We start from the raw sequence: 115,343 nt of genomic DNA on the forward strand, positions 1-115,343 counted from the left end.
CACTTATTTACAGGATGCCATCATTACCATGCGGGGAGACCGTTACTGTGTTCCTGTAAAATCGGAACACCGCAATCAGGTAAATGGTATGATTCATGACCAGTCTTCGTCCGGCTCCACTTTATTTATCGAGCCTATGGCTGTAGTAAAACTGAATAATGATTTAAAAGAACTTTACGCAAAAGAGCAGGAGGAGATTCAGGTCATTCTTGCACGTCTGAGTGCAGATGCAGCAGAATATATTGAAGAGATCCATCAGAATTATAAAATATTGACCGATTTGGACTTTATCTTTGCCCGGGGCTCCCTGGCACTTTCTATGAATGCCAGCCGCCCTATTTTGAACACAGAAGGGCACATTCATATCCGGGAAGGACGCCATCCGCTGCTGGATGCAAAGAAAGTCGTTCCGATTACCGTTATGCTGGGGAAAGATTTTACCATGTTAATCATAACAGGACCCAACACCGGCGGTAAGACGGTATCGCTGAAAACAGTAGGCCTGTTTACTCTTATGGGACAGGCTGGCCTGCATATACCAGCCAGAGACCGTTCAGAACTTGCTATTTTCCATCAGGTTTATGCCGATATTGGTGATGAACAGAGTATAGAGCAGAGTCTGAGTACGTTTTCCTCCCACATGACTAACATTGTTTCATTTCTGCAGGAAGTGGATGAGAAATCACTGGTTCTGTTTGATGAATTGGGGGCAGGCACAGACCCCACTGAGGGTGCGGCTCTTGCCATTGCTATTTTATCTCATCTGCACAATCAGAATATCCGCACAATGGCAACCACACATTACAGTGAGCTGAAGGTCTATGCACTCACTACCCCCGGGGTGGAAAATGCAAGCTGTGAGTTTGATGTGGAAAGCCTGAAACCCACCTACCGGCTTCTGATCGGAATTCCTGGAAAGAGTAATGCCTTTGCCATATCCGGTAAACTTGGGCTGCCGGATTATATCATAGAGGATGCAAAGCAGCACCTGACAGAACAGGATGCTTCCTTCGAAGATTTGCTGACTGATTTGGAAACAAGCAAACGTACCCTGGAAAAAGAGCAGGAGGCAATTGATGCCTATAAGCGTGAAATCGAAGCTTTAAAAAATCAGGCAAAGCAAAAGCAGGAAAAGATAGAAGAACAGCGGGAACGTATCCTCAAAGAGGCAAAGGAAAAAGCCAGTGTTATTTTGCGGGAAGCGAAAGAGGTTGCCGATGAGACTATAAAGAACTTCCGCAAATTTGGAAAAGAAAACATATCCGCAGCGGAGATGGAAAAGGAGCGGGAACGCCTGCGCCAAAAAATGAAGGAAACTTCCGCGTCCAACACACTATCCGTCCAAAGGCAGAAAAAAGAGTATAAGCCGGAAGACTTTAAACTTGGAGAATCCGTCCGTGTCTTAAGTATGAATCTGACCGGAACCGTCAGTTCACTGCCCGATTCCCGGGGAAATTTGACGGTACAGATGGGAATCCTCCGCTCTCAGGTAAATATTTCCGATTTGGAAATTGTAGAAGAAGAAACTTCTTATACATCCAAAAATATGAAGCGGACTTCAAAAGGAAAGTTAAAGATGAGCAAGTCACTGTCCGTCAGTCCTGAAATTAACCTTCTCGGAAAAACCGTGCATGAAGCGATTTCAGAGTTGGACAAATACCTGGATGACGCCATCCTTTCCCATTTAGGCACTGTGCGTGTAGTACACGGAAAAGGTACCGGCGCGCTCCGGAAAGGGATTCACGAGTATCTCCGCCGCCAGAAGCATGTAAAATCATACCGGCTGGGAGAATTTGGTGAAGGGGATGCCGGTGTCACAATTGTAGAATTAAAATAGCAGGAACACATATTGTCTGAATATTCAGAAAATGACCCTCAAAAGGGTCAGATCCCTAAGGAGGCTATCATGGTTGTAAAACAGAAAATTTTGATTGTGGATGATGATGAAAATATTGCAGAATTAATCTCCCTCTATTTGGTGAAGGAATGTTTTGATACAAAGATTGTATATAATGGTGAGGATGCCCTGTCGGCTTTTGAGACTTACCATCCGAACCTGATTCTCTTAGATTTGATGCTGCCCGGAATTGACGGTTACCAGGTTTGCCGGGAGGTCCGTGCCAAGTCTTCTACCCCGATTATTATGCTGTCTGCTAAAGGCGAGGTGTTTGATAAGGTGCTGGGATTGGAGTTAGGTGCAGATGATTATATTATGAAGCCTTTCGACTCAAAGGAAATGGTTGCCCGGGTCCGCGCTGTCCTCCGCAGATATCAGCCTGTGAAGGCGGAAGAAGCAACTGAGGACAAGACAAAATGTGTCCAGTATGACGGGCTTACGATTAATCTGACTAATTATTCTGTTGTCTGTGACGGCCATCCTGTAGAAATGCCTCCTAAGGAGCTGGAGCTTCTTTATTTTCTGGCTTCCTCTCCGAATCAGGTGTTTACAAGAGAACAATTGCTGGATCAGATCTGGGGATATGAGTATATCGGTGATACCCGGACTGTTGATGTCCATATTAAGCGCCTGCGTGAAAAAATTAAGGACCATTCCTCATGGGGACTTAGTACAGTCTGGGGAATCGGTTATAAATTCGAAGTAAAGTAAAAGGAAGTGCCTCATGAAAAGTACTCTGTACTTAAAGTTTGTTACTATTTATATTATTTTTGGCTTTGTAAGCTTTTTTACGGTTGGAATTCTGACCAGCCAGCTTATGATGGATAAGTTGAAACAAAATGATTCCCACAGCCTGTATAAGCAGGCAAATTTGATTTCCAATGATTACCTGCCCTCCTACTTTATGGAAGGCGGCTCTGCGTGGGCAGTCCATTCTCAGCTTAACGCTATGAAACTATATCTGAATTCTTCTCTTTGGTTTGTAGAATCAGACGGAACACTGATTACTGCCTCAAACCTTGACACCACAAAGGCGCCGGAGGTAATTGAGAATTTTGACCCTGCGGAAATCGGGAGTAACCAGTATATTACCGGAAATTACCACGGGTATTTTAATGAAGACGTAATAACCGTTATGGCTCCGGTAACCCAGGGTTTTTACATCAAAGGTTACCTTTTAATCCATAAACCGGTCTCTTATATACAGTCCATTTGTAACCAGATGATGTTTCCGGTTTATATCACCGTATCCGCTGTTTTTATTTTGTCTTTTATGATATTGCTTGGATTCCATTTTTTTATATACCAGCCCCTGCGTCAGATTACAGAGGCCGCCAAACAGTATGCTTCAGGCAATCTAACCTATGAAGTTCCTGTTTATACACATGACGAAATGGGTTATCTTTCAGCCTCTTTGAATTATATGTCCGCTCAACTGCGGGACATGGAGGAGTATCAGAAAAAAATTGTGGCAAATGTCTCTCATGATTTCCGCTCCCCACTTACATCGATCAAGGGCTATGTGGAGGCTATGACCGATGGCACAATCCCGCCGGAGCTTCACGGGAAATATTTGGATATCATTCTGTTTGAAACAGAACGTCTGACCGATTTAACAAAGGATTTGCTTACCTTGAATGAGTTTGATACAAAAGAACTGCTCCTTGCCAAGAGTGAGTTCGACATTCAGGAAATGATTAAAAATACAGCGGCATCCTTTGAAGGCGCATGTACCAGCAAACGAATATCTATCGAGCTTTTGCTGTTGCAGGATCCTCCCTTTGTATATGCGGACAAGGGGAAAATCCAGCAAGTTTTGTATAATCTCATAGACAACGCTATTAAATTCAGTGAAAATGAATCTGCCGTCAAGATTGAAGTCAGTCTGAGAGGTGAGAAAACTTTTATCTCCATCAAGGATTCCGGTATTGGAATCCCCCGAAAAGAGCTGAACAAAATCTGGGAACGTTTTTATAAATCTGACCTTTCACGTGGAAAGGACAAAAAAGGAACCGGCCTGGGGCTTGCCATTGTAAAGGAAGCCATACAGGCGCACGATGAACATATCAACGTTATAAGCACCGAAGGAGTGGGAACAGAATTTATCTTCTCCCTGAGCAAAGTTGAGATGAAGAATAAAAAGGAACCCGAAATAAATTCATAATAGAGGAGTATCTTCGTCTCTGCTCTATCTCTTTGAAAAAATAAGGAGGGAAACATGCACATCTGCCATGTTTCCCTCCTCTTATTATTTTGAAACAGTAAAGTTCCGTCTTTCTCTATTCATACAGCATATTTTGTATAGATTCATCTTCCAGGTTATCCAGGGTAACCCAGATATACCCAGTATTCACTTCCGCCTCATTACCACTCTCCAATATAGTCCGCGCCGCAGCTATTACAGATGCATACCCGATTCCAAATGGATTCTGAACGACCAGCCCCTTAATCTCATCTTTTTTCAATGCGTCTATCTGCTCTTTTCCTGCATCAAATCCCATCAATATAATATCATCTATCTTATCTGCCTGTTTCAGTGCCTCTAATCCAAGCTGGGTAGCTGTTACATTTGTTCCAAAACATCCCTTAAGTTCCGGATGCTTGTCCAGATAATATGCTATGACATCCGCATCTGTCAGACTGTCGGGAATAATCTCCTTTTCATCTTCTTTCTTAGACTTGTTTTTCTCTTCTGCAATCTCTTTCTTCATGTCATCCATCTTATCTAAATAAATTGTCTCTGCAATGGACACCTCAGGGTGATTGCTCTCTATTTCATTCTGAAAACTGCTCTCACGCTCCATGCTTGAAGCAGACTTCGAATCATGTACGAGAAGTAAAATGCTGCCCTCATTCTCAATCTCATCACACAGCTTGTACGCACCCGTTCTGGCAGCTTCTTCATTATCAGTTTTTATTGTACACTGTATTCCCTGATATGAATTTCCGGAATCCAAAGCGATAATCGGAATTCCATTTTCTGTAGCCAGGTCAAACTGTACCTTGCACGCCTCTGCATCAATACTTGCAATTCCTACTGCATCGGGATAGCGGGCAAGTTCTTCATCCAGGATATTCACCTGTTCGTCAATATTCTCCGCATTTTCCGGTGCATTATAAGTGACTTTAACCGCATCCTCCCCGGTGTATCCAAGAGTTGCATTTAAATCTGCCGCTGCCTGCTCCACGCCCCTTTTTATCTCTTTCCAATAGGCGGAACTGCTGTATCTCCCTATAATGGATATATAAGCTCCCGGCTCCAGGTTAAGTCCGCGTACGTTATCATATGCTGACGGTGAAATCGCATTCAGGCTGTCCTGGTATGGCGGCTCTGACTTTGTATTTCCTGTAAATGTGGGCGTATCATCTTTGCTGCACGCGCAGACCGTCAGCATAATGCCTAACGCTGCAGGTAGAATGATTGTCCATTTTTTCTTCATAATAAATTGCCTCCAGATTTTATCTTCCTGTCCTAGATTACCACTTATATACTATACACCAATCTTCCAAAAAATAAAGAAATTTTTTCTTAATTTTTTATTATAGTTTAAATAATTGTACCTGATTTAGAGCATAAAACAGCTTGTATATTTGCCTTTTTTGTATTAAAATGAGGTTAAAGACAGTTATAGAAGTGCTGTTGAAGACTTTATAAAGGAGGATACATACTATGGCATACGTAATTAGTGATGAATGTGTAAGCTGTGGTTCTTGCGAAGGCGAATGTCCAGTAGGCGCTATCTCTGAAGGCGATGGCAAATACGTAATCGATGCTGATTCTTGCATAGATTGTGGAGCATGTGAGGCTTCATGTCCTACAAGTGCTATTTCAGCAGGCTAATCTTAAGCATTTTGATGCTGCAAGATTACAAGGAAATAGCAAAGTGGATTTTAATTATCCGCTTTGACCTTATATACCGCAAAGTGATCACAACGCAAAAATGCCGTCCGACAGGGGCGGTATTTTTTTATGGTTCAGCCATGCAGGGTGAAACCGTGCTTATGGCTAAACTGTAATACTCCGCGTGCTCTCCCCTCCTCAAATATTCTGCCGCAATTTGACGAACGATTGTCCGCTTTTTTATGTTCTCCCTATGGTATAATAACACAGAACGAAGAATAAGAGTTACCATTTTTAAGGAGGTATAAGTATAATATGGGTGAGGTCAGATTTATGATTTCTGAAGCCGCCAAGCAGGTAAAAGTCGAATCCCACGTGCTGCGCTACTGGGAGGAAGAGCTGGACCTGGAAATTGGCCGCACAGAAATGGGACATCGATATTATACAAAGGACGATATACAACTTTTCTGCTGTATTAAAAAACTAAAGGATGAAGGGATGCTTTTGAAGGACTTGAAGCCTATCATCCCTGAATTAAAAGAAACCCGTCTCAAACTTCAAAACTCTGGGGAGCCGAAAACCGGAGATATTAAAAAATCAGTTAAAAATGAAGAGCCGCAGCATGTGAAGTCCCAAACTGAAAGCAAAAGCATAAAACCAGATCAGGCGACTTCCGCTCCTTCTAGCCAGACCAGGCCTTCCAGTCAGGACAAGCCTGCAGACCAGGACAATACTCTACATAGCAGTTCTACAGCCCCAGAAGGTTCTGTAGTTCAGAAGAAGACCGCAATCCTGAAGGATTCAGCGGTCCCAGACCGTTCTGCTGTTCAGAAGAATGCTGAAATTACGGAAAGCTCCAAAGAACAGAACGATTCGCCAACTTTGGACAAGCCTTCCCAAGACAAACCTGCTCTCCAGCGTACCGCTTCTTCAGAGGACGCCTTTGCTGTATTGAGTATTGCCCAGGCAGAAGTCATCCCTGTCACTCAATTAGAACAGGTCCGTACCTTAATCGGGGATGTCCTGACAGAAGTAGTTACCGCCAATAACGAGGACCTGAAAAAAGAAATCAGCCAGACGGTTACGAAAGATGTCATGCGTGAAATGGACTTTTTATTCCAGGCAAAAGAACGCCAGGAGGAAGAACATTTCCGTAAATTGGACTGTCTGATCCGCCAGCAGCAGGCAAGCCGCCGGGAGGCAGCAAAAGAGGGGCCTATGGGTAAGTTAAAGAAACTCCTCACATAATAGCCTGCCTATAGCAAAGAAAACATTGCGCAAATCGAGTAGGAGGAAATTTCTCTGATTGAGAGAAACTTCCCACCTCTCATGCCACCGCTCATACGGTTCCACAGGCGGTAGTTCAATCAACTGAACAAGTACACTGTTTGAAATAGCCATGCATGGAGACTAGCCCAAATCGGGTTAGTCTTTCTTTGATTATCGCATTATTTATAACTCCTCCACTACGAATATATACAGTTATTATTTATCATATAGGTTTTCTCCTTATAATAAGAAAATTGATAATATCAGGATTCCATATTTATAACTGTTAACCAAAAGCAAATTGCTGCAACTATTGCTAAAGGTGTCATTAAATATCTCTCTTTTGGACTTTCTGACATAAAATTCATAATCACATTTATCGTGAGATAGGCTGAAAAGAAAATACAAATACCTTTTACAACTTTAACAGGGAACCACATCTTCATAACCCCTCCAGCTTGCAAAACAATAAGAATAGCAAATATTTGAATTACAAATGATACAGCAGTCATGATTCTCATTTTCACAGGCAGTATTACATGTTGTCCACCTAAAGTGAATTCGCCTAAAGGAAAGCCGAATGTAACTAATAGTGTTAAAAGTGCAATAATTGCGAATAGAATAGCACCAATTTTTGAACTGAGCATATAATCAATATCCTCCATTTTCATTTGCGATTTTCTTTATAAATTTTTCAAACCAATCAATTTCAAATTCAATTTTAGCAATTGATAAATCGAGTGTTCCGTACTGAAACAGGGCAATATGCTGTAATTCCTGATTATCAAACTTTTTTCGTGGTTCTCTATTTTTTGCAATTTCTTTTAGCTTAACCAACTGCGATTTTAATTCTTCTATATAAGAATTAATTAGTGTATTCCATTCTTGTTCATCAACAAATCCCATAAAAAAGAATTTACTAAGTTCCATATTCTTTTCTTTAAACAACATTGGTTTTTTAATGATCTCTAAGAAGTGGCTTCTTCCCTTTTCGGTGATTGCATACTTTTTCTTATTTACACTATTTTCTACAAATTCATCAAAAACAATAAACTCGTTGGCAATTAGTTTTTTAATAGCTGTTTGTATACTTCCCAAACTGTTACTACTGATATTTGTGAAATTACTATCAATTAACTTTCGCATTTCGTAGATTGTTGTATTTCGCATCATAAGTATTCCTAATATGATAATTTCCATTTTGGGCCTCCTTCATTTTATTACTAATAGTAATATATCTTTTAGTAAACTGTCAAGACTTTCAGAGTTATTAAAAGAATAATTTTATTTAAAATCATTTTCAATGTATGCAAAATAATGAAAATAAGGAGATTAGTTTATTGTTTTAAATATACAATAAAAAGAGGGCCTGAAATTGAACCGCCCCCCAATTGTTAGACCAAAAATCTAATGATTGGATGGACATGGTATAATAAACTAGACACTTAGATAAGAGAATTCTGTGAAAGGTGGATGGTTTATGGCAAGAAGAAAGTTTGATAGAAATTTCAAATTAGCAGCGGTAAAGCTTGTTGTTCATGATGTGGACATGGTATAATAAACTAGACACTTAGATAAGAGAATTCTGTGAAAGGTGGATGGTTTATGGCAAGAAGAAAGTTTGATAGAAATTTCAAATTAGCAGCGGTAAAGCTTGTTGTTCATGATGAGATGCCCGTTTCTGAAGTAGCTATGCAACTGGACATTCATTATAATAGTTTATATCGTTGGATTCGTGAATACGAAGAGTATGGAGAAAGTGCGTTCCCAGGTCATGGGTGCGCACTTTTTAATTATCAGTATGAAATTAATAAATTAAAGAGTGAAAATAAGCATTTACAGGAGGAACTTGAATTGTTAAAAAAGTTCCGGGCCTTCTTGAAGAAAAAGAATGTGTGAGATTCCAGTTTTTAAAGGATCATCAGGAACAATACAACATCAAGAGGGCCTGTAAAACACTCCATATATCCCGTTCTGGATTTTATGAATATTTAAAGCGTAAAGAATCTGACCGTGCCATTGAAAATAAAATACTTAGTCAGGAAATTAAACACGTATTTGAAGAACATAAAGGAAGATACGGCTGTTTACGAATTTCAAAGGCTTTGGAAAACGAGGGTTTAAAGATTAATCATAAACGAGTCCAGAAACTTATGCGTTCCATGGGCTTATATGCCAAGGGAACCCGGTATCGATATAAGCATTATCACAGCTCCATGCAAAACGAAGAACGGCCAAATTTATTAAATCAAGTATTTCAGTCTACCGGGAGAAATAAAATATGGCTTGGCGATATCACTTATGTTCCAACGAAAAAAGGTGTTTTATATCTGGCAGTCTTTTTAGATATATTTTCTCGAAAGATTACAGGCTGGTCCATGGGAAGAAACATGAAAGATACTCTCGTAATGGAGGCTTTCATGCAGGGATATGGCCGGGAACTTCCGGAAGATGGATTAATTGTTCATACTGATCAAGGCTCACAATATACAAGCGGTAATTTCAGAAGGCTATTAAAACAACATAAAGCCATCCATAGTAATAGCCGAAAAGGGAATCCTTATGATAATGCAATGATGGAGTCTTTCTATCGTACCTTAAAAAGAGAGCTTATTCTGGATGCCAGATTTGAAACACCAGAACAAGCTCAAATGGAAATTTTTAAATATATTGAACTATACTATAATACGAAGCGCATGCATTCTGCACTGGGCTATATTTCTCCCGTGCAATTTGAGCAAGAAAACTCATAAAATCAACTTAACTTTGTGTCTAGAAAATGTTGACAAGTCCAAAATCCACTTCGCAATAAAGTCTAACTTTTAGGGGTCACATCAGTATTCGGCCCTTTTTTATATCAGTGAAAAACTCTTCAATATGTACAGCCACCCTGTGACCGTAAGTGCACTGAACATCGTGGTCAACATCACAACACTGGATGTCAGTACTCCCTCGTGCCCCATGTTCTTTGCCATCACGAAACAGCTCACTGTCGTTGCAGAACTAAGCATAATTAGAATCGCTACGAGTTCCTCTCTCCTAAACCCCAGTTCAACTGCCAGGGGAAGGAAAATGGCGGTGAACCCGACCAGCTTTATCACCGCTGCCACTGCCGCTGGTTTTACTTTCCCAAACGCTTTCCGAATGTCAAAAGTTGCTCCCATAGCCATCAGGCCCATAGGCGTTGCCACTGCCCCGATGTTAGAAATTGTCTTCTCCATGATGCCCGGCATCGGTATCTTCAGGGCTGACCAAAGGAGTCCGGCAGCAATTCCAATAATGATTGGGTTGGTGACAATCCCTTTCAATGTGGTAATCCATACTTCCCTGCCCATTTTCTTTCTCTCCGGCTGGAAGAAGGAAAGCACGGCCACAGCCATGATATTATAGAGCGGAACACTGCCAATGATCATCAGCGGAGCCATACCGGCACTTCCATATATGTTCCGGATAAATGCAATTCCAAGAAGAGCGGCGCTGCTCCGGTAAGAGGCCTGTATGAATTCCCCTCTGATAGCCTTGTCCCGCCACAAGAGAGAAACTGCAGCTGCAAGAGCAATACTGCTAAGTGTTGCCCCAAAGCAAAACAGCACAAATTTCAGATCCCATACCTCCGTAAAATCGACTGTCGCCAGATCCTCAAACACCATCACTGGCAGCGGTACAAGAAAGACAAATTTATTCATCCTTTCAGCGAACTCATCCTCAATCCATCCTATTTTATTTAAAACGAGTCCCAGAATCATCAGCAGGAAAATGGGAATTGTCGCATTCAGGCAAAAAATCAGGTTATCCATTGTAATCTCCCTTCTGCCATAATTCTGGCTGAAAATTTTACTATTTTTTATAATCCTTTCTGAAAAGCCATCCCCCTTCCACTGAGCTCGTTTCTCTGACACTTTTTCTTAACTTCAATACGATAAACGGTGCTGCTGAAAGCTCATCAAACACCCATGCAGACAAATTATCCGGCAATTTCTCATTCTGCCCGGTTCTAGGAAAACCCATCAGAATATCAATAGGGCAAACACTTCACATATCTGTACTTTATCTTTTCGCGAACACTAAGCTTTCCCCAAATACTCCGGGCTGCCTGCACAGAAAGACGATACAGCTTTTCATGAATTTCCCTTGAAGGGGGCTGTTTCCCAAACACAGCCTGCAAGACGGCCTGTTGAATCCATTTCCAATCCTGCCTGGATATTTCCGGCAGGGCTACTTCTAATTTTTCAAAAGCAGAATCACTTAATGAGTCATCTCTGGATGTTCCTAAAACCTCTGCAACCTCCCAAAGCATGATATATAGAGAAAGAATCCCCCTGCCTTCTGCATAATTTCTGTTACTTGCTGCATTCCGTTTTCTTCTAACTGCCGCCTGAAACCCAAATAGGAAGATAATAAACACCGCCGCTGCAGTTATGGCAGACACTGCCAAAGTCCCCGATAAAGTCTCTTTCTGTGTTTTCTCACTGGAGGCTGCGGGAGGTGCTGCCTCCGGACTGTCCCCAGTGTAGGGGAGTGTATGTTCACGTATCACCCACCCGTTGTCATAGGTTTCACACCAGGCATGCCCCATGTCACCTGTCACCTCTGCCCGATAGCTCCCGTCCTCCTGCTCCTCAAATGCCGATACCGGTATGGCGTATCCTTCTGCATATCTTGCCGTAAAACCCATTATCCGGTACATCAGCGTGGCGGTGGTCGCAAAATGAACACAGAAACCTTTCTTATTTTCAAATAAGAAATATTCCGCAAAATCCCATCCTCCGGGAGTCGTCCCGGGATTATAATCATAAACCGTATTTTCCTCAAATTCCCTTTGTATGAAATTAGATGCATCCTCCATACTCCGAATATTCTGTTTTTTACACAAGTCTATAAGCCGGGATAAGTTTTCTGGATAATGGCTGTATTCTGCATAGACCTCTTCATCCAGTCCGATCATCTGCCAGTTGCTGTCACCGTAACTCCTGCCGAATTCCCGCGGCAGATAATAGGTCTTCTCAGGTAAAGTGTCGGTCTTTACCCATAATCCGTCTCCGTCGCCCGGTTGGAATGATGCAATGTTTCGCAGGTTAGAGGCCTCAGTGTCTGTTAAGAAACCGGGAAGCAGCCCGGATGATTCACTGTCTGCCTGTTCTGTGTCCGGGAGGCTGTCCTCAGAAGGCACCTCTGGAACTGCATCACTCGTATCTTCCTCATCATTTTCCCTCTGGTTATCATCCGGCTGTTCTTCTTCATGTACCCTGACAACCTCTTCCAGTCTCTGAATCGCCTTAGTTTCAATAAATGCACGAGCCTGTAAATATCTTCCCCCTTCATTCCCCTTATTTTCTTCAATGGGTTCTGCCGCTGCCCACGAAAGTACACTGAGAATCAAAAGAAATCCTCCTGCTGCCACAGCTTCTTTCCAGACGATTCTTCCACTGTGTTTGCCGCTGATTGCAAAACAAACTCCTGCTGCAAACAGTACGAAAACACAGGATTTTACAGAAGGAAAATGCCCTTCCACGGCTGCCAGAAAAACAGGAAATAAGAGCAGCACGAGAACTGCAGCCTTTCCCTTTCCCCGGTTCAGAGCAGAAGAAGAAACTGTCAGCAGAGGAAGTGTCAAAACTGCGGTTCCGATTCCAAGCCAGACATCTGCCGTGGCTGGTACATCGTAAATTAAAGGGGCACTGCCCCCATCATGAATCCGCAGATAAGCATTCGCCAGGGAATTCAAGACCGCCACAGCCAAAACTTTGTTTTTCCATATCAGAAGCGTGACCAAAATCACCGTAACGGCCTGAGAAACTACCTTTTTCTTACCCCGTATGCCTCCAAGCCACACTCCCAGAGCCGAAAAGACAAACAAGGAAATATACAGCCATTTTCTTTCTATCTGCATCGGGAATACGGACAGCAGGCTCTCCCACCAGGCAAATGCCAGGAAGCCGGCTGACAGCGTCCTTGCCAGAAACAGCGCAAATTTATCCGCACTGCTTACAGAAGGTTTCTTGTCCTTCCCTTCCCACAGCCGTACACCTGTTTTTTCTGTACGTGTTCTCTTCATATCCATTCCCCCCTACAACAGCAAAGCCTTTTGTTCCTCTCCATTTACGCGCATTGTCTCAGCTCCGCTTATGACAACAATACTGCTGAAATGGTCTCCGCGAAATGCGTCCTCATAATAAGCTTCCATGATATCTCTTCTCTTGTATGGTTCTATGTCCAGCATATGATATATAAACTCATAAACAGCTTCCTCACTGTCTATCTTCCGCTTTATGACTCTTTCATTCTTCTCATCAAACCAGGCCGCCATATGAATACACTTTTCCCAGACCAGTGTGAGACTTAAGCATGCCGCCTGTTCCAGCATACGGTCAAATCCTGCACTGTTCTGATTTTCTTTCGGAAAGTCCAGCCAGAGGAGCACTACACATCCCAGCGGAAAGCCATATTCTTTTACCATCAGACGGTCCTCTTTTGCCGACAGCTTCCAATGAATGTTGTGTGTAGAATCCCATGGACGGTATTCCCTGACCTGATAGATTTCAGCAGGGTCATCCCCGCTTCTCTCTGCGGCATGCTCATCGGCATCAGCCGGAAACTCTCTGGTTCTTCTTGTAATTTCCAGAGGTATCAGTTCAAGTTTAGGCAATATTCGAATCGTTCTTTTCTCTGTCAGTGGAATCTTGCGGTAAAAAAATCCCGGCAAATCATATATTTTTATCTGTTTGAGAGAGATTTTCATGCGTCCGCAGTATTCTGAGGTAAAATAAAAAAACAGCTCTTGATTACTGCGAGCTTCCGCCATACCGGATATGTGCTTTTTCGTTTGCTTCTTTCCCCCCTCCAGACCAATTTGAAACGTCAGCTCATATTTCCCATTCCAGACACGAGATTCATTTCTTATCCACAGTCCTATCCGCAATTTCTGCTTCTTTTCCCCCATGTCAGGCGGATTCCCCAATTCTACTGTAAAACTCCTGCAGACAAAATGCAGATATAAGGCAGAAACCAAAGGATATAATAATTCCAGAACAAGGGCAGCAGACAAAACAGAAGTGTCATACATCACAAATAAATATCCGGTTATAAGAACGAACAGTATATATGCAGCTATTCTCTTCCCCATTTATCTGCCTATCCCCTCTTCACGGACGGTGGCTTCACCTCCGCCAGAATCTGTTCTAAAATATCCTCAGTTCTTACATGTCCTACTCTTGCTTTTGCGCTAAGTAGTATACGGTGAACTGCAACACAGGAAAATACATCTGATACATCATCCGGGACCACATAATCCCGGCCCTTTAAATAGGCTCCGGCTTTTGCCATCGCCGTCAGGGCAACAGCCCCTCTGGGGCTTAAGCCCATGACAATATCCTCTTTTTCTCTGGTTGCCTTTGCAAGCTGGGCAATATACATATAAACCATATCATGCACATATACCTCCCGAACTTCCTCCTGTGCCCTCAAAAGCCATTGTGCCGTCATTACCTTCTCCACCGAATCCGTAGTACGGCCCCGCCTGCTCCTCTTTAAAATTTCTATTTCTTCTTTTACAGATGGGTACCCCATCTTCACACATATCATAAAGCGGTCCAGCTGAGACTCCGGCAGAAGCTGGGTTCCGGCAGACCCCACAGGATTTTCCGTCGCAATAACAATAAAAGGATTCCCGGTCTCCCGGGTTACACCGTCCACCGTGACCTGCCGCTCTTCCATAACTTCCAGAAGCGCCGATTGGGTCTTAGGAGAAGCCCGGTTAATCTCGTCCGCCATCAAAAAATTGCACATCACGGCACCGGGCTGATAAACAAACTGCCCCGTCTCCTTCTGATATAAAGTAAATCCGGTTAAATCCGCCGGAAGCACGTCCGGCGTAAACTGCACCCGGTTATCCTCCAGCCCCATGGCTTTGGAAAATGCCAAAGCTATCGTGGTTTTTCCCATGCCGGGAATATCTTCCACCAGAACATGTCCTCCTGCAAGAATCGCCATCATAATCTTCTCTGTCACATCCGCCTTCCCCACAATGGCTTTCTGAACCTCTAAAAACACTCCGCCTGCTGCATCCTGATAATCAGACAAATAAATTCCTCCTTCCGTTGTTTTCTAACATTTGATATTAGTATACCACATTTTCATTCTAATAGAAAAGGCGGGAATCTCGTCCATTCACACGGTTGGCTCTCTGAATTTATTTATACAAAGCATGCTGGCTGCTAGTTCATTTGTTAAGTCTGCATAATAATAAATGAATACACAAAACTATATTTTTTAAATATTGTCTGGTATAATTAGGTAAATCAAAATTTATGAAAGAAATATAATATGGAGCAAAAAACTCAAAAAAAACTGGAGGGTATATGGTTAAAAGGCTGATTTTGCACGATCTTCCGCCCCAAATGGCGGATAAGTTATATACATACGATAAGGATACAACCGTGTTCTGCGCGTATCCCGCAGTACGACACTGTGTGGGCTGCTTCGGATGTTGGATTAAGACACCTGGTCAGTGCGTGATCACTGATCGGGCGCGGGAGTTTTGTGATATGATGCCCCGGCAGGATGAGGTAATCATCATCAGCAAGCTGACATTCGGCGGTCTTTCGCCAGATGTAAAAGCAGTGCTGGACCGCAGCATTGGCTATATGCTGCCCTTCTTCCGCATCATCAAAGGAGAAATGCACCATGTGCAGCGTTTTGCGTCGTCCCCTGCGTTAACATACCACTTCTACCAGACCGCAGGCAAGTCAGCTCAAAAAGAAACCGCACAAAAGCTGGCTGCGGCTAATGCGCTGAACTTTGGCTCGTCCAAAGTGATGGTGCGCTTTCATGAAGATGACGTGCTCATCAGCGAGGTGCTTTTATGAAGATTGCTCTGATAAACGCAAGCCCCAAGCGCGGAGACAGCGCAAGCAGAACTCTTTTGCAGGCGCTGGAAAAGTGCTTGCACGACACTGAAATCATATGGCACGATAGTGCGTCCGGAGATGGAGAGGAACTACTTCGTGCTATGGGTGGGTGCAGCGCCCTCGTATTTGCCTTTCCATTGTATGTGGATGGCATTCCGGCCAATCTGCTGCGCCAATTGGAGCAAGTTTGCCCCTCTGTTGCACAGGCTGCGCCAGAGGCAAAGGTATATGCTCTTGTGAACAACGGATTTTACGATGGCTGCCAAAACGCTCTCGCCTTGGAGATGATGCAGTATTTTACCCAGGAAGCCGGCCTGACGTGGGGACAGGGCATCGGCGTTGGGGCCGGGGGCATGCTGCAAAGTGCCCCAATTGGGAAAGGGCCGCTGACTCGGCTTGGGAAAACAATGGGTGCACTGGCAGATACCATTTTGCAAAGGAGTTCTGCTGAGAACATTACCATTGACCCCAACTTCTCTCGATTCTTCTATATGCAGGCCGCTCATATGGGCTGGCGATTTCAAGCGAAGAACAACGGGCTTAAAAAATCCGAGTTGTATAAGCGGTATTAACAAAACATTCTCGTCTGATATGATAGGGGCAGACTGAACATAATCATGATGGTAAACGGAAATTTGTAAAGGAGGAAAACGTGAAGAAGAAAACATTAATTGGTGGTGTGATATGTATATGTGTTATTAGCAGCATCCTTATTTATGTAGCTTCCCGCTATCAAAACACTTCCACAGAACGTTTGCCGGACAAATATGATGCAAATATTGAGCAAATACATAGTACCATAGATGAAGATCAGGATGGCATTGATGATCAGACGGATATTCTTGAGGGTACGTTTGACTATATTGCATCTAAACCCAAATATAAAAGCAGCTACTACCAGGCAGGTTATTCCGATGATGAATATGGAGTATGTACGGATGTAGTGGCAAATGCTTTGAAAAGTGCGGGATATGACCTAATGGTATTAATACAGGAAGATATTGAGAAAAATTCCGATGATTATGACATCGATGATCCAGATATAAATATTGACTTTAGACGAGTGAACAATCTAAAGGTCTATTTTTCACATACAGCAATAAGTCTTACCACAGATATTACCAATGTAGAGGAATGGCAGGGTGGGGATATTGTGATTTTTCAAAACCATGTTGGAATTGTTTCTGATCGAAGAAATGAAAACGGTGTTCCCTATGTGATCCACCATAATGATCCATGGCAGACGGCATATGAACAGGATATTCTTGAAACCAGGGATGATATAGCCGGCCATTACAGGATTACAGAATAAAGACAAATTTCAATTGGGGGCAGTTTAGCGTAATTTCAGATATGATTTATAACTGTTTGTACATTCAGAATTATGCTATTATCATTGACTAACTCTTATTACTTCTGTTATGATTTTTTGAACAACTTAAAACACTCACTTAGCAGAAGCAGGAATCTCTGCTTCTGCGTATTGGTCTTACAGGTGCCTATATGTCTATCGTGTTCTTGTGCCAATATACGCTCAACTTTCTGGATGCCACAACAGAGCAGATGCCGACCGTGCTGTTTACACTGTTTACGTTGTTCCAGCTTTTCAATGCTTTTAACTGCCGTGAGCTGCACAGCACCAGTATTTTCAAGAATTTGCTGAAAAACAAGCTGATGCTGCTGGTAGTGGGGGGACACTTATTCTCCAAATCCTGATTATTGAGTTTGCCGGAGTGTTTTTTGGTACAATACCACTGGACTTTGTCATGTGGATAAAACTCTTCGCAGTATCATTCAGCGTGATTGTGTTATCTGAACTTCTAAAATTATGTTTGCGTATCATAAAGAAATAGATTAAGGTTCATCACATTGCAGACTTTTTGGTTTTTTATTTTATTATTTGCGTTGCCTCTTACTTTAATAACTAATGGAATATAGAAAAATGTCAATTTGCAGTTACATAATGTACAAATAACGTTAAGGGAGGATAACTTTTGAAAAAGAAACAAGACAACAAGAATTTTTGGAATCGTTACGCTAAATTATATGATTTTGAGATTCACAGATTTAATCGTTCTGCCTATTCAGAGATGTATAGACTTATGTCGGCGGTGCTTACCAGGGAAATGAAAGTGCTTGAAATTGCCACAGGTACTGGACTAATTGCGATTAATATTGCTGATTCTGTTCAGTCAGTGGAGGCGACTGACTTTTCCCCTAAAATGATAGAAGCAGCAATGAAAAAAAACGTACCTGATAATGTGCACTTTTCCGTTGAGGATGCCTCTGCACTCTCTTTTGCAGCTCAAACTTTTGATGCCGTAATCATATCAAACGCATTGCACATTATGCCAGACCCGGAATTGGTATTAATGAATATCAAGAGAGTTCTGAAACCAAATGGATTATTGATAGCGCCTACGTTTTCACATGGTCATTTAAATAACTCAACATGGAAATTGAACGCATTTGTTCTGAGGATTATTGGATTTGAAACATACTCTAAATGGAAACCAAAAGAGTATGTTTCATTTATTAGTGAAAACGGCTTTTCCATAATAAATTGGAAAGTGCTCAAAGCTGCTTTTCCCCTTGTTTATTTGGAAGCAAAACTTAACGATTAACAATCACAGATTCATAGCCAGCGTATTAGCTGCCAGCATACCGCTATATAAGGATCCCTGCATCCAGCCATGCTTTACAGAAGTATGTTCTCCAGCAAAAAATACATGGTTATTATATTCCGGTTCAAGAATCGTATGGGCGAAATTTATCTTTTGGCCGGGAAGATCTACTGCAAATGCTCCTCGAAACCACTGCTGCTGGTTCCAATCTACATTTTTATGATCTTTCACAATAGAATCCAGGAAATTTTCCGGTAATCCATGTACCTCCTCCACATTTCTCTTAACCAGCGAAAACTGCCTGCTTTTGCTTTGATTCGCAACCCGTATGGAGTCCTGATTCACATTATAAGAGGAGACTAATACGCCCGGTTCTAATGGTGAGCAGGAAGATGGCTTCGTACAGTGGATATGGTCTGAGGGATATAAAATGGACTGAATGGGAAGATCAGTAAAAGAAATACCCCCATTCATGTTTCCATATGCCGCATTTTCCTCCCAAAAACGCCGGTTACAGAAAAAGGCAGCCTTAAAGGAATCGGAGTAAAATAATTCCCGGATAGCCTGCATTTTCTGATTACTAAAAAATGGTTTTATATCTACTTCCCGTAAGGTGGAGAATGGGATGGTGCAGATAACGTAATCAAATTCTTCATACATATTTGTCGTATAAGTGTTGTTATACCTTAGAATAACTTTACTGTCAGAAGAATTCTGATAAATACCGGTTATATCATGACCAAGTTTGATATTAACATTCCCAAGCAAATCCGGTGCAATATCATATTCTCTCGGGTTGTGGGAGATAAGGGAATTATAAAAAGCACAGGGAAGGTTAATCATACCTCCGTCTATTCGGTAAGTATTCAGAAAATCCATGGAATATAACTCCTGCAGGGATTCCCCGTAACTGGTGTTAAGCAGTCCTCCGGTCAGAGAGTCCGTACTGGCTATTAAATTTATAGCTTCCTGGCTTAAACCGCGCATCTCCAGTATCTCCCTGATACTGTTGTTTAAATAGAAGGAATACTCTGGTGAATACGCCGGCAGAATCTGCAGCAGTTCTCTTCGTATATCTGGATTCAGGCTTAGTAAGACAGAATCAAAGGCATAATCACTTAACTCTGACCATGGAAAAGATTCTTGATAATCGGCAAGATTAAATAAGGGATATAAATACTTCGTTATATTATTCCCGTCCCGGTCTCTCCGTATTCTGGTGTTATGAACGTATATAAAGTTGTTGGGAAAAGGTGAGGTAGTCGAAATGGTATTCAGATGTAATAAATTTATATAATGCCAGGTTGTACCATGGGACATGGGAATTCTCATAGGACCAAATTCTCCATAATACCGTCTGCTCTGATCAAAATAATAAGTATACACTCTTCCGCCTATGCGGTCTTCTATGGCGTCATACAGTGTAATTTCTGCTCCAATCTTTCTTAATTCAAAGGCAGCGGATAAACCTGCCAGACCTGCACCTATTATGCCTACTTTAAGGTTTCTATATGCTCCGGGAGCAGCATAGGAGGTAATATCAGGCGGGGGGTTTAATAGTTCAACTACATTTTCAAAATCTTCCGGCCGGCCGGCGTTTGTAAAAGCTTTTTTTAATATTTCATATCTTGTGGAATCACTTGGATTCGTCAGATAATTCCCTGTTTGCTCAGACATATAAGGATGCCTTTCATTCACTCTCTTGTTGTAAATGTATTATCTGAATTTTAAAAATATACTTAGCGGTTTTGTTCGATTCCAATTTGATACCTTTTAATTTAGAGAGGCCTGCTGCCCAGGCCCCTCTACTATATCTCTTATGATGGTTACATATGAAAGTGCTATAGCTTTATCATTGTAAACTACCCATTTATATCCTTATGCTTTCAGAAATTTCTGTAAAAATTACACCCAATGCGAATGCTCCTGCATCAGGATATCCCAGGCTTCTTTCCCCGACAGTACCAGCCCGGCCCATTCTTGCCAGAATATCTTCGGTTGCTTTTGCTCCGTCCACTGCGGCTTTAGCAGCCTTTGTAAATGCTGTCTTTACATCATCACCTCTGCCGGCACTTTCAGCCCAGGAATCAGCACAGGGAACTAAGGCATCAATTAAGGTCTTATCCCCTGCCACAGCACCTCTTCCGAAAGAACGCTCCCCGGTACTTTGAATACCCGCCACTGCCCCCTGCAGCATTTCGGTAAACTCTTTTATAGAGAGTTCTTTTTTATCCCCCGCGGATTTTGCTGCTGCCCGGAAGGCAGAACCCCAAATCGGACCTGAGGCTCCTCCGCAGTATTGCATAATTACCAAAGAGCAGGCATCCAAAAAGCTTCCTATGGATTGCGTATTCCTTTCAATAATCTCTTTCCATTCTCTTTTTAACTGCTTAAACCCTTTCGCAACGCTCATCCCAAAATCCCCATCCCCTGCATGAGAATCTAATTCGCAAAACGGAACTTCATTTTTAATAATGCATTCACCCATTTTATCTACAATATAAATCATATTGTTAAGGCTTATCTTACTGTCTTGAACTACTGCATAAGATTCCTCTGTCTCAACTTTGAAAGAAACCTCTTCCGGTTCCTCACTCATTGCCGGCAGGTTCACATACTGCACCTTTTCTACCGGTCCATCCACCCTAAATGCAGGGGCATCACTCTTGCAGGAAAGGAGTTCTTTTAATTCACCGTCCAGTTTCATAATAGAAACCGATGCTCCCAGCATATCGATACTGGTCATATAATTTCCTACAAAAGTCCGGTTTATTTTCATATCTTTCTGGGATAGTTCTCTTGTTACCGCATTATTCAAAAGGTATAACTCCTGCAGCGGAGTGCCGCCAAATCCATTCACCAGCAATGCGATTTCTTCTTCTGGAGATTCATCCAGCTTTAAATCCTCCAGAAGTGAGGTTACCATTCTCTCTGCCAGCGCATCTGCGGTAATGGCTTTTTCTCTCTTTCTTCCAGGTTCCCCGTGTATACCGACGCCATATTCCATCTCGTCCTCGCCAATCTCAAAGGTTGGCGTGCCTTTTGCAGGTACTGTGCAGGAACTGAATGCAAATCCGATGCTTCGTACATTCTGAGCGGCTTTTTGTGCCACTTCCTTAACCTCCTGCAAGCTTTTTCCCTGCTCCGCAGCTGCCCCGGCAATTTTATGAACAAGCACCGTGCCTGCAACACCCCGGCGTCCAACCGTGTACAAGCTGTCCTGGACTGCAATGTCATCTTCTACTTTGACATAATCAACCTGAATACCATCTTCCTCTGCCAGATATGCCGCATTTTTAAAATTCATCATATCTCCGCTGTAGTTTTTGATGATAAGCAAGGTCCCCCTGTCGCTTGCAGTTTCTTTAATTGCCTGGTATACCTGGATTTGGGAAGGAGACGCGAAAACATCTCCGCAAACTGCCGCATCAAGCATTCCCTTTCCTATAAATCCTGCATGGGCAGGTTCATGTCCGCTGCCTCCCCCGCTGATTAAGCTGACCTTATTTTTATTAATTTCTCTTTTCTTAATAACCTTATACTTTTGAATAAATTCAAGTTTCGGATGTGCCATTGCGATGCCATTACACATTTCCATTACAATGGTCTCTGGTTTGTTAATAATCTTCTTCATGATACCTCCTTCTGTCCTTTTCTATCCTGCCTTATAAGCTCTTCCTACGGCATCAGCCATGATAATAGCAGCTGCTACAGACTTGGGATTAACCGGAAACGGCATGGAGTGGATGGATTCTTCCGGGATACAGGCTTTTTCAGCTACCTGCATCAATTCTTCCTCAGTAATGGAATCCACTCCGATATCTGCCAGACACACGGGCAGTCCGACTGCCACACAGAACTCTAATACTTCGTGCAATTCTTCTTTTGGTGCATTTTCCAGCACAAGCTGCGCGATTGTCCCAAAGGCAACCTTTTCACCATGGAAATATTTATGTGTATCTTCCAGGATTGTCAGTCCGTCATGGATTGCATGTGCTGCTGCAAGTCCGCCGCTCTCAAATCCTAATCCAGACAAAAGGATGTTGGCTTCAATAATATTTTCCAAAGCGGGAGTCACCTGATTACAGTCACAGGAAACCCTTGCTTTCCTTCCATCCTTTAACAGCGTCTGATAGCACAATGTGGCTAATGCAAGTGCTGTATTTGTTCCTTTTGCTTCCCCGCACAAATCTTCGCGGAAACCACAGGGTAAGCCTGCATTTACATTAGAATAGGAATTAGATGTAGCTCTTGCTTCAAAATAAGTGGATAGGGCATCACCCATACCGGATACCAAAAAACGTGTAGGTGCATTTGCAATCACCGTTGTATCAATTAAAACAACGCTGGGGCTTTGTTTGAAATATGCATAGTCGTCAAATGCACCCTCAGGAGTATACAATACTGCTGAGTGGCTTGTGGGGGCATCCGTTGCCGCAATGGTGGGACAGATGATTAAGGCATCTCCCATGGCCACGCATTTGGCTGTATCAATTGCCTTTCCCCCTCCCAATCCGATGGTGCAGGAGCATCCATTTTCTTTTGCAACCTCTTGTAACCTTGCAACCTCCTGGCGGGAACACTCACCCCTAAATCCACTTTCCACAAAAGTAATCTGGAATTTTCCGGCTGTTGCATCTAATTTTTCCTTCACCCTGGATACATCATCTGGATGCGCAATTAGAAGCGCGGACGTTCCAAAGGTTTTTACGAAATAGCCCAGGTTTAATATTTCGTCTTCCCCCTGTACATATTTTGTTGGGCAAATAAATGCTTTTCTCACTTTCTTTTACCTCCTTATTTGGTCTTATAATCTAGCATTTTTTGATAAAAAAGCTCCGCCTGTTTCCTGCAGACAATAAGCTGGTTCAGCTCATCCTCCCTGCTCCCGTCTTTTCCATATAAACAAACTTCAAAGTCGGCGGGCAGGTCAAGAGGCGCCTTAGCTGTATATTCTGCAATCAAATCCCAGTCAAGAATCCCCTGACCAAGTGTGCCATCCACATTAGGTATCCAATGGGTATCATGAAGCAGTACTTCCAGGTCCGCCTGTTCTCCATCCTCCTGGTACAGTAATTCGTCGGAAATCGATGCATTATCCTGGAGGTGGGTTGCATAAAGCCTGTCGTTGTATTTTTTAAGAAAATGATAATAATCTTCCCGGCACATCAGTGCCCCATGTCCGGAATCATAAGCAAATCCCAGAAAATCACTGTCATAGCGCCCGAACATCATATCAAATTGTTCATCCTGATATTTCTGGGGTGTGCAAATCATGTTCTCCAGTGCGATTCTGACCCCGGCAGCTTTCGCATATTCTTTCACTTCATCAAAAGACTTCATAACCTGTTTATAATATGCTGTCTTTTCCTCCGGTTTCTCTTCAAAAAGCATATAAGGAAGCTGCATATGAAGCACCATCACAGAAGCCCCTATGTATGTGCACAAATCGATTCTGTTCTTCAACAGGTCAACACCTGCCAGTCTCAGATATTCATTTGTAGAAGTATAGTCCTTTCGAATGTCCTCCAGCCTGTAACGGTTGCGGAATACCTTTTTTCCATTTATCCAGATTGTTCTTTTTCCGCCTTCTGATGCATGAATACTGTGAGCGCAAATATCATAATACCGCAGCACATCTCTTGCCTGGAACATTTCGCTTTTGCTGTATAAATATTCTCCTTCCCAATTCTGCATCCATTGTGTATGTGTAAAACCAGCCTCAGCCAGCATTTTAATCTGCCGCTCAATTTCAATCCAGTTATGCAGGTCATTGCTGTAATCTGTTTCACACGAACTTAACAATTTTAAATCCGGCATAATTAACCTCCTTATTTTATGCTCTCTGCTTAAGCTTCTGCTGTTTCTGCCGTCTGTGCTTCTGCAATTGCCTTCTTATTTAACCTGAGAAGAACAAATCCGCAGACGAAGCCTGCCGCTGAAAGAATTGCCATTGCTATGAAACAGTTAATGTATCCCTGAAGGGGTGTCGCTGTTCCTGTATATCTGTCAACCATATTTCCAGATACTACGTACAAGAAAATTTCCGGTGCATAAGTAACCAGAGAAATGATTCCTGAAGCTGTACCAGCAAGTTTCTTTGGAACAAGAACTTCATCAATTGTTGAAAAGTATAATGCCTTGATACTGTACAGACACAGGCCGTAACATACGAAATTGGCTACTATAATCGGAACTGCTCCTGCACCCGCCGGAATTGCAACATAAGCTGTAGCAAATACCGCCATTCCAATAAATGCATATTGTATAAATTTTATCCTGCTTCCAATTTTATCTGAAATCAAACCGGCAACGAAGGCCCCCACCATCATCATAAAGTAAGTACGGACAACACTTAAGTTTGCCACTACGGTAGCGCTCAAACCAAAGGCTTCTGATAAATAAGCGGTTACATAGCCATGAAAGATAAGAGCAGAATAATTGCAGATTCCCAATGCTCCGCAAAGCCATACTCTCGGCATTTTCGCAACTGCCATAAAGTCCTTCATATTCAAAGGATTTTTTTGCACTGCAGCGGATTTTTGAGGTGCATCGTTCTCCATAAAGACTGCTGCCAGAATACCTGCAATAATCAATAAAATACTGTAGTATAAAATGGCATTTTTCATACCGCCAATATCATCTACTGCCATGCCAAATACTGCAACGGAACCAAATGCTACTAAAGTTCCTATCAGTCCTCTTCCGCCTTCCAGCGTTCCGAATAACCGTCCCTGTTCTTCCGGCCCTCCAAGACGGTTCACTGATTTGACCATGGCTGCCCAGAATGTAAACACTGTAGTGATTGCAAAAACAGCATGAATTACAACCAGCCACACAAACCCAGGCATCGTCCAGTACCACAGTCCGGCAAGTGCTGTTCCCACACAGGAGATAATAATCAATTTTTTAGAGCTGAATTTATCTGCTAAAACTCCTCCCGGAAAATAACAGATAAAATTCACAATCCCATAGGCAGACATAATCAGACCTAACTGGGTTTTTGTAGCACCTGTGGCCTGCTGCAGAGGTTCCATATACGTTTCACGCAAATATGGAAGTTTTGTAATCAATCCCCCGGCAATGGCTACAATAAGAACCGTCATCCACTTTCTTACATTTTGCTGCTTGCTTGTTTCCATTTTTAATCCTCCTTGTTTTAACCTTTTCCAAAGCGGCTCCCCAGGGTCCGCTTTGCTGCTCCCTCATAACCTTACAGCCGTTTCGCTGCTATAAGGCATGCTTATTGAACCTCTCGCGTTCAATAACTTTATTCTCAACCCTCTTGTATCAGCCTTCTCTTTTTATATAGTTTGAGGCCTCCTTTAAAAAACTGAATACAATCAGAATGACAATCACACCAATAGGAAATGCTGCAATAATTGCTACCGATTGAAGGCTGTGCATAGAACTTTTCGCACTAAGAAGTCCAATTGGCAGTATGATAAATAACACAGCCCAAAACGCCCTTATCTTTTTATCAGGCTCTTTATTTTCTTTTAAATTCCGATAGGAATAAATGGAAATAACCATTGTCAGTGTGTCAAATGTGGTGGCATAAAACGCGACCATCGTAATGACCAGTAATAAAATCGCACCTTTGGAAAAAGGAAGTGTATGAAACATATTCAAAATAGCTCTGGGAACCGTTACCCCATCCGCAAGCTGGGCAAGAACATCAATCGTCCCTTTCGTCTGTTTTGCAAGGCCAAAACCTCCAAATACCATAAAGCTTGTGTAGGTTCCCGCAAGTCCCGCCGCATACCCTCCCAGAATTAGACTTTTTATAGTTCTTCCTTTACTTATCACCCCGATAAAAAATGGAGTCGCGATGCACCATACAAGCCAGTAAGCCCAATAAAATATAGTCCAGTTTTGGACAAATCCGGTAGTCCTTGACGGGTCCAGGTTTGTGGACAGAGAGAAAAAGTTCTGAACCATATTCCCTGCTGCCGTAATCCCTGTCTCTATGATATATACCGTGTCCCCGGACAGAAACAGTACCCAGAAAACCAAACCTAAAAACAGAAAAATACATACTTTAGCAGCAAACAAAATTCCTTTGAATCCGGTCAGAACAGCCCATGTATAGATAACAGCAATAACAACCAATATTCCAATATTAATTGTTACAGAGGGTTCCAAATGAAATACATCACAGATTCCCTCTGACAATAGCGGTGTTGCAATGGAAAATGTGGTAGCTGTTCCTGCCAGAAGGGCAAATATTGCAATTAAATCTATCCCTCTCCCCAGAACACCATCCACCTTATCTCCCAGCAAGGGCCTTAAACTCTCTGAAAACTTCTGTTTTGTCCTTCCCCGGACATGTATCATAAATCCGAATGCAACTGCCAATATGAGGTAAAACCCCCACGGAATTGGTCCCCAGTGAAACAAAGAATAAGTGGGACTCCATAATTCCATCTGCCCTGCACTATTCAAATGCTGTTCGCCTGCATACAAGGCCCACTCGCTGCAGGAATAATACAAAATATCTGCCGCCATAGTAGATGTAAATATCATGGCACCCCATTGAAAGTTTGTATACTGAGGTTTCTCACTATTGCCCAGTCTGATTTTCCCATACCTTGAAAATGCAATTATAATAGTAGCCAGAAATACACCCAGCCCCAGGAGCATATAGAACCACCCCAAATTCTCCCCCAGCATATTCCTTATATAATCTGTTGCCAGGATTGACTGTTCAGGATACAGAAAGAATAACACACACAAACCAGCCACAATGATTAATGGAACAATCATGAGAACCATATCAAGTTCTTTTTTCATACCTCATTCCCCTATTTCCTCTTATCCTTCTGAATACCCGCAAAACTCCTTTGCAATCTCATACTGTCTTTTCTGATAATCCTGGTAGTTCTCTCCGGAAGAGTTTTTAATTTCCGCCCACAGTACCCAGAGAAATGCACTGGCTGACATATAAGCATAAATTTTCTTTCTCTCTGGTTCTGTACAGCGGTTATCAAAATACACCTCAATGACCCGGTCTGTCTTCTCTTTATTAAGCTCCGAATAAATGCAGAACATGGCAATATCAATATGAGGATCACACATTGCCGCATATTCCCAGTCAATCAGATAAATACGGTTTCCCTCTACCATAAAATTATCCGTTATCGGGTCAATATGGCACAGGCAATATTCCTGTGTTTTCCTGCCGGTTATCCTCTGCAGATCCATAATTCTTCTGCGTGTATTTTCGTAATCGTCCAGACCTCTGATTTCCGCCCCGCAGCACTTTTCATATTCCTCTATCTTCTGGTAAACGTTAAACTCATGTCCCACATGCAGCTTCATTTCATGAAACTGTCTGAGATGCTGCATACATGACCTTACTTCGTCCCAATCCTCTATATTGCACACATGTGCATCCTCTAGAAATTCTGTAATCTTAACCCCATTTTCTGCGTTAATGTACAAAATCTTTTCTGTGATTCCCCTGCCTTCCAGCATCTTATAGACTTCTACTTCCTGCTGACGGTTCACTAAATACTCTGTACCTTCTCCCGGTATGCGGATGAGATATTTCTTTTCATTGCGCATGAAGAAATACAAATGATTCGTCATCCCTGCATCGATCTTCCGAATACCGTATGCGCCCTCCAGCATCCCGGCAATTTCTAATGCCTGCTTTACAATGGCTGTTTCCTTATTATGTAACGGTTTATTTTCTCCCACGTCTGACTTCTCCATAAAACTGACACTTTATTTTCTCACTATGACATCAATTATACACAGTCGATTTTTTATTACAATGGTATTAGTTGTTTAATTTTCACAAATTACAATGGTACTTTCATGATATATCCTTAAATAATGGTAATAATATGACCTTTTATTCTCGTATCCCCTGTTTTTTAGCTATATTGTTATATTTATAACAATATAGCTGAGGCTTTTTATCCATTTTTATTATAATTTTGCGTAATTAAGATTGATTTTTATGATTTGCTTTAGTAATATAATGACATCAGATGGCTTTGATTATTTAAGAGAGGATGTTCTATGACAGATTTTAACTTAGATAAAATTCTTGATTTGAAAAAATGGCAGGAGCTGCAGGACTCTCTTGCAGATGTAACTCAGCTCGCAATTATTACGATTGATTATAAAGGAAGGCCTATTTCTGCACACAGTAAATGTACACCTTTTTGCCAGAAAATCAGGGGGAATACAGATTTATCTAAAATGTGCCAGAAGTGTGATTCCAGAGCGGGCTTAGAAGCAGTAAGATATGGCAGGCCATATGTTTACCTGTGTCATTATAATATTATTGATATTGCAATTCCCATAACAAACGACGACAAATATATCGGCGCTATTATGGCAGGGCAGGTAAGGCCATCATTTTCCGGAACGGTTCCAGATTTAGAGCAGATATTCTATTCCTCCACCAGTCTTAAGGCTCTTCAGGAATCTCAGGAGCTGAAGCGCCTGTATGTGGAAATCCCGGCGCTGGATTATGACGTTATCTTAAGAGCTTCAGACATGCTTTTTAAACTGTGCAATTACATTATAGATGAGGCAACTGCCAAGAATCTAATTGTAAATACATACAACTCCCTGGTTTCCATACCCCAGGCTGCTCCGCCAAATACCCTCGGTTCAAATAATATGTCTTTGCTGAAGTCTGCACCATCCAATACTCTTACACCTGTACACACCTCAAATGCACCATTTACCAGTCTTAAAAACGTAAAGCTATTACCAGCCCTGGAATATATCTTTAACAATCCTCATCTAATGGTTTCTCTGGAAAAAGCCGCACAGCTCTGTCATTTTAGCCCAGGCTACTTCAGCAGGTCTTTTTCCAGGGAATTTAACACAAGCTATACCTCATATACCACGAAACTAAAAATTGAATGGGCAAAGGATTTACTGATAAAAACAGATCTGCCTGTCACACAGATTAGTGAACAGCTTGGGTTCAGTGATCCTGGCTATTTTACAAAGGTATTTAAAAAACAGGAGTATTTAACACCAGCTTTATACCGGAAATATGTTCCTTCCCAGAGCACAACCGGACCTGTATAACAAATAGTCCGGCCTGCCAGACTCATGCGCCGGAGTGCATTCAATTTAACAGCCAGTTTTCTGATTATATAAAAATACAGGACACCAGATAATTTATGATATCTGGTGTCCTGTTTTATAGTTCAAGGATTAATCCATTGAATAAATGCGGTTTTATCATGGCAATTGAATCCCGCTTTTTCATAGAAATTCAGTGTACTGTTCTCCTTCGAGCCAGTTAGAAGCATAATTTTATAACAGTTTTCTTTAAGCGCGATCTCTTTCGCATAATTTAAGCAGGCTGTTGCAATTCCTTTTTTTCGATAAGAAATATCAGTTATAACGTTTTCAATTAAGCGTACGGACGTTGAGCATGTGTGAGGTTAGGGACAATGAGAATGACACAAGATGAAACGATTTTTTCTCCTTCAACTGCAACGACAATATGATGGTTTTCATCACTCAATATTTTCTCCGCTATTGCTTCATATATCGTTCTGAAGAAAAATAACATATCGCTTTATTTACTATTACAGAGTGTGCCCTGTATTTTTAATAATTTACTTAAAAAATGTTTTATGATGGCTTTATAATTTTTTCTTGAAACAGTGTATCAAATGTGTTTACTGCGCCCCCATGTTCGACGATTTTTCCATCTACAATTTTATCTATGTCAACGCCGGTAAAGATCAATTTTTTATTAGTAGGCTTCATTCCCAACCACTCGCCCTCATGAGTACCTTCCATAACAAACTCTGAAATAACATAATCTCCATCACAGTATTGACGGGTAATTTTCATAGTATAATCAGGGTATGTTTTTTTAACTTCAATCAGGTGCTTTTTCATACCATCTACCCCTATGTGAATGCTTTGTTCCCCCGCTCGAACTTCGCAATCACTGGATACAAATTTAATAACTTCGTCAATTAGATTCTGCGAAACTACCTTCTCATAAAAATATTTTATTATTTCTTTATTACTCATTCGATTTCCTCCTCTAAATTGGGATTTAGAAAAAATTTCTTTTTTCTGCTTCTTCAAATAACTTAGGCTGAATCTCTGGATAAGTCCAATCATTAACCATCTTACTTGTTATTAATATTTTTTCTATCTCATTATGTAATTCCTCTTCGAAAGTTTTTATTTCTGCAAAAAATAGCATTCCAAATGTCTCTTTCCCGTCGGAATCATCTTCTGCAATTACAGAATAGACACACACTGGTTTTATATTGAATTGCAATGCACCTGTCTCTTCATATAACTCCCTCTTAGCGGTAACTAATATATTCTCACCTTCTTCACGATGTCCGCCTGGAACTTCGTAAGTATTTCGTTCTCTATGTTTACAGAATACCCAATGCCCATTTGTTCTTGAAATAATAACCGCAAATTTCAGCAAATCATCTTCTACATTATCATAAAAATTGACCTTGACCATATCAGTATCTCCTTTGAAAATTCTGATTTTATGTACTAAGGATACAGGAATTTCTCCTAACTATCAATATTAAATTTTCAATGTACAATAAATCGACTAAATCATAATTTGTATCTTTATAACTCAATAATTTAAATTTAAAAATAAGTGTAGTTTGCACTTGTTTTTTCGGAACCTTTCCTTTTGAAACTTAGAACAAAGGCTTAAAAATAACCAATAGTATATGCGTTGTATATACTATATTAGAACAAGGTTAGTTTTACTGGAAGGAGTCATAAGAATAAAACATAATAAAAATATATCACAACAAGGTTGTCATAATAGGCCCAACCGGAGATACTCATTGGCATATTTTAAACTAACACTGATATTGCCGTTTTCATACATAGTTTTGAATTTGTTGTTAAGAATGTCAGCAATCATGTAGCTTGGGGAGTTATCATAAAGAAAGAGCCGGCAACTGTGATTTCACTCACGGTTATCGGCTCTGCGTCTTAGCGTCTGGCTCTTTGATAACTGACATATTCAGTTGTTTTACATTGATTATCGTTTCCTGTTTACACTTGGGACAAAATAGCGGGAAGTTTTCAAGTACCGTATCATCATGTATCTTGACCCGGGTTTTGTTGCCACAGACCGGACATAATATCCACTCGTATTTACACACCGTACCACCCCCTTACTTAATGTTCTCGCTTTTGATACACATATCAATCTAATCCCTGCAAACTAAGCTGCTTTCCGTTTATAGACCCTCATGGCGAAGAAGTACGCTACAACCGTGATACCAACACACCATGCGAGCGCAATCCAAATATCATTGCCTACTGGCTGACTGGACAGTAACGCCCGAATAGAGTTTACGATCGAGGTCACAGGCTGATTCTCCGCGAAAGCGCGGACAACGGTGGGCATTGTTTCAGTAGGGACAAACGCCGAACTAATAAATGGAAGGAAGATAAGCGGGTAGGAAAAGGCACCTGCGCCGTCCACCGATTTTGCGGACAGTCCGGCAATCGCCGCGATCCATGTCAAAGCCAGCGTAAATAGCGCGAGTATACCGGCTACCGCAAGCCATGACAACACTCCCGCCGATGAACGGAAGCCCATAATGAGCGACACGAGAATAATTACGATGACCGAAATCGCATTTGATACCAGTGAAGTCAGCACATGCCCCCATAGCGCAGCTGAACGCGCGATCGGCATGGAATGGAACCGCTCGAATATGCCGCTTTTCATATCCATAAACAGGCGGTAAGCCGTATAAGATATACCGCTTGCAATCGCAATCAGCAGGATGCCGGGTAACAGGTAATTCACATAATTGCCCGTGCCGGTTTGAATCGCACCACCTAACACATATACAAACAGCAGCATCATCGCAATCGGAGTAATGCAGACCGTGATAATGGTATCCATGCTGCGGAAAATATGGCGCATGGAACGCCCAAGCATAACGCCCATATCGCTGAAAAAGTGTTTCTTTATGGTTTCCATTTACTTTTCCTCCTTCTTGCCGGTGATTGCAAGGAATATTTCCTCCAAAGTCGACTGTTTTTCCACATACTCCACCTTGGCGGGCGGGAACAGTTTCTTTAACTCCGCGAGCGTGCCGTTGGCGATAATCCGGCCCTCATGCAGAATGGCAATTCGGTCTGCAAGCTGTTCCGCTTCTTCCAAATACTGTGTCGTTAGCAAAATTGTTGTACCGCCCCCAGCAAGCTCCTTGATAGTTTTCCAAACTTCAAGCCGTCCTTCCGGGTCAAGCCCGGTCGTCGGCTCGTCGAGGAATATGACGGAGGGTGTTCCCACAAGGCTCATGGCGATGTCGAGCCTGCGGCGCATACCGCCCGAATAGGTGGAAGCCTTTCGGTCGGCAGCGTTGATCAGGCCAAAGCGTTTCAGCAGATCATCAGCCACTTGACGTGGATTGGCAAGGTACCGAAGCTTGGCGATCATGATAAGATTTTCCCGCCCGGTCAATATCTCGTCCACGGCGGCGAATTGCCCGGTCAGACTGATTGACTGCCGTACATAGTCGTGCTTTGTCACAACGTCGAAGCCGTTTACGGCGGCGGTTCCGCCATCCTGTTTCAGCAGCGTGGCGAGTATTCTTACAATCGTCGTCTTGCCCGCGCCGTTGGAACCGAGCAAGGCAAAAATACTGCCTTTTTCCACCTCAAAATCCACGCCCTTCAGGACATGAAGTTTCTTGAAGGACTTTTGCAGCCCTTTCGCTTCAATTGCTTTTTCCATCCCGGTCATACTCCTTTCCCTTTGCTTGATTCAGATCTTTTTTTATGGCCTTATAAACTTCCTGGTTCACAGATTCCTGCAAGATGTCGGCGTTTGTTTTGGAATCTTTGATTAGATCGTCGCAGAAAGCCGCCACGTCGCGGCCCGTCACTTCAAGCACGCCTTTCCCTAAGGCCGCGCCCTCCTCAAAAAGGCCGACAATCCCCGGGAACAAATCCGTCCCGTCGGTTAGCCCATCGGTCATCTCAACAGGGCAGACCCGAAAGAGATATTTTTGAATCTCTTTATAAACAATCTGGTAATCTTGTGGGAGTGCTTTGACGCGCGCCATGTGTGCCCGCCACTTTTTTTTGCCTTCGATGATATCCTGTATACTCATGCTATCCTCCTATTTGCCTAATTTCTTAGCGATAGTATTGTTGAGTTGCTCGCGCCACTTGTCGCGAATAGACTTTGCCCCTTCTTCGCCGGCCAGCGCGGAACAGAAGCCTTTGATATCGTTGCCCAAAACCTCCTGGACACTCTGACCGTCTGCCGCCGCTTCTTCAAGCAGGCCAAGCACACCGTCAATAATCGGCATAAGGTTGCGGCCAGTGAAATCTGCGTGCGCACAAAGATTGGCCATAATTTCTTCCCATGCTGCTTGATAATCAGCAGGCAGCTTTTTGGCTCGCAATTCAAAAGCTTTCATTTCTTTCGTCATATCGCTGCCTGTGATCATTTCCCAAAAATTCATGATTTCCTCTCCTTTAACTCGTTCATTCTTGAGGCAACAAACTCCCATTTTTCCCAAAACCTCCGCAGCTCCTCGCGCCCTGCGTCATTGAGTGCGAAAAACTTACGCGGCGGCCCCATATCGGACGGTTTTTTTTCTACGTCCACCAGATTGTTTTTTTCAAGGCGCACCAAGATAGTGTAGACCGTTCCATCAACAACATCTGTGAAGCCGAGGGCGTTCAGCCGCCGCGTAATTTCGTAGCCGTAGGTTTCTTTGCGGCTTATAATTTCAAGGACGCAGCCCTCAAGCACGCCTTTGAGCATTTCGGTTAGGTTCTCCAGCATAATCCCTCCTTTGCTATTTTGTAAAACCGGTATGAAGTATTACTTACTACCGCTATATAATATCACGTAATAGTCGATTTGTCAATAGCGTTTACTCTGATAAAAAACTTCATCTAAGACGCAAGATGCTATACGGTAAGCAGGGTAACTGCGGCCACAGGCTTTCAGCAGCATTTCATAAGCGCCGCTGTACGCCGTAGCAGCAGGCTGCGTCATATCCTGTACGCCTTTGCGCCATGCTATTGTCTATCTCATATAATTTAAGAAGCACTGTATATTTATCATTACAATATACAATGCTTCAAGATATAAATAACTTTGTTTACAATCTGAAGCGGATGATAGCTGCTAATTACTATCATCCGCTTATTTTAACTTATTCCTATCTATTCTAAATTTGCATGATACTCCCACAAGCTGCCGATATCAATCTTTCTCTCCTCTATCATCATCATCGCTGTTGTGTCTCCAAACAGCAGCAGCGCCTGCTCAAACAGGGATGTCATAGGCTGGCCGGAATGGATTTCATCTTCCATTTTCGCCCGGCTCTCAACGGGAATACGCACAAACAGATCTGCGACATTTTTTAGAGAACTGTTGGGGTTGCTTCCTATATGAATTACCTTTGCACCAATTGTTTTTGCTTTCTTGGCAATTCCTGCGGGATACAGTGTCTCTCCGCTTCCCGATCCTACAATCAGGACATCCTTCTTCGTAATGGCCGGCTCTGTTATCTGCCCTACCACAACCGAATGTATACCAAGGTGGGCATATCGTTTTGCAATCGCTTCCAGTGACAACAATACTCTGCCCACCCCCACAAAAAACACCTTTTCTGCACCTGCGACTATTTCCAGATAAGTCTGTACTTTCTCCGGTTCAACCGCATCCAAAGCTTTACGGCACTCCTCAATTACAATATTCTTCATTTTTTCGTATTGCTGCTTATCCAACTATTTCACCCGCCTCCTGCAAACATATTTCTATTTCCGCCCCGTCAGTGGGCTTTAGCTGATCTTACTCAATCTTTGAGTTCTCCTCTTATCAAGGGTAAAGTTAATGATAAGGACACCGATTAACGCAATGCCCCAGATTAAATCTCTGTAGTAATTGCTGATGCCCGGAAACATATTTAAATAAGAAGACATCATCTGCAAGATCACAACTGCGATTGCAATACCCGGGATAGTTCCAAACCCTCCATTTGGATTTACACCGCCTAAAACTGCAATCAAAATACTCTGCATCGTATAACTGCTTCCAAAATCCGCTTTTGCAGAATTGATCCGCGCCAGACTCAGCAGACCTGCCACCGCGGACAACAAACCTGAAAGCATATAAGTACGTACCAGTACTGCATTGCAATGAATGCCGGCAAACCTTGCTGCCCGTTCATTTGTACCTACAAGATAAACCCGGGTGCCAAACTTCGTCCTGCTCATAATAAAGGTAACTACAAGAATCAAAAGAAGAAATACAACGAATGAGAGAGGTATATATCCGAACAAGGCCGTAGTGGCGAAGGATGTATATGCTTCCGGAATCCCGCTGACCGTACTTCCCTTGGAGGCAAGAATTGCAATTCCCATAAACAACTGGTAAGTTCCCAGGGTAGCCAGCATAGCCGGTATTCTCAGGTAGGATACCAAAAATCCGTTGAAGCTTCCGCAAATGATTCCAACTACCAGCCCGACAAGTATTGCAAGAGGTACATTACCCCCATCCTGCATCGTAATACCCGCCAGAATACCGCATAAGTTCGCGATATAAACCGTTGACAGGTCGATTCCGCCTGAAATCATACAGATTCCAACTCCAATTGACATCAATCCATATTCTGAAAGCTGCTTTGCCATCGTTTGGAAGTTTCCGATTTTAATAAATTCCACCGGTTTGGTTACACAGGCTATTATAATAAAAGCAACAAGTATTATTAGTAATCTTTTGATATTACTGTCCATCTTTTTCATAATTATGCTGCCTCCTTCTTCAACCTGGTCTTTACTCTAACTCCAGCATGACTTTGTATTGCAGAGATTGCAGTACCTATAATAATAATTGCTCCGATAAACACTCTCTGCCAGTATACTGAAATTCCAAGAAGTATGAGGCTGTTGGATACCATCGTCAGAAGCAGTGTACCTAAAAGGCACCCTTTTAATGTACCGATACCGCCTGTCATTCTGGTTCCTCCCAGGATAATTGCCGCAATAACAATCATCTCGCCTCCTGCGTACTCAGTAGGCAGGTATCTCATAGACATCACTGCATAGCACAGTCCGGCAACAGCCGCAACACCTCCATTTACAACAAAAATCCCAAAGCGGATTCCTTTCACATTGAACCCCGCCCGTTCTGCGGATACTTCATCGCCTCCCACCGCATATACGCCGCGCCCCATTATCGTCTTGTTCAGTACAAGGTAAGCGATAATGTAAAGAACAATCATAATCAGAAATGTCATCGGCAAGGTCGAACCCAGGCCTGTTTTTGCATTCTTAACTGTAAGCAGAGAAGCCTTTCCGAAGGCTGCCAGATTTTGCGGCAGGTCCATTCTTTCCGCTTCAAATGCACCAAGCAGAATTCCGCTAAAAATAGAACTGGTTCCCAGAGTTACAATAAGGCTTGGAAACTTATATCTTACGATAATAACTCCATTTAATGCCCCCATCAGACATCCAAACAGAATACCGATAATAAATGTAATAATCCACGGTGCCCCGCCAAGCCCCAGCCTGTTGGTCACAGTCAATGCAAGATAGCTGCTGAGCGCCGCAATCATAGGAAAGGACACATCAGGCCCTGTACTGACAAATGCCAGAAGTGCACAGATTGCATAAATGGATGGAACAATCATGGAACGGAGTAAATCTACTATATTATTGTTTGCAAAAAACAGACCGGATCTGGCCTGAATTACCAGAGATAATACTATGATAATGAGAAATACATAGAATTCTGTCTGTTTTACTGCCTTCTTAAAAAACTTATTCATCTGTAATTCCCCCCTTCCTATACCGTTGCCTGTGCTAGTGTCGCTGCATCCAACTCTTTTGCAGATAAGCGCCCTGTCACTCTGCCCGCCTGCATAACCAACGCCCGGTCACAGGTAGCGATGACTTCTGAAGCATCATCAGAAACAACAATGATTGCCATGCCTTCCGCCGCCAGTTCACGCAGGAGCTTGTGTATATCATACTTAGCTCCGATATCCACTCCAACGGTAGGCCCATTCAGGATAAGTACTTTCGGATGGTTTGCAAGCCATCTTCCCAGAACTACTTTCTGCTGATTTCCGCCTGAAAGCGTCTGTACCGGGAATTCATGGTTCTTCGTTGCCACTCCGATATCCTTCACCCATTTTGCCGACTCTTCCACAACCTTTTTGCTGCTTAAAATACCCATCTTATTTCCCAGCTTATCCATTCTGCTTACAGTTATATTCCGGATAATGGACTGGGGCAGGAAAAGTCCCTCGGTCAGACGGTCTTCAGGAACCAGAGCAATCCCTAATTTCTGAGCCACAGATACATTCTTAATATGCACTTCTTTTCCTTCTACAAGAATCTGTCCGCCTGTCGGCTGCAGCAATCCAAAAAGTGACAGTGACAGTTCCGTACGCCCGGAACCAAGCTGTCCGGTAACTCCCAGAATTTCTCCCTGATGCAGTTCAAAGCTCACATCTTCAAATCCCGGCGCCGTAAGATTCCTTGCTTCCAGAACTACGTCTCCATACTTCTCTTCGTTTACTTCCTTTACAACCTGTGTATCAAAATGCCGTCCTGTCATATAATGTGCAAACTTTTCCTCTGTCATTTCTTCCATAGGGCAGCTAATGACATTCTGACCGTTTCTTAAGATCGTAATGCTGTCAGATATTTCAAACACTTCTTCCAGCTTATGGGATACAAATAAAATAGTAACCCCGTTTTCCTTCAAATCTGTAACAATTTCAAAGAGGCGGTCTACCTCTCGTTTTGTCAGTGCCGTTGTAGGTTCATCCATGATAATCAGCTTTGCATTATCAAGAAGCGCTCTTGAAATAGCAATCAGCTGTTTATCAGCAACCGGAAGTGTTTCAACAAGAGCATCCAGATCCACATCAAATTTAATTTTCTTTACTGCTTCTTCTGCGATTCTTCGGAACTCTTTTTTATTTACTAATTTCTTTTTATTTGCAAGCACCTGGTTAAACGCCAGATTCTCTATGACTGTCAGATTCGGGAAAATGGAAAAATCCTGATAGATAACCTGGACTCCGGCCTTAATGGCCTCTGCGGGTGTCATAACAGGGTATCCTTTTCCATCTACCTCAATTGTACCTGCATCTGGTTTATAGAAACCAGATATGACTTTGATGATTGTAGACTTTCCACAACCGTTTTCCCCTGCCAGACAATGCGTTTCCCCCCGCCTGATTGTCAGGTCCACACCCCTGAGGGCATGAACACCGCCGAATGATTTCTTAATTCCTTTTACACAAAGGATGTTCTCATTTTCCATCATATCACCCTGCCTTTCTATTTCCTTCCGGGGCCGGTAAGTAAAATCCCCGGCAGAAAGCTAAGGATTGTTTTACTTACGTTGCCTCAGTTTGGAAAAAACCGCACATCTCACACGCATGTAAGATGTGCGATTCTTATTTTTTAGAAATCATAATCATTGATATTGTCTTTTGTAATTGTAAGGTCAGCCTGTCCAATCAGACATCTGTTGTCGCCCTCAACTAACTGGAGGCTGTTGTATCCCTCGATGCCAAGGTCAGTTCCCTCACCAACTTCTTCTCCTGCAAGAATCATAGATGCTACTTTACACATAACATATCCTGAATCTTTCGGATCCCACAGTTTAATTGTGGAAATTGTGCCTGACTCAACATAAGGCTTAAACTCGTTCGGTGTACCTACACCAACAACCTTTACATCCAGTCCTAATTCCTCTACAGCCTTGGCAATACCCGGGCAGTCTGTAGATGCAACCCCTGTAAAGCCTTTAAGGTCAGGATTTGTTTTCAGGAGCTCTTTTGCTCTCTCGTAAGAAGTATCAATAGATTCTTCTGACTCAGCAGATGGGATCGCTCCGCCATTGATCAGCTCCATATCCGGATATTCTTTTTGCTGCTGCTCGTACTGGGCATTTGCATACTCCATATGGGTTGTAGATGTTGTATAAGCAACCATCATCGCATATTTGCCTGCTTCACCCATATCTTTTGCAAGGGCATCCATAATTGCAGCGCCAAAATCTTTTGCTGTAAATGCCTCTGTATCAAATAGTGTGTTTTTCTGGTTGGAAGCTTCATGAGTGATAACTACAATACCCTGTTCCATAGCATTTTTCAGAGATGCTTCGATTGCACCCGGATCAATCGGCACAACGCAGAGAGCATCCACACCCTGGTTAATTAAGTCATCAATAACCTGTACCTGAGAAGCAGCATCTGCATTAGCCGGCCCTTTTTGAATCACGTTAATGCCTGTCTCTTCTCCGAACTCATTCACGCCGATTTCCATACGTTTGAACCAGTTTGCTGTGTTGTCTTTCGTAACAACTGCAATTGTCCACTCTGACTTGTCTTTGTCTGATTTGTAATTTGCAATATCAAACAAATCACCGCCTTTGTTGTCCTCAGAAGCAGACTCTTCTGTCTTCTTTGTATCAGAAGACGTGGTGGTTTTTTCACTGCTGCAGGCTGCCAATGAAAATGTCATAGCTGCCGCTGCCATGATTGCGATAAACTTTTTTAGATTTTTCATAATTTCTTCCTCCTTTTGAAATTTATATTATCGCTCCATGCCTCTTGCATGGCCCATTATGGGTTTTTATACTGCCGACCTTATTCAGTTGCTGTTTAGACCGTGCCGTGCATCCCGCTGCACGGCATCGGAGCCATTAAAGTATCGGCTTTATGACATCCAGCCCCTCGCCCCAGGCGACTCAAATGGGCTGGATGTCGTTACAGTGCGCACCCTTAGGGTGTAAACTGTAACCTTATTCCACATTACGGTGTCTGCCTGTCATCTCTTCCTTGCTGACCCCTGTTTCCTCCTGTAACATCATTACTAAGATGTCGTAAAAGATGAAAAGGGCCTGCTCAAACAGATTTCCCATCAACTGCTCTGATGGTACAAATTCACCTGCCGCCTTATAGGCTGCTGCGGGCAGGTTTACTACCAAATCCGAAATCGGAATGATATAACCTGTATTGGATGGTGTAATCAGTGCCAGCGTGGCTCCGTTATCTTTTGCCATCTGTGCCACATAGTTCTCATGTCCTACATCGGCAGAACCACAGGCACATATCATCAAATCTCCCGTCCCGATGGAAGGTGTTGTATCATCCCAAATCCAGTAAGACTTTTTTCCCAGGTGCATCAGCCTCATGGCAAATGCCTTGGTAGCAAGTCCTTCTCTTCCTGCTGCCAGCAGGAAAATACGCTCGCTTTTCTTTATAAGTTCCAGGAAATCTCTGACATTAGAATCATCCATTCTGTCAAACACTGCTGTAAGTTCCTTTAATGCGGCCGTTGATAATTCTTTAAATCTGTCTTTCATAGTCTTTCTTCTCCCTCACTTGAATATACGCTTTTTTCAAATTCAACTAATTCATCGTATTCTTTTTCCACAATCTTTGCCATTTCTGTCGTAAGCCCCGACATATGTTCAGCCTCAAGCCACGCATTCGCCATCTCAATTCCCATTTCATTGCCTATGATAAATCCGCCCATACAAAGTACGTTTGTATTATTTACTGTCTTTGCTCTTCTTGCCTGGTACAGGCTTTCACACAGCGCCGCATAGACTCCTCTGTGTTTATTGCATATAATACTGACACCCATTCCGGTACCGCATATGGCAATACCTCTTTCATACTCTTTACTCTGTACTCCGCGTGCTACATTCGCCGCCACTTCCTGAAAAAGTACGGGACTATCCGGATCAATATCCGTTATCTCGTAACCCTTTTTTAGTAAATTTTCTTTTATTGCATTTTTCAAATCAAACCCTGCCGGGTCCGCTCCCATGATAATCTTCATCTTTCCTCCATCCTGAAAACTCACCCATTTCATGTAACCGCTTTATTTTATCAAATTTTTATCTTTAATAATAGCCGTATTTTCAAGCATTTTTCGTCATTAATCGACATTATTTTACTGAAACCGGTTTCAGCATATGATAAATATACATCCTCTTATTTCTATTTGTCAACGTTTTAAATTCACATTTTCGAAATTCATAATATCATACAAAAAACCATCGGGAACAATTGGCACATTCCACAATTACATTGTGAAATGTGCACAAAAGTTTTCCGATGGTCTCTTTTTCATTTTTATAAGCTTTGTTTGATGAATGGAGATTCAATAATAATATGGCGGTAAGATTTATCCGGAAATGCAATACGGTTAATCAGCTGCTCCATTGCCTTTTTCCCCATCTGGTAAGCATCCCTTTCTATGTAACTATAGGGAATTCCAAGGATATTCAGCATCTCCAGCTTATCAAGGGAGACATTTTGATAATCCTTTGGAATGGACTTTCCGCCTTCATATATTGCTTCCAGAAAGCCTTTTGTTGTGTCATTGTTGCATGTGATTACTACGGTGGGCTGTACCGGGAGTTTCATCATATTCTTTGTCATCCTGTATGCACTCTGTATACTGTAGTCATCCAGCATGATATATTCCTCAGGAACCGTAATCCCCGCTTCTTCCAAAGCCCTGCTGAACCCTTCCTGCCTCTGCCTTGCAAGAACTCTTTCCTGTGTGCCGTTAATGATGGCAATTTTTGTGTGCCCTGCATCAATAACGTACTTTGTTGCATTGTACATTGACTTGGAATCATCAAAAAACACACCGTCCACAGGTAATCCTATATCTCTGTCCATAATGACTACGGGTGCGTCCAGGGCTTTCAAATGCTTATTCAGAGCCTTCCGCTCTTCCTTTTTCTCATAGGGTACTGCCGGAACATAGATCAGTCCCCTTACCCGGTGGTCCTCTATAATCTCTAAAGTCTGCAAATCTTTCTTTTTGCTGTCATCTGAGTTAAAACACATAACAGTAAGCTCATTTTTATCGGCCACATGTATCATCCCGCGAAGCACTTCACCAAAGAATACATTATCCACCTTAGGTAAGATTACACCTACTGTACTGGACTTACGCTTGGACAGGTTTCTGGCGGTCACGGAAGGCCTGTAGTTCTTTTCTTTTATTACCTTCTGGACAATGGCCCTTGTTTTATCATCAACCGCCTGAGGGTGGTTTAATACCCGGGATACTGTTGCTTTTGATACGCCTGCATACTGTGCAATATCTTTAATTGTAATATTTGACATTCTCCAGGCCCCCTATTTTGCCAGTTTCATAAAATGTTATTGCATCTTTTCAGAAGAACATTCCGTCTAATGCTCTTCCTGACGCAGCTCGTTTCCAAACCGGGTATACTGCGGCATCCATGCAAGCCGGACAGTCCCTACCGGGCCGTTTCTCTGTTTTGCTATAATTACCTCTGCAATTCCTTTATCCTCAGTATCCGGTATATAATAATCTTCACGGTATATGAACATACAAACATCGGCATCCTGCTCAATGGCCCCTGATTCACGGAGGTCAGAAAGCATAGGCCGTTTGTCGGTTCTTTGTTCCACGGCACGGCTCAGCTGCGAAAGGGCAATCACCGGCACATTCAACTCCCTGGCCAGTCCCTTCAATGAACGGGAAATATCTGAGATTTCCTGCTGACGGCTTTCATTACTCTTCCCGCCTCTTCCACTCATCAACTGCAAGTAGTCAATAATAATTAAATCCAGGCCCAGTTCCAGCTTATACTTTCTGCATTTGGAACGCATCTCTGTAATAGAAATACCGGAGGTATCGTCAATAACCAGTTTGGATTTCCCGATTCTGCCTGCCCCTTCTATCAGCTTTTCCCAATCTGTGTCCTTCAAATTACCGGTACGCAGCAGTTGAGCATCTACATGAGACTCTAAAGAGAACAGCCTGTTCACAAGCTGTTCCTTAGACATTTCCAAACTAAAAATTGCGACGGACAGATTCTGTCTGAATGCCGCATGCTGGGCAATGTTCAATACAAAAGCGGTCTTACCCATAGAAGGTCTGGCCGCTATTAAAACTAAGTCCGAGCGCTGAAGCCCTGACAGCTTATAGTCCAAATCAATAAATCCTGTGGGAATACCGGTTACGCTGCCTGTTGTCCTGGATGCCTTCTCAATGACATCGAGAGCATTAAGCACAACCTGCTTGATAGGGGTGTACTCCTGGGCCTTTCCCCGGGCTGCCAGTTCAAACACACCCTTCTCCGCTTTATCAAGTATCACTTCAAGCGGCTGGCTTTCTAAGTAACAGTTATTGGCTATTTCTTCATTTATCTTAATCATTTTCCGCAGGGTAGATTTCTCCTGCACAATTTCCGCATAGTGCTTCACATTCGCAGAGGTCTGAACGCCTGTGAGCAAATCCCTGGCAAACTCCAAACCACTGACTTCCGGCGGCACATCTTTTCCCTTTAAATAGTCCTGTAACGTAATCAGGTCCACCGGTTTTGCCGCATGAAACAGCTCTACCATGGCATCAAATAAAATCCCATAAGCGGTCTGGTAAAAATCCTGCCCGGTGATAATCTCAGATGCAGCCATAATTGCATCCTTGTTCATCAGCATGGCTCCCACTACCGCCCGCTCTGCCTCCTCACTATGCGGAAGTATTCTTTTAATTGCTGCTTCCATTTCCATAAAGTAATTCCCCTTGTATCTGTTCATGGTTCTGAACAGATAATTCCACTTATTACTCTTCTGTAACAACCACCTTTAATTCAGCCACCACTTCCGGATGTAACTTAACCGGTACAACATGAGTTCCCAGTACTTTAATCGTATCCTTAAGCTGAATCTTCTTTTTATCCACTTCCAGGCCCAACTGATCTTTCACAGCGGCACCAATTTCTTTACTGGATACAGAACCGAATGTTTTTCCGCCTTCTCCTACCTTAATGGAAAGCTCTACCTTTCCTGCTTCCAGCTCTCCTGCCAGCTTCTTTGCCGCATCCAGGTTATCCTGCGCAATCTTCTCTTCCTTTTTCTTCTGCAGGCGCAGGTTGTTCATATTCTGATTGTTAGCTTCAAGTCCGACTTTCTTAGGCAGAATAAAATTCCTTGCATATCCGTCACTTACATCTACAATCTCGCCCTTTTTTCCAAGAGCTTTTACATCCTGTAATAAAATTACCTTCATTTTAAATATCTCCTTCCTCTATCATCTGATCTATTGTTTCTTTCAAAGTGTTTACTGCTTCAAACATATTTGTATGGTCAAACTGGGCCCCGGCAGAATTGATATGTCCTCCGCCTCCCAGCTTCTCCGTAATAATCTGTACATTCACCTCATCAATGGAACGGGCGCTCAAATAAATCCTGCCCTCATATACTGTCAGCACGAAAGACGCCTTGATTCCATTGATGTCCAAAAGCTCATTCGCTGCCTGGGCTGCAAGAACCGTAGGACTTTCAATGTTGCTTGGACACTGTGCAATTGCATATTCTTCCCGGTATACTTCTGCCATCCGCACTGCCTCTGCCTTGGCACGGTAGGATTCCATATCATCACGGAACATCTTCCGCACACGTGTGATATCCGCGCCGCATCTTCTTAAAAACGCAGCCGCCTCAAAGGTACGGACACCTGTACGGTTCATAAAGTTACGGGTATCAATCATAATGCCCGCATACAGGCAGTCAGCCTCCACGGACGGAACCTTAATATCATCTACAATATATTGCAGTACCTCCGCTACCATTTCACAGGTAGAGGAAGAATATGGCTCCACATAAGATAAAACGGCATTTTCAATTACAGTGCTGCTCTGCCGGTGATGGTCAAGTACTGCAATGGTTCTGGAACGCTTCAGAAGCTCCGGACATTCTGTCATCTGAGGCTTATTCGTATCCACAACAATCACCATAGTATTATCTGAGATATAATCAAGGGCCTGTTCCGAATTCAGAAAAATATCCTTACCATACGCAGGGCTCCCTGCAATCTCATCATACAGCGGGCGAACTGAGCTTGTTACCTCATTGATAACGATATGAGCCTTCTTCTCCAGCTCCACAGCCGCACGGTAAATCCCCATACATGCCCCCAGGGAATCCGCATCTGCGATCTTATGGCCCATAACAATTACCTGGTCCTTGGCAACAATAAATTCGCGTAAAGCCTCCGCCTTAACACGTGCCTTTACACGGGTGTTCTTTGCTGTCTGCTCCTTCTTGCCTCCGAAATATGTAATTCCTTTGCAATCTTTGATGACAGCCTGGTCACCGCCCCTGGCAAGAGCCAGATCTATTGCCACACGGGCATAATTATAGCTTTGTGCATAGGTCATTGTATTAAGTCCAAGTCCAATACTTAAGGTGGCGGAACGGGCATTCCCGATATTCACCTGCTTAACATCCTCCAAAAGAGAAAACTTGTCCGTTTCTATCTTAAAGTAGCTTTCTTTTTTGACGGCAATAAAGTATTTATCTTTTTCCAGCTTCTTCACAATGCCGTCCACATCACCGATATATTTGTTAATTTTCCTGTCTATCAGCGCAACCAAAAGAGACTGACGGACTTCCTCCACGCTCTCCATTACTTCATCATAGTTATCGATGTAAATCAGACCCGCAATGAATCTCTGTTCCTCATTCTCTTTAATATAAGCATTCAGTTCTGTTACATCCTTCATGTATACAGCAATAAAATACTCTTTGTCGCTTGGAATCTGCAGCAGATGCTCTGCCTCACTGAATCCCTCCACGGAAACCTTCCGAAGCTCTACCTGATAGCTTCTTTCCCGGTAGGCAACTTCAAGTTCAACATGATCTGCCTCTGCTTTTGGAAACACTCCGCTGTTCAGTTCGGGAATCAGTTTGCTCAGGTATTTTTCCCGCTTCTGTCCCCTGACCATATCAGAAAAGCTGTCATTCTCCCATAAAATACGGCCATCCTCCAGAGTGATTGCATATGGAACTGCCAGTTCCTTTAACAAGGTGTTCTGTATTCCTTTGTACTGGGTAGAAAACTGAATCAAATCAGCCAAAATCAGTGAGCGGTTATAAAAGTACAGAAGTCCTACAATCACAACATAAATTATGATAAAGACAAACATCATAATTCCCGCCTTCTTATCAATCTGGTACATCCAGATATTCATGGCGAACAGCAGTACTGTCATAATGATAGGCCACTGCATATACATTCTGAGCTGTCCCTTTAACCGCATATTCTTCTTACTCATGTTTACCTTCCTCATATAACCTTCCTATGGTTACTTCAATCCTCTTACTGCCAATGTATCTAGTATATCACTTTTTTGACTATTATTCTACTTTTAGTTTTTATTCCCGGCTTTCTCCTGTTCCTGTAATAATTCTCCAGAAGTATTGTCTACCCTTAGCCCTTTCCGCCTTAACTGCCCATATACATTATTACGGAACAATGTATAGACTACTGAAACAACAGGAATGAAAATCAACATCCCTACGATTCCCATGAGACTGCCGCCTATACTGACTGCTGCCAGAACCCAGATAGAAGGAAGGCCCACTGAATTTCCCACAACCTTCGGATAAATCAAGTTGCCCTCAATCTGCTGCAGTATAAAAAACATAACTACAAATATCAATGCCTTCACCGGTGCCTCTATCAAGATCAAAAAAGCCCCTACAAAGAGTCCTATAAAGGCGCCGAAAATAGGAATCAATGCTGTAAACGTTATCAGTACACCTACAAGCAATGCATACGGCAGACGTAATACTGTCATTACAACAAAAAACATGGTTCCTAGAATCACCGCTTCCACACACTGTCCTGTCAAAAAGCTGGAAAATGTTTTATAAGTCAGAGAGCATACATCCAGTATCTTTTCCACATACTCTTTTTTCAGATATGCATACATAATCTTACGTATCTGAATATTCAGCCGTTCCTTCTGCAACAAAATGTAGCATGCAAACACAAAAGCAATAATAAAAGTAGTCATGCCGCTTACAATACTTTTTGCCACAGTAAACGTGGAGTCAAGCACACTGCCCGCACCATTTTTAAAGAATGCCATAATGCTGTCCAGCACTTTTTGCCAGTCTATAGTCACATCATTGATCCAGGTCACAATTTCCTGGTTATTGTTAAATAACTCTTCCACCCAGTATTGTACCTTCGGCAGAAAATTCTGTATATTCTTACCCAGTGACATAATAGTGCTTCCCAGTTTAGGTACAACCACAAATATGACAAGCATAATTACTCCCAGTACAAGCAATATGGTAAGAGTCAGGCTCAGCGGCCTTGCCAGCCTTTTGGACCATTTCGTTCCTTCTATCCTTTTATTACAAAATAGCTTATGCTCCAGAAAATGCATGGGCACATTCAGAATAAAGGCAATCGCCCCGCCCAAAAGGAATGGAAATAAAATCTTCAAAACAAATCCCAGGGCACCCAGCACCAGACTGTACTTCCAAAGGGCCACCAGGACAACGATTGTAAATAAAATCAGACCTTTAATTTTTTGTAAATTCTCCTTATTTAAATTCATACCGTACCTGCTTTCTCACGTTCACTATTCAGATTGTAACCGATTATTCCACATTTTAACATATAATCAGCAATAGTTCCACGCTTTTGTATATCCGCTTAATCCTGCTTTATATCCTCCTAATTCACTGATTAGGGCTGCCTCCCACACGGCGGTGCCATATAGAAAGGCTGGAATCCTTTGACCTTAACGGATTCCAGCCTTCTTTAACACTTAAAAAGCAAGTAATATTTTTAAGTTTACTCTCATTCAACAGGCATTATATTTTACAGAAATTCTGCAATCCCATCTGCCATAGCTGTCAAAATAATACAGCAGGAAGCCGCCCCTGCATCCAGGACTCCACGTGAACGCTCTCCCAATCTGCTGGAACGTCCAAACTTTGCCACCATCTCTTTTGTAGAATCACGTCCGGCTTCAGCCGCCGCTTTCATCTCTTCCAGAGTTTCCTTATAGTCCTTTCCGCTCTGTGCCGCTGCCTTCAGCACATCTACTGCAGGAGATAAGGTATCCACGAGAGTTTTATCTCCCACCTTTGCCTCAACGATTTCGCACAGTCCTTCAAGCCCTGCTTCCAGCATTTTTGCAAGACCAGATATATCGATTTCCTTCAGATCTTCTCCTGCTTCTGCCATATCTATAAAAATTGTTCCATAAATAGGTCCCATAGAGCCGCCAATTTCATTGAGAAGAATCATACCCAGTTCATCCAGACCCTCAGAAAACCCAAAATCCTGATCCTTAAATCTCTCCTCAAAAACGCTGAAGCCCTTGTTCATATTCATGCCATGGTCACCATCGCCGATGAGTCCGTCCACTTCACCCAGATATGCTTTATTTTCCTGAATTGCCTTCACCATCTTCAGTAAAACCGGTTTACCGTCACTGTTTTTAAATGTGCCCATATTCTTCTGGCCTCCTTGTATGTTTTCGTATACTTCTATTTTTGTTTGAGCCCCATACTGTATGCCGGCATATCCATCAGCTCTTTCAGTTCATCATCCAACTTCATAATCGTCAATGTTGCACCCATCATTTCCAGTGATGTGAAATAATTCCCTACATATGCTCTGTGGGTTTTAATTCCCTTATCCTTCAACAATTTGTCAATTTCATCATAAAGCACATACAATTCCATGATCGGAGTCGCACCGAGTCCTGATACCAGCACAATTACTTCGTCACCTTCTGCAAAAGGATAATCCGGCAGCACAACATCTGTCATTCTCTTTGCCATCTTATCAGCTGTTTCCAGGGCGCATACTTCGATTCCCGGTTCCCCGTGATGTCCGATTCCAACTTCCATAGTGCCATCTTTAATCTCAAAATTTGGATGTCCCACTGCCGGTAATGTGCATGGAGTAAGGCCAATTCCTACCGAACGGGTATTGTCAATGGCTTTTTGTGCGGCTGCAATAACTTCATCCAAATCTCCGCCCTGGGCAGCTTTTGCTCCCCCTACTTTCCACATGAGAACTTCCCCTGCCACCCCGCGGCGTTTCTCTCTCTGATCCTTGGGCGCAGATGCCACATCATCATTGGCAACTACAGTTTTTACAGTGATTCCTGCCTTCTTTGCCATTTTCACTGCCATTTTTACATTCATGTTATCACCGGAATAATTACCGTACAGGCAGGCGACGCCTTTTCCCTGATCCGCTACCTTGCATGCATCCAGGAAGGCTGCCGCCGTAGGGGATGAGCAAATCTCGCCCACAGCCACTGCGTCACACATATTCTCTCCCACATACCCTGCAAATGCAGGCTTGTGGCCGGAACCGCCGCCGGTTACAACCCCCACTTTATCTGCCGGAATGTTCTTTGCCTTTACTACACGGGGATTTTCTGTAGCCTCCACAATATCAGAATGAGCTTTCAAAAAGCCTTTGAGCATTTCATCTACAATATTATCCGGGTTATTCAATATACGCTGCATACTCTGTTTTCCTCCTCTTATCTTGAGACCGCTGTCACTGTTTCTAAAAATTTATGCTTCCATGTCAGGTACGAGAATAACTTTCATGGCTCCACTTTCACCTGTCTTGGCAATATGGAACGCTTCCTCCCATTTTTCAAGGGGGAACTTATGAGTTACAACCCCCTCTGTGGGAAGCTTGCCGCTGCCAATCCACTCTATTACAGTGTCATAGCAGTATGGGCTTAAATGTACACCCAGAAGATCCAGCTCTTTTCTGTCAGAAATAATGGACCAGTCTACTGTTACCGGCTGTCCGAATACGGAAAACTCTACAAAGCGTCCCATCTTACGTATTGCATCCAGACCCTGCTGTACACTTGCCGGATGCCCGGTTGCTTCTATATATATATCACAACCATATCCGCCGGTCATTTCCTTAATTTTGGCAACTACATCCTCCTTAGCCGGATTCATGGCAATATCAGCACCAAACTCCAGCGCTTTTTCAAGACGTGCCTCATTCATATCCAGTACAACCAGGCATTTGGGATTTGCCTGATGAAGCGCACCAACCATTCCAAGTCCTAATGTACCAACTCCGGAGAGAACCACAAAGTCTCTTGGTGTAACCTGTGCACGCTCTACACAATGGAACGAACAGCCATATGGTTCAATTAAAACAGCTTTTTCAATAGGCATATCTCCGGGAACCAGATAGGGAAGAGCCTCCCTGGTCAGCTTTACATATTCTGCCATACCACCGTTTACATTGTTCTGGAAACCAAACAGATCATGCTTCTCGCACATCCAGTGGCGGCCTGTCTTACAGAACATACATTCTCCGCATGGTACAATCTGTTCCGGACAGATACGGTCCCCAAGTTTCCAGTTTCCTTTTACTTTGGGTCCAACTTCTACAACTGTTCCAACAAATTCATGTCCGGGAATCATAGGTTCTTTTATGTACTTCGCCTGTCCGTCAAGTCCCCAGAAACTTGCTGCTCCGGCATATGCTTTTGTATCACCTGCGCAGACACCGCAAGCCTCAACCTTGAGAATCATTTCTCCTTCCCCGGCTCTTGGAGTGTCCACCATTTCAAATCTGTAATCTCCAGGTGCATATGCCACAATTGCTTTCATTTTTTCAGGTAAATTGATCATAATGACTGCCTCCTTAAATTCCGCAGATTCCTTTAATCTGCGTATCCATAATAGTTACTGTACTATTCGCGGATACGGTCTCCCGTTTCAATATCAAATAAATGAGTTTTCTCCCCGCGAACTTCCAATTTAATAATGTCACCGCTCTTATACCGCGTCTCATCATCTGTAATAAGCATAAGCAGCGCCTCGCCCACATGAATACCTATACGGCGTTCATCTCCAAGGTTCTCAAAAGTTGCCACTTCCTCTGGTGTGCCCTCAGAATCCGCCCGTCCAATAAGAACGTCCATAGGGCGGACACCCATCTTACACTTAAATCCGTTGCTTACTATCTTGTGATAACGTTTAGGAACGGCAATTTTCAGCTTACTGTCTGCAAATGTAAAGAAGAACTTTTCTTCCTCTCCTATAATCGTTGTCTCAAGAATGTTCATAGGCGGTTCACCGATAAAGGAAGCGACAAACTCATTAACCGGGTCATCATATACTTCCGCCGGTGTACCGAACTGCTGAAGAACACCAAAATTGATAATTGCAATTTTGTCTGCAAGGGACATCGCCTCCAACTGGTCATGTGTTACATATACCGTTGTACACTTAATATCATTAATAAGACGTTTAATTTCTGTACGCATAGCCTGACGTGCCTTACCATCCAGATGAGATAAAGGCTCATCCATCAAGAGCAGTTCCGGACGCCGGATAATCGCGCGGGCAATATTTACACGCTGTTTCTGTCCGCCGGATAACTTAACCGGCATCTTATCCAGCAGGTCATCACACTGCATCAGAGGAGCAATTTCCTTGACACGCTTATTAATTTCCGCCTTGTCAACGCCTTTCGCTTTTAAGTTGAACGCAATATTATCATATACTGTAAGGGGAGGATACATTGCATAATCCTCAAAAGCCAGGCCGATATGGCGGTCTTTTGGATGAAGATCATTTACCAGCGTATCCCCGATATAGATCTTTCCGTCAGTAATATCTTCCAGACCTGCAGTCATACGCAGAGTCGTAGTCTTACCACATCCAGATGGTCCCAGAAGTGCAATGAATTCGCCCTGTTCACATACAAGGTTCAGGTCTTTCACGGCAAAATCATTCTTTACGGCATTTTTCTTATTTTTGCCGGAATTCTCATAACGTTTATAAAGATTTTCAATTCTTAATCCTGCCATATCCTAGCCCTCCTGTTCCGCCAAAGCTTTTACTGCGGCTTCATTGTATCTGGTCAAATATTCTTTTGTCTCTGCATTGAAGAACATAGCATGGTTAAGTTCCATATCTACATAAACATTCTGGTCAATTTTAACAGTAAGACCGTTTGGTGCAATCATTCTAAGCTGCAGCCCTTTCATATCTGCAACAATAACCGCCTTGTTGCCAATGCTTTCATAGCTGTATACTGTGCATTTGAGATATCCCTCTTTTGGTTCAAAGGAATATTTCAGGTTCTGAGGTCTCATTCCGATATCCACGTTCTCACATCCCATTTGCTCCAGCCTGGCGAAAAGCTCATCCTCTTCCGGAAGAGTATAAACCTTCCCTCCGGCATCCATTGCAAACTGCCAGGAATCTTCCTCTTTTTTCAAAGTTCCGCTGATAATATTAATCTCCGGGTCGCCCATAAGCTGAGAAACAAACTCGTTGCACGGCATGTAGTAAATCTCATCACTTGTGCCTATCTGTACAATCTTGCCCTCGTTAACAATTGCAATTCTGTCTCCCAGGGACATCGCTTCCATAAAATCATGGGTTACATATACACTGGTGGTACCAAAGTTTGCCTGAATTTCTTTCAGCTCGGTACGCATAGAGTTACGGAGCTTTGCATCCAAGTGGGCCAGAGGCTCATCCATCAAGTATACTCTTGGAGAACGGACCAGTGCACGACCCATAGCAACACGCTGCTTCTGTCCATTGGATAACTGGCTGGGAAGGCGTTCAAGAAGATGTTCCATCTTCATCATCTCAGCAACTTCCTGAATTTTATTTTTGATGTACTTCTCGTCTTTCTTATATAAATTACTTCTTAAAGGGGACGCCATATTATCATATACGGTCATCTGAGGGTACAATGCATAATTTTCAAATACCATGGCGGTATTCCTGTGTGCGGCATCCACCAGATTCACAACTTCTCCGTCAAACTTTATAGTTCCTTCTTCTGGTATCTGAATACCCGCAATACAGTTAAGAATTGTAGTTTTCCCGGCACCTGCGGGTCCAAACAGTACAAAGAATTCCTTGTCCTTTATATCCAGAGAAATACCGTCAAGGGCTGTAACCTTTCCGAATTTCTTTGTAACATTTTCCAGTTCTATTCTTGACATATTCTCACACCTATCCCTTCACAGCACCAAAACTCAGACCACGTACCAAGTGTTTCTGAATACATAATGCAAAAATAATTGCCGGCAGAGCAGACACGGTTGCTGCAACAGCCAGCTGTCCGTAATGGGCACTGTCTGTTCCGAGGAACTTTGTAATAGCTACCGTAATTGGCTGAACGTTTGTACCCGCCAGGATTAACGGAAATGTAAAACTGTTCCATGCGAAGATAAATGCCAGCAAAGATGCAGATACAAGTCCCGGCTTAATGAGCGGAATCAGCATCTTAAAGAATATCTGATACCATGTGTAACCATCCACCTGAGCCGCATGCTCAATCTCAATCGAAATATCTTCAAAGTAACCTCTTACAACCCATATCAGAAGAGGCATGGAAATTAACTGATACACCCAGATAAGTCCGAAATAGGAATCATAAATGCCTAATTTCTGGAAAATCATAAATAATGGTAATACAACCAAAATCTCAGGAGCAAATTTGAAAGACAGGATCTGGAATGCAATGTCTTCCTTCTTCTTGAAATTATATCTTGCAAGTGCGTATGCTGCCGGAACACCTGCAATAATTGAAACTAAAACTGCTCCTCCTGCTACAATCAAACTGTCTATCATGTACCGGATATAATCCGATTCAAGCAATACTGCTCTATAGTTATCCAATGTAGGGGTAAATACAAACGTAGTTGTATACATCTGGGCATCGGACTTTATTGACAGGATAAGCATCCAAATCAACGGGAACAAAGCAAAGATTGCATATATAACTAATAGTAAATTCTGGACAATTAAGCCCAATCTTTTTTTACCTGTACTCATGCTTGACATCCTTTCTGACTATTTATTTTCAATCTGTTCCAACGCTTACTATTCTTCCAATCCAGACGCCTGTTTCTGAGCAGCACGCTGTCTCTTGACAATCTGCTTTGCAACAATGTTGATAAAAACCCACAGTACCAGTATGTACGGAAGAGCAAATCCGAATTTTTGGAACTGGAATCCTGTTTGATACGAAGTCAGCGACAGGTTCATTAATGTATCACCCGGGCCTCCCTTCGTCAGACCGAAGATAATTGCATACTCCTGCAATGCCGCCATAAGACGGAACAGAAGGGCAATATACAAGCTTGGCTTCAGCATAGGCAGTGTCAGATTCCAGAAGTTAAATAATGCACTTCCGCCATCAATCTTTGCAGATTCAAATGGTGATTTTGGAAGTGACTGTAGTCCGGCAAGTACCAAAAGCATGCAAAATGAGGTATTAACCCATATATCAATCATAACCACCGTCATCATCGCCGTTGATGCACTGGCTGCCCACGGAAAATTATAGACTCCGAAGATGTTCAGGAATTTTTCTACTACACCTACCGAGTTATTTAACATCAGCTGCCAGATAATTGTGGCTGTAATAGGGGCAACCATAAGTGGGAATATAAGAACAACTCTGAGTATCTTGGAAAAGCGGTTATTAAGGCTGTTAAGAAGCATGGCAACCCCCATCCCCAATCCCATCTCAAGAACTGTACTAAAGAACGCATATCTCAGAGTTACCCATACAGCTTTCCAAAATCCAGGTGATGTCACTATGGTAATCCAGTTTTTCAATCCTATAAACTTATACGTTGGCATCCTGAACGAATAGCTCGTCAATGAAAAGTAAATAGACATTGCAAAGGGAATCATAATCCCAATTGTAATAATCAATGCTGGAGCTACAATCAGGTAAGGACGTACCCTTGTCTTAAACGGCACCACATTAAGTTCGCTCACAGCGGCACTGTTTTTTTTCTGCTCTCTCATTCCGTTTCCTCCAATTCCAATTTCCGGTTTTAAAAAATCAAGGAGGGTCAGGTAACCCCTCCTTGCCTTAACCTTTCAAAAATAGACATTCCACCAATAATTTAAGTTTTCTAAGATTATTCAGATACATCCAAATCAGATACAATAGTATCCAATTCCTTCTTCAACTGTTTCATCGCTTCTTCTGTAGATGAGTATTTATCTGTAAGAACAAGGTCCTGAAGAGTCTCAGCCCACTTCGTTGTACATTCGAAGAAATATGGCTGTGGAGTGAATTGAATGGTTGCATTCTTTGATAAGATATCAATTGACTCAAGATAATTATCAGCAGAACCAACAATACTCTTGTATTCTTCACTTTCCATTACAGATGTACGAGGTGTATCCGGGCTTGCTCCGTCCGTTCCTGCATACAGCATGTAGTCTGGGCTTGTGAAATATTGAATAAAGTACCATGCAGCATCTTTGTTCTTAGAATCTGCATTCATAGCCAGTGACCAGATCCAGACATTGGCTTTCATATCATCCTCAGTCTTGCCTGACGGAAGTGGGATTGTGGACCATGCAATGTTTCCAGACTGGTCGGAAGCGCCTTCGTAGTTCTGGAAGTAAGCAGCACTTGTAGCATCAAATAACATGGCAGCTTTGCCTGCACCCAGGTCAGAACTTGCTTCATACCATGTGTAGTTAGACCACTGCGGAGCGCCTGCTTCTTTGATTAAGTCAACCCAGTAATCTGTCATCTCGATAGCCTCTTTGGAATCTAACTGACAAACAAGCTTTCCATCCTCGATTGCAAAATCCTTTCCGCCCCATGTTGCAAATAATGACATATATCCAGGATGAATAGTAGCCCATTCACGTGTACCACGTACAGCAACACCATAAGATCCGGAACCATTGAACTCATTCAGAGACTTCGCCGTCTCAAGCAGTTCGTCTGTAGTTGTTGGAACAGTAAGTCCCTTTTCCTCAAATACAGTCTTATTATATGCCAGGTTATTTAATTCCCAGCCCATTGGAAGTGCCCACTGGGAACCTTCGCCTACTGCATGCCCCGGAACAAGATCCCATTGAAGCGAATCAACTGTAGCACCAATAAAATCATCAAAGTTATAATCTGGCGCTGTCTTAGAAGCGTCATTTATGTAATTCTCCAATGGCTCCATGTAACCTGCTGATGCATATTCCCAAACCTGATAAGCACCTGTCATATATACATCCGGGGTACCGGAACGGCTGCTCAATGATGTGTTCAGTTTGTCGAAGTAGTTAGACTCAGGTGTTGATGAGTACTTAACTGTAATACCTGTCAAATCCTCAAACTCCTCAATCTTGGAAATAACGGCCTTGGAATAGTTATGCTCGTTAAACATAACATTAATTGTTGTTCCCTCGTAGTTCTTCCAGTCAAAATCTTCCGCTGAACCACTTGATACTTCTTTGCTGTCTGTCGAGTCTGAACCTCCGTCAGAACTTCCGCCTCCGCAGCCAGCCAGCATTGTGCCAACCATTACCGCACTAAGAATTACACTAATAACTCTCTGCTTTTTCATACCTTTTCCTCCTTAATATTTAAGTTTTGCCATAAATACAGTTCCGGTTTACCTGCCCGTAACTTTTTATGGAAAACGCTTAATTTTATTATATTAATTGGTAATACTTTTGTCAAGTAATTTTACATATTGCACTTTTACCAATTTTCTATGTAAATTTTGCACTAATTTAACGTTATTTTTGTTTATGTTTTTGTTTGTTTTTTCTTTAACAAACTTTTTCACGCTTGCAGCAGTTGATTTTTTAGTGTATGATTATCCCATCACACTAGGAGGAATCTTATCTATGAAAGTTTTTGAATATGACAGTGGTTTTATGAAATCTGCAGTTCTTCTGAGCCGCCTTACACTGCTGAACCTCGTCTGGTTGGTATGCTGTATCCCTATTATCACCGCAGGCGCAGCCACGGCCGCCCAATATTATTCTGCAAGCCAATTGTCCCACGGAAATACTTCAGTACTTCGGAATTTCAAAACCGGGTTTAAGGTGCATTGGAAAAGGGCAACCGTTATGTGGATTGCCTTTACATTTCTCACAGCCATCTTCTGCATGGGATATTACATACTTAACACCGCCCAGGTTCCCGGGAAAACAGTGTTATTTGCCATATCCAGCCTTGCTTTCCTCACTATGGTCCTTGTCATGCTCTGGATTTTCCCCGTCATGATAACCTTCACCGGAACAATGCGGGAGATTCTCTTTAATGCTTTTGTATTCACCTTTATGTATGTGCCTGTCACACTAATAGCTGCAGCCTTTTACGGCATTGCTATATTTTTGTTTATCCGCTTTACAGCGGCGAGAGGACTGTTTGTCCTCTTCGGTCATTCTTTAATTGCATACGCTGTCATGGCTGTTTTTAATAAAGTTTTTCAAAAATATCTTCAAGAATAAAAAACTGCCGCATGGACGGATTTTTTAATCCATCCATGCGGCAGTCTCTTTTTCTGTCTTACTTTTTTATATTTAGAACTTAAATGCTACCTTGAAATCTCCATACTTTCCTGTAGCATAATCAAATGCTTTCTCCCACTCTTCAAGAGAGAACATATTAGATACTACGCCGTCTGTCTTCAAGTTGCCTTTTATCATGTTTTCAATTACAAATGGAAACGCATAAGGGCTCAGATGTGCGCCGAGAATATCCAGTTCTTTTCTATCCCCGATAATAGACCAATCTACTGTTGTCTCTGAGCCAAATACACTAAACTCTACAAAGCGTCCCAGCTTTCTTGTGATGGTAAGTCCCTGGATTACACTGGAAGGATGCCCGGTCGCCTCAATATATACATCACAACCATAACCCTCTGTTAAAGCCTTAATTTCTTTGTCTATATCACATTTTCCCGGATTAAATACCAGGTCTGCGCCAAATTCTTTTGCTTTAGCCAGACGGTCTTCCTGCATATCCAGAACAATTAACAGCTTCGGGTTTTTCATTCTGGCATAAGTAACCATTCCAAGTCCGAGAGTCCCCGCACCGGAAATTACTACTACATCTTCATTTGTAATACTTCCGCGGTCTACCGCATGTTTGGAGCATCCATAAGGCTCTATCAGAAGCGCCTGCTCCGTCGTCATTTCCTCAGGAACACGGCTGATGACACAATTCTTTGGATATCTTACATATTCCGCCATTCCGCCATTTGTATAGGACTGAAAGCCAAGCATATCATGGGGCTGGCACATCCAGTAATGCCCATCCTTACAGAATCTGCACTTTCCGCAGGGAACAATCTGGTCTGCAATAATTCTGTCACCCAGTTCATAATCCTCTACATTCTCACCCATTTCCACAATACGCCCGTAAAATTCATGCCCCGGAATAAATGGAGGTTTTACCCATGAGGGCTGAGTTTCATCTCCCCAGAACATTGCCGCCCCGTGGCTGCACTTTAAATCACCTGCACAAACACCGCAAGCCTCAGTCTTAATGATAATGTCATCAGGTCCACATTCCGGTGTGGGATATTCCGGCTCAAACCGGTAATCATCTTTACTGTATGCCACCAATGCCTTCATTGTTTTTGGGGTGCCGCCTTTGTTTGCCATAAATGTTTCCACCTTTCTTTTTTAATTTATACTTCAAACTGTCCCCAGACAGTATCAAGTGCTTTGCTTACCGCACGGTATTTCTCATACTTTTTCTGATAAATGGCTGTCTTTTCTGCATCGGGATATATCCTGTCAGATATATGCACCATATTTTCAGCCGCCTCCCTGTAGTCCTTATATACACCTGCCGCAATCGCCGCTGCCATTCCGCACCCCAGTGCTCCCAGTTCCCTGGCTTCTACAGTTTCAATCGGAAATCCCAATACGTCCGCAAACATCTGTACCCAGACTTTGGAATTCACCGCGCCTCCCGCCATGCGTATTGCCTCCGGCGCCTTTCTGGAAGACAAAAGACGTTCAATATGGGTTTTGTGGGAATAGGCAACCCCTTCGTAAACAGCCCTCAGCATATGGGCTTTATCATGGAATGTTGTAAGACCGATAAAAGCTCCCTTTCCCAGAGGGTGGGCGTTAGACCCATAAAGGAAGGGAAGGAAATATACATCCGATTCTTCCGGGGCAACGGAGGACACCTTTTCATTCACTGCATCGTATATACTTTTGCCTTCCGGCAGCCGCTCATTTTCCATGCAATTTTCCAAAAACCATTCCAGGTTCCCCGAGGAAGTGGCACTGCACTCTTCCACCAGGTAGTATCCCGGCATGGCAAACAGCGAATTCATAGCAATGCTTCCGTCCATTACGGGCTGCTTAGATATGTACTCGTTAATACTCCAGGTTCCCGCAATCGTACATAACTGCTCCGGCGAGGTCACATCAACAGCCACCGCACACGCATCAATATCAAACATACCGCCTGCCACCGGTGTTCCCTCCATAAGTCCTGTAAGGAAGGATGCTTCCCGGGTAATTGTCCCGCAAACATCATAGGAATATTTGATAGGTGCAAGTTTTTCATACACTTCCCCAATTCCCAGCTTATCCAGAATTTCCTGGTCAAACCGTGCATTTTTCACATCCATCAGCCCGGAACCGGATATATCTGTGGCTTCACTGTAAGCCTCTCCGGTAAGGCGGAAGCGGATATAATCCTTTACAGAAAATACATATTCAATGTTGTCATATACATCTTTGTGATGGTCTTTGAACCATGCAAGAAGCGCCACCTGCTGACACGCCATAAACTCCTGGCACAACTGATCATGAAGTTCTTCATATACTCCATTCTCATACCACTTTTTTGGGTACTTCCACGCACGGCTGTCTGTGGAAATAATTCCGTTGTATGCCGGTTTGTCATCCTTTCCCCATGGATAAAGTCCCTTTCCATGTCCGCAGACCGCGATTCCAAGCACATCCCTGCCATCAATCCCGCCCTTTTCCAAAGCCTTTTTTACACATTCACAGTTTGCCAGCCACACTTCTTCCATATCCCTCTCTGTATAACCAGATTTAGGGGTAATCACTCTGGTCTGCTTTCCCGCAGAACAAATCTCTTTTCCTTTCAAATCGAAGACAGCTGCTTTCGTAGAAGTACCGCCATTATCCAGGCCAATCACATACTTTCCCATCTTCAAAGCTCCTTCCTGTTCTTTTACACTGCGCTACTTTTGTAACCGTATTTACTTAAGATTGATTATACCGTTATGGAATCAAAAAAACAATTATATTTTATAACAATTTCTATTCCTGAAAGAATTGCCCTTCAACCACTGGAAATTATATTAAAGAATTTGTCGAAGAAAATCTCATAAAAAACACAACTTTTGAAATTGACTTTTTGTATAATTCATGGTATTGTAAAAGGGTATTTTCATAGGATTTAGATTTCACATATTTTTGTAAATCATTACCTTTTCTATTGATGATGCTTTACAAAAATATGTGATTTTTTATTTTCCCAGATTTACAAATAATATTATTCAGGAGGTATCTTTCATGAACAAAGGTACAGTAAAATGGTTTAACGCACAAAAAGGATTTGGATTCATCACTAACAGCGAAAACGGCGAAGACGTATTCGTACACTTCTCAGGAATCGCTATCGATGGATACAAGACTCTGGACGAAGGTCAGGACGTAGTTTTTGACATCACAGAAGGAAGCCGCGGACCTCAGGCTGTCAACGTAGTTGGCGCATAAGAAATTTTAGAGAGAAGCAGCCTGCGGATATCATATCCCCAGGCTGTTTTTTATGTGCAGGAAACTCTCCAGAGTATTGCACTTCAGCGGCAAAGAAGATGTTGCTATCGCAACCCGCCACAGGCGAAGAATCTCGCAAGCGAGATTCTTTCTTATTCCACTTCCAGGCTAAAATCTTCTCTGGTAAACAGAGGGATCTGTTCAATCGGCGTTTCAGCCTCTACTGTCCGTCCCCCTTCAAACACTTCCTTTGTCCATACATTTGTCCATTTGACACCGGACGGCAAATAGACTTTTTTTGTCTTCTGTCCTCTTTTCATAACAGGGGCAACCAGTATATCGGGTCCGAACATATACTGTGTCTCAATTTCCCAGCATACTTGCTCTCCGGGAAAATCATAAAACATCGGACGCATAACAGGAGCTCCTTTTTCATGCGCCTCCTTCATTAACATACGGATATAAGGACGCATTCTCTCCCGCAGTTTAATATAATCCCTGCAGATTTTGTATACCCTATCTCCATAAGACCATATTTCATTTGGTGCGCCGGAAACACAGGCCGCCCCTCCCGTGGTCCCCTGCTGCGGCTGATATGGCATACGGTATCCGTGCAGGCGCATTACCGGGCAAAAAGTTCCATACTCAAACCAGCGTACAAATACTTCGTGATAATCTTCATCATAAATATTAGCCCCCAAAAAACCTCCTATATCCGTGGTCCACCAGGGAATACCTGAAAGTCCCATATTCAGACCTGCCGCAAACTGATTTTCTAAGCTTTCAAATGTGGAATGAATATCTCCCGACCAGACAAGAGCACCATACTTCTGACTCCCCGCCCATGCACAGCGAAGCAGATTCACAACTTCCTCCTGCCCTTCTGCTCTCATGCCGTCAAAAAAGTTCTTCGCATACATTACCGGGTATATATTCCCAACCTGTACATTAGGTCCCATATGATAACGGTAATTTTCAAAGTCATAAACCGTATATTCCGGCTCGGCCTCATCCAGCCAGAATAGTTTCACACCCTTATCATAATAATTTTTCTTTGCCTTTCCCCATACATATTTCCGTGCTTCCGGGTTCGTGGGATCATACTGGATGGTATTGCCCATGTAGGTATTATCAATGCGTACACCCTTTTCCACTCTGGTGAGCAGTCCTCTTGCTTTCATTTCTTCGAAATTTTCACTTTCATAGTCTACCATCGGCCAGACGGAAACCATCAACTCAATTCCCATCTCCTTTAATTCACCAATCATAGCATCCGGGTCCGGCCAGTAGTCAGGGTCAAATCTCCAGTCTCCCTGTTTCGGCCAGTGGAAAAAGTCTGCCACAATGACATCTATCGGAATACCTCTGCGCTTGTATTCTCTTGCAACTTCCAGCAATTCTTCCTGAGTCTGGTAGCGCAGCTTACACTGCCAGAACCCCATTCCGTATTCTGGCATCATAGGAACTTTTCCGGTTGCCTCTGCATATGCTTCCTCAATTTCCGCCGGTGTATCTCCTGCCGTAATCCAGTAATCCAGTTTTTTGACAGACTGCACCTGCCATGTTGTAATATTTTTATTAAAACTGACACGCCCAATAGCCGGATTGTTCCATAGGAGTCCATATCCCAGCGAAGAGAGTGCAAAAGGCACGCTTGCCTGAGAGTTCCGGTGTGCCAGCTCCAGCTCTGCTCCTTTTAAATCAAGAAACTTCTGCTGATACTGGCCCATGCCATATATCTTTTCATCTGGATTTGATTCGAAACGCACAGTTAAGGCATAATCTCCCCCAATGATGGGCTTAAACTCCCTGGCTTCCACCTCCAGGGAGCTGCATGTGTCCGCAAACATATCTTCACGGTTGCGTACATACTCCTCTAAAAGGACTTCGCCTTTTTGGTTATAAAATGTCAGCTTTCCAATATTATTAATGACAGCCTTAATTTTTCCGTTTACAATTTCGGCGGAGTAGTCATAAATGGCAATTTCGGCATGTTCATCTTTTGTTTTTTCTTCTAATGCCCATAAATCTTCTGGCATTTCCGGCATTTTAGATGCACGGACTCTCAGACTGTTTTCTCCCCATGGCTGTATGATTACGCGTTCTGCATCGTAACGGTAATATAACGTGCCGTCTTTCTTCTCAAAATATCCTAACAAAAACTGGTTATCTGAGCGGAAATCACCGGCTGACGTTTCTCTTTTTATAACACCATCTGACATACTGTTCCCTTTCCTGCTTAGATTAATTCTTTCAGCCACACTGTCATTTCTCCTATCCCCCTATTATTCCAATAGGCATACGGAACCGCCTTCAATATAGTATCTGACAGGACAACCGGATGCTCTCCATACAGTTCCTCTTCCTCCCATGCTGCTTCTTCCATCCTTTTCCCCTGAACAGCCAGTTCTGTAATCCCGCCAAACAAATCTGATTTTATTTCGTTAATAGCCTGAGTGGTGTCAATATATAGTGCTGACAGATTTTTGCCATTATCAATTTCTTCCAGACAGTAAACCAGCGGGCCTTTTACCAATGCCGCCTTTCCGCAATCCGCCCGCACATTTGGATTCGCGCGCACAAACCTGGCAGGAGCTTCAAAATTAACTTTTAGTTCTGAGTCCTTCTCTGCCGGAATAAGTGCATATCCTTTTTCTACCTTGCAACTTGTCAACGCTCCATTTACATGAACCTGATATTTCTTTGCATAATCCGGTATTCTCAAAGCTAATGTCATTCCATCTTCCGCTACATTCTCAACCTTTATACAAACCTGATTCTCAAAGGGAAACCTGGTTTCTATCTTAACATTAACTTTCCCGGCTTTCAGTTCTATTTCCGTTTCATTGGATATAAAAAGGTTTACATATAATTCATTCTCACCCACAGAATAGATGTACTGTCCGACAGAGGCCAGTGTCCGTGCTATATTGGGCGGACAGCATGCCACTCCGAACCACTTTTGACGGACAGGTTTTACATGTTCCTTTGAAGTGCGCTCCAGACAGCTGTCCGGCCACACCTCCAGCGGATTCACATAAAAGAAGCTCTTTCCATCCAGTGCAATCCCTGCAAGTACAGTGTTGTATAACGCACGTTCTACAACATCAATATAAGAGGCGTCTCTGGTAATATTCGCCATTCTGATTCCAAACATAGCCAGTCCAATAGATGCACAGGATTCCGAATAATTGTAATCATTAGGCAAATCATAATCCACCGTAAAGCGCTCCATAATGCCTGAGGCTCCAATTCCCCCTGTTATGTACATTTGCTTTTGCACAATGTTGTTCCACAGCCTTTCACAGGCCTCCATCAATTCTTCATCCTGATATTCATATGCCAAATCTGCCATAGCGCTGTACATGTAGACAGCACGTACTGCATGGCCCTCAGCCACATCCTGCTCTCTCACAGGTTTATCAGACTGGGAGTATTCCGGCTGATAATTGGTAAACTCGGGAAAAATCTGCTGATAGCCGGGCCGTGCCATCTCCTGAAGGAAGTAATTTTCTCCCTGCCCTCTGGCATCAATAAAGTACTTTGCCTGTTCCAGATACTTTCTTTCTCCTGTTATATAATACAGCTTAATCAGGCCCAACTCTACTTCCTGATGCCCTGGGTAACCATGAATTTTCCCTTCCTCTGTACCGAAGACATCACAAATCAAATCTGCCAGTTTCTGTACCACATCCAGAAACTTTCTTTTTCCTGTTCCCTGATAATAGGCAACCGCAGCCTCCATCATATGGCCTGCCGTGTAAAGCTCATGCCCTTCACAAAGATTACACCATCTCTTGTCCGGCTCCTTGATAATGAAATATGTATCCAGATAGCCATCCTTCTGCTGTGCTTCGGCTATAAGGCCGATTACCTCATCCGCTGTTTTTTCCAATTGAGGATCATCATAGGCCGCCAGTGTGAAACCCACTGCCTCCAGCCATTTCGCTATATCTGTATCCTGAAATACTGCACCGTAAAATTCTCCCTCTTTTCTTCCGGCAGCTATCGCAAAATTTTCCAGGCAATGGGATGGTTCGGCATCGGGAATCAGGTCATTCATTACCTCCCATTGATAAGGTATAATAACATCTTTCACCAGCTTTACATGCTTTGACCAGAATGCATCCTTAATATTGATTTTTTGTAAGTTAATAGAATGTAATTTCATATAGTCCTCCGTCATACTTCTCAGTTATGCTTTTACTGCGCCATTGGTTAATCCGCTGACAATATACTTCTGCATGAAAATAAATATAATAACTACAGGCATAATGGCAACAATACCAAATGCCATCGTAGAATTCCATAAAGTCTGATACTGCTGTACATAATTATAGATACTGGATGTAATCGGCCTTCTGCCTGGATCGGTCATAAACGTAATACCATAAATCAAATCCCCCCACGCATATACAAAGGAAAATACTGCTGCTACAATAACCCCTGGCTTTGCAATGGGAAGCATGACTTTGGTAAAGGATGTGATACTGTTGCATCCATCAATCTTAGCTGCCTCATCCAGCTCCTTAGGAATAGATAGAAAATAGGTTCTCAATATAATAATACTGAAAGGAATCCCTAAGGTTGCATCTGCCAAAATGGGCGCAAGATAAGAATTTAAAAGCCCCATTTTTGAAAACATAATATATAAGGACGTTAAAATCAATGTAGACGGCAGCATCTGCGTCATCAGGAAGTAGAGAATCAGTACTTTTCTTCCATTAAATTTAAACCTTGCCAGTCCATAAGCAGCCGGGATAGAAAGCACTGTAGATATTACAGTTGCCCCGCAGGCAATAATCATACTGTTCTTAAATCCCCTCAAAGTATCACTGGAAGCGGACAACTGGGCTTTGAAAGCATCAAACGTTAAATTTTCAGGCCAAAGAGGTGTGGGAATCGAGAAAATCTCCACCTGCGTCTTCAATGCAGTAACTACCATCCAATATAACGGAAAGATGAAGATTGCAAATACAATAATCCCAATAATAAAATACTTCAGGTTTCCTTTTTCATTCTTCATCCTACATCACCTCTTCCTCATCATTAATCAGCTTAATATAGAAAATCCCTACCACAAACAGTATCAGGAACAATATATTTGCCGCTGCCGCACCTTTGCTGAACTGGAACTGTTCGAAGGATAATTTATATGCATAGGTAGATACCAGTTCTGTGGCATTTACCGGCCCCCCTTTGGTCATAACCCACGCAAGGTCAAATACTTTAAATGTATATACAAAGCCCAGTGTCAGCACAGACATAATGGCAGGCCTGATCATAGGAATCGTAATCCTGAATAAAGTCTGAAATTTATTGGCTCCATCCAGTTTTGAGCTTTCGTAAATCTCCTCCGGGATTGTAGTAAGGCCTGTAATCAAAAGCATCATGTTAAATGGAATACCAATCCATATATTTGCCACTACAATCGCAATCATGGCAAGCTTAGGCTCCAGCAGCCATTCCAGCGGTGCATTTGTCAAATGCAGTGACATAAACAACTGATTCACAATACCACCCTTACTCGCAAACATAAATTTAAACAACAGTCCTGCTACTGTAACCGGGAGCAGCCAGGAAATCATCGTCACTCCTCTAAAAAAAGAGCTCCCCTTAAACTTTTTACTAAACAGCAGAGCCAGCCCAAATCCAATAAAAAATTGAAAAAATATGGATGCCACAGTAAATATCAGGGTATTTTTAATAGCTGTTGCCAATATTGCGTCGCTTCCTGCAAACAGCTCTTTATAATTTGCAAATCCTACAAATGCCTGCTTTGTGGAATCTGCAAACGTATATACATCTACATTTTTAAAGCTGAGTATAAAGTTTTGTATCATAGGATATGCCACGAAAATCAGCATATAAATGGCTGCCGGGAGTGCAAATAAGAGTCCGGACTTCATACCGGTACGATTCATTTTCTTCATCTTATTTATCCTTTCTAATTGTACAAAGCAAGTATCTGTTCCTGGTTCTGAGCAGATACCAAAGCGAATCGCTTGCTTTGACTTAAAAAGGGGCAAGAAACCCTGCCCCTTTTCGCTGCTTATTGTTCTGATGCTTTCACTGCATCCACTGCTGCCTGAGTATCTTCAGCCGCTTTTTCAGGAGTTTTCGCGGAAGTCATTACTTCCTGGAATCCAGTCTGAATTGCATCTGAATATTTTGGCCAGGATGCGCTTGGGCCTCTTGGGATAGAAGTCTGAAGCTGTTGGATGAACTCTTTCTGAATCGGGTCGTCTGTCCAGTAGGAATCCTGTGCTGCTTCTGTCTTCGGAGGGAAGGAACCATACTGTTTCATAGCCGTTACCATTACGTCTGTCTGGTTATAATATTCCATAAAGGCAATTGCACCGCCCATATCATCCTGCTTTACAACACCCATGTTCTCTCCTCCGAGAATTGATGTTGCCTGGTCTGAATCAGCACTTTTCTTAGGAAGAACAGTAACTCCATAATTTAAATCAGGAGCATCCTTCTCGATTCCCGGAATCTGCCACGGTCCATTCTGCTGCATTGCCAGATTTCCTGCTACAAAGTTGTTATTTACATCTGACTGTGTCCAGTTAACGCAATCTTTGGACCAGATACCTTCTGCAACCATTTCCTGCATCAGATTATATGCATCAATACCACCTTTAATATTCTGGTAATCGCCCCCGGCGGTGTACAGCCACTGCAGACACTGGAAAGTACCTTCATCTGTTCCCGTAGCCGCATTTCCAAATCCAGCTACGCCGTCTTTTGTAAGGGTTTTTGCCATCTCCCGGAAGTCATCCCATGTAGTATCTGCATTAGGATACTCAAGTCCTGCTGCATCAAACAGATCCTTATTGTAGAACAATGCTGTACAGTTTGTTGCAAACGGGATTCCGTAATGTTTACCATCTTTCATGGTTGACTGCATCGGACCTTCCAAATATTCATCCCAGGCAATATTGGCATCAGAAACATCTCCGAATAAATCCATTTCGATAAATGATGCCATACTGCATCCATCCAGAATGACCATATCCGGCAGTTCTCCGGATGCCATCCCCAGTGTCAGCTGCTTCTCATAATCTGAAAATGGTACATACACATGAGATGCCTCATATTTATCCTGGGAATCATTAAATCCATCAATAATGTCCTGAATCATTTCTTTCTGGGCATCTGTCTCAAAATAATCCCAGATTACAACTTCCTCTTTTCCGCCTGCTGTTTTTTTGCTGTCAGAAGATGATGAGCTGCTTTTGTTCCCGCCCCCACATCCTGCCAGCATCCCCGCTGCCAGTGTCAGACAGAGTAATACACTTACTGCTTTTTTCTTCATTTTCTTTTCTCCTCCCTTATATTGGTTCGTTACTTGATAGGAAAAGTATAAGAAAATATACCCTGTCATTGAAGTCTAAATAATTAAACAGGGTGGAAAATCTTCAACTAAGTTTTCCACCCTGTTTCCAGTCTGTTAGTCTTTTCTAATTGTCCATTACTTCCCGAATCCTTGCGCATACCTCCTCCGGTGTACTTTCTCCTGTAATAACCTGATACTGGGCATCCGAGAGCTGATCCGACAACTTTGCCCAGTCCGGACAGCTTGTACGGGAGATGCACTCCTTTACCTGAGACAAAATCACTTCATATTTTGGCTTCACCTTCAGATACATCTCTGCTACGTCTTCCCTGGGGGGAAGGGAGTTTGCCCGCAAATTGGTATTGAGCATCGTCTCTACCTGACTGTAATATTTTAAAAATGCAATGCTCCCCTCCACGTTCTTTCCTTTTAATACTGCCAGGTTTTCTCCGCCTAAAACACCCATATTCCGCTGGTCCATCGGGAAATCCGCCACCCCATAGTTGATACCTGCTTCATCCAGTGCCGGGAAAACCCAGGGGCCATTCTCCATCATCGCACACTCTCCGGTGATAAACGTCCGCGCCACATCATTCTGGGACCAGTTAATACACTCCCTGGGCATACTGCCCTTTTCCACCATATTTTGTATCAGTTGGAAAGCGCGCAGGGTTCCTTCCCCTCCTGCATTTTTAAAATCATCCCCTGATGTCAGTAAAAATGTGGAAAACTGAAAGGCACTCTGCTCCCCACTGATTGCAGACATAGCAAAGCCATACCGGTCCTGCCGGGTGAGCTCTCCTGCTGCCCGTTCCAGCTCCTCCCAGTTTCTGGGTACATCTACGCCCTCCTGACGCAGAATATCTTCATTATAAATCAAAGCCACATTGTTAACGCAAAAGGGAAACCCGTAATACCTCCCGCCATACTTTACAGACTCCATGGCATTGGGAAAATATTTGTCCAAATCCTCCATTTCCTCCACTGCTTCCGTAATATCTTCAAATTTGTTCATCTTCACATAAGGCGGCATATCCGGATTATCAATAAGCACCATATCCGGAAGCTGGTTCTGTGTGATACCGATTGCCAGTCCTTTATTAAACTCCGTAGTAGGACCATGATACTCCCATGTCAGATGATACTCTTTTTGGGTCTCATTAAAACCTTCTGTCAGCTCATCCAGGGCAGTCTTCTGTTTTTCCGTTTCATAATAGCTCCAGAGAACCAGTTCTTTGGGCTTATCCTCCTGCCTGGTGTCCCCGCCCTGATAAGATGCAGAACAGCCTGCCAGACAGATAGAGCAGCATGCAATCAAAGTCCCTCTAAGCAATCTCATGATTCTAACCTCCTAATTCATCTGCCTGTATTCACCGGGTGATACCCCCACCTCTTCCTTAAACACCCTTTGGAAATACTTAGGGTCTCCATAACCGATTGACTTGGCTATTTCATAAATCCTCATATCCGTACCCTTCAGAAGCCTTTTTGCATGGCTTATCCTGAATTGCTTTAAAAATGTAGAAAAGTTAATCCCCATTTCCCGGTTAAAAAGGGTGCTCAGATACTCAGGTGTAATCTCCAGCTCACGTGAAATCTCTTCCTGGGTCAGCCCTTCCTGATAATGTCCACGGATATAATTAATGGCCTTCTTAATCACATAGTTACTGATGTCTTCCCGTTTTACCTTAGCACTCGTTATCACCTGAATTACATCCCAATATGCCTTTTCCAGCTCGTGCCAGGTCACAGCATCTTCAATATTCCGCAGTAAATTAGATTTTTTCAACTGTTCCCAGAGATATCTGTCAATATCCTGCAAGGTATCTCCAATCAGATAATAGCTCTTCACAAATGCTCTTCTGATATCCTCCGCCTCAAAACGTCCCTCCCCCATATATCTTAAGAATTCTTTCGCACTCTCCTTTAAGCCTTCCAGGTTCTCCTGACAGATTGTGCCTCGAATCCGGTTGTAAATGTCGGCAGGGGCGGTAAACACCGCAGGGTGATATTGTTCCGCGGCCTCTTCTGTAAGCCATGCTTCAGGCTTCAAAACCAGCCCATAGGAAATAAGATTATTTAACTTTTCAGAAACTGCCTTTAGTTCCTCGAGATTATGAAATACCTGCCTTGTCCAAATTGCTTTTTCATCTTTATTATGATAATGAGAAATCATACGGTTATAGAAGGATTTCTCCAATGCCTCCAAATTCCCCGAGCCAAAATCTGCACCGGCCAGAAAATATACTCTCTGCAGATGGTCCATGTGTATATAATACATCTTCATCTCCCGGTACTTTTCCTTCAATTCCTCAAATGACTTCTCCATCTCCCCCCTGTATGACGCAGGAGCAGAACCTATATACCCCACAAACAGCTGATACGCTTCCATTTGGGGAAGGCCGAAGATTTCCTCCAATATGCCGCAGTTTTTCTTTATATCTTTTTCATCTCCAAGAATCAGATTCCGCAAATGTATCTCCGGTGCCCCATTGGACAGCTGCTCCCTCTTGATCTTTTCTTCTATTTTTATCAGCATCTCCTGCACATCATCCGCCGCCAGCGGCTTTAGGAGATAATCATCTACACCATATTGTATTGCTTTTTTCGCATATTCGAACTCTGAATATCCGCTTAAAATAACCACATGAGAGGGGACCTTATGTTCATAAATCCGCCGTGTCATCTCCAGCCCGTCCATCCTGGGCATCCGGATATCCGTAATTACTAAATCCGGCTTAAAACGCAGAATCATATCCAGTCCGTCTTCCCCATTTGCGGCTTTTCCCAAAACAATATGATTCGTTAGAGATTCTATTAATTTCCCCATACCTTCCCGGATTTTTATTTCATCCTCAACTATTACAATTCTCATTTTTCCATGTTCTCCTTGTTTTGCACCGGAATTTTCAGTGTAATAATAGTTCCTACATTAGGAATACTTTTTACATTCCAGGAAACCCGTTCTCCATAATACATCCTCATCCTGGCAAATGCATTATGAAGTCCGATGCTTCTGCCGTCATCCTGAACAGCTCTCACCGGATCATTGAAATTCTCCGCCACCTCAAGGGGCATCCCTTTTCCATTATCCTCTATGATAATGTCCAATTCTTCCCCGCTTTCAGATACCATAAAATCAATCCTTAGAATCCCTCCGCTTTCCACACCCTTGAACCCATGAACAATGGCATTTTCCACAAAGGGTTGGATAAGCAGCTTATGTAACAGTACTTTCTCTGCCCCCTGGTCTGCATGGATTTCACTGGAAAAGGCATCGTTAAACCTCATTTGCTGGAGGCTGATATATTTCTCCAGCCAATCGGTGACAGCATGCACCGTAACCAGTTTATTACTTTTATTCACACTGTACCGAAGAATCACGCCCAGGTTTCTCAACATCTTACTAATTTCATATTCCTGCTTTTCTATTGCCATCCAGTTTATGGAATCTAAAGTATTATATAAGAAATGAGGGTTAATCTGAGCCTCTAAAGCCCGTATTTCCGCTTCCTTCTGCTTTTGTGTAACTTCGGTCACTTCGGTAATCAGCCCCTGGACTTTCTCCGTCATCGTGTTGAAATTATCTGCAATCTGGCCCATCTCATCTTCACTTTCCACAATCACCTGCACATCCAGATTTCCCTTCTGCACCTGCTGTATTCCTCCCACTATGCTCCGGGTAGATTTTTCAATTAGTTTCACCGTATAGCGGATTAGAAAAACAGAAATTAAAAACAATAACATGCCTATAAAAATTGTCAGATACTGAATCTTTCTTACATCCCTTAATATGTAATCCCTGTCATAAACATTATAGAAATTCCAGTCCAGCTGCACATCTTCGTACCTGTTAATGGCTATATTGCGGCCTTTTAATTCACCTGTTATTTCCACAAACTCTTCGATTGTCCGGTTTTTATTTATCATGATTCCCGCATAAAAGGAGTCCGGGTAAGTCAGCACATTTCCCTCCCGGTCCGTTATAAAGTTAATGGTGTAAGTCTCTTTCTCATCTTCTCCCTGGCTGGTTTTGCACACTTTGTTAAGTACAGATTCATTAATACTCATAACTATGGTGGCAATTGGGCCTTCCTGAATATTTTCAAAATCATACATTTGCTTGGAAATATGAAAAATCCTTGACTCCCGGGTTCCCCGGAGAAATCGTGCTGTGGGAGAAATCACCATATTTGTGGCATCCTGAGCCTCTGTATATGGCTCAATGGACGTCATATTCTCATAAATATCCCAAAGATTATCCACTGCCGATGCCATCCCAAAATCATAAGTGATATCCCGGCCATCAGGCAGAATAATGCTGATACATTCTATTCCGCTTGCAGAATTTCCGTACTGCTGTATCTGATTGCATATTTCACTGTAGGCCCCGGCCATGTTCTCAGGTGCAACCATCTCATACTCCTTCAGCTCATCAATAATCCGGTTATCCGAGTAAATCTGATAAACCAGGCTCGTATATACATCCAATGTCAGGCTCGTCCTCTCGGAAATCTGCATCAATTGGCTTACCATCAAATCATCCACTTTTTCCTTCATATTATTGGAAATCACATACAGCATTAAAACCTGTGCTACCAAAAGAGGGATGACAGAGGCAAGAATAAACGTGTAAAGAATCTTCTTTCCCAGCTTTTGATTATTAAACCACCGCAGGAATTTCTTTTTCTTCACCATAAACTTCTCCTCAATCGTCAGTCAAATAAGTACATTTATATTTATTATACATCATACATGTAATTTTCACGACATGTTTTCAAAACAATAAGAGGGTTTTGCAAAACATCTCCTGTTTTACAGCACCCTCTTTGCTATAACAAATATCTTATTCTTTCACAAAATACGGCTTGATTACAAATGAAAAAGAAAGTTCTTTTTCCAGATAAATCCTGTACGGCTCATGCACCTCTGCTCCCCAGCTATTATCTCCGCCAACACCTCTCTGCTGTTTATTAATCCTGAGTACAGTTGCATATGGTCTTGGAAGTTCATATAAATGTCTTGACTCTTCCAGCTCATGACACGTATATGGCAGTACAGAAAACTCAAAAGCTATATCACCGGAAATACGGATTCCCACACCTTTTTCATCTGTAAGCTCCGCCCACCGCGTCTGCACATGATTTCCACACTCCTGGGGAACTACATATTTTGCCAGACTGTCTTTCGGTGTTGTCTTGTAGATTCCGATTTTACTTCCCTCACATCTGTCTGTATACGTTTCATGAGGGCCTTTTCCATACCATTTCACATTTTGCATAGACAGAGGAAGCTTCCAGCTCATCCCAAAACATGGCAGTTCAGGGATATCCTCGTTGCTGCATTCTGCTTTTTCTTCCCTGCTCCACACTTCCTGTACAAGTATACTGCCGTCCCCCGAAATACAGTGTGTTACGCTGCACCGGGCATTGCCGAACAGCTCGTAGATTACCCTCACTTCTGCCATGTCTCCACGCTTCTGAAAAGATACCTCTTTCACATTTTGATAAAGGGATGCTATTTTCCAGGGGGCACACCTCAGTTTCATTTTACTGCCTTCATCATTGTCTACCGGGGCTCTCCAAAAGTTGGGCAGTAATGTGTGGAAGGAGTCATATACAAGCTCTTTTCCTCCTACTTTATAAGAAACCAGCTTCCCGGTCTGCTTTTGATACATAACCGAGCACGTATCACAAATCACGGAAAACACCGTATCTCCATCTATAATCTGCATTGGGGGCTTATTTTCCATACAGGGTACAACGGTATCATGCTCTTCCCTCCCTGGTTTCCGGTCCGCTGCTTCGGATAGTATCACCTGCTGCCCAAAGGCACATTCATGTCCAGCCTGTGCATATAGCTTATCTTCCTTCAAAATCAGAGAAGCTGTCATCACATATTCTCCCGGTTCCAAAAGAACCGCCCGCATATTTTCAGCGGTCTTCTCCGGGATACTGCAGTATCCGTTTTCTAAAGGCTTCACGCAGATATCCCACTCGCATTGGGCTTTGACCTGCCCCTCCTTCTCAGCTATCCATAGGAGTTTTAAATCACCTCCATCTGTAAAGAGGTTTCGGTTCTTAATATTTACCCCATTTTCATCCGGGAGAAGTTCAAAGGACTGGTAGTAATATTTCACTTCCCAAAGCTTGGGGGAAATTTCCCTGTCAGAATACAGCAGACCATTTGTGCAGAAATTATAATCCGCAGGTCTGTCATCAAAGTCCCCACCGTATGCCATTGTTTCCTGCCCAAACATATCTTTTACAATAATGGACTGGTCAATATAATCCCATATAAACCCTCCGCAATACTGGGGATATTCATCCGCCAGCTTTGTATACTCCTGCAGGTTTCCGCAGGAATTTCCCATTGCATGGGCATATTCACAGAGCATATAAGGCTTATTGGGGGTATTGGAAAGATACTCTTTTGCCATCTCAGGGGTTGTATACATCCTGCTTTCAAAGTCTGTTGTTCCTTCCCATTTCCGGTCATGGCAGACATTCTCATAATGTACTGGTCTTGAACTGTCTCTCTTCCGGAAATACATGCTCATATCAAACAACGTCTGTCCGCTCCATGACTCATTTCCTACACTCCAGGAAAAAATGCAGGGATGGTTTTTATCTCTCTCCAGCATTGCCTGGGCTCTTGCCAGGCAGGCTTCCCTCCATTCCGGGAAATTTCCGGGCAAGGTATCCCGATTAGCTCCCGTATGCCACGTTCCGTGTGTCTCCAGATTTGTCTCATCCATTACGTATAAACCATATTTATCACAAAGCTCATACCAGTAGGACTGATTCGGATAGTGGCTGGTGCGCACCGCATTAAAGTTGTTTTGTTTCAAAAACCGGACGTCCCATTCCATTTCTTCTTTTCCAATTGCACGGCCTTTATACCCTGAAAACTCATGCCTGTTTACCCCATTGAGCACAAGTCTCTTTCCATTCATATAAAGTATGGCATCACGGATCTCCACTTTCCGAAAACCAATCTGCTGCACCACCCATTCAACGGCATTTCCGCTGCCGTCTATTACACATAGAAGAACTTTATAAAGATTCGGAACTTCTGCACTCCAGAGAGAAATATCGCTTAATTCTCCAGTGATACTATACTCTTTATTATTTTCTGATGCCTTCGCTTCTGTCGTTCTACCTTCCGCTACTTTCTCTCCTGCGGGATTAAAAATCTGCCATTCCACTGAAATATCTTTGCAATCTTTATTTTCAGAATCAAGGGCGAGTAGAATTTCTACCGTCCCCGTCCGGTAATCATCCACAATATCTGTTTTTACCTCAATGTCTTGAATATGTACTTCAGGAACAACAGACACCCAAACTTCCCTGACAATTCCACCCATTCTCCAAAAATCCTGATCCTCCAGCCATGCGCCTGAGGAAAAACGGCTTACCTGAACTACAAGCTTATTTTTTCCAGCCAGCAAAGCGTCCGTGATATCAAAGACAGCGGGTGTATAACTGTCTTCACTATAGCCAATATACACACCATTCAGCCAGCAGAAAAACGCAGTTTCAACACCTTCAAAGTGAATCCGGCAGCGTTTGTCCCTCAAGCTTTCCGGCAGTGTAAAGCTCTTTGCATAAATTCCAGTGGGATTTATATCTCTGGGAACTTCAAGAGACTTGATATCTTCCCGGCCCGTCCAGGGATAGCTTGTATCGGTATATTGAGGCTGCCCATACCCTTGAAGTTCCATATGCCCGGGCACCTGAATTTCCTGCCACCCCGATGTACTGAAATCCGTCTTCTCAAATCCCTCCGGTACCCCCTCCGGATTGGGGCACCACATAAACTTCCATACTCCGTTCAAGGATCTTTTCAGCGGCATATCTGCGCCCTGTGCTGCTTCTTCCCTTTTCTCATACCATTTATGGTCCGAGCAAGGCATCATTCTATTCTCCTGAAAAATTTCAGGATTTCCAAGTATACTGATTCTTTGCTTTTTTTCCATTCTCCGCCTCCTCTTATGATTTGACTGCTCCCATCATACTATTTACAAAGTTTTTCTGCATAACAAAGAAAATAAGTGCAGATGGTATTGTGGTAATAATGATTCCTACCATAATCATACCGTAATCCGGTGTATATGCTGTACCCAGTGAACTAATCAAAAGAGGCAGTGTTCTCTGATCCTTTGTCTGTAAAGAAATCAAAGGCCACATGTAATTATTCCAGCTTGACATAAAGGTAATAATCGCCGCCGCTGCATATGTGGACTTCATCATTGGCATAAATATCCTGACAAAGATTCCAAATTCACTGAGGCCATCAATTCTTGCTGATTGAATTGTTTCCATTGGAAAGCTTTTTGTATTTTGCCTGAAAAAGAAAATCAGAAACGCTGTGCTCACTGCCGGAAGAATCACTCCTATTTTAGTATTTAAAATACCTATGCCACTGAACATTTTGAACATCGGAATAACAAGAGATGAGGTGGGCACCATCATAGACAGCAGGATAATCGAAAAAAAGATTTCCTTTGTCTTACTCTGAAACACTACAAACCCATATCCTGCAAGAGAACATACAAGCATACTGAGGGTGGTAATAAAAATACTGAGAATAACGGAATTTCGCAGACAAACCAATAAATCACCTGAATCCAGGAGATTTCTGAAGTTAATCATAAACTGATTTCCAAAGGTCAGCTTGCCCATAGTGATATCCATACTCTTATTTGTTGCACCAATAAGCATCCATACAAAGGGGAACAGTGATATAAAGGAAATAACAGATAAGAATAAGTATTGCACCCCTTCATTCATCCTTCTTTTTCTCTTACTTTTAATCATTCTTATCACCACTCACTTTCATCTGAATCAGAGATAATACTGCCACCATAAAGAAGATTGCATAGGACACCGTAGCAGAATAACCAAAATCTGGTGCATATTTGAACGACAAGTTATATATGTACTGTGAAATGGACATTGTGCTGTTTGCCGGTCCTCCGTTTGTAATATTAATCACCTCATCAAAAATCTGAAGGGTACCTGTTGTTGACATAATCGCGGTCAGGAGGATGACCGGTTTCAAGAGAGGAATCGTAATATATCTAAATTTCTGGAATGCTCCCGCCCCGTCAATCTGGGCCGCTTCATAAATCCCTCCGTCGATATTCTGCATACTGGAAAGATAGAATATCATATTATATCCGGTCCATCTCCATGTAATAGCAGCAATAATGACAACTTTGGCCCATACAGGGTGCAAAAGCCAGGGAATTCCCTGGTCAATGATTCCAATTCCCAGCAGCGCTTTATTCACGATTCCATCTACAGCAAACATACTTTTGAAGAGCAGTGAATAAGCAACCAGACTTGTAACACATGGAATAAAAATGGCTGTTCTGAAAACCCCCCGTCCTTTCAGCCTTGGGTTATTCAACATAGAGGAAATTACCAAAGCCAGTAAAAGCATGATTGGCACCTGTACAATCAAATACAGGATTGTATTTTTTGTTGTATTGATAAACATGGGGTCTGCAAATAACCGTTTATAATTTTCCAGCCCCGCAAAAGTAACTACGCTTCCTTTGCCCTTTTGCAGTGACATGATAAAAGCATTCACCATAGGCCAGAATGTCAGCCAAAAGAACAGTACAATGGATAGAACTACAAAGGTCCATCCATTGAGTTGAAAACGGATTTTTGATGCACTATATTTTTTCTGCATATTTCTCACTCCATTTTACTGCTATGTATTTCTAAATGTTACTTCTTACTGGTCAATCTGCTGTTTAAGCAGCTTTTCTGCCTCTTTCAGCATATCCGGAACCGCTTTTGTTCCATTTACCACTTCACTCATCCCTGAAATTAATACGGTGTCAGCTTCATCTGAATATACACCTACGCGGATTGGAGGTACACTTTGTGCCCACTCTGCAAAGTTTTTCCAAATTGTTTCTCCGCCAAAGAATTCCACGCCCTGGCTATATGCTTCTGAAGACTGCGCCGGCTTATATGCTCCGATTGCCCCGATATCTGTCAGAATCGTATCATAAAAATCAACATCATTTGCAAAAACTTCGTTCAGAAAATCCGCAGCGATTTCCGCATTTTCAGAATTCTTTAAAACAAGCCAGTTTGAGCCTCCGCGGTTTCCGTAATTTGTTCCGCCTTCCACATTCAGTCTTGGCATCCGTGTAACACGCCACAGCCCTGACTGCTCTTCCTGTGCCGTAATCGTAGGTACAATCCAGCAGCCGCTTACAATAGAGGCAACATCGCCATTATTCAATGCGGCGGCCATTTCTCCCCATCCTGTGGTCAGTTTGATGATTCCATTATCCATCATTGATTTGTAGATATTTGCGCCCTCCTCTATAACTGGATTATCCGCAATATTAACGCTTCCGTCTTCCGTAAAATACCATGTTCCGGAGGATTGCATAAAGTCTCTCATAATCGTCATAGAGTTGGGGTCCAGAGTCATCATATCTTTTCCTGTTGCCTCTTTGACTTTCTTTCCGATTTCTATGTATTGATTCCATGTAATATCTGTAAGCTGGTCTTCTGTTATACCCGCCTGGTCCATATAGTCTTTTCTATAGAAGAATCCTTCCGTACCAATATCAAAAGGAACACCATAGATTCCCCCGTCTAATGACAGCACCTGTACTTTATAGTCTGCAAAATTATCAAAATCCACCTTATCCTGCATATCTAAGAATTCACCCGGATAAGACTGCAGGTATTTCTGTACATTGGCATCCTCACTCAGAATAATTTCCGGAAGGCCATCTGTAATCCCTGAGCTTAAGTTTGTATTGATTTTCTGTGTAATATCATCGTATGCATATTCCATAACCTCAATATCCACATCACTATGCTTCTCTTCATAGCGTTTCGCAGCTTCTTCCATAACCGGAATATTGTATTCTACGTCCCACGCCCACACGGTTACCTTTTTCTTACCGCCGGATTCCTTATCCGCTTCTGAGCCGGAAGATTTTCCGCATCCTGCCAAAAGCCCGGTCATCATTGTCATAATTATCATTGCCGAAATTACCTTCTTTTTCATAATGCCTCCTCTTTTCTATCATTTCATAGCTATGTTTTATATTTACATATTACATAAAAACTATCGTGTTCTATAGTACATTTTTGGTGGATTTTATTACTTTTTTTTGATATTTGCAATACATTCTAATTTTTTCTGATTATTTTTGGGTGTTTTCTTATTTTTTTCGCTTTACAAAACTGCTCCTCGATTCTTTTTTTTCGTTATGCTATAATGAAAAAAATTATGATAAAAGGATTTAGAATGAAGGGGGGTTCCTGTTGCATCATGAAAAAACTACTGATTATTGACGATGAATTTATCTTCCGCCAGGGCCTGCGGTATCTTCTGGATTGGGAAGCCTGTGGATATACTATTATCAGTGAGGCATCAAACGGGCAGGAAGGGCTTGCTGCACTGGAAAAATATAAGCCAGATTTCATTCTCTGCGACGTTGTTATGCCTGTCATGGATGGAGTTGAATTTGTCAGACACGCACGTGAAAAGGGTAGTCCTCCGGTGATTATGCTTAGTAATTTCGACGAATTCAGCAAAGTCAGGCACGCTTTTCAATATGGTGCTTCTGATTATCTCCTGAAAAGCAGTATCACAAAGGAATCTCTCCTGAAATGTCTGGAACGCTTTTCTCTCTCTTTAGAATCCTCTTCATCGAAAAAAAGCGAAAAATCGTTTTCCGTTCTTGCCAGACAGGTACTGGACGGATATGCCCCTCTGCCGTTTCAGGAGCTTCAAGATTATATCCACAGCCGTTTTCTCCCTACCCGGACATTCAGGCTTCTCTATGTCGCCACACCCGTTCCTGATTTTAAGGACGAATATCATTTTCACGAAAAATTAGAAGCATTGCTGCCGGGCAATGAATTTTGCTGTGCTTTCACCACTCAGAATCATGGCATCTGTCTCATTGGATGTCCGGACAGACAAGAATCTGCCAAGACGGAAGAGTTTCTACACCTGTTAAGTAAAATTGTTTTGCATACAAGCTGTGTACTTAGCCTTCCCTTTGATGATCTTGCTCTTTTCTTGTCCAAGGCAGAGCTGCTTCACGATTTATCAAAATACTCTATCTTATTTGAGGATAAACGCTGCTTTTGTGAATCAGAGCTGACTGCGCCCTCCGAAGCGGTTCCGGACTTTGCTTCTGATATATATATGCAGTATATCCGTTCCTGCCGTTTTGAGAGGGCATTTATTTTTCTGTCCGAATACTTAAATCTTCTGAAAAATACTACCAAAACAAATCCTCTGAACTTCAAAAAATTTCTGGAGTATACTTTTTATATCTCCATTCAAAGTGCCCGCAAATTTGTCAAAAACGGAACAGATTTAAACCATATTGAAATTCACTTTTTTAAAGCTCTGGATTTAGCCCTTTCCTTTCATGACGTAGCGGCAGCATTGAAGGCAGCTTATGAAGGACTTGCATCCTGTATATCCGGTGATGTTTCTTTGGATTCCGTATCTCTGATCCCCAATATGCAGAAATTCCTCGAAGAAAATTACACAAAACAGATTACACTTTATGACCTGGCGGATTACCTGCACATGAACTACTCTTATCTTTCTACATATATCACTGCCAATACAGGCCGTCATTTCAGTGAACATCTGAATGATATCCGAATCCGCCATGCAAAAGATTTTCTTGTACAGACAGAGGAAAGTATCAGTTCTATCAGCGCAGCAATCGGATATACCGATCAAAGCTACTTCGGAAAAATCTTCAAAAAGATAGTTGGCCTTCCCCCTCTGCAATACCGGAATTTAAACAGGAAAGGACGTGTTACCTGATGCCCAGACAAAAATCCATTCTTTTTATGCTGCTCATTCCTATCTGCATCAGCACCTTAATTCTGCTTTCTGTATGCGGCGGCACTATGACCGCTGTGTATTTGAAACAGGTCAAAAATACGGCTATAAACTCCAACCTGGAAATCCTGAATCAGACCTCCACCAGCCTTTCCCTTCTCCATGAACATATTGCAAAGGTAGCATACAATATCCGCCAGAAGCCTTATCTGGAAAATGTGTTGAAGGAGCCTATTTCCACGTCCACAGATGAGTATTCCAGAAGACAGCAGCTTGGTAAGCTTTTTTCCGACAATCCATCCGCCATTGTTGATTATGATATTGTTATCTTTGGTGTAAGCGGTATCGCAGTCAGTTCCGGAAACGGCGGTGTTACCATGTCTTCCGGGGAATTAATGTCCCTTCCCGTTTTTCTGCAATCCGCCTCCACCTCCACCATCGCTTATGATTCACAGTCTTCCGGGATTTCGTATTCTACCAGGGACCGCTCTGTCATTATCGGATGTCAGGCCCTGCAGAATTCGTCTAAAACAATATACGGAGGTGTTATGATTGTCATTAAAGAAAGCAGCCTCCGTCAATTTTACCAAAGCTTTCTTAACAAAAGTACAAATATCGTACTGCTGGCTGATACCGGAACAGTACTGTCCAGTAATGTGACTTCAGAAATAGGGCAAAAAAACAAACGGCTTCTGCAGCTGGCACGGAAAAATCAAGAAAATGGCTCTCCATATGCGCAGACTTCACAGGACGAGATCATCCTTTCACATTACCTGATTCCCTATAACTCTTACATTATAAGCCATATTACAACTTCCGTTTTGTTTCAGTCCTATCCGCCTCCAATATCCATGATTCTGGTAATCCTCATCAGTCTTGTACTGCTGATTATAATGATATTTTGTATTATCCGCTGGAACCTCAGGCCTCTTAAGCAGCTTGCGAATCATATGGCAGCATCAAGTGCCATCCCTTCGCCTATATCTATTCATAGCTCCTCCGAAATGAATATGATTTCAGATGCTTATAATAATATGGTGAATAAACTTAATGTTTATCTTGCTGAACTGGAAAAGGCTTATGAAAAGCAGCACAAGGACGAGCTGGATTTGCTTCAAATGCAGATTAACCCACATTTTCTGTATAATACATTAGATAGTATCAAACACATGGTCAGTATCCATAATCAAAATGATGCCTGTAAAACAATTGATTCTCTGATTTCTTTATTGAGGAGTACTCTGGGAAAGACAAATATGATGGTAAGCTTAAGAGATGAGATTATCAATGCAGAAAATTATATTTCCATTATCCAGCCTCGCTATGGCGGAGTTATTCATGCAGAAATTACCGCTGATGCTTCGTGTCTGGACTATCAGATACCAAACCTGCTTCTTCAGCCGTTAATTGAAAATGCATTTTTCCATGCCTTCCAGATTTCCAAAAAGGGCTCAATCCGTGTATTTTTATATCTTTCCGGTGATATGATTTCTTGTGATGTGATAGATAATGGCGATGGAATTCCCACAGAACAACTGCAGGCACTTTTTTCTCAGGATACTGCACACCTTTCTATTACTAAGATTGGTATTATGAACATTAAAAAGAGGCTGGATATCCTTTTTCCAGGCCAAAACCAGTTCACCATTACAAGTGAACCGGGATATGGCACCTGTATCCATTTCACCTTTCCGGCAGTGCCGTATGTAAAGGACCCGGATGATACCGGCTCCTCTTTTCTCCATTAATAACATGCGAAAGAGGTAAACTGTTCCCTGATGGCAAGACGCAGAACAAGAAGCTGCGTTAAACTATTAGGGTACAGTTTACCTCTTCACTTTATAAAACTTTACCAATCTTATGCCTCTAATGTGTTTCTCCCATAACGGCCTTCACATCTTCTTCGTTCTCCAGTGCAGCCTCCACTCCGCACTCAATTGCCTGGGCAATCATTTCCGCAGACATACTGGGCATCCCGTCCGGCAGGTCTATTACCTGTTCCGGTAAATAAGGTACGTGGATAAATCCACCTCTCATATTGTGATATTTCTTTTCAATCATATAAAGCAGGCGGTACATCACATCATTACACACGTAAGTTCCGGCAGTGTAAGAAATTCTTGCAGGAATTCCCTGTTCACGCATTTTCTGAACCATTGCTTTTATAGGGAGCTTCGCGAAATAGGCATTTTCCCCATCACTGCAAACAGGCTCATCCATCGGCTGCTGGCCTTCATTATCGGGTATTCTGGCTTCCATCAGGTTTATAGCCACCTTCTCCACAGTAATACCGGAGCGTCCTCCCGCCTGCCCCACACAAATGACAATATCCGGCCTATGCTCCTCAATTCCGGCTTCCAGCACTTCACCTTCTTTCTTAAACACTGTAGGGATTTCCAGTTTAATAATGCCGGCTCCTTTAATCTCATCAGGAAGTAATTTTACAGCCTCATATGCAGGGTTCACACTTGCCCCTCCAAACGGGTCAAATCCTGTAATTAATATCTTCATTCTATTCCTCCTTGTAGTATCTGGTCGATAGCCTATAGTCCATAGCAGCTCTACTTCAGTATAATCATATAAACAATCTGGAATGCCAGCAGAATCACTGCAGGAACTACCTGGCTCTTAATAACACCAAATCTGTCTTTCATATCCAGCATAGCCACAGGCACGATATTGAAGTTTGCCGCCATAGGTGTGCATAATGTACCGCAGTATCCGCATGTCAGGGCAAGCATTCCGATGACAACAGGGTCCGCACCATAATTCAGCACAAAAGGTGCGCCGATGCCCACTGTCATAACCGTGATAGCGGCAAATGCATTTCCCATAATCATAGTAAATAAAGCCATACCAATTGCAAATACTATGATTCCCACATTCACATTTCCCTGAGGAATTATCTTTCCTACAAGACCTGCAATGACATCACCCACACCTGCCTGTGTGAATATGGCTCCCAGGCTGGCAAGCAGCATGGGCAGCATACTTAAAGGTCCTACTGTAGAAAGCAGACGCTCGGAATCTTTCAGGAAAACTCCAGGTTTATTTTCTTTTGAAAATACCATAAGCGTGATAATAGAGACGATAATACCTGCACCGATTCCAACCAGCGCACCCAGGTTCTTGAAGAAAATAGCAAAGATAATCGCAAATACGCCGATAGATAATGCCGGAGCAAAAATTTTCATCCCAACCTTTTCAAACATTTTACTTGCATGTTCCTCTGTAGGAGTATCAGATCTTCCAATTTTTACTTTTCTTAAGATAGCAGGGATTGTCATGATTATAATTAGCACACCGTCTATGACAGGTGGTATCCAGCGCCCAAATGCCAGAACGACACCGAGAACGCACCAAAATACTCCTGTCCCTAATCTGGATGGGTTTTCCTTATCCATCGCATTTTTAATTCCGGTATAAATAGCAACCAGACCCATCACAATATATATAACTTCCAGTAATTTTACACCTAATGTAAATTCTGAGCCCGTAAAAAATGCCATATCATATCCTCCTTTCTACTTTTCGTCTCCATAATGCTTTTTGCGAAGTTTCTTGTCTTTCAGATAATAATATACAATTCCTACGATAACCGCAAAAATACCTACCGGTATCTCCACTTTCGCCAAGTCTATCAGCTCTACCTTATACCCCAGCGGATCTAATGTGGACTGTACAAGCAAGCCGCCTGCTCCGCCCACAAATAACACCTGACAGAAGAACCATGCAATGTTTTCCATTCCGGATGCCATTCCCTTTAACTTCTCCACATGCTCCTCATTAGGGGTTTCTCCTTTTGCTTCAATTGCACCATTTGCCATTGGCATGATGATAGGTCTTACAAATCCTGCAACGCCGCCGAAGCTGACATTAAATGCAGCAAAGATACCACGCATAACCCCATAGGCACCAATCACCGCACCGGAAGAGGCGTTTTTTATTTTACCAATTAGCGCGGCGGCAGCATTTTTCAATCCGTTTCTCTCCAATGTTCCGGTCACCAGCATGATTAAAATAAAGATAGCCATGCTCCGGTTGGCAACAAAACTGGTTCCCAGTGTCTCCAGAAGTCCCTCTGCTCCAAGATTTCCTACAATTGCCGTCACAATGGCCGCAGCCAGGATGATGAGTATGGAGTCCAGCTTCAGCGCGAAGCCCACAATAACAATAAGTATCCCTAACAATTTTAATAGTTCCATAAGCAACCTCCTTTAGTTATGAATGTTTTTTGTTTTCAGACGATAACCGGGCGCTGCCTGATGTGAGCCGCCTCAATGTTGTCATCTGAAATATTCCACTTCTCTATATAGACGCATGTGCTTCCTGTCAGCATTTCCAGAGTAGCCAGATCATGAATCAGATGTGCCCTGGCACACAGATACAGATATTCACCCTGGGCTGTCTCATCGGCCACCTCGCTGGTGTATGCAACCGTGGTTATCCACGGGAAGCGTACAGACGGATACCGGTGTTCAGGATCAAATGCGAATGGAATCCAGTAATTAATCATGTCTTTATAATAATTTGCCGGGAAAAGTCTGGGCATCCAGCCGTGGGCAAACTTTTCAAACTGCCTTGCCCACTCCTTATTCCAGCGTGTAATTTCTTCGTCCTTAGCTATACTGTCCGCTATAACGTCTTCCATCTTTTTGTTAACCGCGTAGTTGCTCTTATATGTTTCATCCGTAACCGTCCAGAAATATCCGTACAGTAAAGAACGGGGGAGCCAGAAACCTTTATAAGATGGGGATGTATAACCTGAAAACTGCTGTTCCCATTCATGGCTTGGCACGCCGTGATTATCTACGATAATGTCCGGCAGGAATTTTCGAAAGAGCCGGGTCAGTCCTATCGCCTCCGTGTGGATTGTGACCGGTTTAAAATGCTCATAATAAAACTCCTTGCCTATGGCATTGAATCTGGCAACATGCAGCTTCCAATTAGGATTATCTTTTTGCAGCTTATAATGAATTGCTGCTCCGTCCACATTTTCCATAGGAACAATGACAAGATTCAGCTTTTCCGGTATCTCTTTGTATGCCTCATCTGTCAGCAAAGTCTTTATCAGCATAAATGCAGCATTTGTACTGGATACTTCATTGGCATGATGACGTGAATTCACTATTTCGGATGGATACCGGGTAATCCGCTTTGTCCTCGACATATACCCTTTGTACTCCGGCAGGATTTCCACCGCATAAATTTCTCTCCCTGTATAAGAAACCGCTGTCCGATACACTCTCAATCCGGGGACATGCTTTAATTGGCCGATAATCTCTATATATTTTCTGTAACCAATCAATTCATTTTCCGATAAATCTATATCGGAAATATGCAATGTTTTTTCCGTATCGCCTGCCCGGCTTACAGGAACCGTGCAGCTGTCAGTTCCTGCTGCCAGCTTTAGGTAATCCATACCATGCAGTTTCTTCCCTATATCCAAAAGTCCCTTTTTGAGAAGCTCCGCATATGCTGCAACCACCTTTTCATCAGCACCTTCTATTCGGATTACAGCGCCTCTTCCCTCTTTTGTCTCTTCTACTGCTTCCATCCAGATTTGTATAGTCTGTCTTGAGCCTCTCGCCAGGATACGTTCACTTCCGCTGCTGATAAATGGCTCCTGAGCCTTCTGCGTGTACAACGTGACCTTCATACGGGGCTTTCCGTTTTTCTTCCTGACAACTGGAAGAATCAGGCCCGGAGCATCCAGCATAACTCCGGCTTTTTCCATTCCCAGGTTTTTAAAGTAATCTGCCCCTGCAAAATACATATCCTCATGCAGTCCGTCTAGAGTGGTAAACAAGTCCTCTCTTGACGGCAGGCGGAAGTCCGGTTCACTTGCCTCAACTTCAATTTTCAGGTTTGAGAAAAACGGCTGTCCTTCCAGTGTTATCAAACCACCGGTTTTTTCCTCTATGTAAGCTCTGCAATCGGAAAGTACTTCCCTCTGATAAATGGACCATATACGCTCCACATCTGTTTCCACACGGTTTTCATATAATAGATTCCCATTCACCAGCACTTTCAAATAACCAGTTGAAGGATGGACCTTTCCCATCTGTGGATAGTCATCAAGGTAAGGGCGCTCATGGCAGACCGCCTGGCAGGTATTTTCATAAATATTATTTCCATCCTTATCAAAAGCTTTTAGTTCATATGTCAGTTCCTCTGCGCCTTCATAAGCATAAAAGATGATATTCTCTCTCTGAATTCCGAGACCATCCGCCAGCATATCCTTTGCCGGGTATAATTCCTGCAAATACCGGATAGGCAGGTCGTACCACTGGTCAGGATTTCCTCCTAAATTGTTGTAAGAAGGGGTTGCCCCGTCTTCATCAGCCCAGTCCGTCACTCCCTGGGGTAAAAATGGCTTAAACCCAATCTCAAGTCTGTCTGTCCTGCCGTTTTGAAGCAAAAATGGAACAACCTCCTCTTCCAGCCAGGAATACCCCTGTTTATATGCACACAGGACAGAAATTTTTTCTGTACTGGCACCTGCTCCCGCAATTTTCCCCTCTATCTGATCTGCTGCTTTCCTGCGTTCTTTCTTCTCTTCACTGAGTGCCGCATATACCTCGACCTTATCTCCCGGTTTCAGTTTTGGATAAACTGAGGTTTCCAGCATATCTTGGAGATCATCTACTTCCCACTTAATGTCGTACTCTTTCTCATACACCTTTTGGGTGCTCTTATAATTGATAAAATCAATATCAGGAAATTCCTCTTTTACCTCCCCCCGCCTGCTTTCTATATCAGGAGATACATAAACCTCCGCCCCAGGTCCGGCAAATGCTTTTGCATAGGCAAGCTGTCCGTCTAAATTTCCCATAGACATGCTGTCTGTCATTTCCTGGAGGTAGTCCGTCCATGTGTCAAAGGGTCCCTGCATAGGAAAATATCCACAGAAGTCTGCTGCAAATGCTTCTAATTCTTCCCCTGAGCCTCCAACAACAATGCGGATTCCACCTTCTTTTTCCTCAAACTTTATGTAACACTCATCTGCTTGTTTAAATACAATAGCATTCCCTCTACATTCCCTGTTTTCAAGCAGAAATCCTTCATAAGCGGTGGTTTCCATTCCCATACGGAATGCAAATGTACAAGCCGCTGCAAGTACAGATAAATCTGCATCTTCTGACATCACAAAATGCACATCCATCTTATCCGGAAGAAAATCCAAGTTTTCATCCTTTAGAATATGACCTGTTTCAAATAGAGTCTCAAGCCCCTTTTTGCAGCGCCAGTCAAAATCAGGCACCGGCATGGCTGAGTCCGAGGCAGCTGCATAATCCTCAGGCACCTCCCCTGAAGCCTCCTTAACCTTGTAGTGATTCAAAGCATTCCATTCTGCGGGAATCTCTTCTCCCGACCCCCTTGACACAACAGGAAAAACTGCCGATTCGCTCTGAAACCCCAGCATTCTTGCCATCTCAACGGCTATCTGCTTCTCCTTCCACGTCAAATCTTCCCGGAGATGCAGCATATTGTTCTTGTTACGTTCCATATCATCATCTCCTTTCGGAACAAAGAACAAAACATGCTTTTTCAAGCATATATTTTCTTCATATTATTAACTTTTTATAAAAATGTCAATAATTTTAAAAACTTTTTATAAAGTATGTAAATATTTTATAAAAAATAACCCAATTTTCTACTTATATTTTCAAAATACAACCATTTTCTATTTTTTATCTATAATCAAAAAAGTGCTGTAAAGCGACTATGTTTATAGTCGCTTTACAGCACTTTTATGCGTTGAATTACTATATTAACCCTTTGCTTTGCAGGAATTCCCTGGCAACCTCTTTCGGAGTACGCTGTAATTCATCAACCTGATAATTAAGCTCCACCATCACCTCATCCGTGAGATATTCACCCAACTGTTCCATCAATGGTGCAATCTCAGGATACTTTTCTAAAGCATCCGCGCGTATAATCGGCATAGCATAATAAGGCGGGAAGTATTGTTTATCATCTTCCAGAACTTTTAAAGAAAACTTTTTGATAAGTCCATCTGTTGCGTATGCATCAATAATATCAACTTCCTTATTCACTAGTGCAGTATACCTGGGTGCAGCATCCAGAGTAACACCATCACCAAACTGGAACCCATACGTTTCCTGCAGTCCTGCCAGACCGTCATCTCTGTTTGTAAATTCAAATGTCATACCTGTTTTCATCTGGGCCGCAGCGCTGCGCAAATCACTGATGGTTTCAAGGCCATACATGTCTGCTGTCTCCTGTGTGACAGCCATAACAAAGGTGTTATTAAACTGCATTTGCTTAAGAACCTCAATGTCAAATTGTTCTTTTAGTTCTTTTTTAACTGTCTCATATACCTCTTCCATATCACTGATTGGCGGATGTGACAGTGTATCACTATACGCAGTTCCGCTATATTCAACATACATGTCAATATCGCCGGTCTTAATTGCCTCAAAACAAATCTGTGTTCCGCCTAAATCAAGCTGTCTGTTTACCCGTATCTCCGTATTCTCTTCAATCATATCAGCCAGCATATTTCCCACTATACCCTGCTCCGTAAAGTCCTTCCCACCAATTGTAATGGTTTGGTCTCCGCGGGATGAGTTACTGAATGCAGTGAAAATCATGGCAGCTGCAATACCTGCTGCTGTAACTCCTAAAATTGCCTTCTGTATGTTCCTCTGTCGCTTTTTTCTCATATTGCTGCCTTTTTGCAGACTGACAGGAGTTACAAGTTTTTCTACTGCTCCAAACAAGAAATCCACAAACAACGCTAACAGACAGGCAGGAACAGCACCCGCTATAATTTGATAATTGTTAACGGAACGGATACCGGAAAACACCAGAAATCCTAAGCCTCCGGCTCCTATGAATGCAGCCATAGTCATAAGACCCACGGCAGTTACCGAAGCAACTCTTACACCCGTCATAATAACCGGAAGTGCCAGAGGAATCTGCACCTTAGCCAATACCTGGGCGGGCGTTAACCCAATTCCTTTCGCTGCTTCAAGCGTCTCCGGATTTATATTTTCAACTCCGGTATAGGTGTTTTTTATAATAGGAAGCAGGGAATACATTACAACTGCGGCAACCGCAGGCACCATACCAATTCCCAAGAAAGGAATCATAAAACCAAGCAGAGCCATACTTGGTACAGCCTGTATAATATTTGCCACTCCCAGTACCGGCCTGCTCATTTTCTTCGCATAAGAAATGATAATTCCAAGCGGTACCCCAATCAGTATGGCTAAGCCTACAGAAAAGGCCGTCAGCCTGATATGCTCAACCACTAACGATAGGATTTGGGGGTAATTTCCAATCATGTATTCGATATATTTCATTTCTCACCCTCCTCACTGTCAATATATTGCTGGCTAAGTGCTGTTACCAGACTACTTCTGGTAATCAGGCCCACAAGACGGCGGTTGCTATCAGTAACAGGGATAGTAGAGAAATTATCATCCGTGGCAAGCTTCAATGCATCCAGCATGGTTTGATCAGGATGAAGTGTTAAGACATCAGAGTTCATAAAGTTTTCCGCAGTCTGGGCCTTATCTTCAACACCTCTCAAACTGCTTGCTTTAACAATCCCAAGAAACGTCTGAGTTTCCGGTTCTACAATAAGTAAGCTATCTACCTTCTTCTGCCGCATTCTGTCAATACATTTCATAATTGAAAGATTTTTTGCTGCTGTGACAGGCCGGTCAATCATAATATCTGAAACCTTTATATACTCTGGAGAAGACCAGATTCTGTTTTTACCAACAAAATTAGAAACAAACTCATCCTGAGGATTCTTCAGAATGTTCTCAGGTGTATCATATTGCAGCACTTTTCCATCCCGCATGATACATATCTTATCCGCAATTTTTACTGCCTCATCCATATCATGGGTAACAAAGACAATTGTCTTTTTTAACTTAGACTGCAGCTCCATCAGCTCATCCTGTAAATCCGAACGGGTAATCGGGTCCAATGCAGAAAATGGTTCATCCATCAGGATAATGTCCGGATCTGTAGCAAAGGAACGGGCAACACCCACACGCTGCTGCTGACCTCCGCTTAGTTCTGTAGGGTAACGGTCTAAAAATTCTTCACAGTCAAGCCCCACCATCTGCATCAGACGGCTTGTGTTCTTAGCCAGCTCAATAGGTTTGATTTTTTGCAGCTTCGGAATTAATTCTATATTCTCCCTTACCGTCATATGTGGAAATAAACCAGTTTGCTGGATAACATATCCAATATTTCTTCTCAGGGCAACCTCGTCCATTTCCTGAATATCTTTTCCCTCTATGCGTATAGTACCTGTGGTAATCTTTACAAGACGGTTAATCATCTTTAATAATGTTGTCTTGCCGCAGCCGCTTTCTCCAATAATTGCCACAAGGCTTCCCTTATCAATCTTAAGGCTGATATCGGAAAGAACTTGCTTCGTTTTATAGGTCTTTGTAATACTTTCAAATTGAATCATACTTTCACCTCCCCAACAAAGTAACAACTCATATTTTATATTAAAGTTGTTACTTTGTCAAGTTGACACCTTTCTTAGAAACGTATGCACAAGCGGCAGTTCTCTTATACAGATTCTGCTCACATGCTTATATTAGCAATCAAATTTTATTATAATCGTTAAATTGAAGGATATTCAAAATTGAATATAGTTGACAAAAAAGAATCTTGCTTGCGAGATTCTTCGCCTGCGGCAAGTTGCGGTAGCATCATCTTCCTTGACGCCACAGTGCAATCCCCCGGAGGATTTTTATATACCAGGAAACGCGCAGTTTCCTGGTATATAAAAAAGAGTACAGGTTCCTGACAAACCGGTACTCTTAATCTTTTCAATAATTTCATTCAAATGTTGCTTCGTGAGTGGCTTTATATGTGAGAAGAAAATCCTGAACCCGCTCAAAAGAAGTTTCATCACCAATAAAATAAAGTAAATCCCCTTCACTCAAACTCACATATGGACCCGGTGAAATTAACAGTGTTTCTTCCCTTTGGATTGCAATAACAGTTGCTGCCGTACTTTGCCAAAAATTCAGGTTACTCAGTGTCTTTCCAATACAATCCTTACCTTCAGGTACTTTAATTTCAAAGGGAGTGAACGGGTGAATCTCCTGAAAACGTTCTGACTTTTCTACAAGAGAAACTACCTGTTCCCCTAAAGCATCTAATTCCTTCTTTTGTTCAGAAATACGTTCCAATAGCTCTTTCTTCAAATTACTGATAGTCTGCGTGTTATGAAACCTCTGAAGAAACTGGGCAGCCTTTTCATAAGATAAAATCGTAACCCCGCTTCCCTTTGTAGTTGACACAATCTCTAAGTCAGATAAAATACAGATTGCTCTGCGGGCTGTTTCAGCTGACACAGAATATTGACTGGCAATCGAAGACCGGGAGTAAATCTTTTCTCCTACAACATACTTTTTTTCTACAATTTTAGCCGCTATATCAGCAGCGATTCTTTGATAAACAGGCAATACGACTGTTTTTGCTGTATTGCTTTTTTCCATATTACAATTTCTCCTTACTAATTAAAATAACGCAGGTTCCTATTATACAAAAAGCTGAATCCCCGGAACACCCCCGAAAATCAGCCCTTTTAATAAATTATTAATTAATCCTGAACGTATGGCGTTAGTGCAATACGACTCTCGTCACTGCTAAAAGCAACGGCACTGTTCTACTGTTTAATGAAGCTTTTTGTTGCCTTCAGTGCATGTAATATTCGCATAACATTAACCTGCAATTTCTCTTCCTCTACACAGCAGTAGATTTTATAATTCTTATAATTAAGCTTACGCACGCCCGTATTTTCATATCGCCAGTTGGATTTTTCTGCAGAATGACGATATGGATAATATGATAGTTCACGTATTTCTTTAAGCAAACCTGTCATAAGTTTATGTGCGGCTTGGGGCATCTATAATTGAATATGCTTTTATTATACTTCAAAACATATGTTTTGTATACCAGAATATTGCCCTCCTCTAAGCAAAAGACTTCAAAGCTCTCTTGACAAACATACACAGTGTATGTTATTCTCCTTACATACATAATGTATGTAAGGAGGTGAATAACTTGTCACGAAACAAATATCCTGAAGAAACAGAGCAGATAATACTTGACGCTGCATTAAAATTGTTTATTGAAAAGGGCTATGAGCAAACAACAATTCTTGATATAGTGGGTGAAATGGGCGGCCTGACACGAGGAGCCTTTTATCATCATTTCAAAACAAAGGAAGAAGTTTTTTTTGCGCTGACTGATAAATTATTTAATGATATAGAACCTTTTGAAAAACTCAAAGGCCGCACCGACATAAATGGTTTAGAAAAAATAAAACTGACCTTGCAAATATTAAACGAGAGCGAAGAATATGCTGTACTTCAACTTCAAATACTTCCATTGATTGAAAGCAGCCCGACAGCTTTTAAGGTATACATGGAAAAACAGCGAACCTTTTTAACGTCAAAATACGCTGAACTGATTGAAGAAGGTATAAACGATGGCTCAATCAAAGCAAGGTACCCAAAATTAACAGCGGAATTGTTTTTATTGATTTGTAATGTTTGGATGATGCCGACAATATACCCGCAGGCAAGCGAAGAAGAGGCGTGGCAAAGATTTAATATGGCAAAGGATATTGTTGATTTTTTGGGGTTGCCGGTTCTCGATAAAAAATTAACTTCGCAAGTCGCTATAACAGAACAAGGTATGGTTGTTGAAGTAAATAAAAAATAAGCCCGTAGTTACAGAACAGGGATTTTACGCCTTATACATACAGAATGTATAGGCTTAGCCATTTTAAAATAAACAATCGAATTAGGAGGAATTATGTAATGGAAGAACGCATTATTGGATTGGATGACCTTCTGGAAGAATTCAATGGGGATATTTTGGGCAAATCAAACGATGCCAAATATGTTGGCATTGCGACAATTACCCGCCGAGATTTAGAAAAGTTAAAAGCGTCAAATAATAAAGCCAAAATTAGGATGGTTGGCACATTAACATTTTCAGATGATATTACACCTGAACTGGCAAAAGAAACCATTGAAAGTGTCAAAGTACGCGGAACAATAAAGGCCACTAATGAAGTAAAAGAAGTTTTGAATCAACTTTAATAATATTGGAATTTGCTAATAGCATAGAATTACTTTAGCACCGGAGAATCCGATAGAATAAAGCCGTCACAAAAGTGACGGCTTGAAATCTTACTAATTAATCTTGAACGTATGGCATTAAAGCGAAATATCATATATGACTTTCATCTAATGCCGTCTTATGCCGTAACGCCCGCTTTTACAGCCTTTGCACAATTTTGATATTCCGTCTAATGCCGTCTTGCTTCGTCTTCTCTGACATTATTGGTGTACAAATTGGTGTAAAAAGTGGTGTACAAATTTCCCTGCTTTTTTCTCTTACATTATAGCATCCCTTTCAGGAGATGGCTACCCTTTCTTATATTTTCATCTTTAGTTAATGAAGTAGTTTCCAAAATAAAAATAGCTGAATTTTACTGGCGCAAATATTACGAATATACTTCAAAAGCTCTTTCCGCTACTTCTATTTAAACTGTCAAGTATTCCTTGACAGTTGCCGATGACTCTATTTATTTGACTTTTTGAACACTTTCCAGCAATTTCATTTCTCGCTTGGCGATCTCATCACTACAGTGTGTATAGATGTCCATCGTGGTGTCAATTCGGGCATGACCCATAATCTTCTGGACTGCTTTCACATCCATTCCGGCTTCATAGCACCTACTGGCAAAGGAATGGCGCATGACATGTGAAGAAAAGTATTTCAGATATACCGGTTCTCGATTTTCCTGTTCGGCAGCTTCTTTTTCTTCCCTGTTTTGCACCTTCATGATCCTTCCCAACTCAATATTTACCAAATCTGCTGTGTAGGGCTTGCCATTCTGGGTTGTAAAGACAAAATTGGAATGTCCATTCACTTTGACATTGCATTGAACACATAGCGACTCCTGATATGCTTTCTGTTGTTTCAATGCCTGTTTCACCACACCCAGCATCGGTACTATACGAATCGCATTTCTCGTCTTTGGTGAGTTAATCAGGTAACGATGCCCATCTTCGGTGATAAACCGTGTACTGTGCAACGTCTTGTTGACATCAATTATTTCATTCTCAAAGTCGATGTCCTCCCAGGTCAGTGCTGTCAGTTCCCCAACCCGCAGTCCTGTTCCGAAAGCGATGGTAAACATCGGCTTATACCTGTCAAAGAATTTATGTCCATCTATGTAATCCAGAAACAATCCTTGCTCCACCGGACTAAGAGCTTCCCGTTTCGCCGGTGCAGGCTTTACCAGTTCTTTCATCACATTTTCTGCCGGATTTTTATGAATCAAATCGTTATAAACGGCCTGCTCAAGCACACCATAAAGGATATTGTTTATATATCCAACGGTGCCGGAAGCCAAAGGATTCTCTCCATGCAGCAGATCATTATAGAATGAAATAATCTGCACCCTCTTAATCTTAGACACTCGCATACTACCAATTGTATCAGCGATATACCATTTCCAGTAGTTCTGATAATTTTGAAACGTGATTGGCTTTAGCTTATCCTTCTTGTAGATCTGCAGCCACTTCTCAAACCACTGATTCAGGCTCATATTTTCCAAATCACCATAAATACCACTGTTAAAGTCATTTTTCTTCTTTAACACTTTTGTTTTTAAGTTTATAAGATTTGTGTCATATAACGTAAACCGTTTTCCATTGAATGTGAATCTTGCTTGATATCTGCCATCACTCCTTTGCGAAAATCCATCCGGCAACTTTCTTCCTTTATTGTCCACTCGTTTAGTAGCTGTCTGCATTTTTATCCTCCTGCACGCCAACCAAACGATTAATACTATAATCTTATTATATAGGATGTTTGATTGGTGTCAATTATTATTTACTCGCTTATGTCATTTAAATAGTCCTTCACCTTCTCCATATTAATCAGGACTCGTCTGCCGATATAAATTTTGGCTTTGGCTTGCTCTACTATCTTATTTGCAGTGTGTTTCCCAGCTCCAATGTAGCCAATAAAATCATCCATTGTCATGGTCAATGCAGAATTACTTACCTCTTTTTTTATTGTTTCATTCACAACTGTTTTCACCCCTTCTCTTCATTTATTGATATTAAATGTTAATATCACAGCTATATAGTAAGAAGCTTACTGCATAACTCTAATATTAGAAATTGGCAAAGCTGGCCGGCTAACGTTAGCCGACCGCCGTTATATTTATCCCATCCCCTTGCCATGGGAGTATACCAGGCTGACTAAAGCATCATCATATTGTCCTGCCGAAACCCTTTCCTTACAGCAGACCAATTCCAGGCGCTACCCCAGACTAGCGGCTCCTCGCCGATAGAAGTATCATTATCCTCCTCATTTCAAACAATCTGCTATCGATTGCTCATGTAAACTGCCGCTATCATACCTTTCGCGTCTTCTATTACGATCCCTAGCTTTCATCCTGTTCGGACAGGTATTTCATGGCGAAGCTGATGGGTTTACATCACTTATGTGTTTTGGATTATGTACCTGTGTATACTGGCTATTTAGTTTTCATTGTGGGCTCTTTATCAGCCCATGAAAGGATGTTTTCTGCAAACATACTTTCATTGACTGACAAAGGTCAGAGCGGATAGCAGGCAATCTGTATTGCCTTTATATGTATCCGTCTGCCTTATATAACACGATTAACTTGTTAAAATCTTGAACTCCAGAACTTTGGAAATTAACTTGTTTTCCAGCCGACTACACAGCTCTTCGTCCACATATAGATAGGTTCCACCATAGTCATCGTAGAGTTTCCTTGTCGCCAGTACGGCAATGTATTTTCTGTAGTATTGGATCACAGCGTTTACTGCCGTAATATCACCGCGTGTTGCTGCTATGATGGTATCTCCTGGCAACGTCAATATCTTCTTGTATTCCATTAACTCACCCCCAGTCTATGTATTTTCGTAATTGCTTCAGCGTATGATTTCGCTGTCTGGAAACAGTTCTTCGGACCATATGTAATTGCTCTGCAATTTCTCTGTCACTCTTTCCTAAAAAATAAGACAACAGAATAATATCCCGCTTGCACTCCGGTATGTGGTTCAGAGCCTCAGCTAATTCATTTCCTCTGACAACAACCGGCAACCCCTTGACCTTGAAAATATGCTCATCTGCAAAATACTCATCAAAATCAGCCAATTGCATGTGTTCATGATCCGCGAGATCAGAAAGACTTTTTTCTCGTTTTCGTTGCCTCTCCAGCTCATCATAAAAGTCCCTTACTTCGTTTTTTAGTACCTTTTTACAAAAACTATCAAATTGGCCGGATATCCTTTTTTCAAAAGAATTGTAACTTTCCATTCCGTTCTCCCCTCCTTGTTAAGAGCGGGCGTTGCTCATCCCTTTCACACACCAGAACAGTAAAAAAGTAATTTGGGGACACATGATATGTCTGTATTTGTATTTTTTTGTAATAACTGTGTTTTTCATTTCCATACTTCCCTCCGCTTAATTGTTATGAACTTCTAACGCAAAGGCGGTGAGCGTAAATGAATGTTTATTTCTTTGTGTCGGAATTTGTCGAATAAAAAGCAGAAAAATACCCGCATGGGAAGTTTCCATACGGGTATCAATATGCTTATAACTATTAAATTTTTCTTTGAACATTTTATTCTCAAATTTTAAAATACACTGAGTCATTAGCCAATTATGGTTTGATTTTTCTTATATTGGGTTATTCTATCACCAGTTTTACACCGCCATAAATCCCCGCATCATTTCCCAGTCTCGCTTTTACAAAGACAGTATCTTTCGATGCATGAAATGCATACCGCTGATAATATTTTTGGATGCCATTGATTAGAATCTCGCCTGCCTCTGACAGCCCACCACCAATGACAAATACCTCCGGATCGATCACACAGGATATCTGTGCCAATGCCTTACCAAGTAATTTACAAGCCTCATCGACCTTATTAAGGGCAAGTAAGTCTCCACACTTTGCGGCATCAAAGATATCTTTTGCTGTTAGTTCTTTTCCATTATTTAACCTGGTCGGTACTTTGACCGGATTATTATGTACTTTTAAATAATGACTAGCCACTGCAGCAATCCCTCTCGCCGAAGCATATTGTTCCAGGCATCCATGATTTCCACAAGTACATTGATTGAGTTCTTCTTCCACCACCCTCATATGCCCAATCTCCCCAGCTGCACCGTGTTTGCCTGAAACAATTTTGCCATTGATAATGACTCCTGCTCCCACTCCAGTTCCCAGCGTCACCATAATCAGGTCTCTGTAACCTTCGCCTCCGCCTTTCCACATTTCTCCAAGTGCAGCGACATTAGCATCATTACCTGCCCTTACTTTTAATCCAGTCAATGCTTCTAATTTCTGTTCTACATTTAAAATCCCCCAACCAGTATTGACACACCGATAGACAGTTCCATCTTTTCCAACCGGTCCTGGTACTCCCAGCCCAATTCCTGCTACGTCTGCTGCTGAAATTGTTTCATCTGATAGTTTTTGCTGAATTGCCTCGGCAATATCTGTTAAGATGTATCCACCATTTTCTTCTGTGCGAGTCGGAAGCTCCCACTTTTCCATGAGTTCACCATTGGTTTTAAACAATCCCAGCTTCAGCGTTGTGCCGCCAATATCAATTCCAAATGCGTACCTTTTCATGCCTGTACCCTTCTTTGCTTTACTCCATAGAATCATCAGCCTTGTACCACATGATACTTTCATAAGGACGCAAAACTATTTCTTCTTGTAGCTGTGTCTCTTTATAATTAGTAAGTATTATATCTGTATTCTTTACTAATTTACTTATCTCAGATGGGCATACCACCTCTTCCCCCGTAAAGTTTCCTACTACATAAAGTTCCTGCCCATTCCACGTTCTCACATATGAAAAAATTCTCGCATCTTCTTCTGCTAACAGCTTAAAATCTCCTTCTGAAATAATGTCATATGTTTTTCGTATTTGGATCAGGGATTGATAGAAAGAGAATATTGATTCTTCTATGCTTAATTCCTTCTCAACATTAATCTCAGAATAATTAGGGTTTACCTTAATCCATGGTGTACCATTTGTAAAGCCGGCGTACTCTTTGGCGCTCCACTGCATGGGTGTTCTGGCATTATCACGCCCCTTTGCATAGATCCCTTTCATAATCTTCTCCATGCTCCATCCTGCTGCAAGTTTTTCCTGCACCATATTGATAGTCTCCACATCCTTATAGTCTTCTAACGGAAACTCTACATTCGTCATGCCAATTTCTTCGCCCTGATATATATAGGGTGTCCCCTGCATTCCATGAAGTACCATTGCCAGCATCTTGGCACTTTCCCTTCGATATCTTCCATCATCTCCCATCCTAGATACAATGCGCGGTTGATCGTGATTAGACCAAAACAAACTATTCCAGCCATTTTTATAAAGTGCGTGCTGCCATATTTTAAATACTTGCTTAAGCTCATTTACATCCAATTTCTTTAAATCCCACTTCCCATTCCCCTTTACCTCTTCAAGCCCCAGATGTTCAAAACCAAAAACCATCGTCAGCTCTTTCCTTTCAGGCTTAGAGTACATAGGTGCTGTGATCGGTGTCGCAAAAGAAGTTTCACCAACGGTAAATACTTCCCTGCCCGCGAAACAATTTTGATGCATTTCCTGCAGGTATTCATGTGTTTGCGGACTGATCATAAGTTCTTTTCCCGGCACTTTCCCAATCAAGTCAATCACATCCATGCGGAATCCATTAATTCCTTTGTCAAGCCACCAGTTAATCAACTGATACACCTCTTTCCGAACATTTGGGTTCTTCCAGTTAAGGTCTGGCTGCCGTTTACTAAAGAGATGATAATAATATTCATCTGTCTCTGCATTGTATTCCCACACTGAACCGCTGAAAAATGACTGCTGTCCGGTAATGGGTTTTTCCTCCCAGATGTAATAATCATGATACTTGCTTTTTTTATCGGCTTTAGCCGCCCGAAACCACTCATGCTCGTCACTGGTATGGTTTACCACCAGATCCATAATCAGCTTCATGCCTCGGTCATGCAGCATCCCCAGAAGCTCTTCCAACTGCTCCATTGTTCCAAACAATGGATTAATTTTATAATAATTACTGATATCATAGCCATTATCATCCATTGGTGACTCATAAACCGGTGTTAGCCATATAACATCTACCCCCAGCTGGTTTAGATAATCCACCTTTTCGATCACCCCGCCAATATCTCCAATACCATCTCCATTGCTATCTTTAAAACTCATTGGATATACTTGATATACAACTGCTTTCTTCCACCACTCCATTCTACTTTTCCCTCCTGCATATTTGAAAATCTTCTTTTTCAATCACAAAATCCCATACCGAGTCTGCTTTCCGAAGTACAATAATCTCATGTACATCTGCTTTTACATCATAAAGCTGACCACCCTTAAAAACCTCTCCTGTAAAGAGGTGAATCCATTCTCCTCGCGGAACATACACCCTACGGAAAGTTGCCCCTTCACTAATAACCGGTGCCACCAACAAATCATCACCAAACATATATTGATCAAATATATCCCATGTTGATTCATCTTCTGGAAATTCTATAAACAGTGCACGCATCATCGGAATACCAGACTGCACGCTTTTTTCTGCCTGTTCGATAATATATGGCAGTAATGCCATCCGCAGCTTCGCATAATAGCGGTAATCTTCTATTACCCATGGGGCATTCTGCCGCTTTGCAATATTCCATGGTGTGCGATCCTGATTGAATTGGGCCTTACTCTCCGCATGATACTGCATGATAGGGCAGAAAGCAGCCATTTGTGTGGAACGGATATATAACTCTGCGCTTGGAATTTCACCACTGAAACCACCCAAATCCCATCCCCAAAACGGAACACCCGAAATTCCGGCATTGAGACCAGCACATAGATTTCTGCTGAATGCTTCAAAGGTTGATCGTTCATCTCCCGCCCAGTGAGCCGGCATTTTGGCAGCACCGGTATAGCCAGCCCGGGAAAAGACAATTCCGCCCCTCTTTTCTTTAATATAGCGGTAATATGCTGAAATATAAGAATTAGGATACTCATTTCTCATCTCTTTTCCGGTAGAGCCATCCGCAAAGCAAATATCATCGCCAAAAACAAACTCTCCTCCATCCGTTTTGAACCCATCAATACCAACATCTGTCACCAGATATTCTCGCTTGTCAAACCACCAACGTACTGCTTCTTCATTTGTAAAGTCAAATAAGAGGCTGCCGGTAAACCATCCTTCTGGCATCCGGTAGGCATTTCTGTCTGGCGAAACTGCGACATATCCCTGTCTAATTGCATAGGATTCATCATAATCTTTCTGCAGGTGATGCAGTGAATTTATATACTTGATAATGGGTATCTGCCACAAAATGCAGGCAAGTCCATTTTCATGAAGGTATCCTACCAATCCCTTCGGGTCCGGCCACCTACCCCACTTGGGAAATATATAATCCTGATACTGCAATGCCTTCGCTCCGTTGTTTTCCGTATAAACTGCATCATTAAAAGCATAATAAGTTGCCTCATCGCTCCACGCTTCAATCACCAGAACTGTCGCCGGTATATCATGTTGCTTTGTAAGTTCCACCTGTTTTCGTACTTCTGTTTCACTATCCCAGTTATTACTGGACATCCATGGACCAAATGCCCAGTCTGGCAAAGGCTCTGGCCGACCTGTCAAAGTACTGAATTTGCCGATAATATCTTTCGGTAATCCTACAAAACAATGCAGTTTTATCATTGCTTCCTGCACCTCAATTGTATAAAACTTCTCATTGCTTTTGCACATATCAAATTCTGTATAGCATTTTGTATCCACATATAGCCCATACTTCTCGGAGCTCAAGAAATATGGCATTGGAAAGTAAGTGCGTATTCCCTGATCTTTATACTGGTTATACACATATACATCAACCAAATTTCCGCGCTGATTTATATGATTATAACGTTCACCAAAACCATAAAATCTTTCTTGCTTCCTCGCTGCTATTTGCATTCCGGTTGAAACAATTCCTTGATTATCCCGCCAGACATAAATTTCCTTGATTGTAATTTTGACATCTAATAGTTCCACCTGAAAACATGCTTCATCCGATGCAAACACCTTCATATGACCATCTGCCTTTATTGAATAATCAGTAATCGTCGGATTATCCGTTTCTTCCAGATGTAACTCCCATTGTCCTTCTCTATCAGTAACATGGGCCGTATATGTTTTTCCTTGATCAGATGTCAGTTCCACAATTATTTGCTTTTCATTTTCGTAAATGTGCCTGACATTTTGGATACGTTCCTTTTGGAGGATTACCAATTCATAACACTCTGACCGGTAGTCTTTTGTCGTAAAATAGTAGCTTACTTTTTCTCCACCTTTAAAGGTACCCAAATCAAACCGATAGTTCTCAGTATCCTCCTCAAAGTTTCCCACCATTTTAATTTCATTGCCAGATCCAGTCTGATATGCAACATAGATTGGCTCCGGATATCTTACTGGCCAGGCTGCTGCATATAAGACGACCCTCTCTCCTTCTTTTGGCTGCCAAGGAGTTCTTTCATAATTCTGTGATTGATAACGATTCGAGTTGCCAAACGGAACATGCATAATTGGCTTATCTGCAAGAACTCCGGCAGCGGCAAGCTTAAATCTAACAATCTTACCGATTGCTGCTGCAATCCCCACCGCATCAGATATCTCATCCAGAAATATTTTAGCGTGTTTATAGTCAGACTTTTCTGCAAAATACCATGCCAGCATCGCTTTTTGTTCAGGTGTCTCCACCTTCATCTCGCCAACAGCCGCTACCAGCACCAGATCTTCCGGTGTGAACAGACCAAACGGAACACATATAAACAGCAACTCTGTAGAAACTGTAAGGCCGCCCTTCACATCTACCAGTTTCCCGCCTGATGTATAGTGCGTATACACATAATTTTTCATCTCTCCAAGTGTCTGTGCAACTGCATCCTCTTTTAGAAACAAATTACTGTTATACAAGCTCCCATACGCAAGACCCACATTGGCCGCATAAAAATCTTCTTTCTCGTCCCAAAAACTTGATTGTTTTTCTTTCCACACACTTAATATCTTTTTCTGCATTTGCTTCATCTGTAGCTTGTATGTAGCTAAAAAATCTGTCTCAGATGCCAGGCGATGATACTCTGCCGCAAGAAACAGCAAGACACACATTTCATGATAGGAGTGTTTTTCTAAGGTAAACATATCGTGAAGTTCTTCTTTTACCCCTGACAAATCTCCGCTGACACAGCGTCTATAGATATCTAGCCATCTCATATTCTTATTTTGCTGATTCAATTTTGGTTTCCTCCTCTAGCAGATAAAATATGCTGACACAAACTCTGCGCAAGCCCATGTCAACGGATTGATATAACATCGCTCCTCTTGATTTGCATCCACCGCCTCCGGCAGCAATCCATATGCATTACTGTGTAATACACACCAGCTCAACTTCCGACTGTATTCTTCCAAACTGCCATACTTTTTACAGTACTCCGCACAAGCCAAAGTATTAAACAGCCACGGTCCGTGATGATACTCCTGTTCCGAATAGCCGATACCATCTTCAAAGAAGGAGGCATACTTCAATAAATATGTATGCGTTTTTTGCATATTTTCATCATTAGGATAACCATAAAGTGGACCGAAGTATTGTGGAGTATCATATTTTTTTACAATATGGTCATGGTAATCTACATATCCATAATCGTATCTTCCGATTTCCTGATTAAATGTCGTTTGAATCCCTGCATAAATCCGAATACATAACTTTTTACATTTCTCTTCATACTTCTCATTTCCATATAGTGAAAACAGTTCTTTTGCTGCATCAATGCCGCCATAAATGAACATATTGGATGATGTAATAAAGGCACCGCCGAATACTCCTTCATTTACGCCCCCCTCCGCACCGACCATTCCCCACTTGGTTTGTGCTCCTTCTAAAACCTCTATTAAGGATATCAATAGCTTTTCTGCAATAAGCAGTTTACCGGTTATCTGATAAAACTCATAAATAATCCGACAAAAGTATCCAATCGAATCCAACTGGTGAAATACATTATTATTAGCACCTTCATTTGGTCTGCCACGGCCGTCATACCGCTGATAAAATTCCCCATTTTCCTTACGTTTACGCTCAATCAAATAGCAAAGAATGGATTCGCATTCCCGGACATGTCCTGCTAACAAAAAGGCTCTTGCCACCATAATAGAATCCCGGGCATAATAACATGGCATCTGATTGCAGAAATAGTGTCCGGTCAAGTCTGCCGGTATATACCCCCCGACACAAACTGCTTTCAATGCAATCAAATTTGTATATGCCATATCTTTAAACTCCTCCGGCCTATCCTGTGTATCAATGATTCCTTCCGTCAACCAAGATCTCCAAAAAGATCCAGCTGCTTCCCTGGCGTCCTCCATTTGATATTCCTGAATATCCTGATGGAGTTCCTGACTGGAATCCGCAAAAATCAATGCCCAGCGATATACAACTGTCTCTCCTGGCAAAACAGTGAATTCTTCTCCGCTCACGCACCCCAGACGACAATCTGTATGTACTGCTTCTTTCTGCTCTTTTCTTTTCATTACATCCAGAAATGTCTGATATGCAAAATCCGTGGGGGAGTCTTCTACCATATATTGTTCCATCTTCCCCTGTGCTATCATACCAATATGCACATTGCCGGTATGTATCAGAATATCCCCCTGTTCTGATAGCTTACTGTGTATTTGCCGTCCATTACGCACAGCCGCGTATCCATAACAGGTAAGTCGCTGCGATTTATTACTTTCATTTGATATAGAACACTCAAATACTAACCGATTCTTACCATAAGCATATATCTGATCCTGCTTAATAAGATCATGCTCCTCCAATTGGAATGTATCTACATAGCGATGATGCTCTTCCACCCTTGTCTGATATGGTCTGATATGTTCCGGATGAGTATGCGCTTTCCATTTTTTATTTCCATAATACAATGTATCTTCTATTTTTACCATTGTGACTGCTGACTGAAGCAGATCATGATCATATTCTTTATAAAACAGGTGATATATCCCCGTCCCATTAATATCTACAATCCCATTATTTACAGTATAAATAGATGCTATATTTTCATTTCCGATCAGGCCGATCCCTGTGTACTGTTCTCTCTCCATAGCTGTCTTGATTACCCTTTCTATCTTAAAATGAGCACTGCAAAATACTTGAAGTATCTATCCCGTATTTTGCAGCACTCTTCCTACTTACCTTTTATTTCAATATATCGGAAACCTTACTTTGAGCAGCAGTAAGTGCTTCTTTCGCAGACTGTTTTCCGATTACCGCTTTGTCAAGTTCTTCATTAATGGCATCCTGTACCTGTGAATACTTATCCACTACCGGAGGCATAATTCCAGTATCCAATGCTTCAAAAATTACTTCACGGCTGGCTGGCTTTTCAATCGCAAAAAACTTTTCTTTAATGGTGTCATCATTTGTCACCGGAAGATCCCAATTAGTATCCAGACGAATCTGAGTTGCTTCCGAATCCACCGACATAAATTTGATGAATTTCCAAACCGCTTCCGGATTCTTGGTATTCGCACTTCCGACAACACCATCCGCGAATACATGATGCACCTTCTGAGTATTACCTGGCTCTAAAGAAATGTCCCAGTTGAAGCTCACGTCCCCAAATGTTCCCAACATCCAGCTGCCGGTTCTAAGCATAGCAATCTCACCATTTTTAAACATATCTTCTGGAGATTTTCCGCTCATCTGTTCCGGGGTTGGTTGAATATTATACTTCAGCATCTTATCCAGCATCCATGTAAAGGCTTCTGTATTGGCTTCGGAGTCAATGGTCGGTTTCCCATCCTGATCAAATAACGCGCCACCATTCTGGGCAACTGTTTTATATAATTCATTATATTGAACTGGAGAATAAGAACCATAGACTCCGTCTTTTGTTAGCTTCTGTGCTGCTTCAAGTTCTTCTTTCCAAGTCCATTCCGTGGTTGGGTATGCCACGCCTGCTTTATCAAACAAATCTTTATTATAATACATTACAACATCTGAAAACTTCTCTGTAAGTCCATATAACTTTTCATCATATTTAAAATAATTGTAAGCATCTCCCGACAGCAAATCCGGTGTAAAAGAATCATCTTTTTCAGAGAGCTCGGTTATATCAAGAAGTACTCCATTTTTTGCATAGGTCACAAAGTTCTCGTAATTAATTTCGAATACATCCGGCAGCGTCTTAGACGATGCCTGTGTCTGGAGTTTTGTAAAATAATCATCATAGCCTATAATTTCATATTCAACATGTATATTGGTATTTTGTTTCTCAAATACTGCAATCATCTGCTCCAGATCCTTGATATGATCCGGACCTGCGGAATAGGTCGTATACTTGATTGTTACTTTCCCATCAGTACCTTCCTCTTTCTTATTACAGCCTGCCAGCATTCCCATAATCATTACCAAACTCAACAAACCTGCTAATACTCTTTTCATTTTCATAATGTCTCCTCCTATTTAATACCGGTGTTTTGAACACCTTCAATAAAATACTTTTGTGCAAATAAGTATACAATTAATATCGGAACTACACTTATCAAGGTCGCTCCCATGAGCACGCTCCAATCTACATACCACCTTCCTTGCAGTTGTGAAAGAAATAGTGGTAAAGTTGTATGATACTCATCCGATGCTACTAAAAGCGGCCAAAGAAACTCATTCCATGCCCCCATAAAGCCGGTTACTGCCAACACCGAAAGTCCCGTCTTGGTGAGCGGAAGCATCACTTGAAAAAATACTCGGATAAAGCCTGCCCCATCTAAACATGCCGCTTCCTCCAGCGCCATTGGAATATTTCTAAAATACTGTCTCATCAAAAACGTCCCAAATGCATTAAACATACCAGGTAAGAATAATGCTACGTAGGTATTGATAAGTCCCATTTTATTCATCAGGATATACTGGGGAATGATCGTTGCCTGTACCGGAACCATCATCGTTGCCAGATACAACAGGAAGATTTTTTCCCGATGTTTAAATTCAATTCGGGCAAATACAAATCCTGCCATTGCGCACGTTAATATCTGACCTGCCGTAGCTACCACTGCTACAAATACACTATTAAATAAATAACGCAGCACTTTATAATCTGTAAACAACGTCCCGAAACTATCAAGCGACAAAGATTTTAAAACATTAGTGATAGTCATTTGATAGGTGATGTCCGAATTGGTGAACGCTACTATCAGCATCCAGCCAAAGGGTACAATCATTATTGCCGCGCCTACTGTCAGCAGTAGATATATCGCCAGCTTACTTTTCTTCATAATCTACCTCCCATCTGGTCACCCTATTCATAATGCACCCATTTCTTCTGCATGACATTCTGGAAAATAGTTACCACAATAATAATCCCAAACAGAACCCATGAAAGAGCCGTGGCATATCCCATCTTCTGATAGTCAAAACTGTTCTTATAGATCTCTGTCACCATAACTGGAACCAGGTTGGCTGTCGGTTCTCCTGATGTCATGACCCATATCTGGTCAAACACCTGAAAAGAATTGATAATTGTAATAATTAAGGCATAAAATGTCGTGGGAGAAAGCAGGGGTAGGGTGATGCTCTTAAACTGCTGCCACTTACTTGCACAATCAATTTCTGCCGCTTCATAATAGCTCCGTGAAATTCCTTGCAGACCTCCTAAAAATATAATGGCCAAAAATCCTACATCTTTCCATACACTGGTCATAATGATAGCTGGCATTACAAATCCCGGATCTTGCAACCATGCTGGTCCGGTTCCACCAAACAATCGAATAATGGCATTAATAACACCAAACTCCGGATTCAGAAGTCCCTTCCAAATCATTGACACTGCTACCCATGAAGTAATTACTGGTAAAAAAAACAGTCCTCTATACACGGTAACTTTTTTCACCTTGGTATTAAGCAACATTGCAATTCCCAGTGACAAGATCACAACCAGCGGTAAGTATCCCACAATAAAATATAACGTGTTCTTTAGCGATAGGTAAAACCGCTCATTCTTAAAGATTTCAATATAATTATCAAATCCCACAAAATTAGGTGTTCCAAATAGATTCCAGTCTGTAAAACTAATATAAAGTGAGTACAGCATTGAACCAATTTTAAAAACTAACAGTCCAAGCAAACTAGGTAATAAAAACACCACAATAATTTTTCCTTTTGACTTATACATTACTACCTCCTGCTGGTTAACCGGTTAACTTGTGCCTAAAAAAATACACTTAATCTCTTTTCCTTGTAGTCTCACGTAACAATACTTCAAAATCCATAAAGTACTCTTTTTCTGTCTGCTCACCATGTATAATTTTTAAGATCAGTTCTCCTGCCAATTCCCCTCTTCTGGATATATTCTGTCCAATGGTTGTTAATTTAGGATACATCATCTTTGCCTGATAGGTATCATCAAATCCTACAATTGAATATTCATTAGGAATATTTTTTCCACTTGCCTGCATTTGATTCAAAATACCAAGTGCCAAAATATCGGCTGTTGCAATAATTCCAGTAATATCTGACATCCCCATAATTTCATTTGCAGCCTGTACACCATATTCATATGTAACATCACCTTCAAAAACCAACTTTGGGTCAAATGGTATATGATGTTGTTCAAGTGCACTCTTGTATCCACTCAAACGTCTCTGAAGTAAAATACTCTTATCAACTTTACCTGTTACAAGCGCAATATTTTTCTGCCCCTCTTCAACTAACAAAGTGGTTGCAACAAAGCTGGCTTCCTCATCCCGCAGATTCATTCTATAAAAGCGTCTATTGGTAGTGTATGAGTCAATCAAAAGAATCGGCATTTTTTGATTGCCCAGTGCTTTTACCATCTCTTCATTATCAATCCCAAATACTACTGCACCGTCTAAGTTCCACTTCTTCATCATGTCTTCAAAACAATTGTCACGATTGATAACACTAAGCACAATACTATATCCTGCCTGTCTTAAATAATATTCCAGCCCGGATAAGAATTCACTATAGAATGGATTGTCAAAAATCATCTTCTGTGTCACGTCCACCTGCGGTATTACCACCCCGATTAACTTAGAGCCTTTTCCAGCCAGAGACTTCGCACTTAAACTTGGAACATATTCCATCTTCTCCATCATGGCGGTAATTTTCTTGACCATTTCCGGAGATACTTTATTTAACTTTCCGTTGACAACATATGATACTGTCGCCTTTGATACATTACACGCCTCTGCAATATCTTTGATTGTGACTCTTTTCACCCTAACACCTCCTCTCTGTGGTTAACCGGTTAACTTTATGTAAATTATATACTAAGAAATGGGAGTTGTCAATAATCAATTGTAAGAATTTCACAAGATTTATTGACTGCTCTATAGCACCTAGCAAGCACTGGTTGTGTTATAACACAACCCAATTCCAGCAACTTTCATTTTAGAAACTCTGGAATATCCCAGTCCCTTATTTACTCTCAGCTATTTTTCCAAGTTATAAGATAATCAATTACTCCTTTTCTAAAATTCTCACTGTACTCAATCGAATTAGTAGCAATTTTTATATGCTCTGGATTATTTAAATCCGTTACATCGAGGGGAGAGACGATTATTCAGGAAAATTCGGAAGTGCTAACATAGATTTCATGAATAAGTTGCCTTATAGTATCGGATACATTGGCTGCGTTATTCTTATATTTTCTGCAAAGCCACCAAATTGCCCCACGAGCATATTTTAGGTGTATTTTTCCATTTGACTTCACTTTCTATTATTACAACTAGAATAGTTTTGCATAAACATTTTTTTAATTTTTCTAATTATTTTTCTTTTTTCAACGCTATAACTTGATGAGAATGAACAATTAATAATGATATTATAATCCTCTTGTGTTAATGTATCCCAACCTCTACTTCGATAAAAAATATATAATTGAGTCAAATCAATTGCTCGGGTATTAATATATTTTTTACTTTTTTCTCCACTAGTTGCTAGACGCTGTAAACGTCTCTGCTTAATTCGATCCCAGTTACCGCCCGTATCTATATAATTATATGGATCGCTATTCTTGACATCTTCCCAATAAACAACAACCCATGACCGAAGCGTTCTATCCCATGTTTCATCATAAAGAAGTTTATTTATAAAATCATTTTCAATATCAAAGTGAATTCCATGGTTAATTGACACTGTGGCCGCACTAATACGTACCAATATATTACTTTCATTTTTATACGCATATGAAATTACAGTACTGTTTTCAACTATGGTTGATGGCAATTTTCCTATAAAAAAGACCACTTGATCACGAATTAAATACCGCTTTTTAGCATCAATTTTGGTTGCTTTATTATAAATTTTCTGAGATAATCTAAAATCATCCATTAACTGATTATTATCTGCAAAAACCAAATTGTAGTACACCTCTTCTAAGTTTTCTTTTATTTGATATAACTCGTGTTCTAGACGTGATTTTAGACCCAGTTCAATAAAATCCATAACAAAATGACGAAATACATTTTTCTCAAATAAACTTATAATTTCATTCCCACCCTTTAAAAAAGCAGAAATAATATGTTTGCTCATGAAGTATTCAAGAAAGGTACTATGCCAAAATCCTGTAACAATGCATTTTCCGCTTTCGATTTCAGTGTTTAAGAAATCTTTCATAGCATTTTCATTACATATGCCAGACTCATTTTGCCTTTTTGTCAGTATTTTATCTAGTGCTATAGGGTTGTTGTATCGTCTAAATAGTGTAATTGCTACTCTTTCATGTATGGTATATACTTGTTCTGATAGTTCTGATTGATTTGGGTTATCTTCTAATTCCCGATTAAGCCATTCCTTATAAAAACGATCATACAGTAAGTATATATTTCCACCTGTAAAACTCCTATACATTGTTTTCTGATGCTCTTTAGCATCAGAGAACAAGCACAACAAAAGCGCCAGCTGGAAAGGGTTCTGAAGAAAGTCCGATATTTCAAAATTGTCTTTGCAGAATACTTCAAACTCTGAAAATGACTTTTTATTGCTCAGATATGCATAGGCATAATCCATAATTTGTTTATCCTTCCACCCACAGACTTTATAAATATGTAAAAAATCACTATCGGATAAATTGCGTTCGTAATAGCTCTCTCTACAACTAACTATTACTGTTATTTTGTTCTTTTGGCAATTAATTAAAAGTTTTTTGAATTTATCAATACCTTCTGTATTTTGCACAAAAATCTCATCTGCACCATCAATAAATAAGATAACGTGACATGATTTAGAAAAATCACCTGTTAGTAACTGCTGATATAACTGCTCAACTTCCGTAGATGCTTTCTTTTTAATAATTGAAGAAGTAACCCAAAAAAGAATTTTTCTTGATGGTCTTCTATTATATCTTTTGCTAAAGTAATACTTAAGAAACATTGATTTCCCAATGCCTGGAGGACCAGTAATCAGAATTTGATTTCCTTTACTTAGCAAATCTAAAAAGTCAAATTGACTTTCGATATCTGTATACAAATCATTATTAGCTATTTTAGTAATATAGGGGTTAATATAACATTGAGATATTATTTTTTTTACTATCAATTGAGTATGGCTATTTATTCCAACTGCACGTTGAGCCCCTATAGACTCCCTCTGTATATCAAATATTTCATTTATTTTTTTATAAGGAAGGTTCTTAGATCTTTTTGGTTTTCTCTTTGAAGTGGAAGCTTTTACATGATTCCCCCCATATAATTGTATTTCTTGTATTCTCACATGCAATTTCTTTAATAAAACCTCTACGCTTAAATGTTTCTTATCTTCTGATGGATACCAAACGGGGGTAATTCCTAAATCACCTAAATATTTAATGCGCTCACTTCTTGTTGGAATTTCTCCCGGTAACTGCATAAAAGCAAAGTGTTTGAGCTTTAATTTCCGAATTAGTTGAATTGTTCGATCACCTTCCAGACTACAGCCTAAAAACAGAAATAATTTTTTTGTAAAAATAGTCTTAAGTGTTTTAAACGTTTCTGATTCAGTATTATATGTTTTTTCGTATTGGTCTTCAAAAAGTACGAGGCTTTGTTTATCATAGATATCGCCATGGAGTTTTATAAGCGTATTTTTATTTTCATGAACCCTGTCAACCAGCATATTACTATTTGAGCCAACTATAGAAGGAGTCATAACAAAGTCTTGATCGCTATTCTTATAAACATATTCTAGTACTTTATCAAAATTTGTTGTGATTACTACATCTTTAAATAATCGAGGTAATAAGAATACTGGCATATTTAAAATAGCCTTTCCCTCTATCAATTTGGGGTCTAATTCTATATCAAGAGCCTCAAAAAAACGAGCTCGACCTAATTTTTCAAATAGGCTTGATGCTGCTCCTTCATAATCATTATTAGCTAGCAACGAATTCGTATCTTCTAATAACCCAGGAAATAGCTGATCCTCTGCTAGGGAACGCAAAAGTTGAGGCCATGATTTATATATAGGTATAGACATACCCGCACCAATGAATGGAACAACATTGTTTTTTGCACATTGTTCTGCAAGTTTATTAAACTGAATAGCATTTTGTTTTGGATCACATTCCATTATTACTTTAAAAATGTCATCCTCTGATGCAGATGGGTTATTAAAAGTTAGTAGCAAGGTTTTTCATATAATATGTATGCAGCACTAAGGCTATAATGTGAAGACGACGAACCCTAATTTGATAGAAATATGAATCGAATTGTTAGCTTGTAACACATTTCCCACTGATTACCAATCTTTTTCTACATTTCATCCCTTGATAGGCATTAAAAAGCCACAGAAATAGCGCCTATTGACACTATTTGACTCTTCAATCCAGATGTATATAGATTAATACTTCAAAAAACCAAATAAAATATAGCCAACAATGCATGGGCATATATTTTACAACAGTTTTCTCCCCCCCCCCTATTCAAATTATAGGCATGTTGGTGGACTCCATTATGTTATTTCTTTAATACGGAAGCCGAATAAAATTCCAAGGGCCTTGGCACTGAATATATGTAGGGTCTTATTACTTATATTTGTTTGAAAATTTGCTAAACCTATTTTATACAAGAATGCTTGTAAATATTGGAAATAATGATATAATTAATATCATAAATAAAGGATAATTTACAATTATACTATGTAGAGGATATAAACATGAATTTACCAATTTATTCGGAAAATGAATATTTACTAGCTGTTGATAGATTGGCTTTGCATGTCAATAATAAAGATATTTTTTCTGTTTCAAAGCAAAACGGGGGCGTTGGATTAACGATATCTAAGGACCTAAGCAAAAAAATGTATCGCCAATCATATTACAAAAAATGTCTTTTTAAAGATGCGAATTTAATGAATATTGGATTTGCAGGCTCCAAATTTATTGATACAAAATTTGAAGATTGTATTTTCTCTAATGGTAATTTACATTCATGCACTTTTAAAGATGTAGTATTCACAAGTAGTAGTAATAAAACAAATAATTTGGATAATGCAGGCTTTCATAAAAGCACTTTTACAAATTGTACTTTTGAGAATTTGTTTATATATTCAAGCGGCTTTACTGAGACGATTTTCTTCAGAGTTAAATTTATCAATTGCACTATTCGACTTTGTTCTTTAGAAAATGCCCAATTTGCTGATTGTACATTTATTAATGTAAATATGTCAACATTAAACATAGAGTACGTTGATTTTGAAAACATTAAAGCGCAAGATTGTATATTTCCATTTCATACGATTTGCTCTGCATATGGTTTATTAAGTCAATTGACAGAATTCGGTAATAATAAAATTTTTTCTGCTTATTCTGAAACACTTAGTATTCAAGAATATAAAAAATTACTACCTGATTTCCAAAAATATTACTGCAAAAACGAAAAGTACTTTCCTTTAACCAATATTTATATCGCTACGAATGAACTTGATTTGGCATATGAGTCAATTATGGCAGGCATTATAAGAACTATTCAAGTAAGAGATTTCCGAAGTTTGAAATATTTTTGTAAATTGGTCTATTTGAATAATATATTTTCTGTAAAGCAAAGGCGTTTTCTTTATGAAAATATTAACAAATGGATTTCAACAGAACAGTTTAGCCTAGCAGAATACCATGACTATCAACTTTCGGCTAGTATGATACGTGATTTACTTTTAAATGAGGATTCAAAGAAACCAACTCTAATTTTTTATTTGGAAACAAATATAAATCCTTATGAAATGGAGAAGCAAGTAGCCTTTCTAACGTAAGCGTTTAATTTCGGGGTGTGCCCAGAACTTTCCGGAACCCGATTGATAGGATTCCGGTATGCTAACATTTTACTCTGTCTTATTACTGCATTTTTCCTGGACGTTTTCATTCCAGGGAGCCAACTTTGCCAGCTCGTTATCCGACATATCCTTGCTTGGACGATGCTCCAGCAGGTATTTCAGATATTCATATAGATTTAGTTTGTAAGCCTTTGCCATCTCAACGATTGTGAGATACAGTGCATTGGCGGTCGCTCCATCCGGTGTGTCAGAAAAAAGCCAGTTCTTTCGGCCAACAGTTAACGGGCGAATGCTATTTTCGCTTAAGTTGTTACTTAAACTGCAGCGACCATCTTCCAGGTAGGTCATCAGCAACTCTTCACGGTTCTTGATATAGGTAATGGCCTTCTTCAACTTGCCATTGCTTCCTGGATTAACCTGCTTTAGCCACGCCAGAAAACCCTCAATGACCGGTTTCTGATCTTTGAGGCGGCGGTTATAAATCTGTTTGAAACTTAAGCCTTTTTCCTTATAGGAACGCTCGTATTCAAACAGCTTATTGCAATAAAAAACTCCCTGGACTGCGGGATTGCTGTAATCCTTTTCATGTCCTTTGGGAATTGCCTCCAACAGATATCTGCGGATATGGGCATAACAGCAACAACGCTTAGTTTCTTTTACCTTGTTATAGCCCTGATAGCCATCCGTCATCAGATAGAAACCTGGTTTCATTCCTTTTAGGAATTGCTTGGCATTTTCTCCTGCTCTGGTAGGAGTGTAATTGTAGAGGACGATGGGATTTAATCCATCCTCTCCGGTACGGACCAGCCAGAAATAGGATTTTGACTGAGCCCTTCGCCCTTCT

General features: G+C 41.7%; 96 protein-coding genes and 2 pseudogenes (2 of these 98 running past the window's edge). 19 read left to right on the top strand and 79 right to left on the bottom strand.

The genetic code is table 11. The features are described 5' to 3' along the window. From A8805_RS08525 to A8805_RS08535, 3 genes are all read left to right on the top strand, one after another. A protein-coding gene (locus A8805_RS08525; protein ID WP_109710049.1) for an endonuclease MutS2 crosses the window boundary here: on the top strand, window positions 1-1,837 show its 3' portion. The gene continues 539 nt to the left of window position 1, outside the view; the window shows 1,837 of its 2,376 coding nt (coding positions 540-2,376); its start codon lies off the left edge, out of view; it ends in the stop codon at window positions 1,835-1,837. A 69-nt stretch (window positions 1,838-1,906) separates the two neighbouring features. Beyond that, window positions 1,907-2,608, top strand: coding sequence for a response regulator transcription factor (locus A8805_RS08530; protein ID WP_109710052.1), 702 nt, complete (start codon window positions 1,907-1,909; stop codon window positions 2,606-2,608). 13 nt (window positions 2,609-2,621) lie between these two features. Next, window positions 2,622-4,061 carry a sensor histidine kinase gene (locus A8805_RS08535; protein WP_109710054.1) on the top strand — a complete coding sequence of 480 codons (1,440 nt, stop codon included), beginning with the start codon at window positions 2,622-2,624 and terminating at the stop codon, window positions 4,059-4,061. A 115-nt stretch (window positions 4,062-4,176) separates the two neighbouring features. Here the strand turns inward: A8805_RS08535 and A8805_RS08540 are convergent, their stop codons facing one another. Beyond that, complete coding sequence (locus A8805_RS08540; protein ID WP_109710057.1) at window positions 4,177-5,337, bottom strand: substrate-binding domain-containing protein; 1,161 nt, start codon at window positions 5,335-5,337, stop codon at window positions 4,177-4,179. Window positions 5,338-5,567: 230 nt separating this feature from the next. On the opposite strand from A8805_RS08540, the gene A8805_RS08545 reads away from it, so the two are divergent. Then, window positions 5,568-5,738, top strand: a complete 171-nt coding sequence (locus A8805_RS08545; protein ID WP_109710059.1) for a DUF362 domain-containing protein — start codon at window positions 5,568-5,570, stop codon at window positions 5,736-5,738. A 315-nt stretch (window positions 5,739-6,053) separates the two neighbouring features. Continuing rightward, window positions 6,054-6,320, top strand: a pseudogene (locus A8805_RS22950) (helix-turn-helix domain-containing protein); the annotation flags it as partial. A gap of 950 nt (window positions 6,321-7,270) precedes the next feature. Here A8805_RS22950 and A8805_RS08555 read toward each other — a convergent pair. After that, entirely contained in the window at window positions 7,271-7,672 is a 402-nt protein-coding gene (locus A8805_RS08555) for a hypothetical protein (RefSeq protein WP_242992307.1), read from the bottom strand. Next, entirely contained in the window at window positions 7,659-8,207 is a 549-nt protein-coding gene (locus A8805_RS08560) for a PadR family transcriptional regulator (RefSeq protein WP_109710066.1), read from the bottom strand. The genes A8805_RS08555 and A8805_RS08560 overlap by 14 nt, the downstream gene beginning before the upstream one ends. 405 nt (window positions 8,208-8,612) lie before the next feature. Between A8805_RS08560 and A8805_RS08565 the strand changes: the two genes are divergently transcribed. Continuing rightward, window positions 8,613-9,760, top strand: a protein-coding gene (locus A8805_RS08565; protein ID WP_109710068.1) for an IS3 family transposase whose coding sequence is annotated in 2 segments (ribosomal slippage) — window positions 8,613-8,865 and window positions 8,865-9,760 — 1,149 coding nt in all. Because the reading frame shifts where the segments join, the coding sequence is not laid out codon by codon here. 99 nt (window positions 9,761-9,859) lie between these two features. On the opposite strand, the gene A8805_RS08570 is transcribed toward A8805_RS08565, so the two are convergent. From A8805_RS08570 to A8805_RS08585, 5 genes are read right to left on the bottom strand one after another with little or no spacing between them, the layout of a single operon-like run. Further along, complete coding sequence (locus A8805_RS08570) at window positions 9,860-10,804, bottom strand: AEC family transporter (protein WP_109710071.1); 945 nt, start codon at window positions 10,802-10,804, stop codon at window positions 9,860-9,862. A gap of 40 nt (window positions 10,805-10,844) precedes the next feature. Then, entirely contained in the window at window positions 10,845-11,015 is a 171-nt protein-coding gene (locus tag A8805_RS22330; RefSeq protein WP_207657683.1) for a hypothetical protein, read from the bottom strand. 7 nt (window positions 11,016-11,022) lie between these two features. Further along, a complete protein-coding gene (locus A8805_RS08575) occupies window positions 11,023-13,062 on the bottom strand; it encodes a transglutaminase-like domain-containing protein (RefSeq protein WP_181392779.1) in 2,040 nt (679 codons plus the stop codon). A gap of 12 nt (window positions 13,063-13,074) precedes the next feature. Next, window positions 13,075-14,130: a DUF58 domain-containing protein gene (locus A8805_RS08580; RefSeq protein WP_109710075.1), complete on the bottom strand. Its 1,056-nt coding sequence runs from the start codon at window positions 14,128-14,130 to the stop codon at window positions 13,075-13,077. Window positions 14,131-14,138: 8 nt separating this feature from the next. Then, entirely contained in the window at window positions 14,139-15,086 is a 948-nt protein-coding gene (locus tag A8805_RS08585) for an AAA family ATPase (protein WP_109710077.1), read from the bottom strand. Window positions 15,087-15,364: 278 nt separating this feature from the next. Here A8805_RS08585 and A8805_RS08590 point away from each other — a divergent pair, with 278 nt between their 5' ends. From A8805_RS08590 to A8805_RS08615, 5 genes and pseudogenes are all read left to right on the top strand, one after another. After that, complete coding sequence (locus A8805_RS08590) at window positions 15,365-15,871, top strand: flavodoxin family protein (RefSeq protein WP_109710079.1); 507 nt, start codon at window positions 15,365-15,367, stop codon at window positions 15,869-15,871. Window positions 15,872-16,014: 143 nt separating this feature from the next. Beyond that, a complete protein-coding gene (locus A8805_RS08595; protein WP_242992308.1) occupies window positions 16,015-16,485 on the top strand; it encodes a hypothetical protein in 471 nt (156 codons plus the stop codon). Window positions 16,486-16,565: 80 nt separating this feature from the next. Then, window positions 16,566-17,225: a DUF1287 domain-containing protein gene (locus A8805_RS08600; protein WP_242992309.1), complete on the top strand. Its 660-nt coding sequence runs from the start codon at window positions 16,566-16,568 to the stop codon at window positions 17,223-17,225. A 191-nt stretch (window positions 17,226-17,416) separates the two neighbouring features. Beyond that, window positions 17,417-17,766: pseudogene (locus tag A8805_RS23105) on the top strand (cation transporting ATPase C-terminal domain-containing protein). Between the two features lie 141 nt (window positions 17,767-17,907). After that, window positions 17,908-18,537, top strand: coding sequence for a class I SAM-dependent methyltransferase (locus tag A8805_RS08615; protein ID WP_109710088.1), 630 nt, complete (start codon window positions 17,908-17,910; stop codon window positions 18,535-18,537). A gap of 3 nt (window positions 18,538-18,540) precedes the next feature. On the opposite strand, the gene A8805_RS08620 is transcribed toward A8805_RS08615, so the two are convergent. The 7 genes from A8805_RS08620 to A8805_RS08650 form a co-directional block, all read right to left on the bottom strand. Then, window positions 18,541-20,214, bottom strand: a complete 1,674-nt coding sequence (locus A8805_RS08620; RefSeq protein ID WP_109710090.1) for a flavin monoamine oxidase family protein — start codon at window positions 20,212-20,214, stop codon at window positions 18,541-18,543. A 193-nt stretch (window positions 20,215-20,407) separates the two neighbouring features. Further along, window positions 20,408-22,171, bottom strand: a complete 1,764-nt coding sequence (gene dhaK / locus A8805_RS08625; protein WP_109710092.1) for a dihydroxyacetone kinase subunit DhaK — start codon at window positions 22,169-22,171, stop codon at window positions 20,408-20,410. A 21-nt stretch (window positions 22,172-22,192) separates the two neighbouring features. Then, window positions 22,193-23,320 carry a glycerol dehydrogenase gene (locus A8805_RS08630; RefSeq protein ID WP_109710094.1) on the bottom strand — a complete coding sequence of 376 codons (1,128 nt, stop codon included), beginning with the start codon at window positions 23,318-23,320 and terminating at the stop codon, window positions 22,193-22,195. 14 nt (window positions 23,321-23,334) lie between these two features. After that, entirely contained in the window at window positions 23,335-24,357 is a 1,023-nt protein-coding gene (locus A8805_RS08635; RefSeq protein ID WP_109710097.1) for a sugar phosphate isomerase/epimerase family protein, read from the bottom strand. Window positions 24,358-24,386: 29 nt separating this feature from the next. Next, complete coding sequence (locus tag A8805_RS08640; protein ID WP_109710099.1) at window positions 24,387-25,679, bottom strand: MFS transporter; 1,293 nt, start codon at window positions 25,677-25,679, stop codon at window positions 24,387-24,389. Window positions 25,680-25,827: 148 nt separating this feature from the next. Further along, window positions 25,828-27,330: a BCCT family transporter gene (locus A8805_RS08645; protein ID WP_109710101.1), complete on the bottom strand. Its 1,503-nt coding sequence runs from the start codon at window positions 27,328-27,330 to the stop codon at window positions 25,828-25,830. Window positions 27,331-27,351: 21 nt separating this feature from the next. Continuing rightward, the gene (locus A8805_RS08650; protein ID WP_109710103.1) at window positions 27,352-28,254 is read right to left on the bottom strand and encodes a choline kinase family protein; all 903 of its coding nucleotides are present in this window, start codon (window positions 28,252-28,254) and stop codon (window positions 27,352-27,354) included. A gap of 312 nt (window positions 28,255-28,566) precedes the next feature. Between A8805_RS08650 and A8805_RS08655 the strand changes: the two genes are divergently transcribed. Beyond that, the gene (locus tag A8805_RS08655) at window positions 28,567-29,595 is read left to right on the top strand and encodes a PocR ligand-binding domain-containing protein (protein ID WP_109710106.1); all 1,029 of its coding nucleotides are present in this window, start codon (window positions 28,567-28,569) and stop codon (window positions 29,593-29,595) included. A gap of 122 nt (window positions 29,596-29,717) precedes the next feature. Here A8805_RS08655 and A8805_RS22955 read toward each other — a convergent pair whose 3' ends face one another. From A8805_RS22955 to A8805_RS08800, 29 genes are all read right to left on the bottom strand, one after another. After that, window positions 29,718-29,927: a GNAT family N-acetyltransferase gene (locus A8805_RS22955; protein ID WP_334294048.1), complete on the bottom strand. Its 210-nt coding sequence runs from the start codon at window positions 29,925-29,927 to the stop codon at window positions 29,718-29,720. Window positions 29,928-30,150: 223 nt separating this feature from the next. Continuing rightward, window positions 30,151-30,561: an ester cyclase gene (locus A8805_RS08665; protein WP_109710108.1), complete on the bottom strand. Its 411-nt coding sequence runs from the start codon at window positions 30,559-30,561 to the stop codon at window positions 30,151-30,153. 25 nt (window positions 30,562-30,586) lie between these two features. Continuing rightward, window positions 30,587-31,015 carry an NUDIX hydrolase gene (locus A8805_RS08670; RefSeq protein WP_109710110.1) on the bottom strand — a complete coding sequence of 143 codons (429 nt, stop codon included), beginning with the start codon at window positions 31,013-31,015 and terminating at the stop codon, window positions 30,587-30,589. A 478-nt stretch (window positions 31,016-31,493) separates the two neighbouring features. Continuing rightward, window positions 31,494-31,682 (bottom strand): cysteine-rich KTR domain-containing protein, encoded by a 189-nt coding sequence (locus A8805_RS08675; RefSeq protein ID WP_109710112.1) that lies wholly within the window; start codon window positions 31,680-31,682, stop codon window positions 31,494-31,496. 62 nt (window positions 31,683-31,744) lie between these two features. Next, a complete protein-coding gene (locus A8805_RS08680) occupies window positions 31,745-32,515 on the bottom strand; it encodes an ABC transporter permease (RefSeq protein WP_109710115.1) in 771 nt (256 codons plus the stop codon). Further along, window positions 32,516-33,274 (bottom strand): ABC transporter ATP-binding protein, encoded by a 759-nt coding sequence (locus A8805_RS08685; protein ID WP_109710118.1) that lies wholly within the window; start codon window positions 33,272-33,274, stop codon window positions 32,516-32,518. It abuts the gene before it with no gap. After that, window positions 33,258-33,653 (bottom strand): DUF1048 domain-containing protein, encoded by a 396-nt coding sequence (locus tag A8805_RS08690; protein ID WP_109710121.1) that lies wholly within the window; start codon window positions 33,651-33,653, stop codon window positions 33,258-33,260. The genes A8805_RS08685 and A8805_RS08690 overlap by 17 nt, the downstream gene beginning before the upstream one ends. Before the next feature lie 9 nt (window positions 33,654-33,662). Then, complete coding sequence (locus A8805_RS08695) at window positions 33,663-34,010, bottom strand: DUF1048 domain-containing protein (protein WP_109710123.1); 348 nt, start codon at window positions 34,008-34,010, stop codon at window positions 33,663-33,665. Continuing rightward, a complete protein-coding gene (locus A8805_RS08700; RefSeq protein WP_109710126.1) occupies window positions 34,007-34,336 on the bottom strand; it encodes a PadR family transcriptional regulator in 330 nt (109 codons plus the stop codon). Before A8805_RS08700 ends, A8805_RS08695 begins: the two co-directional genes overlap by 4 nt. Window positions 34,337-34,722: 386 nt before the next feature. Continuing rightward, complete coding sequence (gene hxlB / locus A8805_RS08705; protein ID WP_330405900.1) at window positions 34,723-35,289, bottom strand: 6-phospho-3-hexuloisomerase; 567 nt, start codon at window positions 35,287-35,289, stop codon at window positions 34,723-34,725. Window positions 35,290-35,343: 54 nt separating this feature from the next. Next, window positions 35,344-36,306 carry an ABC transporter permease gene (locus A8805_RS08710; RefSeq protein WP_109710128.1) on the bottom strand — a complete coding sequence of 321 codons (963 nt, stop codon included), beginning with the start codon at window positions 36,304-36,306 and terminating at the stop codon, window positions 35,344-35,346. A gap of 2 nt (window positions 36,307-36,308) precedes the next feature. Beyond that, complete coding sequence (locus tag A8805_RS08715) at window positions 36,309-37,331, bottom strand: ABC transporter permease (RefSeq protein WP_109710131.1); 1,023 nt, start codon at window positions 37,329-37,331, stop codon at window positions 36,309-36,311. A gap of 17 nt (window positions 37,332-37,348) precedes the next feature. After that, the gene (locus A8805_RS08720) at window positions 37,349-38,842 is read right to left on the bottom strand and encodes a sugar ABC transporter ATP-binding protein (RefSeq protein ID WP_109710133.1); all 1,494 of its coding nucleotides are present in this window, start codon (window positions 38,840-38,842) and stop codon (window positions 37,349-37,351) included. 140 nt (window positions 38,843-38,982) lie between these two features. Then, window positions 38,983-40,092, bottom strand: coding sequence for an autoinducer 2 ABC transporter substrate-binding protein (locus A8805_RS08725; RefSeq protein WP_109710136.1), 1,110 nt, complete (start codon window positions 40,090-40,092; stop codon window positions 38,983-38,985). 235 nt (window positions 40,093-40,327) lie between these two features. Continuing rightward, window positions 40,328-40,891: a 6-phospho-3-hexuloisomerase gene (gene hxlB / locus A8805_RS08730; protein ID WP_109710138.1), complete on the bottom strand. Its 564-nt coding sequence runs from the start codon at window positions 40,889-40,891 to the stop codon at window positions 40,328-40,330. Beyond that, entirely contained in the window at window positions 40,888-41,406 is a 519-nt protein-coding gene (locus tag A8805_RS08735; protein ID WP_242992310.1) for an RpiB/LacA/LacB family sugar-phosphate isomerase, read from the bottom strand. Before A8805_RS08735 ends, hxlB (A8805_RS08730) begins: the two co-directional genes overlap by 4 nt. Window positions 41,407-41,669: 263 nt before the next feature. Next, window positions 41,670-42,677, bottom strand: coding sequence for a LacI family DNA-binding transcriptional regulator (locus A8805_RS08740; protein ID WP_109710142.1), 1,008 nt, complete (start codon window positions 42,675-42,677; stop codon window positions 41,670-41,672). Window positions 42,678-42,743: 66 nt separating this feature from the next. After that, the gene (gene dnaB, locus A8805_RS08745) at window positions 42,744-44,093 is read right to left on the bottom strand and encodes a replicative DNA helicase (protein WP_109710144.1); all 1,350 of its coding nucleotides are present in this window, start codon (window positions 44,091-44,093) and stop codon (window positions 42,744-42,746) included. Window positions 44,094-44,145: 52 nt separating this feature from the next. Then, a complete protein-coding gene (gene rplI, locus A8805_RS08750; protein WP_109710146.1) occupies window positions 44,146-44,592 on the bottom strand; it encodes a 50S ribosomal protein L9 in 447 nt (148 codons plus the stop codon). Between the two features lies 1 nt (window position 44,593). Continuing rightward, entirely contained in the window at window positions 44,594-46,639 is a 2,046-nt protein-coding gene (locus A8805_RS08755; RefSeq protein WP_109710529.1) for a DHH family phosphoesterase, read from the bottom strand. 93 nt (window positions 46,640-46,732) lie between these two features. After that, a complete protein-coding gene (locus A8805_RS08760; RefSeq protein ID WP_109710149.1) occupies window positions 46,733-47,935 on the bottom strand; it encodes an AI-2E family transporter in 1,203 nt (400 codons plus the stop codon). Window positions 47,936-48,201: 266 nt separating this feature from the next. Then, the gene (dhaL, locus tag A8805_RS08765; RefSeq protein WP_109710151.1) at window positions 48,202-48,840 is read right to left on the bottom strand and encodes a dihydroxyacetone kinase subunit DhaL; all 639 of its coding nucleotides are present in this window, start codon (window positions 48,838-48,840) and stop codon (window positions 48,202-48,204) included. Between the two features lie 35 nt (window positions 48,841-48,875). Beyond that, on the bottom strand, window positions 48,876-49,871 hold the full coding sequence (locus A8805_RS08770) for a dihydroxyacetone kinase subunit DhaK (protein ID WP_109710152.1): 996 nt from the start codon (window positions 49,869-49,871) through the stop codon (window positions 48,876-48,878). 51 nt (window positions 49,872-49,922) lie between these two features. Then, complete coding sequence (locus tag A8805_RS08775) at window positions 49,923-51,014, bottom strand: alcohol dehydrogenase catalytic domain-containing protein (protein WP_109710154.1); 1,092 nt, start codon at window positions 51,012-51,014, stop codon at window positions 49,923-49,925. 62 nt (window positions 51,015-51,076) lie between these two features. Further along, entirely contained in the window at window positions 51,077-52,198 is a 1,122-nt protein-coding gene (locus A8805_RS08780) for an ABC transporter ATP-binding protein (RefSeq protein ID WP_109710157.1), read from the bottom strand. A 3-nt stretch (window positions 52,199-52,201) separates the two neighbouring features. After that, window positions 52,202-53,353 carry an ABC transporter ATP-binding protein gene (locus A8805_RS08785; RefSeq protein ID WP_109710158.1) on the bottom strand — a complete coding sequence of 384 codons (1,152 nt, stop codon included), beginning with the start codon at window positions 53,351-53,353 and terminating at the stop codon, window positions 52,202-52,204. Window positions 53,354-53,363: 10 nt separating this feature from the next. Beyond that, a complete protein-coding gene (locus A8805_RS08790) occupies window positions 53,364-54,188 on the bottom strand; it encodes a carbohydrate ABC transporter permease (protein WP_181392781.1) in 825 nt (274 codons plus the stop codon). A 48-nt stretch (window positions 54,189-54,236) separates the two neighbouring features. Next, on the bottom strand, window positions 54,237-55,172 hold the full coding sequence (locus A8805_RS08795; protein WP_109710163.1) for a carbohydrate ABC transporter permease: 936 nt from the start codon (window positions 55,170-55,172) through the stop codon (window positions 54,237-54,239). A 116-nt stretch (window positions 55,173-55,288) separates the two neighbouring features. Further along, the gene (locus A8805_RS08800; protein WP_109710165.1) at window positions 55,289-56,728 is read right to left on the bottom strand and encodes an ABC transporter substrate-binding protein; all 1,440 of its coding nucleotides are present in this window, start codon (window positions 56,726-56,728) and stop codon (window positions 55,289-55,291) included. A 286-nt stretch (window positions 56,729-57,014) separates the two neighbouring features. Here A8805_RS08800 and A8805_RS08805 point away from each other — a divergent pair, with 286 nt between their 5' ends. Next, the gene (locus tag A8805_RS08805; protein WP_109710167.1) at window positions 57,015-57,623 is read left to right on the top strand and encodes a DUF624 domain-containing protein; all 609 of its coding nucleotides are present in this window, start codon (window positions 57,015-57,017) and stop codon (window positions 57,621-57,623) included. A gap of 72 nt (window positions 57,624-57,695) precedes the next feature. Here the strand turns inward: A8805_RS08805 and A8805_RS08810 are convergent, their stop codons facing one another. Beyond that, window positions 57,696-58,781: an alcohol dehydrogenase catalytic domain-containing protein gene (locus A8805_RS08810; protein ID WP_109710169.1), complete on the bottom strand. Its 1,086-nt coding sequence runs from the start codon at window positions 58,779-58,781 to the stop codon at window positions 57,696-57,698. Window positions 58,782-58,807: 26 nt separating this feature from the next. After that, entirely contained in the window at window positions 58,808-60,316 is a 1,509-nt protein-coding gene (locus A8805_RS08815) for an FGGY-family carbohydrate kinase (RefSeq protein ID WP_109710172.1), read from the bottom strand. A gap of 367 nt (window positions 60,317-60,683) precedes the next feature. Here A8805_RS08815 and A8805_RS08820 point away from each other — a divergent pair, with 367 nt between their 5' ends. After that, a complete protein-coding gene (locus tag A8805_RS08820) occupies window positions 60,684-60,887 on the top strand; it encodes a cold-shock protein (RefSeq protein WP_109710174.1) in 204 nt (67 codons plus the stop codon). Window positions 60,888-61,039: 152 nt separating this feature from the next. On the opposite strand, the gene A8805_RS08825 is transcribed toward A8805_RS08820, so the two are convergent. The 12 genes from A8805_RS08825 to A8805_RS08880 form a co-directional block, all read right to left on the bottom strand. Further along, window positions 61,040-63,148: a TIM-barrel domain-containing protein gene (locus A8805_RS08825; protein ID WP_330405905.1), complete on the bottom strand. Its 2,109-nt coding sequence runs from the start codon at window positions 63,146-63,148 to the stop codon at window positions 61,040-61,042. After that, on the bottom strand, window positions 63,127-65,058 hold the full coding sequence (locus A8805_RS08830; RefSeq protein ID WP_109710176.1) for a glycoside hydrolase family 127 protein: 1,932 nt from the start codon (window positions 65,056-65,058) through the stop codon (window positions 63,127-63,129). The genes A8805_RS08825 and A8805_RS08830 overlap by 22 nt, the downstream gene beginning before the upstream one ends. A gap of 24 nt (window positions 65,059-65,082) precedes the next feature. Then, entirely contained in the window at window positions 65,083-65,913 is an 831-nt protein-coding gene (locus A8805_RS08835; RefSeq protein WP_109710178.1) for a carbohydrate ABC transporter permease, read from the bottom strand. A gap of 1 nt (window position 65,914) precedes the next feature. Continuing rightward, complete coding sequence (locus tag A8805_RS08840) at window positions 65,915-66,820, bottom strand: carbohydrate ABC transporter permease (protein WP_181392782.1); 906 nt, start codon at window positions 66,818-66,820, stop codon at window positions 65,915-65,917. Between the two features lie 119 nt (window positions 66,821-66,939). Continuing rightward, on the bottom strand, window positions 66,940-68,208 hold the full coding sequence (locus A8805_RS08845; RefSeq protein ID WP_109710181.1) for an ABC transporter substrate-binding protein: 1,269 nt from the start codon (window positions 68,206-68,208) through the stop codon (window positions 66,940-66,942). A 145-nt stretch (window positions 68,209-68,353) separates the two neighbouring features. Beyond that, window positions 68,354-69,568 carry an ABC transporter substrate-binding protein gene (locus A8805_RS08850; protein WP_109710182.1) on the bottom strand — a complete coding sequence of 405 codons (1,215 nt, stop codon included), beginning with the start codon at window positions 69,566-69,568 and terminating at the stop codon, window positions 68,354-68,356. A gap of 12 nt (window positions 69,569-69,580) precedes the next feature. Beyond that, window positions 69,581-71,104 carry a response regulator transcription factor gene (locus A8805_RS08855; RefSeq protein WP_109710184.1) on the bottom strand — a complete coding sequence of 508 codons (1,524 nt, stop codon included), beginning with the start codon at window positions 71,102-71,104 and terminating at the stop codon, window positions 69,581-69,583. Continuing rightward, the gene (locus tag A8805_RS08860; RefSeq protein ID WP_109710187.1) at window positions 71,101-72,927 is read right to left on the bottom strand and encodes a cache domain-containing sensor histidine kinase; all 1,827 of its coding nucleotides are present in this window, start codon (window positions 72,925-72,927) and stop codon (window positions 71,101-71,103) included. Before A8805_RS08860 ends, A8805_RS08855 begins: the two co-directional genes overlap by 4 nt. Before the next feature lie 148 nt (window positions 72,928-73,075). After that, entirely contained in the window at window positions 73,076-76,207 is a 3,132-nt protein-coding gene (locus tag A8805_RS08865; protein WP_109710189.1) for a glycoside hydrolase family 2 TIM barrel-domain containing protein, read from the bottom strand. Window positions 76,208-76,220: 13 nt separating this feature from the next. Continuing rightward, the gene (locus A8805_RS08870; RefSeq protein ID WP_109710191.1) at window positions 76,221-77,048 is read right to left on the bottom strand and encodes a carbohydrate ABC transporter permease; all 828 of its coding nucleotides are present in this window, start codon (window positions 77,046-77,048) and stop codon (window positions 76,221-76,223) included. Beyond that, window positions 77,041-77,931, bottom strand: coding sequence for a carbohydrate ABC transporter permease (locus A8805_RS08875; protein WP_109710193.1), 891 nt, complete (start codon window positions 77,929-77,931; stop codon window positions 77,041-77,043). Before A8805_RS08875 ends, A8805_RS08870 begins: the two co-directional genes overlap by 8 nt. Before the next feature lie 45 nt (window positions 77,932-77,976). Then, entirely contained in the window at window positions 77,977-79,278 is a 1,302-nt protein-coding gene (locus A8805_RS08880; protein ID WP_109710195.1) for an ABC transporter substrate-binding protein, read from the bottom strand. A 267-nt stretch (window positions 79,279-79,545) separates the two neighbouring features. Here A8805_RS08880 and A8805_RS08885 point away from each other — a divergent pair, with 267 nt between their 5' ends. Both A8805_RS08885 and A8805_RS08890 read left to right on the top strand, forming a co-directional pair. Then, on the top strand, window positions 79,546-81,069 hold the full coding sequence (locus A8805_RS08885) for a response regulator transcription factor (RefSeq protein WP_181392783.1): 1,524 nt from the start codon (window positions 79,546-79,548) through the stop codon (window positions 81,067-81,069). Further along, on the top strand, window positions 81,069-82,835 hold the full coding sequence (locus A8805_RS08890) for a sensor histidine kinase (protein ID WP_109710200.1): 1,767 nt from the start codon (window positions 81,069-81,071) through the stop codon (window positions 82,833-82,835). The genes A8805_RS08885 and A8805_RS08890 overlap by 1 nt, the downstream gene beginning before the upstream one ends. 118 nt (window positions 82,836-82,953) lie before the next feature. Here A8805_RS08890 and pcp read toward each other — a convergent pair whose 3' ends face one another. From pcp to A8805_RS08925, 7 genes are all read right to left on the bottom strand, one after another. Further along, a complete protein-coding gene (gene pcp, locus A8805_RS08895; protein WP_109710202.1) occupies window positions 82,954-83,598 on the bottom strand; it encodes a pyroglutamyl-peptidase I in 645 nt (214 codons plus the stop codon). Between the two features lie 50 nt (window positions 83,599-83,648). Further along, on the bottom strand, window positions 83,649-84,596 hold the full coding sequence (locus A8805_RS08900; protein ID WP_109710204.1) for a DUF979 domain-containing protein: 948 nt from the start codon (window positions 84,594-84,596) through the stop codon (window positions 83,649-83,651). Window positions 84,597-84,611: 15 nt separating this feature from the next. Beyond that, window positions 84,612-85,292, bottom strand: coding sequence for a DUF969 domain-containing protein (locus tag A8805_RS08905; protein WP_109710206.1), 681 nt, complete (start codon window positions 85,290-85,292; stop codon window positions 84,612-84,614). Window positions 85,293-85,327: 35 nt separating this feature from the next. Further along, window positions 85,328-88,597 (bottom strand): M14 family metallopeptidase, encoded by a 3,270-nt coding sequence (locus A8805_RS08910; protein ID WP_109710208.1) that lies wholly within the window; start codon window positions 88,595-88,597, stop codon window positions 85,328-85,330. Window positions 88,598-88,856: 259 nt separating this feature from the next. Further along, complete coding sequence (locus A8805_RS08915; RefSeq protein WP_109710210.1) at window positions 88,857-90,419, bottom strand: glycine betaine ABC transporter substrate-binding protein; 1,563 nt, start codon at window positions 90,417-90,419, stop codon at window positions 88,857-88,859. Further along, entirely contained in the window at window positions 90,416-91,549 is a 1,134-nt protein-coding gene (locus A8805_RS08920) for an ABC transporter ATP-binding protein (protein WP_109710212.1), read from the bottom strand. The genes A8805_RS08915 and A8805_RS08920 overlap by 4 nt, the downstream gene beginning before the upstream one ends. 376 nt (window positions 91,550-91,925) lie before the next feature. Beyond that, the gene (locus A8805_RS08925) at window positions 91,926-92,591 is read right to left on the bottom strand and encodes a TrkA C-terminal domain-containing protein (RefSeq protein ID WP_109710214.1); all 666 of its coding nucleotides are present in this window, start codon (window positions 92,589-92,591) and stop codon (window positions 91,926-91,928) included. A gap of 568 nt (window positions 92,592-93,159) precedes the next feature. On the opposite strand from A8805_RS08925, the gene A8805_RS08935 reads away from it, so the two are divergent. Beyond that, window positions 93,160-93,822: a TetR/AcrR family transcriptional regulator gene (locus tag A8805_RS08935; protein WP_109710218.1), complete on the top strand. Its 663-nt coding sequence runs from the start codon at window positions 93,160-93,162 to the stop codon at window positions 93,820-93,822. A 98-nt stretch (window positions 93,823-93,920) separates the two neighbouring features. Next, entirely contained in the window at window positions 93,921-94,205 is a 285-nt protein-coding gene (locus A8805_RS08940; protein WP_109710221.1) for a hypothetical protein, read from the top strand. Between the two features lie 488 nt (window positions 94,206-94,693). On the opposite strand, the gene A8805_RS08945 is transcribed toward A8805_RS08940, so the two are convergent. From A8805_RS08945 to A8805_RS09005, 13 genes are all read right to left on the bottom strand, one after another. After that, a complete protein-coding gene (locus tag A8805_RS08945) occupies window positions 94,694-95,929 on the bottom strand; it encodes a tyrosine-type recombinase/integrase (RefSeq protein WP_109710223.1) in 1,236 nt (411 codons plus the stop codon). An 80-nt stretch (window positions 95,930-96,009) separates the two neighbouring features. Then, complete coding sequence (locus A8805_RS08950) at window positions 96,010-96,219, bottom strand: hypothetical protein (protein WP_109710225.1); 210 nt, start codon at window positions 96,217-96,219, stop codon at window positions 96,010-96,012. 587 nt (window positions 96,220-96,806) lie between these two features. Next, window positions 96,807-97,046: a helix-turn-helix domain-containing protein gene (locus A8805_RS08955; protein ID WP_109710227.1), complete on the bottom strand. Its 240-nt coding sequence runs from the start codon at window positions 97,044-97,046 to the stop codon at window positions 96,807-96,809. 4 nt (window positions 97,047-97,050) lie between these two features. Beyond that, complete coding sequence (locus A8805_RS08960) at window positions 97,051-97,470, bottom strand: sigma-70 family RNA polymerase sigma factor (protein ID WP_109710229.1); 420 nt, start codon at window positions 97,468-97,470, stop codon at window positions 97,051-97,053. A gap of 373 nt (window positions 97,471-97,843) precedes the next feature. Further along, the gene (locus tag A8805_RS08965) at window positions 97,844-98,794 is read right to left on the bottom strand and encodes an ROK family glucokinase (protein WP_109710231.1); all 951 of its coding nucleotides are present in this window, start codon (window positions 98,792-98,794) and stop codon (window positions 97,844-97,846) included. A gap of 19 nt (window positions 98,795-98,813) precedes the next feature. Then, the gene (locus A8805_RS08970) at window positions 98,814-100,436 is read right to left on the bottom strand and encodes an alpha,alpha-phosphotrehalase (protein WP_109710233.1); all 1,623 of its coding nucleotides are present in this window, start codon (window positions 100,434-100,436) and stop codon (window positions 98,814-98,816) included. Between the two features lies 1 nt (window position 100,437). Then, window positions 100,438-103,470 carry a TIM-barrel domain-containing protein gene (locus A8805_RS08975; RefSeq protein ID WP_109710235.1) on the bottom strand — a complete coding sequence of 1,011 codons (3,033 nt, stop codon included), beginning with the start codon at window positions 103,468-103,470 and terminating at the stop codon, window positions 100,438-100,440. Between the two features lie 15 nt (window positions 103,471-103,485). Next, window positions 103,486-105,339, bottom strand: a complete 1,854-nt coding sequence (locus A8805_RS08980) for a hypothetical protein (RefSeq protein WP_109710237.1) — start codon at window positions 105,337-105,339, stop codon at window positions 103,486-103,488. A 94-nt stretch (window positions 105,340-105,433) separates the two neighbouring features. Next, complete coding sequence (locus A8805_RS08985) at window positions 105,434-106,687, bottom strand: ABC transporter substrate-binding protein (protein ID WP_109710239.1); 1,254 nt, start codon at window positions 106,685-106,687, stop codon at window positions 105,434-105,436. Between the two features lie 11 nt (window positions 106,688-106,698). Then, window positions 106,699-107,511, bottom strand: coding sequence for a carbohydrate ABC transporter permease (locus tag A8805_RS08990; protein WP_181392784.1), 813 nt, complete (start codon window positions 107,509-107,511; stop codon window positions 106,699-106,701). Between the two features lie 23 nt (window positions 107,512-107,534). After that, window positions 107,535-108,407 carry a carbohydrate ABC transporter permease gene (locus A8805_RS08995; RefSeq protein ID WP_109710242.1) on the bottom strand — a complete coding sequence of 291 codons (873 nt, stop codon included), beginning with the start codon at window positions 108,405-108,407 and terminating at the stop codon, window positions 107,535-107,537. 49 nt (window positions 108,408-108,456) lie between these two features. After that, window positions 108,457-109,473 carry a LacI family DNA-binding transcriptional regulator gene (locus A8805_RS09000; RefSeq protein ID WP_109710245.1) on the bottom strand — a complete coding sequence of 339 codons (1,017 nt, stop codon included), beginning with the start codon at window positions 109,471-109,473 and terminating at the stop codon, window positions 108,457-108,459. 490 nt (window positions 109,474-109,963) lie between these two features. After that, a complete protein-coding gene (locus A8805_RS09005) occupies window positions 109,964-112,801 on the bottom strand; it encodes an SIR2 family protein (RefSeq protein WP_109710247.1) in 2,838 nt (945 codons plus the stop codon). Between the two features lie 585 nt (window positions 112,802-113,386). On the opposite strand from A8805_RS09005, the gene A8805_RS09010 reads away from it, so the two are divergent. Then, entirely contained in the window at window positions 113,387-114,478 is a 1,092-nt protein-coding gene (locus tag A8805_RS09010; RefSeq protein WP_109710249.1) for a pentapeptide repeat-containing protein, read from the top strand. Window positions 114,479-114,547: 69 nt separating this feature from the next. On the opposite strand, the gene tnpC is transcribed toward A8805_RS09010, so the two are convergent. Beyond that, window positions 114,548-115,343: the end of an IS66 family transposase gene (gene tnpC / locus A8805_RS09015; protein ID WP_109710252.1), read on the bottom strand. It continues 806 nt past the right edge of the window; only the last 796 of its 1,602 coding nucleotides appear in the window; its start codon lies off the right edge, out of view; the stop codon is at window positions 114,548-114,550.

Source organism: Faecalicatena contorta (assembly GCF_003149105.1).
Lineage (GTDB): Bacteria > Bacillota > Clostridia > Lachnospirales > Lachnospiraceae > Muricomes > Muricomes contortus_C.

What these genes read in the sequence shown, in the direction of transcription:
- A8805_RS08900 (WP_109710204.1), bottom strand. Translation starts at nt 84,596, where the DNA reads ATGGCATTTTTTACGGGCTCAGAATTTACATTAGGTGTAAAATTACTG.
- A8805_RS08925 (WP_109710214.1), bottom strand. Translation starts at nt 92,591, where the DNA reads ATGGAAAAAAGCAATACAGCAAAAACAGTCGTATTGCCTGTTTATCAA.
- A8805_RS08530 (WP_109710052.1), top strand. Translation starts at nt 1,907, where the DNA reads ATGGTTGTAAAACAGAAAATTTTGATTGTGGATGATGATGAAAATATT.
- pcp (WP_109710202.1), bottom strand. Translation starts at nt 83,598, where the DNA reads ATGAAGATATTAATTACAGGATTTGACCCGTTTGGAGGGGCAAGTGTG.
- A8805_RS08885 (WP_181392783.1), top strand. Translation starts at nt 79,546, where the DNA reads ATGAAAAAACTACTGATTATTGACGATGAATTTATCTTCCGCCAGGGC.
- A8805_RS08985 (WP_109710239.1), bottom strand. Translation starts at nt 106,687, where the DNA reads ATGAAAATGAAAAGAGTATTAGCAGGTTTGTTGAGTTTGGTAATGATT.
- rplI (WP_109710146.1), bottom strand. Translation starts at nt 44,592, where the DNA reads ATGAAGGTAATTTTATTACAGGATGTAAAAGCTCTTGGAAAAAAGGGC.
- A8805_RS08865 (WP_109710189.1), bottom strand. Translation starts at nt 76,207, where the DNA reads ATGGAAAAAAAGCAAAGAATCAGTATACTTGGAAATCCTGAAATTTTT.
- A8805_RS08830 (WP_109710176.1), bottom strand. Translation starts at nt 65,058, where the DNA reads ATGAAATTACATTCTATTAACTTACAAAAAATCAATATTAAGGATGCA.
- A8805_RS08995 (WP_109710242.1), bottom strand. Translation starts at nt 108,407, where the DNA reads ATGTATAAGTCAAAAGGAAAAATTATTGTGGTGTTTTTATTACCTAGT.
- A8805_RS08580 (WP_109710075.1), bottom strand. Translation starts at nt 14,130, where the DNA reads ATGGGGAAGAGAATAGCTGCATATATACTGTTCGTTCTTATAACCGGA.
- A8805_RS08715 (WP_109710131.1), bottom strand. Translation starts at nt 37,331, where the DNA reads ATGAATAAGTTTTTTAAGAAGGCAGTAAAACAGACAGAATTCTATGTA.
- A8805_RS08820 (WP_109710174.1), top strand. Translation starts at nt 60,684, where the DNA reads ATGAACAAAGGTACAGTAAAATGGTTTAACGCACAAAAAGGATTTGGA.
- A8805_RS08540 (WP_109710057.1), bottom strand. Translation starts at nt 5,337, where the DNA reads ATGAAGAAAAAATGGACAATCATTCTACCTGCAGCGTTAGGCATTATG.
- A8805_RS08755 (WP_109710529.1), bottom strand. Translation starts at nt 46,639, where the DNA reads ATGAGTAAGAAGAATATGCGGTTAAAGGGACAGCTCAGAATGTATATG.
- A8805_RS08875 (WP_109710193.1), bottom strand. Translation starts at nt 77,931, where the DNA reads ATGCAGAAAAAATATAGTGCATCAAAAATCCGTTTTCAACTCAATGGA.
- A8805_RS08835 (WP_109710178.1), bottom strand. Translation starts at nt 65,913, where the DNA reads ATGAAGAATGAAAAAGGAAACCTGAAGTATTTTATTATTGGGATTATT.
- A8805_RS08785 (WP_109710158.1), bottom strand. Translation starts at nt 53,353, where the DNA reads ATGTCAAGAATAGAACTGGAAAATGTTACAAAGAAATTCGGAAAGGTT.
- A8805_RS08670 (WP_109710110.1), bottom strand. Translation starts at nt 31,015, where the DNA reads ATGGTCAAGGTCAATTTTTATGATAATGTAGAAGATGATTTGCTGAAA.
- A8805_RS08840 (WP_181392782.1), bottom strand. Translation starts at nt 66,820, where the DNA reads ATGAAGAAAATGAATCGTACCGGTATGAAGTCCGGACTCTTATTTGCA.
- A8805_RS08860 (WP_109710187.1), bottom strand. Translation starts at nt 72,927, where the DNA reads ATGGTGAAGAAAAAGAAATTCCTGCGGTGGTTTAATAATCAAAAGCTG.
- A8805_RS08980 (WP_109710237.1), bottom strand. Translation starts at nt 105,339, where the DNA reads ATGGAGAGAGAACAGTACACAGGGATCGGCCTGATCGGAAATGAAAAT.
- A8805_RS08700 (WP_109710126.1), bottom strand. Translation starts at nt 34,336, where the DNA reads ATGCTGGAGAACCTAACCGAAATGCTCAAAGGCGTGCTTGAGGGCTGC.
- A8805_RS08905 (WP_109710206.1), bottom strand. Translation starts at nt 85,292, where the DNA reads ATGGAACTATTAAAATTGTTAGGGATACTTATTGTTATTGTGGGCTTC.
- A8805_RS08845 (WP_109710181.1), bottom strand. Translation starts at nt 68,208, where the DNA reads ATGAAGAAAAAAGCAGTAAGTGTATTACTCTGTCTGACACTGGCAGCG.
- A8805_RS08695 (WP_109710123.1), bottom strand. Translation starts at nt 34,010, where the DNA reads ATGAATTTTTGGGAAATGATCACAGGCAGCGATATGACGAAAGAAATG.
- A8805_RS08795 (WP_109710163.1), bottom strand. Translation starts at nt 55,172, where the DNA reads ATGAGAGAGCAGAAAAAAAACAGTGCCGCTGTGAGCGAACTTAATGTG.
- A8805_RS08990 (WP_181392784.1), bottom strand. Translation starts at nt 107,511, where the DNA reads ATGAAGAAAAGTAAGCTGGCGATATATCTACTGCTGACAGTAGGCGCG.
- A8805_RS08960 (WP_109710229.1), bottom strand. Translation starts at nt 97,470, where the DNA reads ATGGAAAGTTACAATTCTTTTGAAAAAAGGATATCCGGCCAATTTGAT.
- dnaB (WP_109710144.1), bottom strand. Translation starts at nt 44,093, where the DNA reads ATGGAAATGGAAGCAGCAATTAAAAGAATACTTCCGCATAGTGAGGAG.
- A8805_RS08640 (WP_109710099.1), bottom strand. Translation starts at nt 25,679, where the DNA reads ATGGAAACAAGCAAGCAGCAAAATGTAAGAAAGTGGATGACGGTTCTT.
- A8805_RS08665 (WP_109710108.1), bottom strand. Translation starts at nt 30,561, where the DNA reads ATGAGTAATAAAGAAATAATAAAATATTTTTATGAGAAGGTAGTTTCG.
- A8805_RS08620 (WP_109710090.1), bottom strand. Translation starts at nt 20,214, where the DNA reads ATGTCTGAGCAAACAGGGAATTATCTGACGAATCCAAGTGATTCCACA.
- A8805_RS08740 (WP_109710142.1), bottom strand. Translation starts at nt 42,677, where the DNA reads ATGTCAAATATTACAATTAAAGATATTGCACAGTATGCAGGCGTATCA.
- A8805_RS08940 (WP_109710221.1), top strand. Translation starts at nt 93,921, where the DNA reads ATGGAAGAACGCATTATTGGATTGGATGACCTTCTGGAAGAATTCAAT.
- A8805_RS08725 (WP_109710136.1), bottom strand. Translation starts at nt 40,092, where the DNA reads ATGAAAAATCTAAAAAAGTTTATCGCAATCATGGCAGCGGCAGCTATG.
- A8805_RS08680 (WP_109710115.1), bottom strand. Translation starts at nt 32,515, where the DNA reads ATGGAAACCATAAAGAAACACTTTTTCAGCGATATGGGCGTTATGCTT.
- A8805_RS22330 (WP_207657683.1), bottom strand. Translation starts at nt 11,015, where the DNA reads ATGGGTTTTCCTAGAACCGGGCAGAATGAGAAATTGCCGGATAATTTG.
- A8805_RS08850 (WP_109710182.1), bottom strand. Translation starts at nt 69,568, where the DNA reads ATGAGATTGCTTAGAGGGACTTTGATTGCATGCTGCTCTATCTGTCTG.
- A8805_RS08595 (WP_242992308.1), top strand. Translation starts at nt 16,015, where the DNA reads ATGGGTGGGTGCAGCGCCCTCGTATTTGCCTTTCCATTGTATGTGGAT.
- A8805_RS08690 (WP_109710121.1), bottom strand. Translation starts at nt 33,653, where the DNA reads ATGAGTATACAGGATATCATCGAAGGCAAAAAAAAGTGGCGGGCACAC.
- A8805_RS08685 (WP_109710118.1), bottom strand. Translation starts at nt 33,274, where the DNA reads ATGGAAAAAGCAATTGAAGCGAAAGGGCTGCAAAAGTCCTTCAAGAAA.
- A8805_RS08760 (WP_109710149.1), bottom strand. Translation starts at nt 47,935, where the DNA reads ATGAATTTAAATAAGGAGAATTTACAAAAAATTAAAGGTCTGATTTTA.
- dhaL (WP_109710151.1), bottom strand. Translation starts at nt 48,840, where the DNA reads ATGGGCACATTTAAAAACAGTGACGGTAAACCGGTTTTACTGAAGATG.
- A8805_RS08770 (WP_109710152.1), bottom strand. Translation starts at nt 49,871, where the DNA reads ATGCAGCGTATATTGAATAACCCGGATAATATTGTAGATGAAATGCTC.
- A8805_RS08735 (WP_242992310.1), bottom strand. Translation starts at nt 41,406, where the DNA reads ATGAAATGGGTGAGTTTTCAGGATGGAGGAAAGATGAAGATTATCATG.
- A8805_RS08535 (WP_109710054.1), top strand. Translation starts at nt 2,622, where the DNA reads ATGAAAAGTACTCTGTACTTAAAGTTTGTTACTATTTATATTATTTTT.
- A8805_RS08805 (WP_109710167.1), top strand. Translation starts at nt 57,015, where the DNA reads ATGAAAGTTTTTGAATATGACAGTGGTTTTATGAAATCTGCAGTTCTT.
- A8805_RS08910 (WP_109710208.1), bottom strand. Translation starts at nt 88,597, where the DNA reads ATGGAACGTAACAAGAACAATATGCTGCATCTCCGGGAAGATTTGACG.
- A8805_RS08575 (WP_181392779.1), bottom strand. Translation starts at nt 13,062, where the DNA reads ATGAAGAGAACACGTACAGAAAAAACAGGTGTACGGCTGTGGGAAGGG.
- A8805_RS08890 (WP_109710200.1), top strand. Translation starts at nt 81,069, where the DNA reads ATGCCCAGACAAAAATCCATTCTTTTTATGCTGCTCATTCCTATCTGC.
- A8805_RS08790 (WP_181392781.1), bottom strand. Translation starts at nt 54,188, where the DNA reads ATGAGTACAGGTAAAAAAAGATTGGGCTTAATTGTCCAGAATTTACTA.
- A8805_RS08870 (WP_109710191.1), bottom strand. Translation starts at nt 77,048, where the DNA reads ATGATTAAAAGTAAGAGAAAAAGAAGGATGAATGAAGGGGTGCAATAC.
- A8805_RS09005 (WP_109710247.1), bottom strand. Translation starts at nt 112,801, where the DNA reads ATGGAATGTGATCCAAAACAAAATGCTATTCAGTTTAATAAACTTGCA.
- A8805_RS08590 (WP_109710079.1), top strand. Translation starts at nt 15,365, where the DNA reads ATGGTTAAAAGGCTGATTTTGCACGATCTTCCGCCCCAAATGGCGGAT.
- A8805_RS08710 (WP_109710128.1), bottom strand. Translation starts at nt 36,306, where the DNA reads ATGAAAAAGATGGACAGTAATATCAAAAGATTACTAATAATACTTGTT.
- A8805_RS08655 (WP_109710106.1), top strand. Translation starts at nt 28,567, where the DNA reads ATGACAGATTTTAACTTAGATAAAATTCTTGATTTGAAAAAATGGCAG.
- A8805_RS08635 (WP_109710097.1), bottom strand. Translation starts at nt 24,357, where the DNA reads ATGCCGGATTTAAAATTGTTAAGTTCGTGTGAAACAGATTACAGCAAT.
- A8805_RS08955 (WP_109710227.1), bottom strand. Translation starts at nt 97,046, where the DNA reads ATGGAATACAAGAAGATATTGACGTTGCCAGGAGATACCATCATAGCA.
- A8805_RS09010 (WP_109710249.1), top strand. Translation starts at nt 113,387, where the DNA reads ATGAATTTACCAATTTATTCGGAAAATGAATATTTACTAGCTGTTGAT.
- dhaK (WP_109710092.1), bottom strand. Translation starts at nt 22,171, where the DNA reads ATGAAGAAGATTATTAACAAACCAGAGACCATTGTAATGGAAATGTGT.
- A8805_RS08815 (WP_109710172.1), bottom strand. Translation starts at nt 60,316, where the DNA reads ATGGGAAAGTATGTGATTGGCCTGGATAATGGCGGTACTTCTACGAAA.
- A8805_RS08555 (WP_242992307.1), bottom strand. Translation starts at nt 7,672, where the DNA reads ATGGAGGATATTGATTATATGCTCAGTTCAAAAATTGGTGCTATTCTA.
- A8805_RS08970 (WP_109710233.1), bottom strand. Translation starts at nt 100,436, where the DNA reads ATGGAGTGGTGGAAGAAAGCAGTTGTATATCAAGTATATCCAATGAGT.
- A8805_RS08645 (WP_109710101.1), bottom strand. Translation starts at nt 27,330, where the DNA reads ATGAAAAAAGAACTTGATATGGTTCTCATGATTGTTCCATTAATCATT.
- A8805_RS08545 (WP_109710059.1), top strand. Translation starts at nt 5,568, where the DNA reads ATGGCATACGTAATTAGTGATGAATGTGTAAGCTGTGGTTCTTGCGAA.
- A8805_RS08570 (WP_109710071.1), bottom strand. Translation starts at nt 10,804, where the DNA reads ATGGATAACCTGATTTTTTGCCTGAATGCGACAATTCCCATTTTCCTG.
- A8805_RS08855 (WP_109710184.1), bottom strand. Translation starts at nt 71,104, where the DNA reads ATGAGAATTGTAATAGTTGAGGATGAAATAAAAATCCGGGAAGGTATG.
- A8805_RS08780 (WP_109710157.1), bottom strand. Translation starts at nt 52,198, where the DNA reads ATGGCAGGATTAAGAATTGAAAATCTTTATAAACGTTATGAGAATTCC.
- A8805_RS08800 (WP_109710165.1), bottom strand. Translation starts at nt 56,728, where the DNA reads ATGAAAAAGCAGAGAGTTATTAGTGTAATTCTTAGTGCGGTAATGGTT.
- hxlB (WP_109710138.1), bottom strand. Translation starts at nt 40,891, where the DNA reads ATGAAAGACAGATTTAAAGAATTATCAACGGCCGCATTAAAGGAACTT.
- A8805_RS08945 (WP_109710223.1), bottom strand. Translation starts at nt 95,929, where the DNA reads ATGCAGACAGCTACTAAACGAGTGGACAATAAAGGAAGAAAGTTGCCG.
- A8805_RS08720 (WP_109710133.1), bottom strand. Translation starts at nt 38,842, where the DNA reads ATGATGGAAAATGAGAACATCCTTTGTGTAAAAGGAATTAAGAAATCA.
- A8805_RS08775 (WP_109710154.1), bottom strand. Translation starts at nt 51,014, where the DNA reads ATGATCAATTTACCTGAAAAAATGAAAGCAATTGTGGCATATGCACCT.
- A8805_RS08810 (WP_109710169.1), bottom strand. Translation starts at nt 58,781, where the DNA reads ATGGCAAACAAAGGCGGCACCCCAAAAACAATGAAGGCATTGGTGGCA.
- A8805_RS08560 (WP_109710066.1), bottom strand. Translation starts at nt 8,207, where the DNA reads ATGGAAATTATCATATTAGGAATACTTATGATGCGAAATACAACAATC.
- A8805_RS08880 (WP_109710195.1), bottom strand. Translation starts at nt 79,278, where the DNA reads ATGAAAAAGAAGGTAATTTCGGCAATGATAATTATGACAATGATGACC.
- A8805_RS08915 (WP_109710210.1), bottom strand. Translation starts at nt 90,419, where the DNA reads ATGAAATATATCGAATACATGATTGGAAATTACCCCCAAATCCTATCG.
- A8805_RS08920 (WP_109710212.1), bottom strand. Translation starts at nt 91,549, where the DNA reads ATGATTCAATTTGAAAGTATTACAAAGACCTATAAAACGAAGCAAGTT.
- A8805_RS08965 (WP_109710231.1), bottom strand. Translation starts at nt 98,794, where the DNA reads ATGAAAAGGTACGCATTTGGAATTGATATTGGCGGCACAACGCTGAAG.
- A8805_RS08650 (WP_109710103.1), bottom strand. Translation starts at nt 28,254, where the DNA reads ATGGAGAAGTCAGACGTGGGAGAAAATAAACCGTTACATAATAAGGAA.